This is a genomic window from Lysobacter sp. M2-1, from assembly GCF_022662495.1.
GTDB lineage: Bacteria > Pseudomonadota > Gammaproteobacteria > Xanthomonadales > Xanthomonadaceae > JAKPBU01.
Genome location: NZ_JAKPBU010000001.1, coordinates 173,014 through 287,994 on the forward strand (window position 1 = coordinate 173,014; position 114,981 = coordinate 287,994).

Consider the following 114,981-nt stretch of genomic DNA (forward strand, 5'->3'; position numbering starts at 1 on the left):
GCGTCCAGGTCGCCGGAACCGGCCGTTAATACCTGGTAGCGACCCCCGCCGGCGCGGGCAACCGCCTGCAGCGAACGCGGATCCAGCCGCGCCTGGCCGATGCTGCCGTCGGGCCTGCGGAAGGCCGCGCCAGCGGCGCTGCCCATACCCAGCACGGATACGCGATAGCCCGCCGTGGCTGCCTGGGCGGCCGAATCCCGCGCATCGGCATCGGTTTCGCCGGTCAGCAGCAGGATGTCGCCGCGGTCGAACCCGGCCTGGCGCAGCAATCGCTGCGACCACGCGATCGCGCGGCCTGCACGGCTGCCGTCCTCGGGCATCACGTCCGGATCCAGCGCGTCCAGGAACAGCGCGATATTGGCCACGTCGTCGGTCAGCGGCGCCACGGCGTACGCATCTTCGGCATAGGCCACCAGCGCCACCTGGCCGCCCTGCCGGTCCTTGAGCAGCTGCGCGATCTTGGCGCGCGCCTGCGCCAGGCGCGAAGGGGGCAGATCGCCGGCCAGGGTCGCGCTGGACAGATCGAGCGCTACCACCAGCGGCGCACGCGTCTGCCACAGGGGCTGCTCCACGCGGCGCCAGCTCGGTCCCGCCATCGCGATACAGGCCAGCGCCAGCCCGAGCAGGGCCAGCCAGCGGCCGGTGCGTGCCTGCGTGGAGACGCGGGCCTCGAGCAGGTGCGACAGCAGATGCGGATCCACCGCCTCGCGCCACACGCTCTGCTTACCGCGCCGCGACTGCCAGCCCCAGGCCAGCAGCGGCAAAGCCAGCAGGCCCAGCAACCACAGCGGGCGCAGGAAGTGGAGACCGTCGATGCCCAGGGCGCTCATGCCAGCCTCCGCCGTGGCCAGGCCGCCGCAAGCAATCCCAGCGCAAGCGATGCCCCCAGCGGCCAGGCGTAGCGCTCGATGCGCGGGCGCACGCTCTGGCCCGGACGCTCCACCGGCTCGAGCCGGTCGATCTCGGCATAGATGCCGACCAGCTCATCGGTATCGCGCGCACGGAAGGCGCGCCCGCCGGTGATATCGGCAATGCGCTTCAGGCCGGCTTCGTCGGTCATGTCGTCGCCGCCGGGCATGCGCAACGGCACGCCGAATACGTTCAGGCCTGCGCCATAGCCGCCGAAAGCGATGGTGTGGATGCGCACGCCTTCGTCGCGCGCCAGCTCCGCGGCCTTCTGCGGTTCCAGCGCGCCGGCGGTGTTGACGCCGTCGGTCAGCAACACCAGGACGCGCTGGCCCGAAGGCAGCGCGCGCAGGCGCTTGGTCGCCAGGGCAATGGCGTCGCCGATCGCCGTCTCGCGCCCGGCCAGGCCCACCACGCTGTCCTGGAGCTGCTGGCGCACGGTGTCGCGATCCAGGGTGAGCGGCGCGAGGACGAAGGCACGCTGGCCGAACACGATCAGCCCGACGCGGTCGCCGGCGCGGCGATCGAGAAAATCGGCCAGCACCGCCTTGGCCGCGGTCAGCCGATCGACCACGTCACTGCCCAGCTGCATGTCTTCCTCGCCCATGCTGCCGGACAGGTCGACCGCCAGCATCAGGTCGCGCCCCGCCTGCGGTGGCTGCAGCATCGGCCCGAGCAGCTGCGGCCGCGCCGCAGCGATGCACAGCAACCCCCAGGCCAGCCATGCGAGCAGGCCGACCCCGCGCGCGCGCGCCGGGCCCGCGCGACCGGCGATGCCATCGAGACGTTTGCCGAATGGAACCTTCAGCGCCGCCGCCGACGCATCGGCTACCGGCGGCAGGAGCCTGCGCAGCAGCCACGGCACCGGCAGCGCCAGCAGCAGCCATGGCCAGGCGAAGCCGTCGAAATCCTGCGGAAGCCATTGCGCCAGCCAGCTGGTCATCGCCCGGCGCCCATCCACTGCAGGAAACGCGTGCGCGCAATCGTTCGCAGGCCAGCGACATCGGCTTCGGACACGTCGCGACGGAACGCACCTTCGACCAGTACGGCCCCCGTCTCGGTGGCAAACACCGGCTGCTTCAAACCCGCATCGAGGAAATGCAGCCAGTCTTCTCCTAGCAACGTGTCGGCATTGGGATCGCGACGGCGTGCGGCGCGCCGCAGCAGTTCGGACATGGCGGCAATCTGGGCGGTGGGCGAGTCGGCCTGGGCCAGCGCATCATCGAACAGCCTGGCGATCGCGCGTTCGCGTCTGCGTCGACGCAGGCGCAATACCAGCAGGATCGCCGCGGCGGCGGCCACGACCGCGAGCAGCAGCCACCAGCCCGGCGCCGGCGGCCACCAAGACGGCGCGCTTGCGGCATGGATGTCGCGCAGTACGAGTCCGTCCGTCTGCATCGTCGCGTCCTGGGTCATCCTGCCTGGTTCATGCCGCCCGCGCGCGGCCGAGCAGGGGCAGCCAGGACTCGCTGGGGGCGTCCGTGGACAGCATCTGCACGCGCACGCCGCGCGCGGGCAGCTGCGCCAGCGCGGCTTCCACCGGGGCCACGAACTCCTGCCGCCAGCGCTGGTGCTGCCCCGACACGGCCAGGTCCAGCTGCACGCGATGCGACTCGACACCACGGCCGCCGGAGACGAACGGGAGGCTCGCCTGCGGCGGTCGCTGCTCCAGCGGGTCGGTGATCAGCAGCACGATCACCTCGTTGTGCATCGTGAGCGCCGGCCAGCGCTCGGCCGGCAGCGCCGCAATGCTGGCCGGATCGGCCAGTACCACCAGGCGTGAACCCGGGCGCAGCAGGCGCCTGGCATGATCCAGGGCGACACCGAGCCCGGCGTCTTCCTCCGGCGCGGCGGCATACCATCGGGTCAGCGCATCGAGCACCCGCAACGCGCCGCGCGGACCCGCCGCGGGCGGCACCGGCGCTTCCTTCAGCGAACCGCGCAGCGCCGCGACCCGATCGCCGTCGCGCACGGACGCCCACACGGCGACCGCGCCGGCGCGGGCCGCCTGCACCGACTTGAATCGGGTGCGGGTGCCGAAATACAGCGCCAGCGCGGTGTCGGCGACCACCAGGGTCAGACGCTCGCGCTCGGCCTGGAACAGCTTGGTATGCGGCTTGCCGCTACGCGCGGTCAGGCGCCAGTCGATATGACGGGCATCGTCGCCCTGCGCGTACTCGCGTGACTCGGCGTATTCCATGCCGCGTCCGCGCAGCGGCGAAAGTGCGTGTCCGCTGGTGCCGTGACGACCGCGTCTCGGCGGCCGGCGCCCTTGCGCCGCACCGCGCAATGCGACCAGTTCGGCCAACGTCGGCACGACGCCGTCAACCATGACGGGCGTTCATGGCAGCGGTACCTGCTTGACCAGTTCGGCGACCAGGCGCTCGCCATCCCAGCCTTCGGCCGTGGCTTCGTAGCTGGGCAGCACGCGATGGCGCAGCACGTCCGGCGCGACGGCGCGCACGTCGTCCGGAGTGACGAAATCGCGACCGGCGAGCCAGGCCCGCGCGCGCGCGCAGCGTTCCAGCGCGATCGAACCGCGCGGACTGGCGCCCCAGGCGATGCGCCGCGCCAGGTCGGCGTCGTAGCGGCCGGCATCGCGCGAAGCGAGTACCAACTCCACCAGATAGCGCTCCAGCGCCGGCGCGACGTGCAGATCCAGCACCGCCTCGCGTGCGGCAAACACGTCTGCGAGCGGCAGCCGCTCCGGCGGTTCGCCGGATGCGTGCATCGCGGCGCGCGCGCGATTGCGGGCCAGGCGCAAAATTTCGGTTTCGGCTTCGACCTCGGGGTAGCCGATGCGTACATACATCAGGAACCGGTCCAGCTGCGCCTCGGGCAGAGGGAATGTGCCTTCCTGCTCGATCGGGTTCTGCGTCGCCATCACCAGGAACAGCTGCGGCAGGGGGTAGGTATGCCGGCCGACGGTGACCTGGCGTTCGCCCATGGCCTCGAGCAGGGCGGACTGCACCTTAGCTGGCGCGCGATTGATCTCGTCGGCCAGCAGGACCGGGTGGAAGATCGGGCCGGGCTGGAATTCGAAACGTCCGTCCTGCGGGCGCCAGACCTCGGTCCCGGTCAGGTCCGCCGGCAACAGGTCGGGGGTGAACTGCACGCGCGCGAAATCGGCCTCCAGCCGCGCCGCCAGCGCCCGGATCGCGCTCGTCTTGGCCAGCCCGGGTGCACCTTCCACCAGCAGGTGGCCGTCGGCCAGCAGCGCGATCAACAGCCGCTCGATCAGCGCGGATTGGCCCACGATCTCAGACGACAGGTCCTCTCGGAGCCGGATGAACGCGTCGTGCAGGCGCGCATTGGTACCGGTCGAAAGCTCGTCGCTACGGCTATCCATGGGGTGGCGGTCTCGAGGCGACGGCAAGGCCCGTCGGGGCCATTTTGACCCGGCGGAGGCACAAGGGTTCCAGTGCCGTGCACGGGAGACGTCAGCATGCTCCGATGCTGCAAAAGCAAACGGGCCGTTTCCGGCCCGTTTGCGTAGTTCTAACAGCAGCCCCCTCAGAGCCGCTGGGCGACCCGCAGCACCTTCGGCGTGACGAAGATCAGCAGCTCAGCCTTGTCCTTGGAGCGACCGCGCTTCTTGAACAGATTCCCGAGGATTGGGATATCTCCGAGGAACGGCACCTTCGATAGATCGGACTGGCTCTTGAATTCGTACACGCCGCCGACCACGACGGTCTGCCCGTCCTCGACCAGGATCGCAGTATTGACTTCGCGCTTGGCGATGGACGGGACTTCACCGAACCCGGTGTCGACGAAGCCGGCGACTTCATCTTTCTTGACGTTCATGTTCAGGAAGACGCGGCCGTCGTTGGTGATCGTGGGCGTCACCCGGAGCTCCAGCAGGGCTTCCTTGAACTGAACCTGCGGGACTTGGCTTGCGCCGGTGCCGCTGCCCGTGATGGTCAGGTAACCGACTTCCTCACCCTGGCGGATCACGGCTTCCTTCTGGTTGCTGGTCACGATGCGCGGATTGGAAATTACTTCGCCGCGGCCTTCGGTCTGCAGTGCGGAAAGCTCGATGTCCAGCATGTAACCCGCATTAAGGATCGAGAGCGCCAGCGAGCCGGCGTTGGAGAGCGAGGACGGGAGGTTGACGTTGAGGCCCCGCACGGGCCGCTGGGATTTGCGGATCGGAGGTTGACCGCGCGTGGCCTCCGGTTCGTTCAGCCAGGCACGGAGTGCCTCCGCATACGCGACATCCAGTGCGTCCTGCCCGGCGAGCATCTGCGAGTTGCTGGCGAGATTGCCGCTGAAAAGAACATCATCCTTGCGCCCGCTCAATCCGAACTTAGCCCCCAGCTCGCGCGCGAACGACTCGTTGGCGATCACGATCCGCGCCTCGATCACCACCTGATCCACCGGCTTGTCCAGCACGGCGACGATGTTCTTGATGTCCTGGACCCGCTTGGGGATGTCGATGACCAGCAGGGTGTTGGTGCGGCGATCGAAGCTGAGGCTGCCACGCGGCGACAGGAAGCCGCGCTGGTTAAGGCCGCCCTGGCCGCCTGCGACGCCCCCTCCACCGCCGCCGCCCGTGCTGTTCTTGCTTTCGTCAGTCAGCAGCTTGGCAATGTCCTCGGCGCTGGAGTAGCTCAGCGGGATGTATTCGGTGATCAGCTCGGCGCCGTTGTCCAGATTGATGCGCGCCATCTGGATGTCTTGTTCGTACTTGGCGATCTCGGCCTGCGGAGCTACCCAGACCACGTTGCCGCTGCGGCGCTTGTCCAGGCCCTTGGCCTGCAGCACGATGTCCAGCGCCTGGTCCCACGGCACGTCCAGCAAGCGCAGGGTCACATTGCCCTGCACCGTGTCGGCGGCGACGATGTTGAGGTTGGCTTCGTCGGCGATGATCTGCAGCACCGAGCGCACGGACACGTCCTGGAAGTTGAAGGTCAGACGCTTGCCGGTATAGACCTGCGGCACCACGCCGACCTGTCCTGTCGCGGCCACGCCGGCCGCGGCCGAGCCCACGGCGCGCGCAGGCACGTTCGCGGCGCGCGGCACGATCTCGACGACGTAATCGCGCCCGGTCTGATAGGCCATCGATTCGAACGGGCCGGTCGTGCTCAACACGATCTGGGTGCCGCTGCCGCTGCGGTTGGCGTCGATGCGCTGCACCGGCGTGGCGAAGTCGGTGACGTTGAGCGGTTTCTGCAGGTTCGCCGGCAGCTGTGCGTTGCCGACATCGATCATCACCTGCGAACCCTGGGTGCGCATGTCCGGCATCGCGCCATCGCCGCTGAAGCGCAGGATCAGGCGCCCCGCGCCCCCATCGCCGCGCTTGAAGTCGATCCCGGACACGGCCACCGCGCCCGGCGACTGCTTGGCCGGGTCGAGCCCGGCAGCGGGTGCGACCTGGCCCATGGTGGCCACGACAGGCGCCGGCGTCGCGTGCAGCGCGCTGCTGGCGGCAATCAGGCCCAAGGCCACGCCAGTCAGGCTCGCACGCAGGTTGGTCTTCACGGTCATCATGCCTGTCCCCTAATCATTGGTCTTCGAGCGCAATCGACGCCGGCCGTTCCAGCCAGCCGCCCGCCCCATCGGTTACCAGCTCGACCAGGTCGACCCGATCCTCGCTCACGCTGGTCACGCGTCCGTCGTTCTGACCCAGATAGCTACCGGGCCGCACCTTGTACGTCATCTTGTCCGGCGCCTTGATCAGCGCCGTGAGTCCCCGGCCGCTGCCGATGGTACCCACCATGTCCAGACTGTCGAGCGGGAAGTTTTCGAGCTCCTGCTTGGGCCGGTTGGCATCGGGACGCGGGCCGCTGCCGCCCACATCGCGGAAAGCACGACTGAAGGGATCGCGCAGCCCTTGCGCGGCGTATTCGAAGGATTCGAACTGCTGCATCACCGGCAAGGGATCGAGCGGTGGCGGCGGACGCTTGTCCACTTCCGCCACCCAGGCCTCGAGGTTGCTCTCCTTGTCGGCCACGTCCGAAGAACTGGTCACGCTACGGCCACATCCGGCCACCGCAACCAGCCCGACGAGCGCGAGGGCGAGACGCAGCGCAGACGACATCGACATGCTCATTGCGCCCCCTGTGCCGGCGTCGCCGGTTGCGCCGCAGCCTGCTGGGCCGCTTCTTCCTCGTCCAGATATCGATAGGTCTTGACCGTACCGGCCAGCTCCAGCGCCTGGCTGTTGGCGGTGATTGTCGCGTTGGGCGCACGCGGCCGCAGCGCGATGTCGTGCATGGTCAGGATCACCACCCGAGGCAGCGAAGCCACACCGCTGACGAACGCGCCGAACTGGTGGTAGGTACCCACCATCCGCAGCGCGATCGGCTTCTCGGCGTAGAACTCCTTCGGTGTCTCGGTGCCCGGCTGGAACAGCTCGTTGGCCAGGCCCGTCGCCAGCGCCGTCTGCGAGATGTCCACGATCAGATCGGGCATCTCGGTCTTGCTCGGCAGCTGCCGCAGCATCTGCTGGAGCTGCTGCTCCATCTGCGCAAGCTGCTGCTTGAGCGGCTCGAGGTTGGATGCGCGACCGCGCTTGGTTTCGTACTCGCCGCGCAGTTCGGTCTCCGTGCGCACCAGAGCTTCGAGTTCGGCGCGCTTGTCGCGCACGAACAGCCACCAGGTCAGGCCGATGATCAGCACGCCCAGCAGCACGCAGAAACCGATCTTCCACTCCCGCGGCCAGGCCCCGGTGTTGTTGAAGTCCAGTTCCTTCAGCGACATCTTGCGCTGACTCATGACGCGGCTCCTGCTGTGGCCGGTGCCGGCGTGGTGGCATCCGGCACCGCCGGCGCCTGCTCGTCATCGGGCACACCGTCGCCGTCAGCGTCCTTGGGCGCATTGGGATTGGCGAGCGTGACGCTCAGGCTGAAGACGAAGGGCAGGCCCGGATCGCCTTCCTTGGCCTCGATGATCGACAACTCGGGCTTGGTCATCCAGCCTGCGCCTTCCAGGCTGCGCATATAGGTACTCACCCGCGCGTTGGACTGGCTGCGGCCCTCGAGCGAGAGCTTGTCGCCCTCCTGCTTGACCGAGGTGAGGACCACGCCGTCGGGAATCGTCCGCACCAGCGAATCGAACAGATGCACCATCTGCGAACGGTCGGACTGCAGGTCCTCGATGATTTCCTTGCGCTTGAGCAGCTTGGCCTTTTTCTCGTCGAGTGCAGCGATCTCGTCGATCTGCTTCTGTACCTCGGCGATCTTCTGCTGCAGGTACTGGTTGCGTTCGTTCTGGCCGCTGATCTGGCGGCTGTAGTAGTTGACGATCAGGAAGGCGACCAGCGCCGCACCCAGGGCCGAAGCCCCAAGCATGGTGAGGAAGTCCTTCTGCCGCTGTTTGCGCCGCTCGGCGCGCCAGGGAAGCAGATTGATGCGTGCCATCAGTCGAAGCTCCTCAAGGCCAGACCACAGGCGATCATCAGCGCGGGAGCGTCCTGGGCCAGCGCATGCGCCTGCACGCGCGGGCCCAGGGTCATGTGCGCCAGCGGGTTGGCCACCGTGGTGGGCACCCCCAGCTGCTCTTCCACCATTTCGGCCACGCCCGGAATCGACGCACAGCCACCGGCCAGCACCACCTGGTCGACCCGGTTGAACTCGCTGCCGGCGTAGAAGAACTGGAGCAGGCGGCTGATCTGCTGGACCAGTGCCTCCTTGAACGGCTCGAGCACCTCGACCTCGTAGCTCTCGGGCAACCCGCCCTGGCGCTTGGCCAGACCGGCTTCCTCGTAGCTCAAGCCGTATCGACGCATGACCTCGTCGGTCAGCTGCTTGCCGCCGAACACCTGTTCGCGGCTGTACAGGCTGCGACCGTTGCGCAGGATGTTGAGCGTGGTCATGGTCGCGCCGATGTCCACCAGCGCGGCGAGGCCGTCGCGGCGCAGGTTCAGGCCGTCGGACAGCAGGGCGAACGCGTTTTCGACGGCGAAGGCCTCCACGTCCATGACCCGGGCCGTCAGCCCGCCGAGCTCAAGGGCCGAAGCGCGCATTTCGACGTTCTCCGCGCGCGAGGCGGCCAGCAGCACCTGCACCATTTCGGGGTTGCCGGGCATCGGCCCGAGCACCTCGAAGTCGAGGTTCACTTCCTCGATCGGATACGGCACGTAGTTCACCGCCTCCAGCTCGATCTGGGATTCGAGGTCGTCCTCGTCCAGGTCGGCGGCCATCGGAATGACCCGGGTGATCACCGCCGAACCGGCGACCGCGGCGGCGGCGAACTTGGCGCGGCTGCCGGAGCGGGCCAGGGCGCGGCGGATCGCATCGCCCACCGCCTCGACCTCCACGATGTTCTTCTCGACCACCGCATTGGGCGGCAGCGGCTCCACGGCGTAATGCTCCACGCGGTAGCCCACGCCCGATCCGGCCCGGGAAAGCTGCAGCAGCTTGACTGCGGTCGAACTGATGTCGACCCCGACCAGGGGTGCCTGGCTTTTTGTGATCAGTCCCACGATTCTCCCCTTGTGACGGGCGCTTACGCGCACATCGTTCCCCGTCGCATTAAATAACGGACTTTTCACGCGCTGGCAACTGGCAACTGCGAAACCGTCGCCAACGTCACACCCCGAGCCCCCCAAACGCGCTCCGGCACTGCTTCCGGTCGAAGGTCCGCGCCGACGCCTCCTCTATACTCGCCGTCCTTCGTTCAAGCCGCCACCGGTCTCGATGTCCCGTTTACGCCGCCTGCTCCGCTGGGTCCTGCTGGGCTCGCTTGGTGCCGTTCTGGTCGGTGCGCTCGGCCTGGGCGTCCTGTACTGGGTCGTCTCCTCCAAGCTGCCGGACGTATCCAGCCTGCGCAACGTCGAGCTGCAGGAGCCGCTCTACGTCTATGCGAACGACGGACGGCTGATGGCCATGTTCGGCGAGACCAGGCGCTACCCGGTCGACATCAGCAAGGTTCCCGAACAGGTCAAGCACGCCTTCATCGCGATCGAGGACGCACGCTTCTACAAGCACCACGGCGTGGACTACAAGGGCGTCGGCCGTGCGATCTGGCTGCTGGCCACGACCGACGACAAGCGCGTCCCCGGCGGTTCGACCATCACCCAGCAGGTGGCGCGCCAGTTCTTCCTCAGTTCCGAATACAGCTATACGCGCAAGCTGTCGGAGATGCTGCTGGCGGTGCGCATGGAACGCGAACTGAGCAAGGACGAGATCCTGGAGCTGTACCTCAACAAGAGCTTCTTCGGCAATCGCGCCTACGGCGTCGCCGCCGCATCCGAGTTCTATTACGGCAAATCGCTCGACGAGCTGAGCCTGGACGAGATCGCTTCGCTCGCCGCGATCCCGAAGTTCCCTTCCAGCGGCAATCCGCTCAGCAACCCGGAGCGTGCGCGCGAACGCCGCGACTATGTGCTCACCCGCATGCGCGAGTTGCGCTTCATCGACGCGGCAACCGAACGTGCCGCGCAGGCTGTGGAGATGCACGCCACCCCGCACGAGCGCCCGGTGGAGGTCTATGCGCCGTACGTGGCCGAAATGGTGCGCCAGGAAATGATCGCGCGGTTCGGTGGCGACGTCCTGACCAAGGGTTACCACGTCACCACGACGATCGATCCGGTACTGCAGGCAGCGGCCGATGCGGCGGTCCGCAGCGGGTTGGCGACCTACGACCACCGCCACGGCTGGCGTCCGGTGGAGCAGCACTTCGAGCTGGGAGAAGACGAGGATGCGGCCACGGCCGCCGCACGCCTGCGCGGCATCCCCGCCCAGGGCGGGCTGTTGCCCGCGATCGTGCTGCGGACTGGCAATGGCACGGCCGATGTAGTGCTTCCCGATGGCAGCGAGCTGCGCCTGGATGCGTCCAGCACCAGTCCCTGGCCCGGCCGCAACCCTGCCGCCCTGTACAAGCGTGGCGACCTGGCCCGGGTCAAGCGCATCGAGCCTCCCAAGGATGCCGAGGGCAATGTCGCACCAGGCGGAGGACCGCGCTGGCGCGTGGACCAGCTGCCTCGCGGACAGGCGACCCTGGTGTCGCTGGACTACGACACCGGCGCGCTCCGCGCCCTGGTCGGCGGCTTCAGCTTCGCCGGCAACAAGTTCAACCGCGCCACCCAGGCGCGGCGCCAGCCGGGGTCTTCGTTCAAGCCGTTCCTGTATGCCGCGGCGTTCGAGAAGGGTTTCAACCCGGCCTCGATCGTGCTCGACGCACCTGTGGTGTTCCAGGACCGTCGCGGGCACATGTGGAGGCCGCAGAACGACAGTGGCAACTTCGCCGGACCGATGCGGATCCGCGAGGCGCTGGTGCAGTCGCGCAACCTGGTGTCGGTGCGCCTGCTCGACGCGATCGGCGTGGAATACGCACGGCGCTACATCAGCCATTTCGGCCTGGACGAGGCGCTGCTGCCACCGAATCTGTCGATGTCGCTGGGCACCGCTTCGTTGCCACCGATCATGGTCGCCGGCGGTTATGCGACGTTTCCCAATGGCGGCTATCGGGTAACTCCCTGGTTCATCGACCGGGTCACCGACCGCAACGGCCAGGAAATCTTCAAGGAGAAGCCGGCCACTGCGTGCCACACCTGCGGGATCGGCCGCGCCGGCAAGCCGGTGCGGGTGTCCAACGAGGTCGCCGGTTTCGATCTGAGCCCAGCCGGCGCCCCGCGTCCCGAGGCCGACGAGCGGGCGAAGGACAAGGCAGCGGCCAAGGCCGCCGACGTGAAGAAGCCGACCGCGTTGCCGCCCGGCACCGTGATCGCGCCGCGGGCCATCGACGCACGCGTGGCCTACCAGCTGGTCTCGATGATGCGCGACGTCGTACAGCGCGGCACTGGTACCGCGGCCAAGGTGCTCGGCCGCGAGGACGTGGGCGGCAAGACCGGCTCCACCAACGACCACCGCGACGCCTGGTTCTCCGGCTTCGGCGGCCCTTATGTGACCACCGTGTGGGTCGGCCGCGACGACTTCAAGTCGCTCGGTTACCGTGAGTACGGCGGCAAGGCCGCATTGCCGATCTGGATCGACTATATGCGCGTGGCGCTCAAGGACCAGCCACTCGCGGCAAACGACCCGCCCGAGGGAATGGTCAAGGTCACGGTGGGCGCCGGAGGCCAGCTTATCGAGTCCAGCAATGGCGGTGGCATCGTCGAATGGGTGAAGGCCGAGGACCTGGAACGCATGGAAACCTATGTCGACTACGGCCCGGAGGATCAGGTTCCGGCGGAGGAGTCCTTCGACATCTTCTAGTGCTTGGCGGGCAACCTGCGTCGGGTGCAGCGCGCCGGACACGCAGACCGCCGACCGTGCCAGGCCTGCCCATCCGTCGGCATCGTCACGAGCGTTGTTCCGGCGCATCGGTTAGAGTCGGGGCGGGTCCGAACGGAGACGCGTCATGCCTCACGCTCGCCAGCACGCGCACCAGCACGCCCTGACCCGCACCCGCGAACGCCGGCATCGCCTGGCCCACGAAGCGGCCCGGCTGATGGCCGAAGGCGGCATCCGCGACTACCACCAGGCCAAACTCAAGGCCGCCGCGCGGCTCGGCATCCACGACGATGCGTCGCTGCCGCGCAACCGCGAGATCGAGGATGCGCTGCGCGAGTATCAACGGCTGTTCCAGGGAGACATTCAGGCCGAGGGCCTGCGTCAGCGTCGCGAAGCGGCGTTGCGGGCGCTCGAATTCCTGGACAGCTTCGACCCGCGCCTGGTCGGACCTGTCCTCGATGGCACCGCCGATGCCAATTCCGCAGTGTCGCTGCATCTGTACACCGACGACGCCAAGGCCGTGCCCCGATTCCTCGAAGACCACGGCATTCCTGCAGAGGCGCGCACCCGTCGCCTCCGGCTGGACCGCACACGCAGCGTGGACGCGGACGTATGGTTGTTCGGTGCCGAAGATCTGACCTTCGACCTGACCGTGTTGCCCGCCGACGCCCTACGCCAGGCGCCATTGTCGAATGTCGATGAGCGGCCGATGCGGCGGGCGTCGGCACATCAGCTACGCGACCTTCTGCTGCTCAGCGATACCTGCGGCACCACACCGGGCGCGCGTGATCGCTAGCGATCCACCCCTGGGTGGCTCCTGAACCCGGACCTCCGGCGCTATTCCGCAAAGATCAAGGCATCGTCTCCCTTGCCCTCCACGCGGACCCGACTGCCGATTTTGAGCCCCTCGATCTGTTGGCTGAACTGCGTCACGGTGAGCGTCTTCCCGGTGTCGAGCTTCACCTTGACCATGAATCGCGTGGTCGCGCCCGGACCCACTGCCTTCGCAGCAAGTTCACTTCCGATAGCCTCACCTCCCGACATCGTCGATCCGCCTGCGACGCTGACGACCTTGTTATCCGAACCCACCATTCGGGACCCGACAAGCCCACCCAGAACGCTTCCGAGCTTTCCTCCGATCATCCTTCCCTTCTTGGTCTTGCCAGATTCATCGTCGCCTCGATTCTCGATCGGCTGCAGATCGACAATCGTTCCTGCTCGACCGCTAGCTGCATCGGCCTGACCATTGATCATCAGCATCGCGGCCAGGGTGAACGCGAAAATCCAATACGTCTTCATGGTGGAACCTTGGAACCTCCCTGTTCTTTGGATATGGATCGAGATTGAGCTGCGGTGGGAGTCTAGTCTTTGGGTTTCTGGATATCCCAGGTGCAGCGATTACCGGTGTATTCCCACCTTCTGATGACTCCATCGGAGTCCGCGAAGAACGTGACATCGCAGCGATGGGTAGCAGCGTGATGCACATCCTCGGTATAGACCGTCTGCCCCAGCAACAAGCCGCCACCGGCCGTGGCGCCGATCGGCCTGGTATCGACGGCCGTGACCACTTCTTCGGTCCATGCTGGATTCCAGGTACTCCACGTGTAGGCGGTTTCGCCCGATTCATCGTTTTCGGTGATCTGCACGCGATCGCCATCCACACGAAGCTGGAGCAAAAGCTCGCCGGCGTCCCGCCCCAACCATGCATCGGCTCGCGCATTGGCACGCCGACTGCCCTGTGCGGTTGCGTGACCCGCGCAGAAAAGCAGCATCGCTGCATACATGACTATCCGCATCACTTTCATGGTTCTTCCTAAACCGGCCCGTCTGTGCGTACGGGCTACGACGATTTCCTTGTCGAGGTGTCTCGTGAGCGTCTTGACTCTTGTTTGGAAGCGCACACGACTCGCTGTGTAGCACAGCTATCCGGGCCGGGCAATCACATAGGTCCGGCGGCGGAGCCCCATGGCTCCCCTGGTTTTGTCCGTCGGGCTCAGCGCGCTTCGATCGGAGCGTAGTCGCGCTCGGCCGCGCCGGTGTAGATCTGCCGCGGCCGGCCGATCTTGTTCTCCGGGTCGTCCTGCTGCTCGAGCCAGTGCGCCACCCAGCCGGCCGTGCGGGCGATGGCGAACATGACCGTGAACATCTCGGTCGGGATCTTCAGCGCCTTGTAGATGATGCCGCTGTAGAAGTCGACGTTCGGATACAGCTTGCGCTGCACGAAGTAGTCGTCCTTGAGCGCAGCCTCCTCAAGCTTCATCGCGACCTCGAGCATCGGATCGTCGATGCCCAGCTCATCGAGCACCTGGTGGGTCATCTCGCGGATGATCTTGGCGCGCGGATCGAAGTTCTTGTACACGCGGTGACCGAAGCCCATCAGGCGGAAGCCGGACTCCCTGTCCTTGGCCCTGTCGATCGCCGACTGCACCTGTTCCGGCCGGCCAATCTCGCCCAGCATCTTCAGCACAGCCTCGTTGGCGCCGCCGTGCGCGGGGCCCCACAGCGCGGCCACACCGGCGGCGACGCAGGCGTATGGATTGGCTCCGGTGGATCCGACCAGGCGCACGGTCGAGGTCGAGGCATTCTGCTCGTGGTCGGCATGCAGGATGAACAGCAGGTCGAGCGCCTTGGCGGCTACCGGCGGCAGCTGCAGCGGCTCGCTCGGCACCTCGAACATCATGTGCAGGAAGCGCTCGACGTATTCGACGTTGTTGCGCGGATAGCGGGTCGGCCAGCCGATCGAGTAGCGATAGCAGGCGGCGGCGATCGTCGGCACCTTGGCGATCAGGCGGATCGCAGCGAGGTGGCGCTGTTCGCGATCCTCGTAATCCAGGTCGTTGTGATAGAAGCTGGCCATCGAGCCGATCATGCCGACCAGCATCGCCATCGGGTGCGCGTCGTGGCGGAATCCGCCGAGGAAGTTCTTGAACGCCTCGTGCATCATCGTGTGGTGGGTGACGTCGCTTTCGAACTTTTCGAACTGCGCCTTCGCCGGCAACTCGCCGTGCATCAGCAGATAGGCGACTTCGAGGAAGCTGGAATGCCGGGCCAGCTGGTCGATCGGGTAGCCGCGGTACATGAGCACGCCTGCATCGCCGTCGATGTAGGTGATCGCGGACTTGCACGCGGCGGTGGCGGTGAAACCGTTGTCGTAGGTGAAACAGCCGGTTTCCTTCGGCAGCTTCGCGATGTCGATGCACGGGTTGCCGAGGGTGCCGCTGAGTACCGGCAGGGTGACCGACTTCGCGCCGGCAATCAGGGTGACTTCGTTCGGGACAGACGCGTTGGAACCGGACACAGCTCGCTCCTGTTGGTGCCGGAGCTGCCGAGACTGGCCCGCATCCCCCGACTGACTGGTGCAGATGGCAACCGCGGTCGTGCCGCGACGCAGCAAATTATCCCACAGTCCCTGCGGGCGGCTGCTTCAATGGGCCGAACGTGCGCCTGACCGACCCCGAAACGCAAACGGCCGCCTTAAAGGCGGCCGTCGCTGCAACGAGTGTCACCGTGCAGGCGCGTTACTTGGTGTAGCGCCGCTTGAACTTGTCGATGCGCCCGCTGGTGTCCATGACCTTGTTCTGGCCGGTATAGAACGGGTGCGATGCCGAAGAGACTTCGACCTTGACCAGCGGATACTCGTTGCCGTCCTCCCACTTGATCGTCTCCTTGCTGGAGAGGGTCGAGCGGGTCAGGAACCTGAAATCCGAGGTGACGTCCTGGAAGACGACTTCGCGATACTGGGGATGGATGTCGGCCTTCATGGCGGCACCGGAAAGACTGGGAGCCGATTATTTTAGCCCGCGCCCGCTTTCCGGCGCAATGCCCCCTGGGGCTCAGTCTGCCAGCGCGGACCGCACGCGGGCCTCGAAACGACCCTGGTCGTAGGCCATCAGGATCCGGGCATTGTCGGGGCGTCCGAGCTGGCGGTTCCAGTCCACCACGGTGGTGCCGCGGCTCAGGGCACCCTCGAGTTCGACCGAGACCGGCCGGTCCACAGCCTCCATCACGCCTTCCGGGTCCAGGGCAAAGGCCATCGCCAGCCCGTCGGCGGAATGCCAGCGCTCGCCGCGCCGTTCGGCCGACCAGCGCCGGGTTTGCGCCGAGATGCGGTCGTAAAAGTGCGCGCGCTCCCCACCGGCGGCCAGCCAGGCATCCACGTCGGCATGTGCCAGACCGTGGCGCAGCGTGGCCTCCCAGTCGCACAGGTCCAGCCGGGGGAAGGCGTCGAAGACGATCCGCGCCGCCTCCGGGTCGAAATACACGTTGAACTCCGCCGCCGGGGTGATGTTGCCCTGCGCGGTGACCGCGCCGCCCATCACCACCAGCCGGCCGACGCGCTCAGGCAAGCTCGGGTCGAGCTTGAGCGCCAGCGCCAGGTTGGTCAGCGGGCCGAGCGCGACCAGCAGCAGGCGTCCGGCGTGGACGTGCGACAGCCGCAGGATCGCCAGGGCGGCGTGCTCGGCTGCCGCTTCGCGTGCCGCGGGTTCATAGCCGGCATCGCCGAAACCATCCTGCCCGTGCACGTAGGCCGCATCCGGCGCGCCGTGCAGCAGCGGCGCGGCGCAGCCGGCAAACACCGGCACGTCCCCGCGTCCGACGACCTCGCACAGTTTCAAGCCATTGCGAACGGTGTGCTGCAACCCGACGTTCCCGGCCGCGATGGTCAGGCCCACGACCTCGTGGGCTGGGGAATCGAATGCCATCAGCAATGCGAGCGCATCGTCGACGCCCGGATCGGTATCGATGAGAAGCGGAATCTTCTGGGTCATGGTTCTTAGGCGATGTACAAACGGGAATCTGGCCAGCCTAGCGCCTTGCGCAGCCTACGATCGGGCCGCACAAGGATCGACCAGCCTGCGTGGCTCAGGCGGAGGCATACCGCGCGGCGCCTCCCACCCAGCGCGCGATGATCCGGTCGGCGAGTTCGGGCGCTTCGGACATCAGGCTTTCGGCCAGGATGCGCACCTGCGGTAGCAGCGCGGCGTCGCGCGCCAGGTCGGCCACGCGGAAGCTCGCCAGCCCGGTCTGGCGGGTGCCGAGCAGTTCGCCGGGACCGCGCAGCTCCAGGTCTTTTTCGGCGATCACGAAGCCGTCGCTGGTCTGGCGCAGGGTTTCCAGGCGCTGGCGCGCCAGCGCCGACAGCGGCGCCTGGTACAGCAGCACGCAGGTCGACGCAGCGCTGCCGCGGCCCACGCGCCCGCGCAGCTGGTGCAGTTGCGCCAGCCCCAGACGCTCGGCGTTCTCGATGATCATCAACGATGCGTTGGACACATCGACCCCCACCTCGATCACGGTGGTCGCCACCAGCAGGTCGAGCTCGCCGGCCTTGAACGCGCGCATCGTGGCCTGTTTCACTCCGGCCTTCATCCGTCCGTGGACGAAACCCACGCGCAGGCCGGGAAGCGCATTCGACAGCGCTTCGAACGTGCTTTGCGCGGCCTGCGCCACCACTTCGTCGCTTTCGTCGATGATCGTGCATACCCAGTAGGCCTGCCGCCCTTCGGCGCACGCGCTGCGGATGCGTTCGATCAGCTCGGGCCGTCGCTCCGCGCTGAGCACCACGGTGCGCACCGGCGTGCGCCCGGGTGGCAGTTCGTCGATCGCCGAAACATCCAGGTCGGCATACGCCGTCATCGCCAGGGTGCGCGGGATCGGCGTGGCGGTCATCACCAGCTGGTGCGGCACCATGTCCCCCAATGCGCCCTTGTCGCGCAGCGCCAGACGCTGGTGCACGCCGAAACGGTGCTGCTCGTCGACGATCGCCAGGGCCAGGTTATGGAACGCCACGCCTTCCTGCATGAGCGCATGCGTGCCGACCACGACCTGCGCAACGCCCGATCCGATCTCGGCCAGCGCCTGGGTGCGCGCCTTGCCCCCGACCTTGCCCGCCAGCCAGGCCATGCGGATCCCCAGCGGTTCGAGCCAGGCCCGCAGATTGCCGAAATGCTGCTCGGCCAGCAGTTCGGTGGGCGCCATCAGCGCGGCCTGCCTGCCCTGCTCCACAGCGAGCATCGCCGCCAGCGCCGCGACCACGGTCTTGCCGCTACCCACGTCGCCCTGGATCAGGCGCAGCATCGGGCGTGGCTGTGCGAGATCGCTGCGGATCTGGGCGAACACGCGCTGCTGCGCGCCGGTCAATGAGAACGGCAACGAGGCCTGCAGGCGATCGACCAGCGTGGACGCGCCATCGAGCACGGGCGCACCGTGGCGCTGCAGCGCGATGCGCTGGCGACGCAGGCTGAGCTGGTGCGCCAGCAACTCCTCGATCGCCAGCCGGCGCTGGGCAGGATGCACCCCGGCCAGCAGCGCGCCGACATCGGCGTCGCGCGGCGGTCGATGCATGACCAGCAGGGCTTCGCGCAGGGATGGCAGGCCGAGTTCGCCCAGCGTTCCGGGCGGCAACAGCTCCAGGGCGGCATCGTCGGGCAGGCGTTCGAGTGCCTGCGCGATCAGCCGCCGCAGGGTAGCCGGCCCGATGCCTTCAACCGCCGGATAAACCGGGTCGAGTTGCTCGCCCAGCGCATGTTCCGCCTGGTCGAGGATCCGGTAGCTGGGATGCACAATTTCAAGGCCGTGCTGGCCAGCGCGCGGCGTACCGTAGCAGCGCACCCTGGTTCCGGGCGCGAACTGCGCCGCCTGCTGCGCACGGAAATGAAAGAAGCGCAGCAGCAGCGTCGCCTGCGAATCGTCGCCGACCGCGACCTTCAGCATCGGGCGATAGCGGAAGCCGCGTTCCACCGCCTCCACCACGCCCTCGATCTGCGCCGCGACGCCAGGCTGGAGCGCGCGGATCGGGGTCAGTGCGGTGCGGTCCTCGTACTGCCGCGGCAGATGCAACCAGAGATCCTGCAGCGTCGACAGTCCGCGCGCCGCCAGTTTCTCCGCGACGCTGGCGCCGACCCCGCGCAGGCAGGTCAGGGATTGCTGGTTCAGGTCGACGGCAGCGCCACCAGGACTCTTCGACATCCGCGAAGCATGACCGGATCGAGACGGAACCGGAACCGTGCCCAGGCGCCGATCGGCCTAGGACAATGCCGCACGGTGCGGGACCTGCGCTCGGAGCGATGGCCTTTGCAATCTGAGGCGCATGCGTCGAACGCGCCCTAGAGCACCATGATCGCGTCGACCTCGAACAGCGAACCCTTCGGCAGCGCGGAAACCTCGACCGTGGACCGCGCGGGATACGGCTGCGAGAAGTATTCGCCCATCACCGCGTTGACCGCGGCGAATTCGCCCAGATCGATGAGGTACAGGCCGACACGCACGATGTCGTCCATCGACCCGCCCGCGGCCTCGCAGACCGCCTTCAGGTTGTCGAAGGCACGCCGCGCCTGTGCCTGGATGTCGCCTTCGACCAGGTTGCCGGTCGCAGGATCGAGCGCGATCTGGCCGGAGAAGAACACGGTGTTGCCGGCGCGGGTGGCCTGCGAGTACGGGCCGATGGCGGCCGGAGCGTCCGGAGTGTGGATGGGTTGGCGGGGCATATGTTGCTTCTGTAGGAGCGGCGTCAGCCGCGAGCTTTGATTCTAGCCTCGCTGCGATAAGGCTCGCGACTGACGCCGCTGCTACAGGCGCTGCACGCCATGGACCACCGCGAGCCTGCGCGTGCGCCGGATCACTTCGGCCAGATGCGTCCGGTCGGTGACCTCAATGCCAAAGCGGATCGCCGACACGTTGCTGTCGCGCTCCAGGTACTCCACCGCATCGATATTGCCGTCGGCCTGGGCGATGGCTGCGGCCACCTGCGCCAGCACGCCCGGACGGTTGTCCACTTCGATCCGCAGCGCGGCGTGGAAGTCGCCCGACACCTCGCGATCCCAGCCGATCGGCACCCAGCGCTCGGGCGACTTGCGGTAATCGGCCACGTTCGGGCATTCCAGGCGGTGCACCACGATGCCCTTGCCCGCGGTGTGGAAGCCCATGATCTCGTCGCCGGGAATCGGCAGGCAGCACTGGGCGAAACTGATCACACCGCGTTCGTTGCCGGTGATCAGAATCTTTTCGTCGGGGTGGCGCGCCGGATCCAGCAGGTCCGGAGTGTCGTCGGCTTCGCGTACCAGTACCCGGGCCACCTGCGCCGGCATGCGCGTGCCCAGCGCGATGTCGGCCAGCAACGCCTCCAGGCGCGGGTAGCGGTGTTCGTGGAGGTACCCGTCCAGCTGTTTGGGCGGCAGGCGGTCGAGCGAGGTGCCCACCGCCTCCAGCGCGCGGTCGAGCATGCGGTGGCCCAGCTGCACCGCGTCCTCGTGCTCGAGCTGCTTGAGCTGGTGCCGGATCGCGGTACGCGCCTTGCCCGACACCACGAACTCCAGCCACTGCGGCTTGGGCGCGGAGGCGCGCGCCGTGATGATCGAGACCTGCTGGCCGCTGGCGAGCTTGGTGCGCAGCGGAACCAGCTTGCCGTCCACGCGCGCGGCCACCGCATGGTTGCCCACATCGGTATGCACCGCGTAGGCGAAATCGATAGCGGTGGCGTTGCGCGGCAGGGCCAGGATGTCGCCCTTCGGCGTGAACAGGTAGACCTCGTCGGGAAACAGGTCGACCTTGACGTTCTCCAGGAATTCCAGCGACGAACCGGTGGCCTGCTGCGATTCGAGCAGGTTGGAGATCCACGAGTGCGCGCGGGTCTGGGCGCTGTTGGGCTTGTCGCCGCCGTGCTTGTAGCTCCAGTGCGCGGCGATGCCGCGTTCGGCGATCAGGTCCATCTCCTCGGTGCGGATCTGGACTTCGATCGGCGAGCCGAACGGACCGAACAGGACCGTGTGCAGGGACTGGTAGCCGTTGGCCTTGGGGATGGCGATGAAGTCGCGGAAGCGGCCATCGAGTGGCTTGAACGCGGCATGCACCACCCCTAGCGCGTGGTAGCAGTCGGCCACGGTCGGAACCACGACCCGGAAGCCGAACACGTCCATCACTTGGGTAAAGCTCTTGCCTTCACCGCGCATCTTGCTGTAGATGCTGTAGGGCGATTTCACCCGGCTCATCAGCCGGTAATTGAGCCCTTCCTTCGTCAGCCGCTGCGCGAGCTGCGCCTCGATCTTGGCCAGCGATTCGCGCCGCACCAGCGGCTGGGTCCGGATCCGTTTCTCCAGCACCTGGTGGCGCACCGGATTGAGGGTGCGGAAACCCAGATCCTGCAATTCGGCCTTGAACAGGTTCATGCCCAGGCGCTGGGCGATGGGTGCGTAGATCTCCAGGGTTTCGCGCGCGATACGCTCGCGCGCTTCAGGCGTCTGCGCGCTGAGCGTGCGCATGTTGTGCAGGCGGTCGGCCAGCTTGATCAGGATCACGCGCAGGTCGCGCGCCATCGCCAGCAGCATCTTGCGGAAGCTCTCGGCGGCCGCTTCCTGGCGGTCGGCGAACTGCAGCTTGTCCAGCTTGGTGACGCCGTCGACCAGATCGGCGACCGTCTCGCCGAACTCGCTGACGATTGAGTCGCGCGACAGCGGCGTGTCCTCCAGGGTGTCGTGCAGGATCGCGGCGATCAGGGTTTCGACATCGACCCGCTGCTCGGCCAGCACCGTCGCCACAGCCACCGGGTGGGTGATGTAGGGCTCGCCCGACCTGCGGCTCTGTCCGGCGTGCGCCGCGGCCCCGACCGCCCAGGCCCGGCGCAGCTGTGCGATCTGTTCGGCGGGGAGATAGTTCGCGGCGCGCTCGAGCGACTGCACATAGTCTGGCACCGCGTCGTCTGGCGGCGCGGGCGGCAGGGCGTCGGCGAGGGCGGGTTCAGCGGGGGACATGGATCCGAGACTACGCGGGCGCAAGGACCGCGGCAATTCCAGAATGCGGGCCCGGGCCCCTAAAAAGAAGGCCCCGCGTTGCGGGGCCTACGGCGCTGCGGGAGGGCAGGCGAGCTCAGTCGTCGCCCTTCATGTCGTCGTCGCCGGCCACGACCTCGGCCGCGGCCCATTCCAGGGCTTCGCGCTCTTTGCGCTCACGTTCGGCCTTGTCGACGGCGTCGATATAGGGCTGGTCGATACGGCGCGCGGCGATCTCGCGCAGCGCCAGCACGGTGGGCTTGTCGTTGGCTTCGCTGTTGTCGAGCTGGGGGTCGACACCGTTGGCGAGCTGGCGCGCACGCTTGGCGGCCATCATCACGAGTTCGAAGCGGTTATCGACCACTTCCAGGCAATCTTCGACGGTAATCCGGGCCATAGGCTGTCCGGCGGCTGCAAGGGCCGCCACTGTCTGTTCGGGAGGGCTCGCGATTCTAGGGGCCGCGGCCTGCGGACGCAAGCGGCTTCCTTTGGAATCAAGGGGTTGGCGCCTGACAATCCCGGGACAGCGCCCGACGGCGCTCAGTCGACCAGCAGCGCCGAGATCAATTTGCCATGGCGGGCGACCTGGGCATCCCGGCGCAGCCGGCTGGCGGTGAAGATCGCGCACATTTCGTCCACAGCGGTGTCGAAGTGCTCGTTCACGATGACGTAGTCGAATTCGCCGTAATGGCTCATCTCCTCGCGCGCGGCGTCGAGCCGGCGCCGGATCGTCTCGTCGCTGTCCTGCCCGCGCGCGCGCATGCGCTGTTCCAGCGCCTGTCGTGAGGGCGGCAGGATGAACACGCTGACCGCGTCGGGGACCTTCGCCCGCACCTGGCGCGCACCCTGCCAGTCGATCTCCAGCAGCACGTCCTTGCCCGCCGCCAGCTGCGGTTCCACCGACTGGCGCGCGGTGCCCTTCCAATCGCCGTGCACCCGCGCATGCTCGAAGAAGTCGCCGCTGGCGACCATCCGCTCGAACTCGGCGGCCGAAATGAAGTGGTAGTGCTCGGCGTGACGCTCGCCCGGGCGGGGCTGGCGCGAGGTGAACGAAATCGACAGGCAGATGTTCGGATCGCGCGCCAGGCAGGCGTTGACGATGCTGGATTTCCCCGCTCCCGAGGGAGCCGCAACGATGTAGAGGGTGCCGCGCATCAAGGCAGCGATTCGCGGTGGGGGATCGGGGCTTCGAAAGCGCGCAGACGCGAGCGATCCGGATTCCTGGTGATTCTACGAATCCCGACCCCCGACTCCCGACTCCCGGTCCTATTCAATGTTCTGCACCTGCTCGCGGATCTGGTCGATCAGCACCTTCAATTCCACCGCGGCGTTGGTGGTGCGCAGATCGACCGATTTGGAGCCCAGGGTATTGGACTCGCGGTTGAACTCCTGCAGAAGGAAATCGAGGCGGCGCCCGACCGGTTCGCGCTGCACCAGCGCGCGCCGCAGTTCGATCACATGGCTGTCGAGGCGATCGAGCTCCTCGTCCACGTCCAGCTTCTGCAGCCAGATGACCAGCTCCTGCTCCAACCGCCCCGGATCGGCCGGCTGGGCGAGGTCGGCCAGTCGCGCTTCCAGCTTCTGGCGCTGGCCGGCACCGATCACGGGCATCAGGCCGCGCACCTCGGCGGCGATGCGCGCGATGGCATCCACCCGTTCGCCGATGACGGCGGCGAGCTTTCCGCCCTCCCGCTCACGTGCCGCCACGAACTGGTCCAGCACGTCGTCCAGCAGGGCCAGCGCATCCGCCTGCAGCGCCTCGATGTCGCCGCCACTGGCCTGGAGCACGCCCGGGAACTGCAGCAGGTCGGTCAACTGGACCCGCATCTGCGGAAAACGCGCGTCGAGCTGTTGTGCGATGCCGCCGAGCCGGTCGACCAGCGCCTGGTTGAGCTGCAGCTCGCCGTTGCCTTCGCCCGCGCGCAGCCGCATCACCAGGTCGACCTTGCCACGCGACAGGCGCGAGGCGACCCGCTCGCGCAGGGCCGGTTCCAGTGCGCGCAGTTCTTCGGGCAGACGCAGGCCGATTTCGAGGAATCGATGATTGACCGCGCGCATTTCGCAGCCGAGCGTGCCGTGTCCGGTGCTGCGTTCGCCGGCGGCGAAGGCGGTCATGCTGCGGATCATGCGGACGGCGGGCCTGGGAAGCGGGGCCGCAGTATGCCATCGCGGTTCGCGCGGGCGGTGGAGGGCCGTGCGGGAGAGGGCCAACGCAGTCGCGTGGCTCGCATCCCCGTACCAGGCATCGACACTGGCCCGAGCCAGTGGAATTTGAGTAGGCAGCGCCCGGTTACCACCCCGTAGCGCGTCGACGCGAGCGGACGCATCGGCCCTGATAGACTCGCCGCCCCCTTCGCGAGTCCAGGCATGTCCGAGTTTTCACGCCCCAGCGGCCGCGCCGCCGCCGAGTTGCGAACCGTGTCGATCGCGCGCGGTTTCACCCGCCACGCCGAGGGTTCGGTGCTGGTCTCTTTCGGCGACACTCGTGTGCTGTGCACGGCCAGCGTGGAGAACCGCGTCCCCGGCTTCCTGCGCGGCAAGGGCGAGGGCTGGGTCACCGCGGAGTACGGAATGCTCCCTCGGGCGACCCACACCCGCAGCGATCGCGAGGCTGCGCGCGGCAAGCAGGGCGGGCGCACGCTGGAAATCCAGCGTCTGATCGGCCGCAGCCTGCGCGCCTGCATCGACCGCGCGGCGATCGGCGAACGCACCATCACCCTTGACTGCGACGTGCTGCAGGCCGACGGTGGAACCCGTACCGCCGCGATCACCGGTGCCTATGTCGCGCTGGTCGACGCGATACGGGTGCTGAAGTCGCAGGGCGCGATCGTGCGCGATCCGATCCACGGCGCCGTTGCCGCTGTGTCGGTCGGCCTGTATCGCGGCGTGCCGGTGCTGGACCTGGACTATGTCGAGGACAGCGCCTGCGATACCGACATGAACGTGGTGATGAACGACGGCGGCGGCTTCATCGAACTGCAGGGCACGGCAGAAGGCCATGCGTTCCGGCGTGACGAACTGGATGCCCTGCTGGTGCTCGCCGAAGCAGGATGCGCGCAGCTGTTCGCCGCCCAGCGCGAGGCGCTCGCGGTGTGAGCATGGGCCCGCGGCATATCGCGATGATCGCCCTGCTCGTGCGCGACTACGACGAGGCGATCGCCTGGTACCGGGATGCGCTCGGGTTCGAACTGCTCGAAGACAGCGACCACGGCGGCGGCAAGCGCTGGGTGCGCATGGCGCCGGCAGTCGATACCGGATTCAGCCTGCTGCTGGCCAGGGCCGCCGGTCCGGTCCAGCAATCCGCCGTGGGCAACCAGCATGGTGGCCGGGTCGGCTTGTTCCTGCACACCGACGACTTCGCCCGCGATCATGCGCGCCTGGCGGCGGCCGGCGCGCACTTCGAGGAATCACCGCGCCACGAGCCTTACGGCACGGTCGTAGTGTTCCGCGACCTGTACGGCAACCGCTGGGATCTCATCGAACCGCGTATCGAAACGCAGCCATGAAGCTGGTACTGGCCAGCAGCAACGCAGGCAAGCTCGCCGAACTGCAGGAACTGCTCGGCGACGCGGGCCATGTGCTTTACGCCCAGTCGGGCCTGGGCGCATCCGATGCCGAAGAAACCGGCCTGACCTTTGTCGAAAACGCGATCCTGAAAGCACGCCACGCCGCCCGCATCACCGGACTGCCTGCGCTCGGGGACGACTCGGGTCTGTGCGTCGATGCGCTTGACGGCGCGCCGGGTCTGTATTCGGCACGCTATGCCGGCGCGCATGGCGACGCAGACGCCAATATCGACAAACTGCTCCTCGCCATGGCGGGCGTGCCCGATGCGCAGCGCGGCGCGCACTTCTACTGCGTGCTGGCGCTGCTGCGTCATGCGGACGATCCCCAGCCCCTGATCGCCGAGGGGATCTGGCCAGGCACGCTCCTGCATGCGCGTCAGGGCACGGGAGGATTCGGCTACGACCCGGTGTTCTTCGATCCCGAACACGGCTGCAGCGCCGCAGCGCTCGATCCGGTGCTGAAGAACCGGATCAGCCATCGCGGGCGGGCCCTGGCCGCGCTGCGCGAGAAGCTCACTTCGCTGTAGGAGCGCCGCTTCGGCGCCGGATCGGGCGCGACGAGGCGTCGATTCATCGACAGCGAAACGGGCCTGTGGGTGCGATCACACCGGTGTGGAAGTCGCGCCGAAGCGGCGCTCCTACAATGGTGGTTCCCAGGCTTCTCTGAATCGACGCAGCCCTCCATGGTGCCGCAGGATCTCCTCCCTTCGCCAACGCCCGCACATCCAGTGCCGGGCGTTCAGCAGCGCGCGGACCAGTGGTCCGCAAACGCGCTGCTTGCCTCCGGCTCCAGCCCTCGGGCACAGCCCTCGGGCGTTCAGCAGCGCGCGGACCAGTGGTCCGCAAACGCGCTGCTTCACCCACCGCTGTCGCTTTACGTGCATCTGCCCTGGTGCGTGCGCAAATGTCCTTACTGCGACTTCAATTCGCACGAACAACGCGGCGCCCTGCCCTTCTCGGCCTATGTCGACGCGCTGATCGCCGACCTGGATCACGACCTGCCGCTGGTCTGGGGGCGCACGGTGCAGACCGTGTTCTTTGGCGGCGGCACGCCCAGCCTGTTTCCCGCCGATGCCATCGACGCCTTCCTGCAACAGGCCTCGGCGCGGTTGCGCTTCGCCCCGAACGCGGAGATCACGCTCGAAGCCAACCCGGGTACCGCCGAACATGGCCGTTTCACCGACTACCGCAGAGCGGGCATCAACCGGATCAGCTTCGGCGTGCAGAGCTTCGACGACGGCTGCCTGCGACGTCTCGGCCGCATCCACGACGCCGCCGAGGCGGAAGCCGCGGTCAAGCTGGCGCAGGACGCGGGCTTCGACAACCTCAACCTCGACCTGATGTACGCATTGCCGGAGCAGACTTTGGCGATGGCCGCATTCGACGTGGAGCGTGCCATCGCCCTTGCGCCTGCCCACGTCTCGCATTACCAGCTCACGCTCGAGCCCAATACGGTGTTTGCGGCCCAGCCACCGGCGGGGATTCCCGACCACGACGATGCCTGGGAGATGCAGGCGCACTGCCAGGCGCAGCTGGCTGCGGCCGGCTTCGACCAGTACGAAGTGAGCGCCTATGCGCGCGCCGGCTACCAATGCGCGCACAACCTCAACTACTGGCGTTTTGGCGATTACCTGGGCATCGGCGCCGGCGCGCACGGCAAGCTCACGCTGGCGGCGCAGCAGCAGATCCTGCGCCGCTGGAAGCTGAAGCATCCGGCGGCCTATCTCGCTGCCGCCGGCGGCACCGCGGCGATCGGCGGCGATGAAGACATCCAGCCCGACCGGCGCCCGTTCGACTACATGCTCAATGCGCTGCGGCTGAATGCAGGCTTCGCGCTGTCGGAGTTCGAGGCCCGCACCGGCCTGCCGCGCGCGGCGATCGCCGCGGAACTGCAGCAGGCGCAGGACCGCGGCTGGATCCGGACCGAAGGCGGACAAGTGCTGCCCACCGAGCTCGGCCGCCGCTTCACCAACGACGTGATCCTGCTGTTTCTTCCCGACCGATGACAGGCCGGTCTGTTCCGGCCGGCTCAGGCCGGGGCAGGCATAATGCGTCCGACATGGCAGCAGAACCTGCTTGATGACCGTTCCGGGAAGTCCGAACCCTGCATCGACCGGGATCCGCACCCTGGCGGGCGCACGGCTGCCGCCGCGGGTGCGCAACATCCTCGAATCGCTGCTCCGTGCTGCCTCGGACGAGTTCGAGCGCAGGCTGGGCGACATGCTGGTCGAATTCGAACAGCAGCTGTTCCGCCTGGCCGACCACGCACGCAACCCGGCGGTCGAGGCGGGCTACATGCACACGCTGCGCACCATGCGCCTGAACCGCGCGGACCTGATCCCGCGTTTCATGCTGGGTGTCGAGGCCGGTCTGGCCAGCCTGGACCGTTCGCCTGTCCCGAACGCGGAATCCGCCGCGACGAAACCGGCGATCGCACCCGACTCCACCAGCCTGAAGCTGGTGGACGACACCGAGATGGACGTCGAACTGATCCTGCGCGACGTGGCCCAACGCAGTGCAGCGCGGGCGAGCCTGCCGCTGCATCTCCTGGGCCAACGCTTCGGCGTGCTGGGCGCGATGCCGGCGTTCGATGCCGAACGCCTGCCGCTCGGCCCGTGGTCGCTGTGCACGATCCTTCAGGATGCCAGCAGCGTGCTGCAGCTGCCGCCGGATGCGCAGCAGCTGCTGCTGCGCACCTTCGAGCGCAGGGTGATGGCCGATTACGGCCAGATCGCCGAACTGTTCAATGCCGAGCTGAGCGCATCCGGCGTGCTGCCCGCGCTCACCTACGTGCCGCTGCGGCTGCGCGCCACGGCGTTGCCGTCCGATGACCAGGCATCCGCGAAGCCGCGCGCACGTCGCCGCAACGCGGCCGCTGCGGGCGCTCAAACGGCGGGCGGGCGCGCGCGGCCGCATACGGCCTGGCTCGGCCTGGATGCAGCGGAGGATTCGGTCGACCGCGGAGGCAGCTTCGCCGGGCTGCAGGAATTGCTTGCCGGCAGGCGCACGACCCGGGCCGCGGCCGCGACGCAGCGGTCACGCGCTGCGCCGGACGCATCGGCCGCCGCAGCGGAGCTCGCGACGGCCCTGGCCCAGGTGCGCCCGGCGCTGGGATTGGCGGGCGGAGACGGACAGACGATCGACGGCATCAAGCGCGCGGTCAGCCAACGCCTGCGCGAGGAACGCGGCCCCGATGCCGAACTGACCAAGGCCGATAGCGATACCTTCGACCTGCTCGGCATGCTCTATGAGCGGGTCGAGCGCGAGGTGCGCATCGACACCCTTGCCGCAGGCCTGCTCAAGCGCCTGCAGCTGCCGGTACTGCATGCCGCGCTGGACGACCACGAGTTCTTCACCCGCAGCCAGCACCCCGCGCGCCAGCTCCTCAACACAGTGGCCGAGTCCGGCGCGCGCTGGCTGGACGACAACGACATCGACCCTGCGCTGCTGCAACCGATCCAGCGCGCGGTCGATCACGTGGTGAAGCACGCGCACGAGGATCCGGGCGCGTTCGAGGCCAGCAACCGCATGTTGCAGCAGGAACTCGAGCTCCTGGCACGCCGATCGGACATGGCCGAACGCAGGCATGTGGAGGCGGCGCGCGGAAAAGAGAAACTGGAAATCGCCAAGCGTCTGGCCGCCGAGACGATTACCGGCATGATCGGCCAGCGCAAGCCGCACAAGTTCGTGCGTGCGCTGATCGAGCAGGCCTGGGCCGATGCGCTGACGCTCACCTTGTTGCGTCACGGCGACGACTCGGACGAATGGCGACAGATGCTGGAAACCACCCGGCGGATCGTCACCGCCTGCTGCGACCAAGGTGCCGTGCCCGATCCGGAACTCGCTACCCAGGTCGAAGCGGCATTGTCGCGGGTCGGATACCACGGCGACGAGGCCGCAGCGATCAGCCGTCGCCTCGCCAGCCTGCGCGAGGACGACGACGGAGCCTCGCGGACCGAACTGGCCGCCGCGCTCAAGACGCGTACGCGCCTGGGAGAACGCGCGGGAGCGCAGGACAAACAGAAGCTTGCGCCACGCACGCCCGAGGAGCAGGCGCAGTACGAACGCGTCAGTGAGCTGCCGTTCGGAACCTGGATCGAGTTCGTCAGCAACCAGCAGGGCGACGTCGTGCGCAAGCGCCTGTCCTGGTACAGCAAGGTCACCGGCCACGCGCTGTTCGTGAACCTGCGCGGCCAGCGCGTGGGCGAGCAGTCGCTCGACAGCCTGGCACGGATGCTGGCCCGCGGGCAGGCACGTGTGGTCACGATCGAACGCGCCCGACTGGTCGATCGGGCATGGCAGGCCACGCTGGGCACGCTGCGCGGCCTCGCGCGCCGCGGTGGCGCCGCACGCACCGAGCAGGCGCGCGCATGAGTAGCGAATTCCGCCGCCGTCGCCGTCGACAGATCTCGGAAACGGTTCTGGTGACCGATGCCATGACCGAAGCGGTGGTAGGCCGGATCGCCAACCTGTCCGAAACGGGCATGCTGCTGATCGCCACTGCGCCGCTGACCGACGACGCGCTGTACCAGTTCCGCTTCCGCCTGGTCGATGCCCGCGGCGTCAATGCCGAGTACGAGCTCGGCGCGCACCTGCTGTGGAAGGACGACCAGGGCACGCCAGGCATGACCTGGACCGGCTTGCGGTTCATCGCGATACCTGAGGACCAGGCGCAGCGCCTGCGCGACTGGATCGGGGAGCCCACCGGCCCCGGCCAATCTACTCCAGGCCAGTCCGCTGCAGACCAGCCCGCGCACAACCAGCCAGATCCAACCTGAGCCCGGCAATCAGCTGCGGCTGCGACGCTGGAACAACACCGGTTCCGGACGGTGCAGGGCGAACCCCTGGGCGTGGTCCACACCCAGACTGCGCAGCACATCGAGCAGCCGGATGTCGTCGACCCATTCGGCCACCACATCCAGATCGCGCTGGTGGCCGATCTCGGCGATCACCTCGACGATCGACCGGCTCATCGGATCGGTGTCCAGGTCGCGGATGAAGCTGCCGTCGATCTTGATGACGTCGACCGGCAGGTTCTTGAGATAGCCGAACGAGGCCATGCCTGCGCCGAAATCGTCGAGGGCGACGCTGCAGCCGGCTGCGCGCAAACGGCCGATGAAGCGCACCGCACGCGCCAGGTTGCGCACGGCCTCGGTCTCCGTGATCTCGAAGCACAGGGACGAGGCCGGCACGCCGTGTTCGGCGAGCAGCGCCAGGGTGTCGTCGACGATCGATTCGTCCTCGAGCGATGCGGCGGAGAGGTTCAGCGAGCATCGCGCCGGAGGCCCGGAAGCATGCAGGCGGCCGAAGTTCGCGATCGCCTGCCCGATCACCCAGCGATCCAGCGTGCCCACCAGGCCATAGCGTTCGGCGGCCGGCAGGAACGCGCCCGGCAGGACCACCGCGCCCTGCTCGTCGCGCAGGCGCAGCAGCAGCTCCAGGTACACGCCCTGGCGCGGGCCTTCCCGCAGCGGCTTCATCTCCTGGTAGTACAGCAGCATGCGCCCTTCTTCGATGGCCAGCCGCAGGCGGTTCACCCACTCCATCTCGCCGCGCCGCTGGATGGTGTCGTCGGCTTCGGCGGCATAGAAGTGGATCCGGTTGCGGCCGCCGTCCTTGGCCATGTAACAGGCGGTATCCGCCTGGGCCAGCAGCTCGCGCAGGTTGCTGCCCGGCTGGTCGACCAGCACCACGCCGATGCTTGCGCTGACGGTGTAGCTGCGCTGCTCCCATGCGTACAGATGCGCCTCGATGCGGACCCGCAGGCGCTCGGCCAGCGCTTCTGCATCCACGCGCCGGGTCTCGAACGCGATGATCCCAAATTCGTCACCCCCGAGCCGCGCCAGCACGTCGCTGCTGCGCAGTTCCTCCGCCATGATCAGGGCCAGCTGGATCAGCAGCTGGTCGCCGGCGATGTGGCCGGAGGTGTCGTTGATCAGCTTGAACTGGTCCAGGTCGATGTAGAGCAGCGCGAACGGCGGCCCGCCCTTCGCCCTCGCCTGCAGCGCAGCCTCGATCCGGCGTTCGAACTCGCGCCGGTTATAAAGGTCGGTGAGCGAATCGTGGGTCGCCTGGTAACTGAGCTGCTCGGTGAGCTGGCGCTGCTCGGAGATGTCCTTGGCCACCATCAGCAGCTTCTGTTCGCCGTCCACTTCCATCCGGGTGAGCGACACGCTGGCCCAGAACGGGTCGCCGTTGAGCGACTGCATGACCAGCTCCACGTTGCGCCAGCCTCCGGCTTCTCCGAGTGCGGACAGGCGCGCGCGGTCGTCCGGATCGGCGAACACGCTTTCCAGCACCGTATCGCTGCCGATTGCGGCGCCGAGCCGCTCGCGTGCGGCCTGGTTGACGTATTCGATACGGCGATCGTCGGCGCGCGCCAGCAGCACCAGCGCGGGCAACAATTCGTTCAGGCTGCGGAAACGTTCTTCGCTTTCCCTGAAGCGCTGGCTCATGCGCCAGCCCAGTTCCAGCGCGCGGCGCCGGGTGGTGGTCATGGACCACACCAGCAGCGACAACAGCAGACTCACGACCAGGCCCGGCGTCCATACCGACTCGCGCCAGTCCAGCTGTTGTCCCGTTTGCAGTGGATGCATGGACAGGCGCCAGTGGCGGTCGCCGTAGGCGAGGATGCTGGACAGATGGCCACCCGCGTCCTCGTCGCCATGCAGGCCGGGATGCGAGTCGTACAGCGGGCGCGTCTGGCCCTCGGTCACGTCGGCAACCTCGATATGCATGACCGAGAGGATGTCCGCCGGCAGCGCACTCTCGATCAGGGCCGCGATCCGGAAGGAGACCGCCAGCGAGCCCAGCACGCGCGCCCGACGCTCGGCCAGCGTGCGCGGCGGCGGCCCGGCCCGGTAGATCGGCAGGCGCATGGTCACGCCGTCGGTAGGCTGGCCGGCCGGCGAGAGCTGTACCAGCTGGAACGGCGCCGACAGTACCGGTAGATCCGTATCGCGGGAACGTTCCGCGCCCAAGAGGTTGGCCGGCTGGCTCCTGATATCCAGGCCTGGCAGGCGTTCGTTGCCGGCCATTGGAGCCACCATCTCGGTGATGTAGTGGTCGCCGTCCTCTCGCCGCTCGTAGCGCGCAAAGGCGATCGCCTGCAGGCTGGGGAAGATTTCCCGCGCGCGCAGGTTCGCGTAGGCGTTGCCGAATTCTTCGGCGGTGACCTCGCGCGAAGCGATGAACAGGGCCTGCACCGAGCGGACCATGAGCGCGCATGCGCGCAGGCGCTGATCCAGCGCATCGTGGCTTGAGGTGAGCATGTGCGTCCAGGCCTGTTCGCGTTCGGTCGCATAGCGGCGTTGCTGCCACTCCGCCACCCACCAGGTCAGGGCGAGGCCCACCGCCAGCGCGATCAGGCTCCATGCCCATGGCGGCATGCGCACCAACCCATCGCGCGCGCCCTGCGGCTGCGGCGGGAATCGGTCAAAATCCGACATTGCCCCCACAGAGCTCTTCCCGATGACAATCCCCGATCAGGCGATGTTATATCGCACTCACCTCGATGAATTGGGAATCCGGGCCCAAACGGCGCTTTCCCGCGGTGGGTTCGACCATCTCGTGGTGCCCAGCGGCACGCTGCACTACCAGGTCTTCGATGACCGCGACTATCCGTACGCGGTCAACCCGCAGTTCAAGGCATGGGTTCCGCTCACCCGCAATCCGGGCAGCTGGCTGGTGGTCACGCCTGGCCAGAAGCCAAAGATGATCTACCTGCAGCCGCTTGACTACTGGCACGTGGTACCGCAGGCGCCGAGCGGTTACTGGACCGAGCACTTCGACATCGTGGTGATCCGCAAGCCGGAGGAAGCGCTCAAGCACCTGCCGAAGAACGCCGAGCGTTGCGCGATCCTGGGCGAGCCGCAGAGCGCACTGGGCAATTACGGCGCGTACAAGCCGAACAATCCGCAGCCGGTGATCGACTATCTGGAGTACCACCGCGGCAACAAGACGCCGTACGAGATCGAGATGATGCGCTCGGCGACGCGCAAGGGCGTGCGCGCGCACCGCGCCGCCGAGCGCGCGTTCCGCGCCGGCGCCTCGGAACTGGGCATCCACCTGGCCTACTGCCAGGCCGCAGGGCAGGACGTGAGCGAACTGCCGTACGCCAACATCGTCGCGCTCAACGAACACGGCGCCGTCCTGCACTACACCGAGCTCGGCCGCGTGCCCCCCAAGCCGGTGCGCAGCTTCCTGATCGATGCCGGCGCCGCGCATGCCGGTTATGCCTGCGACATCACCCGCACCTATTCGACCGACGCCGGCGACGGGTTCCAGGCGCTGATCGATGCGGTCGATGCGGCGCAGCTGAAGATGTGCGACCAGGTCCGCGCCGGCTTCGACTACAAGCAGCTGCACCTGGATGCGCACCTGGCGCTTGCGAAGATCCTGCGCGATTTCGGCCTGATCACCGTGTCCCCGGAAGCCGCGGTGGAAACCGGCGTGAGTTCGGCATTCTTTCCACACGGCATCGGCCATGGCATCGGCCTGCAGGTGCACGATGTCGCCGGCTTCGCCGCATCGGACGCGGGCGGCACGATCCCGAAACCCGAGGGGCATCCCTATCTGCGCCTGACCCGGGTGCTCACGCCGGGCATGGTGGTGACTATCGAACCGGGTATTTATTTCATCGACATGCTGCTTGCCGAGCTCAGGGACAAAGGCCTGGGCTCCAGCGTCAACTGGGAGCATGTCGACCGGTTCCGCCCCTATGGCGGCATCCGGATCGAGGACGACGTGGTGTGTACGCAGGGCGACCCGATCAACCTGACTCGCGAGGGATTCGCCGAAGCCGCCTAGCCCTCCGCGTACGCGATGACGCCATTCACTACCAACCGCGACGGGTCGATCACGACGTGGCGAATCCGCTTGCGGTTCCAGGTATAGGTGACGTGGACACGCCCATCGCCGGTCTGGACCACGGCCGGGTACGCGTACCCATGCGGCAGCGGCGCATGCTCCAGCGTCAACACCCGGCGCCAGTGGATGCCATCGTCGGAGAGCGCGATGTCCAGCGGATAGCGCGGCCCCTGGCCCGGCGTGTCGGGAGCGTGCGCGGCGTGGTTGTAGACGAGCAGATGCCGGCCGTCGGCAAGCGTCACCGCATCGGTGCCCGAATTCGGATTGGGCAATGCCAGTGCCGCGACCTCGTTCCAGGTCGCACCGTTGTCGCGCGACCAGGCGCTGGCCATCGCACCCTGACGACTGCGCGCCACGGCCTGCAGGACACCATCGCCATGCATCAGGATGCTCGGCTGGATCGCGTCGATCAGCAACGGCGACACCACCGGCGGCGTGCGCGTCCATGTACGGCCGCCATCGACACTGCGCTCGAAGTGCATGCGCCAGCTCGGGCCATCGGGTCCGCCCATCGCGGCGCTGGACTGCTCCACGCTGGACGGCGCCAGCCACTCGCCGTTGGCAAGCACAACGGGCTTGTTCTTGATCGGACCCAGGATGCCGTCCGGCAGGCGTTTCGGCACGCCCCAGCTGTTTCCATCGTCCTGAGAACGGACGACCATGCCCCACCAGTCGCGCGGCGTCGGTCCGACCTTGTAGAACAGCAGCAGCTCGCCCTGCGGTGCCCGGAACAGCACAGGGTTCCAGGTGGGCTGCCGGGTGCCGTCTTTCTGGACACCATCGGCGACCTGCACAGGCGTTTCCCAGCGGCCGGCGCGCCGGCGCGAAAACCAGATAGCGACATCCGGATTCCGCTCGTGGGTGCCGCCAAACCAGGCCGCGGCGATGGAGCCGTCGCCCAGCTGCACCAGTGTGGAGGCATGCGCTTCCGGATACGGTGCTTCCTCGAAGATCCATTCCCTGGACACGATCGCGTCCGCGGCTATGGCCGCACGCCATGGCATCAGCGCCGCAAACACGGCCAACGCCACAATCACGAATCGGACATCACCATGGGCGCGCACGTCGCTCACCTCGCCTGCCTGCACTGAGCGAGCCATCATGCAGGAATCCGGCGGCGCGCCCAACCGGCGCGCTACGCTCATGCCCGCACCATCAGGGCTTCGATTTCGTCGGCGCTGCGCGCGAGTTTTTCCGTTAGCACGTGGTGGCCGTCGCGCGTGATCAGCACGTCGTCCTCGATGCGGATGCCGATGCCGCGCCACTTCGCGTTCACGCTTGTGTCGTCCGCACCGATGTACAGGCCGGGCTCGATGGTGAACACCATCCCCGGTTCCAGCAGCCGCGATTCGCCATCGAGCCGGTAGTCGCCCACGTCGTGCACGTCCAGGCCGAGCCAGTGCCCGGTCTTGTGCCGGTAGAAGCGCTTGTAGCTGCCGTCGGCGATGTTCTTCTCGAGCTTGCCCTTCAGCAGGCCCAGCGCGAGCAGGCCGTCTGTCAGGGTTTCCACCGCCGCGGCATGCCCTGCTTCATAAGGCACTCCGGGCCTGGCCTGCGCGAGTGCGGCTGCCTGCGCCGCGCCGACCAGATCGTGCAGGGCGCGCTGTTCCCTGGTAAACCGCCCGCTGACGGGAAAGGTGCGGGTGATATCGGAGGCGTAGCCGCGATACTCCGCCCCGGCGTCGATCAGGACCAGGTCGCCATCCTTCGCCTGCGCATTGTTGGCGCGGTAATGCAGCACACAGGCGTTGGCGCCGGCGCCGACGATGCTGCCATAGGCGGGCTCGGCGTCGTGCAGACGGAATACCCGCTCGATTTCCGCCTGCAACGCGTACTCGTGCATGCCAGGCTTCGCCGCGCGCATCACCGCTTCGTGCGCGGCCACGCTGATGTCGGCGGCGCGCTGCATGAGGCGGATTTCGTCCTTGGACTTGAACAGCCGCAGCTCGTCGAGCAGATGGCCGAGTTCGAGGAATTCATGCGGCGGCTGCGCCCCCATCCGTACCTGCGCGCGCACCTGGTTGAGCCAGCCGATCAGCTTGAGGTCGAAGTCGGTGTCGCGCCCGAAGTGGTAGTACACGCGTGACCGTCCTTCGAGCAGGCCGGGCAGAATCTCGTCGAGGTCGTCGATCGGATAGGCATCGTCCATACCCAGCGCATCGACCGCGCCTTCGGGTCCAAGGCGCGGTCCGTCCCACGCCTCACGGTCGGGATCGCGTTCGCGGCAGAACAGCAGCGCCTCCCCATGCCGACGGCCGGGCACCAGGACCAGCACCGATTCGGGCTCGGAAAAGCCGGTCAGGTACCAGAAATCCGAGTCCTGCCGGTACGGGTAATGCGTGTCGCGGCTGCGGATGCGCTCGGGTGCGGCGGCCAGGACCAGGATCGCGTCGTCGCCGGCGATGCGCATCAGCTGCTTGCGGCGTCTTGCGTAGGCGGAGATGGGCGTGGAGATGGGTTTGTGCATCGTTCCTCTTCAGGCCGGCGAAGGCGGATCGCCAGCCCCTGTCCGGGCAATCCTGTCATGGCACGGAATGATCCCGGGGCGTGCGATGCAACGCAAACTCCTGCATCCCCGCCTTCGTGGGAATGACGCTCTGCCGGCGTGGCCGCACGGAGCGCGTCGACTGGCGGATCGTCAGTTGAACTGCTGGCGGTGGCGCGGACCAAGGACACAGTCGCCGTGCAGGAGCAGCACCGCGACCCGCACGAATTCCTCGATTTCGGCGAGCGCCTCCTCGTCTTCCTGGTCGCCGTCGTCCTGGGCCGTGGCCGCAGCGAACCGGGCCAGGTCGCCCAGCGATTCGCGCCCCTCGTCCGACAGCGGCGGTGCGCGCCCTGCGGCCAGTCCGAAGCCGCCAAGGAAGCCGCGGCACCAGGCGAACAGCGCCCCGCTGCGCTGGGCCAGGCTGGCATCGTCGTCCGGCAGCAGAAGCTGCAGATCGAAATCACGGTCCGCGAACTGGGCCGCGGTCGCGGCACGCATGCGGCTCAGCGCGCCGCCCGGCGTCTCCGGCGCCAGACTCTCGTCTGCCATCACCGCCGCGATCCAGTCGGGAGCGTTGCGGCCGCCACCGGCCAGCCAGCCGCACAGCCCGCCGTGCAGCTCGCTGGGGTCGGTCGCGAGCCCGGCGGACTGCGATTCCAGCGCGATTTCCTGCAGCGAGGGCAAACGCTCGGCCAAGAAGTAGGGTCCGTCGACGGAGGGTTGCGAGTGTAGCCAATGCCGGCCGGCCTCGTTGGCCGCCCGCGTTAACCTCTACACTGGCTGCGACGCAGTGCGAAGCGAGGCCCAGCGCGTTGACCAGTTCGGCTGCATCCGGCTCCACTCTCGCACTGTTGCTCCTGGTGCTGGCGCTCGGCCTGGGGCTGGCGTGGGTATGGCGTGACCGCACCCGCCTTCGCCGCGAGCACGCAACCAGCCTGGAGCAAGCCGAGCGCCGCCTGGAACTGGCGTTGTCGGCCAGCGGCGAGCAGTTCTGGGAGCTCGATCTGGAACGCCGCTCGCTGCGTCGCCTGCACATGCGGCTCGATCCCATCCAGGGCGGCCAACTGGTGGCCGAGCGCCAGACGGAATGGGACGGCGTGATCCATCCCGAGGATGCAGCGTTGGTGCGCGCGCGCCTGGTCTCGCACCTGAAAGGGGAAGCCGAAGCCTTCGTGTGCGACCTGCGCATCCGCGAGGCCGAAGGCAGTTGGCGCAGGGTCCGTGCACATGGACGCGCCACGGCCCACGACGCGCACGGACGCGTCACTCGCGTTTCCGGGGTCGCCCACCAGATCGGAGATCCGGCAGGCATGCGCCCGCACCCGGTCGCCGACGGCGTGGAGCGCAACATGCGCGAAGCGGTCTGCGTCATGCATCCGGACTTCAGCTTCGTCAGCGTCAATCCTGCCTTTACCCAGATTACCGGCTACGCGCCGGCTGACGTGCTCGGCCGTCAAGTCGATCTCCTCGACAGCCCACAACACGACAGCGAGTTCTACGCCGCGATCCGCGCGGAAGTGCTGGTCAACGGGCGCTGGGCAGGCGAGCTGTGGGCGCGGCGCAAGGACGGCGAGGAATTCCTGTGCTCGGCGGTGTTCTTCGCCATCGGGCAACCCGGGCATCCGCCACAGACACTGGTCGCCGTATTCAGCGATATCACCCACCAGAAGCGCGCCGAACAGGAGCTGCGCTATCTGGCCAACTTCGATGCGTTGACCAACCTGCCCAACCGTGCGTTGTTGTCCGAGCGGCTCTCGCGCGCCATCGTTCGCGCCCGCCGGGAGAACTCGAGGATCGCGGTGCTGTTCCTGGACTTCGACCACTTCAAGGACGTCAACGATTCGCTCGGCCACGCCGCCGGCGACCGCATCCTGCGCGTTGCGGCCACCCGGCTGCAGGAAACCGTCGGCGAGCAATCGACCGTGGCGCGCCTGGGTGGCGATGAATTCACCGTCGTGGTGGAGGACGTCGCCTCGCCGGAAGACGCCGATCACATGGCGCGCGAAATCATCATGGCGTTCGAAGCGCCCCTGCGCCTCGATGAGCGGGTCGAAGTCGCGATCTCGCCGTCCATCGGCATCAGCCTGTACCCCGACCATGGCCAGGTACCCACCGAGCTGCTCAAGCGCGCGGACACCGCGATGTACCAGGCCAAGGCCGCCGGTCGGCGCACCTTCTCCCGTTACGACGATTCCATGGAGGTGGCGCTGCGCGAGCGCGCCACGGTCTCTGGCGCGTTGCGCAAGGTGCTCGACCGGGGCGAGCTGCGCCTGGTGTTCCAGCCGCGAATGTCGCTGCCGCAGCGCCGCATCGTCGGCGTCGAGGCGCTGCTGCGCTGGCAGAGCAGCGAGCACGGCGACGTTCCGCCAGCCGTATTCATTCCGCTCGCGGAGGAAACCGGGCTGATCCTGGAACTGGGCGAATGGGTGCTGCGCGAGGCCTGCCTGACCCTGCGCCGCTGGCAACAGTCGGGCCTGCACAGGCTGTCGATGTCGGTTAACGTGTCCGCGCTCCAGCTGTTGCGCGGCGACTTCCCGCTGGTGGTCGAGCGGGTGCTGGCTGAAACCGGCCTGGCCCCGGACCTGCTGGAGCTAGAGCTCACCGAAAGCGTGATCATGGCCAATGCGGAACAGACGGCGGACAAGCTGCAATCGTTCCGCCGCACCGGCGTGTCCCTGGCGATCGACGATTTCGGGACCGGTTATTCCTCGCTCGCCTACCTGCGTCGCCTGCCTATCACCACCCTGAAGATCGACAAGGAATTCATCGGTGATCTCAGCAGCGACCCCGACGACGCCTCGATCACCACCACCGTGATCACGATGGCCCATTCGCTGGGCCTGAACGTGGTCGCCGAGGGGGTCGAGACCCGTGAGCAGCTGGATTTCCTCGATGCCCAGGGCTGCGATGAGATCCAGGGCTACTGGCTTTCGCCGCCCATGGAGTCCGACCGCTGCCAGGCCTTCCTGCGCGACTGGCGCCCGCAGGACATCCGCGCGGCCGCAACGGGCTAGGAGGATGACTCGCGCCCCTGCCTCCACGCGGGTACCCTGCAGCCGCCCTGGCGCGGGCCCGACCGGCTTGACCGCCTTCGGCCGGCTGCCTAAGGTGCCTGCATGAACAACCCCGACCCGGTCGCCCAGCTGCAGGCCATGGCTTCGCGCATCGAAGCCCTGGTCGAACGCTGCCAACGCCTGGCCGAAGAAAACCGGAGTCTGCGCAACCAGCATGAGCAGATTAGCGGCGAGCGTTCGCAGCTGCTGGCCAAGAACGAGCAGGCGCGCACCCGGGTCGAGGCGATGATCGCGCGGTTGAAGTCGCTGGAGCAGCACACGTGAGCAACAGCGAAGCGGTCAGCATCCGCATCCTGGACCGCGAGTACACCGTTGGCGTCGAACCCGACGAGCGCGACAGTCTGGTCGCGGCCGCACGCCTGCTGGAACAGCGCATGCGGGATGTGCGTGGCGCCAATCGCATGGCCGCCATCGACCGTGTCGCTGTGCTCGCGGCGCTGAACCTGGCGCACGAACTGCAGCAGCTACGCGACGAAAACGGCAGGCGCGAGCGCGAACTCGCGCGCACGCTCGATGCGCTGCAACGCAAGCTGGACCAGTTCGTCGACGCGTAATGAATGCGCTGTGGGTTGCGGGTTGGCGGATTGCAGTGGTGTTTGCGACCGTGGTTGACTGAATGTTCCGACGAATGGAACTTGCGTCATCGCAACGCTTCCCTATACTTGGCCTGCGTCCTCTGCCGTGATTGACGGCGCGCGCAAACATTCGCCTTGTCCCTTAAAAACGACACCGGGGATGCAGCGGTCGCCCAGCGTGCATGTCCGCCTCGCAGCGGAAAGCCCAAGGGCTTCCAAGCGTTCCCACTTGAACCCCGGGTTCAAGGTCGTTTCGCGCGCATCGGCATGGCGGAGGATGCAATTTTTACGGCCCGTGCATTTGCGCGGGCCTTTTATTTGGCGTCGTGCAGTGGAAATCCGGCTGCGCGGCCGCGTCCCGGCGATGGCGCGCAATGTCATCGCCTGAGCTCTTGCTCGCGCGAACAACGCGTGCGAACGGCTCGTCGACTGCACGATTCCGGCCCTACAATCCGCGCATGACCGCCGCCGGATCCACCGCACGATGACCCTAGACCGGAAGGCGCTACGCGCGGAACTGCGTCGGCGGCGACGCGATCTTCCGGCCGCGCAGCGCCTGGCCGCCGCCGAGTCGCTTGCCGGCCATCTGCTCTCGTTGCCGTTCGCTCCGGATACGGGCTTCGTCGCCGGCTACTGGGCGATGGACGGCGAAATCGCATTGCACGCCTGGCAGCTGCGCCTGCCCGCGCGCGTGACCTACTGCCTGCCGGTTCTCCATGGCAGCCAGGGTCTCCGCTTCGCGCCCTGGCGCCCGGGCGAACCGCTCGCGACCAATCGCTACGGCATTCCCGAGCCGGATGTCGATCCGGGCAAGCTGCTCGCACCCGAATCCATGCGCATGGTGGTGGTCCCGCTGGTCGGCTTCGACGCCAGCGGCCAGCGCCTGGGCATGGGAGCGGGTTGGTACGATCGCAGCTTCGCATTCAGGCAGGCCTCCGCGCCGCCGCCATGGCTCGTCGGCGCGGGTTTCCAGTCGCAGCAGATCGATGCACTGACGAGCCAGCCCTGGGACGTGGCCCTGGATGCCGTTTGCACCGACGCTGGCACCCATCTCACCCTCGCAGGAACCGTTTCCGCATGAGCGCGCGCAGGAAATACTGGCTAATGAAATCGGAACCTGAGGATTTTTCGATCGACGACCTGCAGCGGGTCGGGATCGAACCCTGGACCGGCGTGCGCAATTACCAGGCGCGCAACTTCATGCGCCAGATGCAACCCGGCGACGGCGTGCTGTTCTATCACTCGAGCACGGAAGTCCCCGGCATCTACGGGGTCGCCGAGGTCGCAAGCACGCCCTATCCGGACCCGACCCAGTTCCAGAAGAAGTCGAAGTACTTCGATGAAAAATCCACCCAGGAGCAACCACGCTGGGAGCTGGTGGACGTGAAGTTCGTGCGCAAGCTGCAGCGCGGGATCCCGCTCGATGAGATCCGGGCGCATGCAGAGCGCCTGGGCGAGGATTTCGCCCTGATCCGCCGCGGCACGCGGCTGTCGGTGCTGCCGGTGACCGCGGCGCAGTGGAAACTGCTGCTATCGCTTGAGTGACGCTTTGCAGTGCCGGGCGAGCAGGCTCGTCCCTGGTTACGAGGCGCCGGTTTGCCCACCGCTCAACAACGGGAACCCCGATGACCGAAGCAAAACGCCTCGCCGCCGAGAAGGCCATTGATTACGTCGAGGATGGCAGCATCGTCGGGGTGGGCACCGGTTCCACCGTCGCCTACTTCATCGATGCGCTGGCCCGGATCCGCGACCGGATCGAGGGCGCCGTCTCCAGCTCGGAACAAAGCAGCCAGCGCCTGCGCGGACATGGCATCGAGGTGCTGGATCTCAATCACACCGGACCGCTCGCCCTCTACGTCGACGGCGCCGACGAGTGCGACCCGCACAAGCGCCTGATCAAGGGCGGCGGAGCGGCGCTGACCCGGGAAAAAATCATCGCCGAGGCGAGCGCACGTTTCGTCTGCATCATCGATCCGTCAAAGCGCGTCGAGGTGCTAGGCAGGTTTCCGCTGCCGGTCGAGGTTATCCCGATGGCGCGCAGCCTCGTCGCAAGGGAAATTCTGCGGATTACCGGCGGAAATCCTGTATGGCGCGATGGCGTGGTCACCGACAACGGCAATGTGCTGCTCGACATTCACGGCTTGTCGATCATCGACCCGGTTGGCCTGGAGCGCGAGCTCAACCAGATCCCAGGAGTGGTCAGTGTGGGCTTGTTCGCCCGACGCGGAGCAGACATCGTGATCGTCGGTGGCGAACCGCCGCTGGTGCTTGGCTGACCGCAAAGCGGTCGCCGGGTTCAACAGCTCGCAGCCTCGTACGGATTCGTCGCGGCAAAAGAAAAACCCCCAGCCGGAGCTGGGGGTTTTTGGGTAAAGACCCTGGCGATGACCTACTCTCGCATGCTGAATGCACACTACCATCGGCGCGTACGCGTTTCACTTCCGAGTTCGGAATGGGATCGGGTGGTTCCACGCAGCTATTGTCACCAGGGAGAGGGTGGAGGGTCGCGGGTCGGATGCGGACGTATCCACAGACGACTTGAACGCGCACACGCTCTCGTTGGTTGCCTCCGAACAAGCCATGAAACGGCTCGCCTTTGGCGAATAAGTTGGGACGTAGCGAAATTTGCTCCGAACGTCGACGCGTCGTCGAGTCCAAGGCCACTTGAGGTTATATGGTCAAGCCACACGGATCATTAGTACTGGTTAGCTCAATACATTGCTGTACTTACACACCCAGCCTATCAACCACCTGGTCTTGATGGTTCCTTTAGGGGGCTTGTGCCCCGGGAGATCTCATCTTGAGGCGCGCTTCCCGCTTAGATGCTTTCAGCGGTTATCGCTTCCGAACATAGCTACCCGGCAGTGCCACTGGCGTGACAACCGGAACACCAGAGGTTCGTCCACTCCGGTCCTCTCGTACTAGGAGCAGCCCCTCTCAAATCTCCAACGCCCACGACAGATAGGGACCGAACTGTCTCACGACGTTCTGAACCCAGCTCGCGTACCACTTTAAATGGCGAACAGCCATACCCTTGGGACCGACTACAGCCCCAGGATGTGATGAGCCGACATCGAGGTGCCAAACACCGCCGTCGCTATGGACGCTTGGGCGGTATCAGCCTGTTATCCCCGGAGTACCTTTTATCCGTTGAGCGATGGCCCTTCCATACAGAACCACCGGATCACTAAGTCCTACTTTCGTACCTGCTTGATCCGTCGATCTTGCAGTCAAGCACGCTTATGCCTTTGCACACAGTGCGCGATGTCCGACCGCGCTGAGCGTACCTTCGAGCTCCTCCGTTACTCTTTGGGAGGAGACCGCCCCAGTCAAACTACCCACCATACACGGTCCCCGACCCGGATTACGGGCCCAGGTTAGAACGTCAAGCACATCAGGGTGGTATTTCAAGGTTGCCTCCACGACAGCTAGCGCCATCGCTTCAAAGGCTCCCACCTATCCTACACAGACGAACTCAACGTTCAGTGTAAAGCTATAGTAAAGGTTCACGGGGTCTTTCCGTCTTGCCGCGGGAACGCTGCATCTTCACAGCGATTTCAATTTCACTGAGTCTCGGGTGGAGACAGCGCCGCTGTCGTTACGCCATTCGTGCAGGTCGGAACTTACCCGACAAGGAATTTCGCTACCTTAGGACCGTTATAGTTACGGCCGCCGTTTACTGGGGCTTCGATCAAGAGCTTCGCCTTGCGGCTGACCCCATCAATTAACCTTCCAGCACCGGGCAGGCGTCACACCCTATACGTCCACTTTCGTGTTTGCAGAGTGCTGTGTTTTTGATAAACAGTCGCAGCGGCCTGGTCACTTCGGCCCCCCCCAGCTATTCACCAGAGGAGGCGCACCTTCTCCCGAAGTTACGGTGCTATTTTGCCTAGTTCCTTCACCCGAGTTCTCTCAAGCGCCTGAGAATTCTCATCCTGCCCACCTGTGTCGGTTTACGGTACGGTCTGCGTAAGCTGAAGCTTAGGAGCTTTTCCTGGAAGCGTGATATCAGCAGCTTCGCCCTAATGGGCTCGTCCTTAGTCTCAACGTTGCGCCCCCGGATTTGCCTAAGGGCACCGCCTCAACTCTCTCACCGGGACAACCAACGCCCGGCCTGCCTAACCTTCTCCGTCCCTCCATCGCACTTACGCGAGGTGCTGGAATATTAACCAGCTTCCCATCGACTACGCATTTCTGCCTCGCCTTAGGGGCCGACTCACCCTGCGCCGATTAACGTTGCGCAAGGAAACCTTGGGCTTTCGGCGTGCGGGCTTTTCACCCGCATTATCGTTACTCATGTCAGCATTCGCACTTCCGATACCTCCAGCGGACTTCTCAATCCACCTTCATCGGCTTACGGAACGCTCCTCTACCGCGCACAACAAAGTTGTGCACCCCAAGCTTCGGTTTACTGCTTAGCCCCGTTAAATCTTCCCCGCAGACCGACTCGACCAGTGAGCTATTACGCTTTCTTTAAAGGGTGGCTGCTTCTAAGCCAACCTCCTGGCTGTCTGTGCCTTTCCACATGGTTTTCCACTTAGCAGTAATTGGGGACCTTAGCTGTGGGTCTGGGTTGTTTCCCTTTTCACGACGGACGTTAGCACCCGCCGTGTGTCTCCCATGCATTCCGTCTCGGTATTCGGAGTTTGCCATGGTTTGGTAAGTCGCAATGACCCCCTAGCCATAACAGTGCTCTACCCCCGAGAGGATTCACATGAGGCGCTACCTAAATAGCTTTCGAGGAGAACCAGCTATCTCCGGGTTCGATTAGCTTTTCACTCCTAATCACAACTCATCCCCGTCTTTTGCAACAGACGTGGGTTCGGGCCTCCAGTTGATGTTACTCAACCTTCACCCTGGCCATGACTAGATCACCCGGTTTCGGGTCTACTGCCCGCGACTATGCGCCCTTATCAGACTCGGTTTCCCTTCGCCTCCCCTATACGGTTAAGCTCGCCACGAACAGTAAGTCGCTGACCCATTATACAAAAGGTACGCAGTCACTCCTTGCGGAGCTCCTACTGCTTGTACGCACACGGTTTCAGGATCTATTTCACTCCCTTCACCAGGGTTCTTTTCGCCTTTCCCTCACGGTACTGGTTCACTATCGGTCGGTCAGGAGTATTTAGCCTTGGAGGATGGTCCCCCCATGTTCAGACAGGGTTTCACGTGCCCCGCCCTACTCAATTTCATCTGCGTGGCCCTTTCGCATACAGGGCTGTCACCTTCTATGGCCAAGCTTTCCAGCTTGTTTTACTAGAACCATGCAGACTTTTGGGCTGCTCCCCGTTCGCTCGTCGCTACTTAGGGAATCTCGGTTGATTTCTTTTCCTGCGGTTACTTAGATATTTCAGTTCACCGCGTTCGCCTCGTACAGCTATGTATTCACTGCACGATACCTCTTGCGAGGTGGGTTTCCCCATTCGGACATTGCCGGATCAAAGCTTGTTGCCAGCTCCCCGACACTTTTCGCAGGCTGCCACGTCCTTCATCGCCTCTGACCGCCAAGGCATCCACCGTGTGCGCTTATTCGCTTGACCATATAACCCCAAGTCGCCTCGGGGTCGTACGTCGTCGCGAACACAACGACTACAACTTCAAATAAAGTGCCTTCCGGCACTCGCCTTAGCCTCAACGACACGTCTGGACATTCGTCTCAAACGCTCGCTACGTCCCAAGTTGTAAAAGAACACGACACCGGCTTCAGCGCCAGGTCGATTCAAATCTTTTTAGTGTGCGGCTTGTATCCAGAGGAGTGGTGGGTCTGGGAGGACTCGAACCACCGGCCTCACCCTTATCAGGGGTGCGCTCTAACCACCTGAGCTACAGACCCAAATGTCTTTGCCCTTTGAGCGTGGTGGAGCCTGTCGGGATCGAACCGACGACCCCCTGCTTGCAAAGCAGGTGCTCTCCCAGCTGAGCTAAGGCCCCAATGTTTGGGACACTCTGGATGCAGGTCACTTGTGCGGACGTCTGACAGACTTCTGGTCTGTCTTTTAGTCTCTAAAGGAGGTGATCCAGCCGCACCTTCCGATACGGCTACCTTGTTACGACTTCACCCCAGTCATCGGCCACACCGTGGCAAGCGCCCTCCTTGCGGTTAAGCTACCTGCTTCTGGTGCAACAAACTCCCATGGTGTGACGGGCGGTGTGTACAAGGCCCGGGAACGTATTCACCGCAGCAATGCTGATCTGCGATTACTAGCGATTCCGACTTCATGGAGTCGAGTTGCAGACTCCAATCCGGACTGAGAGAAGGTTTCTGGGATTGGCTCCCCCTCGCGGGATTGCAGCCCTCTGTCCTTCCCATTGTAGTACGTGTGTAGCCCTGGTCGTAAGGGCCATGATGACTTGACGTCATCCCCACCTTCCTCCGGTTTGTCACCGGCGGTCTCCTTAGAGTTCCCACCATTACGTGCTGGCAACTAAGGACAAGGGTTGCGCTCGTTGCGGGACTTAACCCAACATCTCACGACACGAGCTGACGACAGCCATGCAGCACCTGTCTCACGGTTCCCGAAGGCACCAATCCATCTCTGGAAAGTTCCGTGGATGTCAAGACCAGGTAAGGTTCTTCGCGTTGCATCGAATTAAACCACATACTCCACCGCTTGTGCGGGCCCCCGTCAATTCCTTTGAGTTTCAGTCTTGCGACCGTACTCCCCAGGCGGCGAACTTAACGCGTTAGCTTCGATACTGAGTGCCAAGTTGCACCCAACATCCAGTTCGCATCGTTTAGGGCGTGGACTACCAGGGTATCTAATCCTGTTTGCTCCCCACGCTTTCGTGCCTCAGTGTCAGTGCTGGTCCAGATGGCCGCCTTCGCCACGGATGTTCCTCCCGATCTCTACGCATTTCACTGCTACACCGGGAATTCCGCCATCCTCTACCGCACTCTAGCCCGCCAGTATCCAATGCAATTCCCAGGTTGAGCCCAGGGCTTTCACATCAGACTTAACGAACCACCTACGCACGCTTTACGCCCAGTAATTCCGAGTAACGCTTGCACCCTTCGTATTACCGCGGCTGCTGGCACGAAGTTAGCCGGTGCTTATTCTTCCGGTACCGTCAGGACACCTGGGTATTAGCCAAGTGCTTTTCTTTCCGGACAAAAGAGCTTTACAACCCGAGGGCCTTCTTCACTCACGCGGCATGGCTGGATCAGGCTTGCGCCCATTGTCCAATATTCCCCACTGCTGCCTCCCGTAGGAGTCTGGACCGTGTCTCAGTTCCAGTGTGGCTGATCATCCTCTCAGACCAGCTACGGATCGTCGCCTTGGTGGGCCGTTACCCCGCCAACAAGCTAATCCGACATCGGCTCATCCAATCGCGCGAAGCCTTGCGGTCCTCCGCTTTCACCCGTGGGTCGTATGCGGTATTAGCTTAAGTTTCCCTAAGTTATCCCCCACGACTGGGTAGATTCCGATGTATTCCTCACCCGTCCGCCACTCGCCACCCAAGGAGCAAGCTCCTCTGTGCTGCCGTTCGACTTGCATGTGTTAGGCCTGCCGCCAGCGTTCACTCTGAGCCAGGATCAAACTCTTCACTTAAGTTTTTCGGACTTGCGTCCAAAGCTTTGAGTGCAGTCGTCGTCCCAGCCAAATTTACTCGCTGCATTTGCATGCTTTGAATTGACTTGGTTCTGTTACGAACGTCTGCAAGATGGACAGTCATCCATCTGCCAGACGCCCGCACAAGTCACCTGCGCACACTGTCAAAGATCGTTGGAACCGGCCTCAGCGCCGCGTTCCCGTTTGTCGCTTTCCTCAGTCACCAAAGTGCCCGAGTGAGCCGCACATGATACAGCCCTTTTTGGGGACGTCAACACCCTGTGAGGGGGTTTTTTTGACGTCCCTGCCGGCTCGGTTCAGGCCGGTCCGGCGAGGGGGCGCGCATTGTGCCTCCTTCGAAACGGTTTGCAAAGGGGGCACGGAAACTTGACGCAACGGGCCTGCTCCGGGAAGGTCCGCGGACCACGACCCGGGAGCTATCCATGCGCTGTTCTGCCCGCTTTTTCCCCCTTCTGGGCGCCCTGCTGGCGCTGTCTGGCTGCGCGAGCGCCGGCAACCCGTGGGTCGAACTGGCCGGGAAGCGCTATAGCGTGGAAATCGCGGACGACGACGCCGAGCGCGCGCGCGGCCTGATGTTCCGTGACGCGTTGCCGATTGACCGCGGGATGCTGTTCATCCACGAGCGCGAGGAACCGCAGGCTTACTGGATGAAGAACACCAGAATTGCGCTGGACATCCTGTATTTCGACGACGCGCGCAGGCTGGTATCGCAGCAGCGAGACGTGCCGCCGTGCACGCTCGGCGACCGTTGCCCGCCCTACCCCAGCAGTGGTCCGGCGCGTTACGTGCTGGAACTCAACGCCGGCCAGGCAGAAGCCCTGGGGCTGGCGGACGGCGCGGAGCTGCGCTTCGGCCCTGGCGTCGACGTGCGCTGAAACGCGCAATGCGCGCTTGCGCGGGCGGCGCGAACCGCGCAGGCTTGGGGCATGCGGGCGCCCCTGCAACTTCCCGAGTGGCATGCACTGGCCTCCCTGGAGGACGCCACGCTGCCGCTGCTGGGCACCGCGCTGCTGATCGCGCGCGACGAATATCCGCAACTGGATGCGGACCTGTACGACACCCTGCTGCAGAGCCACGCCGAACATCTGCGTGGCGAGATCGAGGCGGTCGATTCCTGGCCGCTGAAGATGCAGGCGATCAACCGGCACCTGTTCGAGGAACTGGGCTACGCCGGCAACCACGACCAGTATTACGACCCGCGCAACAGCTATCTCAACGAGGTGTTCGAGCGCCGGCTCGGCAATCCGATCTCGCTAGCCCTGGTGCAGATGGAGGTCGCGCGCCGGGTCGGCGTGCCGCTCGACGGCGTGTCGTTTCCTGGCCATTTCCTGGTGCGCCTGCCGGTCGATGACGGCGTGCTGGTGATGGATCCGTTCAACCGGGGCCGCCCGCTCGACGTCGACGAGCTGCGCGAGCGCGCGAAACCGCACCTGGGCGGCGACGTCCCCGATGACGAGGCGTTGAACCACATCCTCAGCCCAGCTTCCCATCGCGGCATGCTGATGCGGATGCTGCGCAACCTGCACGGCGTCTATGCCGACCAGGACGACTGGGAACGGGCGGTTCGCAGCGCCGACCGGGTGCTGAAGCTGTCACCCAACAATGCCGAAGCGCTACGCGACCGCGGCCTGGGTTACCTGAAGCTGGGCCATGCGCATGGCGCGCGCCAGGATCTCACCCGCTACCTGCAGCTGAATCCGAATGCAGACGACAGCGAATCGCTGCGCGAGCGCCTGATCGCGATCGGGCGCGGTTCGCGCCCGCACTGAGCACCGCTCACAGCGGCATCATCTCGAAGTCGTCCTTGGTCACGCCGCAATCCGGGCAGGTCCAGGTGTCGGGCACGTCTTCCCAGCTCGTGCCGGGAGCGATGCCATCCTCGGGCAGGCCTGCGGCTTCGTCGTAGATGAAACCGCATACCACACACATCCAGGTGCGGTAGGCGACGGCGTTGACGGCGGGAGACTCCGGGACGGGCATCGGCGGATAATGCGGGAATGTTTCGCCATTCTCCCACGCCCCGGCAATGCCGGAAAACCGGCGCATGAACGCGGCCGCCTGGCAACGTGGCCTGTATCTGGTCACGCCTGACGAGCCCGACACCGCACGGCTGCGGGACCGCGTGGCGGCCGTGCTGGGCGAGGCCAGCCTGCTGCAGTACCGCAACAAGGGCGCCAGCCCGGCACTGCGCTCGGAACAGGCGCTGGCGCTGCTGCCGCTGTGCCGCGCGGCCGGCGTGCCGCTGATCGTCAACGACGATACCGATCTGGCGCATGCAATCGGCGCGGCCGGCGTGCACCTGGGGGAACACGATGGCGCCGTGCACCAGGCGCGTGCTGTGCTGGGCGAGGCGGCCATCATCGGCGTCTCCTGCTACGACGACCTGGTCCGCGCCCAGGCAGCGGCGACGGCCGGCACCAGCTACATCGCATTCGGCGCGTTCTTTGCGTCGACAACCAAGCCGGGCGCGCGCCGCGCCACGCCGGACCTGCTGCGGGAAGCCGCCTCACTGGGCCTGCCTCGGGTGGCGATCGGGGGCATCACCCCGGACAACGCCCCAGGCCTGATCGCCGCCGGCGCGGACCTGGTGGCGGTCATTGCCGGCGTGTTCGATGCGGCGGACCCTCTCGCCGCCGCGCGCGCGTACCGGCGCGCGTTCGATCCAGCCGCGAGCCCGGCCTGAGGCAGACTTTCCCGGGACATGGGCACGGCTCACCCAGGGAACGACAACATCACTTCAATCTGGATGCAAATGGACACCTCCCGATCCCAGGCACTCTTCTCGCAGGCGCAGACGCTGATGCCCGGCGGCGTCAACTCGCCGGTGCGCGCGTTCAAGTCGGTCGGCGGCGAGCCGTTCTTCGTGCAGCGCGCGGAAGGGCCGTACCTGTTCGACGTCGACGGCAACCGCTACATCGACTATGTCGGCTCGTGGGGGCCGATGATCGTCGGCCACAACCATCCGCAGGTGCTCGAAGCGGTGATCGCCACCGCCCGCGACGGCCTGAGCTTCGGAACGCCCAATCCGCTGGAGGTGACGATGGCCCAGACCATCGCACGGCTGGTGCCGGGGTGCGAGATGGTGCGCATGGTCAACTCGGGGACCGAGGCCACGCTCTCGGCGATCCGTCTGGCGCGCGGCGCCACGGAGCGCGCACGCATCGTCAAGTTCGAAGGCTGCTACCACGGGCATGGCGACAGCTTCCTGGTGAAAGCGGGCAGCGGCGCCCTGACCTTTGGCGTGCCGACCTCGCCTGGCGTGCCCAAGGCGCTGGCCGACCTCACCCTGACCCTGTCCTACAACGATTTCGACGCCGCGACCGCGCTGTTCGACGAATGCGGCGACGACATCGCCGGACTGATCGTCGAACCGGTGGTCGGCAACGCCAACTGCCTGCCGCCGCGCGAGGGCTATCTGCAGCACCTGCGCGAACTGTGCACGCGCCACGGCACCATCCTGATCTTCGACGAGGTCATGACCGGCTTCCGGGTGGCGCTGGGCGGCGCGCAGGCGCGCTACGGGGTGACCCCGGACCTGTCGACCTTCGGCAAGGTCATCGGCGGGGGCATGCCGGTCGGCGCGTACGGCGGCCGGCGCGAGCTGATGGAACAGATCGCTCCGGCAGGACCGATCTACCAGGCTGGCACGCTCAGCGGCAATCCGGTGGCGATGGCGGCGGGGCTTGCCATGCTGGAACTGATCCAGGCGCCTGGCTTCTACGACGCCGTCGAGGCAAAAACAAACGCGCTCTGCGACGGACTCGAGGCGGCAGCACGCGAGGCAGGCGTCGCCTTCAGTACCCAACGCGTCGGCGGCATGTTCGGCCTGTTCTTCAGCAGCGAGAAGGTCGATACCTATGCGCAGGCGGTGGCCTGCGACACCGCCGCATTCAACCGCTTCTTCCACGCCATGCTCGAACGCGGCGTGTACCTGGCGCCCTCCGCGTTCGAGGCCGGTTTCATGTCGGCCGCGCACGGCGACGACGCGATCGCGGCGACGATTGCGGCAGCAGGCGAAGCCTTCGCGGTGGCCCGCGCGACGTGAACGTGCCGGTGAAACGGCCCGCCTGCGTCCTGTTCGACCTCGACGAGACCCTGGTCCGTTACGACCACGACGCCCGGGTGCGCACGCTGGCGGCGCGGGTCGGGGTGGCTCCGGAACGGATCGAGGCAGAGCTGTTCGCCTCGGGGCTAGAACGCGACAGCGACCTCGGACGCCACGACGCCCGGGGCCAGGCTGAGGTGCTGGCACGGCGGCTCGGCGTTGCGGTTTCGCTCGCCGACTGCATCGCAGCGCGCGCGGCCTCGATGACGCCCGATGCCGAGGTCGTGGCGCTGGCGCGCGAAGCCGCGCGACACGCATCGGTGGCGATCCTCAGCAACAATGGCCTGCTCGTGCGCGATCATTTGCCGACCCTGTGCCCGGCGCTGTCGCCGCTGTTCGACGGGCGCGTGCTGTGCTCGGCCGAGTTCGGCATCGGCAAGCCGGAGGCCGCGATTTTCGCCCATGCCTCGGCCAGGCTCGGCCTGACGCCGGATGCAATCCTGTTCGTGGACGACAAGCGCGCCAACGCCGATGCCGCACAGGCGGCCGGCATGCGCGCCCACCACCATCGCGGCGCGGCCGGGTTACGCGCCGCGCTGATGGACCATGGATTCCTGGAGAACCCCGGCCATGCGCCCTGAAACCCTCGCCGTCCACGTCGGCAACGAACCCGATCCGGCCACTGGCGCAGTCGCGCCGCCGATCCACCTGTCCACGACCTTCCAGCACGCCGCCGATGGCGCGCGGTTGGCGGGTTACGAGTACCAGCGCGAAGGCAATCCGACCAACGACCGGCTGTGCGCCGCGATCGCCGCGCTCGAGGGCGCGCAAACCGCGCTCGGCTTCGCCTCGGGCATGGCCGCGATCTGCACCCTCATCGAGAGCCTGCCCACGCCGGCGCGGATCGTACTGCCCACGGACTGCTACGTTGGGCTGCGCATGTACGCCAACGAATTTCTGGCACAGCGTGGCGTGGACGTCGCCTATGTCGAAATGACCGACCTCGACGCGGTGCGCGCCGCGTGCGCGGCGGGAGTGGACCTGCTGTGGCTGGAGACGCCGTCCAATCCGCTGCTGCAGATCAGCGACATCGCCGCCCTGGCCAACATCGGGCATGCGCACGGCGCGCTGGTCGCCTGCGACAACACGTTCGCGACACCGCTACTGCAGCGGCCTTTGGCGCTGGGCGCGGACGTAGTAGTGCATTCGGCAACCAAGTACCTGGGCGGGCACAGCGACGTGCTCGGTGGGCTGCTGGCTTTCGCAGCGCACACCGAGCTATCCCGTGCCACTGCAAGGCGCCTGCATCTGGCGGGGCCGAGCCTGGCCCCGTTCAGCGCCTGGCTGGTGCTACGCGGCCTGCGTTCGCTGCCGGCGCGTATGGCCATGCACTGCGCCAATGCGCGCAAGGTCGCCGAATTCCTGGTGGCGCGGCCCGAAGTCGAAAGCGTGAACTACCCCGGCCTGGCGACACATCCGGGCCACGACATCGCCGCACGCCAGATGCGCGACGCCGGCGGCATGCTCAGCGTGCAGTTGCGCGGCGGGCGCGAGGCGGCGCTGGCGCTGGCGTCCAGGGTGCGGATCTTCACCAACGCCACGTCCCTCGGTGGGTGCGAGTCGCTGATCGAACATCGCGCCTCGGTCGAAGGACCCAAGCCATCGTCGCCGCAAAACCTGCTGCGCATGTCGGTGGGGCTGGAGAACGCGGACGACCTGATGGCGGACCTAGCGCAGGCGCTGGGCTGAGTCAGAGCGGCCTTGAGTGATTGTCGTCATTCCCGCGCAAGCGGGAATGACTGACGAGATCCGACCTGCTCGGACCTTCCCTGGGACCGCGCGTCCAGGTAGGCGCGCAGGCCGCTTTGCAAGCGCGCCAGACCTTCTTCCAGCTCGTCGTCGCCGATGTTCAACGGCGGCACCAGGCGCAGCACGTCCGGGCCGGCCTGCAGCAGCAGCAGGCCCGCGGCGGCGGCGTAGCTGAGGATCTCGCCGGCGCGGCCGGCGTGGGTTTGGTTGAGCGCCGCGCCCAGCATCAGGCCGCGCCCGCGGATCTCCGAGAACAGGCCGAATTCCTCGTCGATGGCCGCGAGCGCATCGCGGATCGCAGCGGCCTGCCTGCGTACGTTGGCCGCGATCGGTTCCGAAGCCAGCTTGCGCAAGGCCACCCGGGCCACCGCCGCGGCCAGCGGGTTGCCGCCGAAAGTGGTGCCGTGTGCGCCGAACTGCATGACCTCGGCCACGCGCGGTCCGGCCAGCATCGCGCCGATCGGAAAGCCGCCGCCCAGCGCCTTGGCCATGGTCACGATGTCGGGCACCGCGCCGTCATGCCAATGCGCGAACAGCACGCCGGTGCGGCCCATGCCGCACTGGATCTCGTCCAGCACCAGCAGCGCCCCGTGCCGGTCGCACAGTGCGCGCACGCCCTGCAGGAAGCCGTCGGCTGCCGGCATCACGCCGCCTTCGCCCTGCACCGGTTCGACCAGCACGGCGGCGACGTCGCCGTCCGCCATCGCCGTTTCCAGCTGCGCGAGATCGTTGAAATCGACGTAACGGAAGCCGCCGGGCAGCGGCTCGTAGCCGTCCTGGTATTTCGGCTGCGCGGTTGCGGTGACCGCGGCCAGGGTGCGACCGTGGAAGCTGCCGCGGAAGCTCACGATGACGCGCCGCTCCGGCGCACGCCCCTGCGCTGTCGCCCATTTGCGCACCAGCTTGATCGCGGCTTCGTTGGCCTCGGCGCCGGAGTTGCACAGGAACACGCGCTCGGCGAAGCGCGAGGCGGCGACCAGTTCCTCCGCCAGACGCAGCGGCGGCTCGCTGTAGAACACGTTGCTGGTGTGCCAGAGCCTGCCGCCCTGCTCATGCAGGGCCGCGACCAGGTCCGGGTCGCAATGACCGAGGCTGCACACCGCGATCCCGGCGCCGAAATCGATGTAGTCGTGACCTTCGGTGTCCCACAGACGCGCGCCCTGGCCGCGCTCCAGGATCAGATCGCGTGGGCGGTAGATGGGCAGGTAGCGCTCGTGGCCAAGCGCGAGGAGGTGGGATGTGTCGGTCATCGGACTCGATTCGGTGGGTGATTGCTTACTCGTGATCCCGGGGCAAGCCGGGACGTTCTACGGCGCGTAGCGCACGTCATCTGCGGCGCTTGAGCGTGCCCGCGTCCGCCAACGCCGCCCGCAAGAGCTGGCTCCCGGCCTGCGCCGGGATACGACATGAATTACCAGGTGCCGGTATTGGGCATCGACGCCCAGGGCTCGGCCGGCGGCAGGTGGCCTTCCTGCAGCAGTTCGACCGAGATCAGGTCGGGCGAGCGGACGAAGGCCATGTGCCCATCGCGCGGCGGACGATGGATGGTGTAGCCCATCGACTGCAGCCGATCGCAGACGGCATAGATATCTCCGACGCGGAACGCGAGGTGGCCGAAATTGCGCGCGCTGCCGTAATCCTCCGCCGGCGTGCCGTCTTCCGGCGGCCAGTTCCAGGTCAGCTCGATCTCCGCGTCCGGACTTTCGTCGGCGGCCAGGAACACGAGGGTGTAACGGCCTTTCTCGTTCTCCATGCGCCGGGTTTCGCGCAGCCCGACGCCTTCGCAGAAGAAACGCAAAGTGGCGTCCAGATCATGGACGCGAATCATGGTGTGCAGGTATTTCATGCCGGCGCATCCGTTGGGGGATGGCCGATGATCCCACGCGCGGCGTGGATCGGCGCAGCCGGCCGCGGTCCGCTGCGTTGCGGATGCCGCGACCGGCAGGCGGCTAAGTTCAGTCGATCTGGCGGATGTTGAGCGCCAGCAGGCGATCGTTGCGGGCGCCGGTACGTGCCGCCCGCGCATGGATCACGCGGTCAGCGTGGCGTGCGTCCGCCTTTGCGACCAACGCCGCCGCGAAGCGCATCGAAGCGTCGCCCGGCTGCAGGCGCAGCGCATCGGCGATGCGCGTGCTGCCTTCTCCCCGGGCGAGCACCGCATCCAGCGCGGCGGCATCCACCTTGCCGATGCCGGGCATGTCGTAGCCCTGCAGCCGGGCGATGTCCTGCACGGTTTCGGCGAAGTAGCCGGCGTCGAACAGGGCCAGGGCCCTGCTCCGCGGATCCGTCGCCGCGGCAACGCGGGCCTCCAGCGCTGCGGCCAGGCGACGCAGCTGGTCGCCGTTCGCGCTCGCATAGATCGCCGCGCGACGCAGGGTTTCCATGCGCGCGATCACCGGGACCTGCGGCGTCAGCAGCGCGCGGGTGTCTTCGACCAGCCCGCGGGTGTCATACCCGTTATGGGCGCGGTTCCAGCCATCGCCCCAGGGCAGCGAGGCCGCGCCCGCCGTGTCGAAGGGATCGCAGAGCAGCGGCGGACCGGCGAGCGCGGCTGGAGCCGCCGCGAGCGTGGCGACGAGCAGCGCGATGCGCAACAGGGTGTGGATGCAAGTGCGATGCATGATGTCCTCCGGGTCAGGCCGCGGCGCAACGATGCGCCGCGTGCACGACAAGGACGCCGTAGCGCGACGAGTGTTAGCCGTCCGCCTCAGCCTGCAGCCAGGCGGGGCCCCGGTCCCGCGCAGGCAGCACATCCGGCCACTGCATCCACCAACTCTTGATCCGCGGATACGGCAGGGCATCCCACCACGGGCCGAGAGCGACGGCGCCGCGGCGGCGCAGGTCGGCGCGGGTCACCAGCCCCGCGCGTGGCAGCACCTGCACGATGCGCTCGTACAGCGGGCCCTCGGCCAGGCGCGGATTGCGCCGCACCAGCGACACCAGGCTGATCGCGTCACCGGTGCGCGAAGCGGCGATCAGCCGGCGCAGTTCCTCGCCGCGCGGATCGACATCCGCGCCGCGCGCGTCGATCGCGTCGAGCGCAGCGACGAACTGCGGTGTCGCCCCCATGTCGCGCGGGGTGCCGGGCGCACGATCGCCGTGCAGGCGCACGGTGGCGCCCTCGGGCACCAGCACCTCGTCCCAGCCGTTGTCGACCTGCACCCAGCCGCTGCGCACGGTCAGCGCGCCGTTCCCGGCCGCATCGCTTTGCATGATGAACTCGCACCCCAGGTCGAGTACGTCGGCGCCGCGCAGGCCGACGCCGAACTGGCCGGGCGGCGCCCATACCCGGGCCCACATGCGCCCTTGTTGCAGCTGCAGCCGATGCCGGCCGGTGCGGCTTTCGACCAGGCGCAGCTGCGAATTCCTGTCCAGCGCGATCTCGCCGATCCGCGCCGCGCGCAGACGCACCATCCCGTCGCCGCCGGTCTGCAGCGTGCCCTGCAAAGGAAACGCGTGCGGAGCCCGTCCGTCTGCACCAGACATCTTCACCTCGCCGCGCTGGGCGATCACCTGCCAGGGCCGTCCGGGCTCCCATTGCAGGCGATGCCGGTACCAGGCATTGAGGCCGATGGCGCACAGCCCCAACACCGCGGCGGCGGCGTAGGCGATGCGCCAGCGACGCCGCGGACTGCGGGCGACACGAGTCGGCGAAGCTGCGGCGCCGCCGTGGAAGGCGCGTCCATCGTGGCCATGGGGCCGCAACAGGCGCTCGAGCCGGGCGATCTCGGGATCGACCGGTCCGCTGCGGTCCCACAGGTAATCGTTGTGCTCATCGCCGCTCATCGCGTGTTCCCTCCCGGTCCGCCGGATGCCAGCGCGGTGCGCAGCAGCGTCATGCCGCGATGCAGGTTGACGCGCACACTGCCTGGCGTGAGCCCGGTGCGTGCGGAGATCTCGGGCCCGGTCAGCCCCTCGGCCAGTCGCAACATCAGGGTTTCCCGATAAGCCTCCGGCAGTCCGCGAATCGCAGCCAGGGTGCGTTCGGCATCGAGCCGCTCCTCATGCGTGGCCGTGCCGGATTCGGCTTCGACCGACACGCCGGTGAGTGGAACGCGCCGCCGCTTTTCGTCCAATGCCGCGCGGCGCGCGATGCTGACGATCCAGCCGGGGAAGGCAGCCGCGTCGCGCAGTTCGCCCAGGCGCCGTACCGCGGTCTCGAACACGTCCTGGGTCAGATCGTCCGCGTCGGCCTGCTGCACGTAGCCCAGCAAAACGCCGTGCACCACCGGCGCGAACCGGCGATACAACGCATCCATCGCGCCGCGATGTCCCCGGCGCGCGGATTCGACCAGTGCTGGCGTCGCCTCAATGGCTTCCACGCGATTCCGGATCGGGCTGCTCGGGTTCTGACGGGTGGACGGCGGGGAGCGTTAACCGTGCGCGGCTGGGGCGGTGCCGATCGAGGGCTCGCTAGTCGAGGAACAGGTCCGGCAGCAACGGCTGGCCCGGCTCCACCGCATAGCGGTCGAAGTCCTGCACGCCCGTCTCGCGCAGCACCTCCTCGTCGATCAGGAAGCGGCCGCTGAAGCCCCGGGCCTCGTGGACCAGGACCGCGTGCGCGGCATCGGCCACGATCTCCGGCGTGCGGCAGTTGCGCGGGTCCACGCCCGGGATCATGTTGATCGCGTCGGTGGCGATCACGGTGCGCGGCCAGAGCGCATTCACCGCCACGCCCTGCGGCCCGAACTCGGCCGCCAGGCCCAGGGTCACGAAGCTCATGCCCATCTTCGCCAGGGTGTAGCCGGTGTGCGGCGCCCACCATTTCGGCGCCAGCGACGGCGGCGGGGCCAGGGTGAGGATGTGCGGGTTCGGCGCCTGCAGCAGGTGCGGCAGGCAGGCCTGGGCGCAGACGAAGCTGCCGCGCGCATTGACCTGCTGCATCAGGTCGAAGCGCTTCATCGGCGTGTCGAGCGTGCCGCGCAGCCAGATGGCGCTCGCGTTGTTGACCAGGATGTCGATGCCGCCGAACGCGTCCACCGCGACGGCCACCGCGGCGCGAACCTGGTCCTCTTCGCGGATATCGCATTGCAGCGCCAGCGCATGGCCGCCCAGGGCCTCGACGTCCGCCGCCGCGGTGTGGATGGTACCGGGCAGCTTCGGATTCGGCACCGACGACTTGGCGGCGATGGCGATGTTGGCGCCATCGCGCGCCGCGCGGCGGGCGATGGCCAGGCCGATACCGCGCGAGGCGCCGGTGATGAACAGGGTCTTGCCGGCAAGGGTGGACATGGCGGCCTCGTAAGTATCGGATGCGATCCATTGTAGGAGCGGCGTCAGCCGCGAGCTTCTCGCGCTACGCGCCGGCCAGCCAGGGGCTCGCGACTGACGTCGTTCCTACGTCACGCCCCTACGGCTTCGGTCCCTGCCCCTCGTTGTCTTCCCATTTGAGAATGCGCCGGGTGACGAAGCGATACACCGGCTTGCCGGTAGCGAACCAGGCTTCGCGCAGCCACGAGTGGCGCTTGAGCAGGCGTTTTTCCACCGGCGTAAGCGCGTGCGCGCAGTACATGCGCTTGTGCTTGAGCAGGTGGCGCAGGTCCTCGCGCGCGAGCAGCCGCATCCAGCGCGAGCGCTGGCGCCCGCGCACGGCGAGCTGGAAGTCGATGATGCCCGGCGATCCGTCGGTCAGCACCAGCCAGTTGGCTTCCTTGGCCAGGTCGTTGTGGGCGATGCCGGCGCGGTGCAGCCGCTGCAGCAGCCGGCGCGCGCTGCGGAAATAGGCCACGTTCCCGCGCGGCGGACGCTGGTACATGGCCGCGCCATCGAGGAAGCTGCGATCGAGCACGCGCCCGTCCCAGCCCAGCAGTTGCGGCATCGCCGGCAGGCCCGCCACGCACCGGAGCGCGCGCGCCTCGCGTCGCGCCAGCCACCATGCCGGCGCACGCAGCCACAGCGGCACGAAGCGCAGATCGCGGCGCACGAACGGGGTGCCGTCGGCGCCGCGCATCAGCGCGATGCGGCCGAAACTGTCGGACTTGAGTGCCTGGAGTTCGACGGCGTCGCTGCGATCCATGCGCAGATTGTAGGGCGGGCCCTTGCCCGCCATCCGAGGCGGACCGGTTGCCTGCCTGTGGGAACGAGCTTGCTCGCGATTGCTTTTTGCCGCAGCGACCGACAGGTCAGAGCATTCGCGGCCAAGGCCGCTCCCACACTGGTTGCCATTTCGCCCCGCCCTTGTGGGAGCGAGCTTGCTCGCGAATGCTCTTCGCCGCCGCGACCGACAGGTCAGAGCATTCGCGGCCGAGGCCGCTCCCACAGCGATTGCCACAAAGGCGATCGGGGAGCCCCTCTACAATTACGCCATGCAATCCGCCTGGCTCGATGGCATCGTCGCATGGATCAGCGCGCACCCGGTGCTGGCCGGCGGCGTGATATTCCTGATCGCGTTCTGCGATGCGCTGGCCGTGGTCGGCATCGTGGTGCCGGCGTTGCCGCTGCTGTTCGCGGTCGGCGCGCTGGTCGGCCTGGGTCACGTGGATGGTCCCTACGCGATCGTGTGCGCAGGCGCCGGCGCGTTCGCCGGCGATGCCCTCAGCTACTGGCTGGGGCGGCTCTGGGGCCCGCAGATGCGCGATCACCTGCTGTTCCGGCGCTACCCGCAGCTGATCGACCGCGGCGAGCAGCTGTTCCGCCGCCACGGCGCCAAGGGCATCGTGATCGCACGTTACGTCGGCCCGGTGCGTCCCTTCGTGCCGGCCGTCGCCGGCATGCTGCATATGCCGCTCCGGCGCTACGTGCCAGCCAGCATCTTTGCCGCGCTGAGCTGGGCCGCGCTGTTCCTGGCCCCGGGCTGGATCTTCGGCGCCTCCTACGACGCGGTGGCCGCGGTCGCCGATCGCCTGGCGTTGGTCCTGCTGGCGCTGGCGGCGGTGCTGGCCCTGGTCTGGGCCGGCGTGCTCTACACCTGGCGCTGGTTTGCGCACCATGCCGACAACCTGCTGGCGCGCGCGCTGAAGTGGACCCGGGCGCATCCGATCATGGGTCGCTATGCCGCGGCGCTGATCGATCCGAACCGGCCCGAGTCCGCGTCGCTGGCGATCCTGGCGGTGTGCCTGCTCGCGATCGCCTGGGCCTGGTTCGCGCTGCTGGCCACGGTCTGGATGCGTGGCGAACCGCTGGCGATCGACCGCAGCGTGTTCGACTTTCTGTACACCCTGCGCAATCCGCTGGCCGACCGGCTGATGGCCGGGCTGGCGTCGATCGGCGATGCGCAGGTGCTGCTGCCGGCCGCGGGGCTCGCCCTGGCCTACCTGATCTGGCGTCGGCGCTGGATCGCGGCGGCGCACTGGCTGGCCGCACTCGCCTTCGGCCTGGCGCTGACCACCTGGCTGGGCGCGTCGGTGGACATGCCGCGACCGCCCACGGCACCGGAGGGTTTCGGCTTCCCCTCGATCGCGGTGACGATGACCACCATCACCTTCGGCTTCTTCGCCGTGCTGATCGCGCGCGAATGGCCGGGACGCAAGCGGGTGTGGCCATATCTGGTCAGTGGCGCGGTGGTGGCCCTGCTCGGCTTCGCCCGGCTGTACCTGGGCGCGCATTGGCTCAGCGACGTGGTCGCCGGGATGCTGCTGGGCATCGTCTGGCTGCTGTTGCTGGGCATCGCCTACCGGCGGCACGTGGCGCGTTCGTTCTGGATGCGGCCGCTGGCGTCGCTGTTCTACGGCGCCTTCCTGGTCGCCGGGTTCTGGCATGCGCCGCGCGCGGTGGACACGGTACTCACGAAGTTCAGCGCGCCGCCGCCCACCCAGGTCATGCGCCTGGAGGATTGGCGCCAGAACGGCTGGCAGCGCCTTCCCGAGCGCCGCAACGAACGCGATGCCAGCCTGCGCTGGCTGCTGGACGTGCAGGTCGCCGGCCCACTGGAGCCGCTGCAGTCGCTGCTCGAGGCGCAGGGCTGGCGGGTGCAGCCGCAGGCCGACTGGATCTCGACCCTGGGTCTGCTGCGTGAGGACGCTCGCAGCGACGGACAACCGGTGTTGCCGGCCACGCTCGATGCGCATCCCGAAGCCCTGCTGCTGCGTCGCGACGCCGCCGACGGCGCCAGCACCCAGGTGTTGCGGCTGTGGCCTGCGCCGGTGCGCCTGGCCGACGGCACGCCATTGTGGATCGGCAGCACCCAGACCCTGCGCTACACCCGGCCGTTCGGCGCCTTCGGCCTGTGGCAGCCCATCGCAGACGCCGGCGCCTCACACCGGGCCCTGCGCGCATCCGCCGCTTCGCTACCGATGCAGGATGGCGCGCGCAACACGGGCGAGGCGCATGTGCTGCGGATTTCGACCGCGCAAGACCAGTAGCGAGCCAAGGCGAGCCTGCGACGCCCTACGGCATCAATTGCAGCAGCAGATCCAACCGCGCATGCGGATCGTCTTCCTGCAGCAGCGACTGGCGCTGCGCGTCGGCCAGCGGCAGCAGCTGGGCCAGGCGCCAGCCGACCCAGGCGGCATCGTCCAGGCGCGCGGCCGGGGCTTTCGCGAATTCTCCGCCGACATGGCCGATCACGCGTTCGAGCAGGGTCGACAGCAACCCATGCTCGGCGCGCAGTTCGTCGTCGGGATCATCGGGGCACCAGTCGACATCGGCCACCAGCAGGCCGTTGTCGCGCACGCGGGTGCGGCGTACGTGGAAGCGCCGCGCGCCGCGCACCTGCAGGGTGAGCAGGCCATCGTCGCTGCTGCCGAAATCCTCGATCAGCGCTTCGGTGCCGTACGCGGCCGGGGTCGCAGGCGCGCCGACCTCGGCACCGGACAGGATCAGGCAGACGCCAAAACCGCGCGCATTGCGCCCGCAATCCCGCACCAGGTCGAGATAGCGCGGCTCGAAGATCCGCAGGCCCAGCGCCGCGCCGGGCAGCAGCACGCTGTGCAGCGGAAACAGCGGGAGCGATTCGGTCACTCGGTCAGCCTAGCACCGTGCCCGTGGTTGTTCCTTCAGACAAGCGCGGCGAGAAACCGTCGCGGCGCGCCGTCGAAGCCGCCGTTGGACATGAACACGACATGGTCGCCTTCGCGCACCAGCGTCGAGAGCTTTGCGATCAGCGCGTCGGCGTCCGGGACCGCATGGCCTTCTGCACGCAGCGCGGCGAGCACCGTGCCCGCATCCCAGGCCAGTTCCGGCCGGTGCAGGAACACCACCGCGTCCGCGCCCGCGAGCGAAGGCGCCAGCGCCTCGGCATGCGCCCCCAGGCGCATCGAATTGCTGCGCGGCTCCATCGCAACGATCACGCGCGCTTCGCCGACGCGCGCGCGCAGTCCCGCCAGCGTGGTGGCGATGGCAGTGGGATGGTGAGCGAAATCGTCGTACACGGTGACGCCGCGCGCGCTGCCCAGCACTTCCAGCCGGCGCTTGACGCTGCGGAAGGCCGCCAGCGCCGGCAGGATCGCGCCGATCTCCACGCCGACGGCGTGGCAGGCGGCCAGCGCGGCCAGCCCGTTGAGCACGTTGTGGTCGCCGAGCATCGGCCATTCGACCGTGCCGATCTCGCGCGTGCCGTGCAGCACGACGAACGCGCTGCCGTCCTCGCGCAGCTTGCGTGCGCTCCACTCGTACACAGGCGCGGTGCCCTCGGACAGCAGGCCGAAGCGCTCGACCGGCGTCCAGCTGCCCATCGCCAGCACTTCGGCCAGGCGTTCGTCGGCGCCGTTGACGATCAGCCGCCCGCGCCGCGGCACGATGCGCACCAGGTGGTGGAACTGGCGCTGGATCGCGGCCACGTCGGGGAAGATGTCGGCGTGGTCGTACTCTAGGTTGTTGAGGATCGCCACCAGCGGCCGGTAGTGCACGAACTTGCTGCGCTTGTCGAAGAACGCGGTGTCGTACTCGTCGGCTTCCACCACGAACTCGCGCCCCGTTCCCACGCGCGCGGACACGCCGAAGTCCTCGGCCACGCCGCCGATCAGGAAGCCGGGCTCGCGCCCTGCCGCCTGCAGCAGGTACGCCAGGATCGTGGTCGTGGTGGTCTTGCCATGGGTGCCTGCCACGGCCAGGGTGTCGCGGCCGGGCAGCACCTGTTCGCTCAGCCACTGCGCGCCCGATGTGTACTTCAGGCCCGCATCGAGCACGTGTTCCACGGCCAGGTTGCCGCGCGAGAGCGCGTTGCCGACCACGATCTCGTCGCAGTCGGCGGAGATGTTTTCGGGCGCATAGCCCTGGCGCAGCGCGATGCCCAGCTGCTCGAGCTGGGTCGACATCGGCGGATAGATGTTCTGGTCGCTGCCTTCGACGGCGTGCCCGAGTTCCCGGGCCAGCGCGGCGACGCCGCCCATGAAGGTGCCGGCGATGCCGAGGATATGCAGTTTGCTCATCGGGCCATTGTCGCCGATCCGGCTATTCAGACTCGACCGCTGCCGCTGTGCCAGCATCGCCTGCCGGGCCCGCACGCCGTTTGCGGCCGCACCGTTCGCGGCGATGCGTTTGCTGGGTAGCAACATCCGATCGATCGTCCCGTCCGTCAGGAGAACCTCAGAATGCGCAAGTTCGTTTCCCGGGCCAAACGCGGCCTGCTCGTGCTTTCGCCGATCGCACTCGCGGTCGCCATGGTCGCCGCCGCCGCGCCGGCGTCCTCCGGCCAGGAAGTATCACCGGCGCTGAGAGCGGCGATGCAGCGCGACCTCGGCCTGTCGTCTGCCCAGCTGTCGCAGTACCTACGGACCGAACGCCTCGCTGCACTGCAGGAGAAGAAGCTGGCCGCCGCGCAGGGCCGCAACTACGCCGGCAGCTGGATCGAGAAGCAGGCCAACGGCAACTTCAAGCTGGTCGTCGCCACCACCGCGATCAGGCCGCAGAAGGGTCCTTCCGGGGTAGAGATCCGTAACGCGCGCAACAGTTTCGCGTCGCTCAACGCTTCGAAGGCACAGCTCGACGACCTGCTGGCGCAGGGGGCCAAGGTGCCCAAGGGCGTGTACGGCTGGTATGTCGATGTGCCCAGCAACAGCGTCGTGGTCAGTATCGGCAAGGGCGGGCAACAGGCGGGGATCAATTTCGTCGCGGCCAGCGGTGCCGATGTCCAGAGCGTGCGCTTTGTCGTCGAGGAAGAGCAGCCGAGCCTGCGCGCCGACCTGAAGGGTGGCCTGGGCTACCTGCGCAACCCGGGCGACGGCTATCTGTACGCCTGCTCGATCGGCTTCAACGTCTCCAAGGGCACGACCCTGGGTTACGTCAGTGCCGGTCACTGCGGTGACGCCGGCGAGAGGACGTATCTGGAAGGCTCGGCAGGAACGGGCCCGCAGTGGACGCTCGGTCCGCAGATCGGCACCTTCCAGGCGTCCAACTTCCCGAACCCGGGCCAGACCGGTAACGACTACGCGTGGGTCGCGCTCACCGCGGGGCATACCCAGTCGGCGATCGTCTACGGCTGGGGCAAGGGCGACGTGACCGTCAAGGGCAGCACCGCAGGCGGCGTTGGCACTGCGATCTGCCGCTCCGGCCGCACCTCGGGCTGGCGCTGCGGTACGGTCGAGGCCCTGAACCAGACCGTCAACTACAGCAGCGGCGAAACGATCTTGAACCTCACCCGCACCACCGCCTGCTCCGAAGGCGGCGACTCGGGCGGCTCGTTCATCACCGGTCCCGGCCAGGCCCAGGGCGTGCTCTCGGGCGGTAGCGGCAGCTGCAAGGGCAAGCAGCCGAACAACCGCACCCGCAGCTATTTTCAGCCGCTGCTGCCGATCCTGTCGGCCTACGGCCTGACCCTGAAGACCGGCTGATCCCGGCCTGGTTTGTCACAGACGTTGTCGCAGAAAAACGCCCCGGTTAGTCGGGGCGTTTTTCATTGCGCTGTTGGCTGGCGAAGACGGCCGGATCGACCTTCAGCCCATCTCGCGCACCGGCGCGATCGCCTCGACGATCCGGGTGAACACCTGGTCCAGCGAACCCACGCCGTCGACCACGGTCAGCTGGCCGTGCTGGCGGTAGAACTCGATCACCGGCGCGGTCTGCTGCTCGTAGACGCGCAGCCGGGTGCGGACCGACTCGGGCGAATCGTCCGCGCGGCCTTCGGCCTGGGCCCGCCCGGCGATGCGCTCCACCAGCAGTTCCGTGGGCACGTCCAGCTGCACGGCGTAATCCATCGGCTGGCCGATGCGCTGGAGCAGCCCGTCGAGCGCACCGGCCTGGGCCAGGTTGCGCGGGTAGCCGTCGAGGATGAAGCCGCCGGCCGTGTCGGCCTGCGAGAAGCGCGACTCCAGCATGCCCAGCAGGATCGCGTCGCTGACCAGCTCGCCGCGGGCCATGATTTCCTTGGCTTCCAGTCCCAGCTTGCTGCCGGCGGCCACTTCCGCGCGCAGCAGATCGCCGGTGGAGATGTGCGGCACCTGTAGATGACCTTTCAGCCGCGCGGCTTGCGTGCCCTTGCCCGAGCCGGGTGCGCCCAGCAACACCAATCGCATCCGCTTCCTCCGAATTCCTGCGGGGCCGGGGCTACACTCCGCCCGGCCCGATCTCGCGCCAGCTTACCGTAAACCCGCCGCAGCCCGCCCGACGGGGCCGCGCTCACTGGAGTCGACTGCATGCCGCAACCCGCACCCACCCTGCTCTACGCCCAGTCCGGCGGCGTCACCGCCGTGATCAATGCCACCGCTTCGGCCGTGATCAGCGAGGCGCGCGCCCGCAAGGTCCGGGCGCTGGCCGCGCGCAACGGGATCCTCGGCGCGCTGCGCGAGGAATTGGTGGATACCTCCAAGGAATCGGCGGCGGCGATCCGCGCGCTCGCGCACACCCCCGGCGGCGCGTTCGGCAGCTGCCGGGTCAAGCTGAAGTCGCTGGAGGCCGACCGCGCCCGCTACGAGCGCCTGCTCGAGGTCTTCCAGGCGCACAACATCCGCTGGTTCCTCTACAACGGCGGCAACGACTCGGCCGACACCGCGCTCAAGGTCTCGAAGCTGGCGACCGAATACGGCGTGCCGCTGACCTGCATCGGCGTGCCCAAGACGGTCGACAACGACCTCGCCGTGACCGACTGCTGCCCGGGCTTCGGCTCGGCCGCCAAGTACACCGCGGTGTCGGTGCACGAATGCGCGCTGGACGTCGCGGCGATGGCCGAGACTTCGACCAAGGTGTTCGTGTACGAGGCCATGGGGCGGCATGCCGGCTGGCTGGCCGCGGCCGGTGGCCTGGCCGGCAACGGGCCCGACGAGGCCCCGCACCTGATCCTGTTCCCCGAGCGGCCCTACGACGAGGCCGATTTTCTCGCCAACGTGCGGCGCGTGGTCGAGCGCGTCGGCTACTGCGTGGTCGTCGCCAGCGAAGGCATCCACGGCGCGGACGGCAAATTCGTCGCCGACATGGGCACGGTCGATTCCTTCGGCCACACCCAGCTCGGCGGCGTGTCCTCGTTCCTGGCCGGCCGGGTCAAGGCCGAACTCGGCTACAAGGTGCACTGGACCCTGCCCGACTACCTGCAACGTTCGGCCCGGCACCTGGCGTCGAAGACCGACCTCGACCAGGCCATGGCCGTCGGCAAGGCCGCGGTGCAGTACGCGTTGAAAGGCATGAACGCGACGATGCCGGTGATCAAGCGCACCTCGGACTCGCCCTACCGCTGGAAGATCGAAGCAGCAAAGCTGGACAAGGTCGCCAATCACGAGAAGAAGATGCCGGCCGGCTTCATCCGCAAGGATGGTTACGGCATCACCGCTGCGGCACGCAAGTATCTGGAACCGCTGATCCGTGGGGAAGCGCCGCCGCCGTATGGGCGCAATGGGATTCCGAACTACGTGGAGCTGCAGAACAAGCTGGTCAGGAAGAAACTGCCGGCGTTCGAGGCGTAAGAGGGATGGCGTTAGCGCCCTGCTTGTCAGATACCAACAGATGATGTGCCTTTCGAGAATGGGATTGCACCTTCCCAACGAGGTCAGTTGACAGCCATAGACAAGAATTGCCTGGCCCTGACAGCAGCCCTAGCAATTCATTCAAGGCAATTCAATTTTGTGGGCAGGCCCAACTCTGGTACTAGCCCATTCTGGTGAGAGCATGACCTCAGCGAATAAGCTCACTATTGTTGTTGGCGCAGGCGCAAGCAAAGAGTTCGGTCTGCCTACGGGAGCAGAGCTGAAGTCGAAGATATCTTCTCTGTTAAACATCGAGTTCGAAGATTTTGGACGGCAGAAGTCTGGCGACCATGAGATATGCGAGGCGCTGCGATCGGTTGGCGCGGAACGCTTCAATGGGCAAAGAAGCGTCAATCCTTTCCTTGAATCTCTCAGGCATATACGCGATGCGATGCCTCAAGCGTTATCAATTGACAACTTTATAGATACCCACCAAGGCAACGAAGGGATTGAGATATGCGGAAAACTGGCCATATCACGAGCAATACTCGACGCTGAAAAGCAGTCCAGCCTCTACATTGATCCAAGCAACTACAAGAACAAACTTCGCTTTGATCAAACTGAAGCTACTTGGCTCAGTCCGCTTTTGAAAATTGTCACAGAGAATTGCCGACCAGACGGCCTGGAAGAACGACTTTCGGGGTTGAACTTTGTAATATTCAATTACGATCGTTGTGTGGAGCACTATCTACACTCTTGGCTTCAGAACTACTACCGCCTGTCAGATGACAGTGCGTCTGCCCTAGTAAACGGCATCGAGATTTACCACCCTTACGGTACTGTTGGCCGACTTCCTTGGCAGTCCCTAAAAGCAAGCACAATTGCGTTCGGAGCAAAGCCGAGCCATTCGCAATTGTTGGATATCGCCAGGCAGATCAAGACCTTCACCGAAGGCACGGACCCTGATTCATCCGACATCACACAGATCAAGAATCTGATCCAAACATCCGAAAGAGTAATGTTCCTAGGATTTGCCTACCACAAGCTGAATCTCCAGCTTCTGGGTTCGCCTTATAAGCTTTCTGGACAGATCAGGCACATCTATGGCACAGCAGCTGGAATTTCATCTCACAACTGCGATCTCATCAAAAGCGAACTGGTCAAGACTGCCTCGGTTCAGCGTGACCATATCCATCTCAGAAACGACTTGTTCTGCAGCGGGCTTATAGAAGAGTACAGCCGGAGCTTGCACCTTCACTGAGAGACATGGGTTGACTACAGATCTCGTACGGGCGGGCTCTAATTCGCTCAAGCCGAACCTCCCCTGGCGTTAGGCCGCAATGGAAGGTCACTCATGACGCAGCTAGACATGAAACACATAGAGCGGGTGCTTCAACACCTACCGCGCTCATATGACCTAACACTTGTTGCGCTAAAGGGCCATCTACTGATCGAGGAGTTGCTTGACGAGATCATTTGGGCCCATTGCAAATCTCCGGAATCACTACAAGACGTTGAGATTCGATTCCCGGCCAAGATCAAGCTCGTTCTAGCGCTCACAGGAACTCATGAACTTTCAATGATCTGGAGTCTCTGCGAAAAGCTAAACTCGTTGCGCAACTCGTTGGCACACAAGATTGAGCATCCTGCCGCTCAAAAAAAGCTAAGAGCATTCTTTGGCGGTTTCGGCAACGACTTCGACTGGCGACCAACGAGCCACGATGCAAGTGATTTATGGAGTGGCATCGCAATTCTCATTGGAGCTATCCAAGGTGTCCGCAACCCGCTGGTCCTCAAGGCTTCTGGCGTTGCCGACTAACAATCCGCGTAAGGGCAGTGGCACCGGCGCAATCGTCTCCTAAACCCGTAGCACGGGCTCGAGCCTGCCTGCTGTTGGAACTAGAATCGGAAGGGGCCGCAGCCTGCCCTAAAGGAGTTGCGCAATGCGTTGTGCGGAAGTTGGCAGAGTTCGAGGCGTAAGACGGCAGACGTGATCGGCCGCATGCGTCGGATGACCCATCCTCAGGCAGGTACTCCATGGCGGCAAAGTACTGGTGGCAGTGCATCGCATGCGGCGACCGGCCAGCCTGGCTTGACGTCTGCGAGTCGAAGAGCGTTGCCGCGTTCATCTGGGATGAGCTGGCGCCAAGCGCCTGGGACCAGGGGCTGTTGCGCCGCACGTGCAGCTGTTGCAGGCGCCGCGCGGTGTACATCACCTACCGGCTGCAGCGCGGCGATCCCGAACGGGTGAGTGTCAGGCATATGGTTGGCCTGAGCCTGGAGGATGAGTACCTGCCGATGGTGTGGGAGACGTTCCGGCATGCGACGCCCAGAACCAGGTGGATCGACTTCAAGTACCAGCGGGGCCGCAGCCCCTGGGGCCTGACCAAGCGCCTGGTCCTGCAGCGGACGCACCTTTCGCGCGTGTTGCGCGCATACGAGAAGGCAACGGGGCGGCCCCTCGTTCCCCGCGCCTGACGCTTCTTTGATGGTCTCCTTCGTCGCACAGAAGCGACCGATCCGCGAACGGCGTATCCATCGCACGGGGGCGGCACAATGGGGGCGTCAACTCGCGTAAGGCGGGTTGAAAGCCGCCCTACAACAGCGTCGTTCGTAGGGCGGGTCTTGACCCGCCAACCAATCGAACCGGCCTCATCGGTCCCGCAGACCTCGTAGGGTGAAGGCGTCAGACCGCGCATACACTTCGCGGCAGTCATCAACCCCGGAGGAAGACCACCATGTCCAAGTACCTGATCTCCTTCCCCAGCGCGGCGATGGTGGTGCCCGACGGCGAGTGGGAAGCGGTGGGCCGCGACGCGCACGCGGTGATCGATGAGGCGAAGGCCGCAGGCGTCTACGTCTTCGGCGGCGGCATCGACGAAGACGTGCCGCCCGTGCTCGTTTCGGCCGACGGCGCCGTCGCCGAAGGCGGCTACCCGTGGGCGCCCCCGCTGGATGGCGGCTTCACCGTGCTCGAACTGCCCTCGCGCGAGGAGGCCATCGCGTGGGCTGCGCGCATCGCGAAGGCCTGCCGCTGCGACCAGGAGCTGCGCGTGTTCCAGTTCGATCCGCAGTCCTGAAAACTCGTGGATCGAACGTGGGGAGCCACATCGTGCATCCGCTGATCCTTCCCATGGCCGCACACGTGGCGCTGACTGCCTTTCTCTACGTGCTGCTCACCGCCGCGCGCGCTCCATCCGTCTGGGGGGTCGGCCGGCGTCCCGATGGCAGCAATCCATGGGCAAAGGTCGAGCCTCGCATCAGCGCCAATCTCTCGAACCAGTTCGAGTGGCCGGTGTTCTTCTATGCCGCATGTCTGATTCTCATGCAGCATGGAACGGGACGGTTGGCGCTCGCGCTCGCCTGGGTGTTCGTAGGTGGGCGTCTACTCCACAGCTCCATCCAGATCCTGACCACCAACGTCCGGCTCAGAGGCCTCGTATTCACCGTGAACTTCATTGCCGTTGTGGGCTTGTGGGCGATGGTGCTGGTCATGACGCAAAAGCCCGCGTAACGCGGTTCGAAACCACCCAGGAGCACGAAGCGATGAAACGCCTGACCCCACTGCAAGCCATCGTGATCGGCGGCGCCATCGGCGGGCTGGGCGACATTGTGTTCGCCATCGGCATGGCCATCGCGCGCGGGGATACCGCGGTGCATCTGCTGCAGATCGTGGCCAGCGGGGCGCTGGGGCAGGCGGCGTTCGAAGGCGGGATGCGCACGGCCGCTCTCGGGCTGGCGCTGCATTTCCTGCTGTCGTTCGGCTGGGCGGCGCTGTTCGTGCTGGCGGCGCGGACACTGCCGGCACTGCTGCGGCGGCCGCTGGTGTCGGCGATCGGCTACGGCGTGCTGGTGCTGCTGGCGATGCGGCTGGTGGTGCTGCCGCTGTCGGCCTTCCCCTTCCCGTCCGGGCTCACGCCGTCGTGGCCGCTGCTGCTGGACCTGCTCTCGCACATGTTCCTGTTCGCGCTGCCGATCGTGCTGGCGGCGCGGCGGGTTCGGCTGAGGTAGGCGGCAGCATCCGGGGTACCGGGACAACGGGTGGCCGAAAGGCGCCCGGGCGCAACGTCCATGGGTGCCCGCCTGCGCGGGCATGACGGTGCGGGGGTCAGGGTTTGCCCGGCGGCGGGTGGGCGGTTCGGCATCCCAGCTGATCCGGCTGGAGCGCCGGCCTTTTAGCTTGGAGCGCCGAGCGTTTTGACCGGAGCTCCGGCTTATTTGGTCGGGGCGCGGGCTTCTTTAGTCGGCGCGCGGGCCTTTTAACTCGGAGCACCGAGCTTTTTGGGCGGAGCGCCGGCCTTTTTGCTCGGCGCGCCGGCTTATTTAGTCGGAGCGCCGGCTTATGTGCTCGGCGCGCCGGCTTATTTAGTCGGAGCGCCGGCTTATTTGCTCGGAGCGCGGGCCTTTTTGCTCGGAGCGTCGGCTTCTTGCCCGGCGCGCGAGGGGTTCTACGCCGCCCGCTCCCGCTCCGCCATCCAGCCCGCCGCCACCTCCCGCGCGCGCGCCGGGTCGTCCACCACCAGTACCAGCCGGTGGTCGTGGTCGCTGTAGAGCACCTCGATGTTCACGCCGGCGGCAGCCATGCGCGCGGTGAGCGCGCCCAGCTGGCCGGGGGTGGCCTGGTCCAGGCGCTGCAGCACCACCTCGCGCACCGCGGCGACTTCGATGCCGGCGGCTTCCAGCGCACCGCGCGCCGCCTCGCCGTCCTCGAACAGGAAGTGGCCGACGCCGCGGCCGTCCACCACCCAGGCGCCGCCGCCCTCGATGCTCACGCCGGCTGCCCCGAGTGCGGCGCCCATGCGCGCGAGGCTGCCGGGCACGTCGTCGAGCATCACCGTCACGTCCTTCATCGCCCGTCGCCGCCGGCCGCGATCTCCGGCCGATGCGCGATCGGCACGCTGCAGGAATTGGCGATGAAGCACAGCGCATGCGCGCGCGCGTGCAGTTGCGCCGCCAGCGCCGCATCGCTGCCGGCGGCGATGCGCACGCGCGGGTGCAGCGTCACCGATTCGAAGCGCCCGCCGCCGCCCGGTTCCGTCCGCATCACCGCCTCGGCGGAATCCTCGTAGGCCTCCACCACCACGCCGGCCTGCGCGCACAGCGACAGGTAGAACAGCATGTGGCAGGCCGAAATCGCACCGAGCAGCAGGTCTTCCGGATTGTGCCGCGCAGGATCGCCGCGGAAGGCCGGGTCGGAGCTGCCCGCCAGGTCGGGCTTGCCTTCCACGTGCATGCGGTAATCGCGGCTGTAGCCGGCGTAGCGCGCCGTGCCGGTGCCGAGGTTGCCTTCCCACGCGACGTGCGCGCGGTAGTGGTGTTGCTGTGTCATGCGGAAGTCACCGTGCTGGCCTGGGCGCACTATCCGCATGGCGGCGTGCGGATGCTTCGACTAGCATCGAAGCATGTCCGATGCTGGCCAGCTCGCCGCGCTCGCCGCTCTGATCGGCGACCCCACCCGCAGCCGCATGCTGGCCAGCCTGATGTCGGGCCAGGCGCTGACCGCCACCGAGCTGGCCGCGGAAAGCGGCGTGTCGGCCTCCACCGCGAGCACGCACCTGGCGCGGCTGACCGCCGGTGGCGTGCTGGAAGTTCGCGCGCAGGGCCGGCATCGCTATTTCAGACTCGCCGATGCGGACATCGCAGCGGCGCTGGAGGCGTTGATGGGCGCGGCTTCGGCCGCGCCGCGGCGCAGCTTCGGTCCGGCCGATCCGGCGTTGCGTGCGGCGCGCGTGTGTTACGACCACCTCGCCGGCGAAGCGGGCGTGCGCCTGCACGATGCGCTGCGCGCGCATGGACTGTTGCAAGCCGATGGTGGGGCATTGACGGATGCTGGCGAAGCCTGGTGCCGGCGCCGCGGCCTGGCCCTGGAGACACTGCAGTCATCGCGTCGCCCACTGTGCCGCCCCTGCCTGGACTGGAGCGAGCGTCGCGACCACCTCGCCGGCGCCTTCGGCGCGGCGCTATTGCAGGACCTGCTCCGACGCGGCCATGCGCGCCGCATTCCCGGCAGTCGTGCGCTGCGGCTGGACCGCGCGGGGCTGCGGTTCGTCGAATCGCTGGCGTGAGGCTTCTGCTGACCCCCTTTCCCCCGCGTGGCGGGGGAAGGCTGGGATGGGGGCGCTTCGAGGACGGCTGAAAAACGAAGGGCGCCTGCGGCTCCCCCTCACCCCAGCCCTCTCCCGCAAGCGGGAGAGGAGCATTTTACACACCCGTTGGGGGGCAACACCCCCGCGGGGGGTTACAAAAAATCCGAAAGGCGGGCTTGAGCCCGCCCTACCGTCAACCGCCGCAGGCCTGGCCTTCCAGCTTCATCTCGGCCGCGAACATCGGGATCGGCTGATAGCCGCCCTGCTTCGCCGCCGCCTGCATCTCTTTTAGATACAGGCGCGAGCGGCCCTGCGCGTCGAGCTCGGGCGGGGTAGCGTCAGCCGGCTTGCGCCAGACCCGGACCACCGCTTTCTGCGACGGACAGGCGGCGCTAGGGACCTGGATCAGGTCGTTGAACTTCCATCCGCCGGCCTCGCTGGGTTTGGCCTTGGCGAACTCCACGAAGCGCGCGCGCGGCTGGCAGTTCGGGCTGGTGCGGACCAGCGCGAACTTGTAGGGCTCCGCCGCGTTGCCGGTGAACATGCCTTCCATCCGCGCACAGGCTTCGGGGATCTGGCGCAGCGTGTGCAGGGCGTTGACCGCCTGCGGGGTGCCGGCCTCGCGCTTGATCTCGGGGGCGGGTTCGGCCGCCAGCAGCGGGTGGGCGATGGCCAGGGTGAGGATTGCGATCAGGGGGGTGGCGCGCATCCGTCAGGTCCTTCGAAAAACTGGGCCGCAGGCTGGCACGGGGCAGCTGAACACCCCTTCGACGGGGCTTCCGGCTGGACCGGCCCGCGCCGGGAACTCGCTTCCTGTCGCCTGCAGGGCCTGGCCCTCCGCGCAAGTGGGAGGGGAGAGGCGCTGCGGGCACAAGCGGGCCCGAGCGTGCCCGGGACGAGGGGTCCGGGGGAGGTCGGATCCGGGCACGCTCGGGATTTGCGCGGGCAAGGGCGCAGCACGCTGCGCCCTTGCCCCAGGTGCTAGCGCGCGTTGGCGTGGACCGAGACCGCGCCTTCGGTATTGGCGGCGACCACGTCGACCTTGCCGTCGCCGGTCACGTCCGCAAGGGTGATCGCGCGCGGCGCGCCGCCGGTGTGGACGCGTTCGATGGCCGAAAATGCGCCACTGCCGTCGTTGCGCAGCACCGTGACCGTGCCGTTGTTGGTGTTGGCAGTGGCGATGTCGGGCGCACCGTCGCCATTGATGTCGCCAACGACCAGGGACCATGCCCACGGCCACAGCCACGCGCACGCCGGCTCGCAGCTGGCCACGTCCTGATCCAGGTACAGCGGGAAGTGCACGGCCGCGTCGAAGCCACTCTTGGCGTTGCCGGTCAGCAGCGAAACGGTTTGCGCGGTGTGGTTGAGGCTGACCAGGTCCGGGTGCTTGTCGCCGGTCACGTCGACCGCGGCCACGGCCACCGGCCCGAAATCGGTGGTCAGGTGGACTGGGGCGCCGAAGCCGCCGACACCGTCGCCGGCCAGCAGCCGCAGGCCCGGATCGCCGAAATCGAAGTGGGGAACGATGAGGTCCGCGATTCCATCGCCGGTGGCATCGGCCGCCGCGATAGAACTCGGGTCCCTTGCGACCCCCTCGATCTGGATCTGGCCACCGAAGCCGCCGCGGCCATCGCCGGCCAGGATCGAAATGCTGCCCAGATCAGGGGGCATGCAGTCGGGATCTCCGGGCAGGCAGAAATAGGGCACGTTGGCCGTGGCGATATCCAGATGGCCATCGCCAGTGAGATCGGCCACCGTCACCGCGCGCGCGCCCTGGGATTGGAGCGCTATCTCGTAGCGATGCGGATCGGAGAACCCACCTTCGCCATCGCCCAGCAGGACCGAAACCGCGTTGGGGCCGCCGTGGACGACGAACAGATCCATCGCGCCGTCCGCGTTGGCATCGCCGCCGGCGATCCCGGCGGCGGAGTCCGCATCGAGATCGAAATGCCGCGGCGCGGCCAGCCCGCCCGAGCCATCGCCCAGCTGCACGGCCACTTTGACCCTGCCGTCCACTGCGGTGCCGGCGGTGGCCACGTCCGGTCGGCCATCGCCGTTGAAGTCGCCGCCCACCAGCGACTCGGCATTGAGCTGCAGCCTGGTATCGAAATTTCCCCATCGGCCGACATGACCCGCCCGGTCGGTGGGCAGGATCGCCACCATCTCGTGGGTGCCGACCGCGACGTTGGTGACGATGTCCGGCCGCCGGTCGCCGGTGACATCGGCGATGGCCACCGGATCGGGGGCCCCGCCCGCGCCGGGGATGTCGACCGGGCCCGCGAACCCGCCTGCGCCGTCGCTGGCCAGCAACGTCAGGATCCGGTCGACGGGCCGCCCGGCCACGATGTCCGCATGGCCATCGCCGGTGACGTCGCCCACCGCCACCGATTCCGCGCGGCCGAGGGTCTGCTTCCCCAAGGACAGCAGTTGCGCGGCACCGAAGCCACCGGCGCGCTTTCCGGCCAGTACCGAAACCGAACCGGGGGTGTCGTAGCCGGCATCGCCGTCGGTCTGGTTCGCGGTGACGATATCCACGCGGCGATCGCCGGTGACCTCGGCGACGGCCAGCCGCAGGACGCTGACTTCGGGCCCTGCCGACAGCAGCACCGGCGCATGGAACTTGCCCTTGCCATTGCTCGCCAGCAGCGACACACCGGCATCGAGCCCGGCGCTGAGGATGTCCGGGTAGCCATCGCCGGTCGCGTCGGCGACCACTACCCCGCCGGCGAAGGCGGCGGTGGGAAACCGCGCCGGCTCCGAGAATCCGCCCTTGCCGTCGCCGAACAGGACCGAGACCGTCTGGTCCATGCCGTCGCCGGTGACGATGTCCTGGCGACCATCCCGGTTCAGGTCGCCCACGGCCACCGATGACGGCTCGTCGCCGTTGCCCAGCTTGACCCGGATCGGCTCGGCGAAGCGCCCTGCGCCCTGGCCGACGAACACTTCGAGCGTGTCGCGGCTGAAGCCGGCCGCGACGATGTCCGGATGCCGCTTGCCGACCAGGTGGCCCACCGCCACCTCGACCCGGTACAGGCTGGCCTCGCCGGCGCTGGCGATCGGATAGTAGACGGCGTCGGACACCCGGCCCTTGCGGTCGCTGAGCACCACGCCGACCGTCAGGCTCAGTTCGTTCCCGGTGACGATGTCCGCCGTGCGGTCGCCGGTCAGGTCGGCCAGGGCCAGCGACCGCGACAGATCGCCCTCGATCAGCAACTGGCGTTGCGCCGTGGGCAGCAGCCATCGGCCGTCGTGACTCGGGGGCTTGTTGGCGGCCGTTCGGACCGCGTTTGCGCCGGGCGAAGCCGATGGCTGCGCAGCGCTCTGCGCTGGCGCATTCGTCGGCGCCGCGGACGCCATGGCCATGGCACACAGGGCGGCCACGGTGGTGGCCAGTCTGACCGGATGAATCATGGGGGATTCGCCTCTTTCGTTGGGCAGCGAACGAGGCTGCGGCGAACGGCTCGGGAATCCACTCCAAAATGATGACGAACGCGCTACAGGTGCACTGATCGGCTCGCGAATCAGCGGATCGGCGGGCCCCGGGCGGCGCCCTGGACCACTTCGTCGGCGCTCAGCGAACGGCCAGGAGCCCGTCCGGCGCGCTTGTGCGCGGCGCTTCGGGCATGGCTGGCAACGGACGTTCGCCGGCCAGCCTGCGGGCATTCGCGGCTGCTTCCTGCCATCCCCGCTGATCGCCAAGGGCCTGCGACAGGCGCACCTGCAGCATGGCCGCGTCGTAGTCCTGCCCGGCCCAAGGGCCAATCCGCTCGGCCAGCGCCGATGCCTCGGCGAATGCGCCCCGTTCGATCAGCCAGGGCAGGTAGGTGGTGGCCACGTCCACGATCCGGGCCGGAGTGCCCGCGGCTTCGGCGCGCGCCAGCGCCCGGCGGTAGGCGAGCCCGGCTTCCGGTTGCCTCCCATAGGCTTGGGCCGCCAGCGCCCGGATCAGCCAGGCGTCCATCGTGTCGTCTGCGGCGACCATCGCGACGATCGCGTCCGGGACCGGCGCGCCCGCCGCCAACCCCAGCTGCAGCCGCTGCCGCTGCAGCCGGCGGAGCAAGGCCGGATCGGCGTCCACCCGCCCATCGGCCAATGCCCGGTCGGCGAGCTTGAGCGCAGCGCCGAGATCGCCGCTGCGCCAGGCCAGTTCCGTGCGCAGCAGGCCGGCGCGGCGATCGCCGCCTCCGGCCCTCTGGCCATCACCGCGCGCGGCGAGCAGGGTGCGGGCTTCGTGCAGCCGGCCGCTGCCGAGCAGGGTCTCGGCCAGGCCCACCACCAATGCAGACCGGTCGGCGGCGTCCGGGATCTCCTCGCGCAGCGCCCATGCGCTGGTGGCGTGGCGCCGGGCCTGTGGCCATTCCAGCAGTTGCCGGTGCAGCGAAGCCAGTTCGGCGTGGGTGGCCGCCTGCCCTGCATCGATACCTGCGAGCGGATCGAGCGCCCCGGGATCGCCGGTATCGCCGTCGACGAATGTGTTCAACTCCGAACTCGGGTCATGCCCCGGAGCGCCACCGGCCCCGCCACTGCGTTGCTCCAGGACACCAAGGTTGGCGTTGACCCACCCCAGCGAACGCAGGTCGCCGCTGCGGGCCAGGAGCGTGCGCGCCCGCTGCAGGTCTTCCTGCGCCGCGTCGAACTTGCCCAACGCGATCCGCGCCACGCCGCGACCGTTGCGGGCCCGACCAAGCAAGGCTGGCTCGGCCCGCATGTCGATCAGGCCGATGGCTGCGCTGAAGTCCTGTTCGGCATCGGCGTGGCGGCCCAGCCGGATCTCGAAGCGCGCGCGCTGCACCAGCGCGCGGGCGCGCAGATGCGGGTCGCCGCGACCGCCTTGTGACTCGAGCAGATGGTCCAACGCCACCAGGCCACGCTGGTGACGCCCGGCCAGGAAATCCTGCTGCGTCTGCAACAGCACCTGCTCGGGGTCCTCGCGCACCGGCATGGACACGGGCCCGCCCAGCAGACCCCAGGCAGCCGTGGCGACCAGCATCAACGCCGCCGCCAGCCCTTGCCGTTGCCAGCGCTGCGGCTGCAGCGGCAGCGCGCTGGATGCGGCCGGCCCGAACGACAGCACCTGCACCGTCTCCGGCGGCGCATCGGATTCGCGGGTTTCCCCCACCCAGTGGAAGCCGTATCGCGGCACGGTGCGGATCAAGCGCTGATGGCGGCCATCGTCGCCCACCACGCGCCGCGCGCGCAGGACCACCTGACCCAGCTGGGCGTCCGAGACGTTGTGGCGGCCGAACACAGCCTGCGCCAGCTCATCGCGACTGACCGCGCGCTCGCGCTGCTCGATCAGATGCTGGAGGCATTCGAAGCATCGCGCCGGCATCGCGACGGACTTGCCGTTCCGCCGCAACTCGCGCGTCCCACAGTCGAGTTCGAAGCCGGAAAAGCGATAGACGTTGGCCACGGGAACAAAGGCACGCCGGGTCCTGAGGCCATCGATGATGGGCGCGCCTGCCGGCGCAGTCAACCGCGGCCGGGGTAGCGTTGCCACCCGCGAGCACGGGCGTGGTTGGCGGCGACAGGGGCCTGTGCAATAGTCCGGGGGTTTGCCGCCTTTGGCATCACTCTGGGAGGGGTCACATGCTGGAGCAGTACGGTTTGGTCCTGGCGCTGGTCTGCGCCGTCATCGCGATCGGGTACGGCATGTATTACGCCGGCTGGATCAACAAGCAGCCCGCGGGCAACGCGCGCATGCAGGAAATCGCCGGCGCGATCCAGGAAGGCGCACGCGCCTACCTCAACCGCCAGTACACCACCATTGCCATCGCCGGCGCGGTGCTGTTCGTGCTGATCGGCCTGTTCCTCAAGTGGCCGACTGCGATCGGCTTCCTGCTCGGCGCGGTGCTCTCGGGCGCGGCCGGCTATATCGGCATGAACGTGTCGGTCCGCGCCAACGTGCGCACGGCCGAGGCCGCGCGCAGCGGCATCGGCCCGGCCATGGATGTCGCGTTCAAGGGCGGCGCCATCACCGGCATGCTGGTCGTGGGGCTGGGCCTGCTGGGCGTCGCTGGCTACTGGCTGGTGCTGGAGAAGATGGGCATGGCCAGCGCGGACGCGCTGCATGCGCTGGTCGGCCTGGCGTTCGGCTCGTCGCTGATCTCGATCTTCGCGCGTCTGGGCGGCGGCATCTTCACCAAGGGCGCGGACGTCGGCGCCGACCTGGTGGGCAAGGTCGAAGCCGGCATTCCCGAGGACGATCCGCGCAACCCGGCGGTGATCGCCGACAACGTGGGCGACAACGTCGGCGACTGCGCCGGCATGGCCGCCGACCTGTTCGAGACCTACGCGGTCACCGTGATCGCCACCATGCTGCTGGGCGGGCTGATGATGGCCGAGGCCGGCCGCAACGCGATCCTGTACCCGCTGGTGCTGGGCGGGGTGTCGATCATCGCTTCGATCATCGGTACCTACTTCGTCAAGGTCGCCGAGGGCGGTTCGATCATGGGTGCGCTGTACAAGGGCGTGATCGTGTCGGGCGCGATCGCGGCGGTGTTCTTCTGGTTCGTGACCGGCTCGATGATGGGCGATTCCGCCTATGGCACGACCAACCTGTTCCTGTGCGCGCTGATCGGCCTGCTGCTGACCGGCGCCATCGTCTGGATCACCGAGTACTACACCGGCACCCAGTACAAGCCGGTGCAGCACGTGGCCCAGGCCTCCACCACGGGCCACGGCACCAACATCATCGCCGGCCTGGGCGTGTCGATGAAGTCGACCGCACTGCCGGTGATCGCGGTGTGCTTCGCGATCTGGGCGTGCTTCTCGTTCGCCGGACTGTATGGCATTGCCGTCGCCGCGACCGCGATGCTGTCGATGGCCGGCATGATCGTGGCGCTGGATGCCTACGGCCCGATCACCGACAACGCCGGCGGCATCGCCGAGATGGCGGAAATGCCGCCTGAGGTGCGCGCAGTCACCGACCCGCTGGATGCGGTGGGCAACACCACCAAGGCGGTGACCAAGGGTTACGCGATCGGTTCGGCCGCGCTGGCCGCGCTGGTGCTGTTCGCCGATTACACCCACAACCTGCAGGCGGCGCACCCGGGCACGGTGTTCGCATTCGACCTGTCCGACCACACCGTGATCATCGGCCTGCTGATCGGCGGCCTGATCCCGTACCTGTTCGGCGCGATGGCGATGGAAGCCGTGGGCCGCGCGGCCGGCAGCGTGGTGGAGGAAGTGCGCCGCCAGTTCCGCGATATCCCCGGGATCATGGAAGGCACGGGCAAGCCGCAGTACGACAAGGCGGTCGACATGCTGACCAAGTCGGCGATCAAGGAAATGATCGTACCGTCGCTGCTGCCCGTGGCCGTGCCGATCGTGATCGGCATGCTGCTGGGGCCCAAGGCGCTGGGCGGCCTGCTGATCGGCACCATCGTCACCGGCATCTTCGTCGCGATCTCGATGACCACCGGCGGCGGCGCCTGGGACAACGCCAAGAAGTACATCGAGGACGGCAACTTCGGCGGCAAGGGCTCCGAAGCGCACAAGGCCGCGGTCACCGGCGACACTGTCGGCGATCCCTACAAGGACACCGCCGGCCCCGCGATCAACCCGCTGATCAAGATCATCAACATCGTGGCGCTGCTGATGGTGCCGCTGTTGCCGGTGGGGAGCGCGGGTGGCAGTGCCGATGCCCACGTCGCAGGCGATGGCACGGCCATGAGTGCCACCCGTGATGGAGCGGATGCAGCCGCGGGCCGCGCTGCCGCCGCCACGCTGTACTACGAGGTCGGTTCGGCAATGCCGCCGGCGGACGCCGATGCGCAGCTGGGCGGGGTTCTGGATGCGTTGCGCCAGAATTCGCGTGCGGTCGCGCGCATCTCCGGCTTCCACGACGCAGCCGGCGACGCCGCCACCAACGAGGCGTTGGCGAGGGAGCGGGCCGAGGGCGTGCAGCACTGGCTCGAAGCCCAGGGCGTGCCGGCCGAGCGCATCGTGCTGGACAAGCCGATGGCGACGACGGGCGACGGCCCGGCCCAGGAAGCACGGCGGGTCGAGGTCACGGTCGAGTAACGCCAGCGACCTGCCGAACAAGAAAACGGCGGCCCTTGGCCGCCGTTTTTGTTTGCGGAAAACAAAAAGCGGCGCGCTTCCGATGCGCGCCGCCCCGCCCCTTTCCTTGTGCGGAAACCTGAGCCCTAGAGCGTGTAGTTGGGACGGTCCGGCAGGCCCAGCTCGCGGCGGATGCCGTTCTCGGTGAGTCCGATCGGGTTGTGGGTTGTGGCCGGCGTCGACGGATCCCCATCGAAATCGAACGGCGCTGCGCTCGTCTCCAGCCCCACCGCCTGGCGTTCGGCATTGGGCACGTTGCCCGAATCCGGCCCGGTGCCGCGATAGGTGCCCGGCTGGAAGGTGCCGGTCACGCCGTTATAGGCATGCGACATCTCGTGGTAGAGCACCACCACCGGGGCCGGGAACTCGGCCATGTGGAACGACGGGTTGTAACTGATGATCACGTCCGAACCCTCGCCGGCGCGGCCGTTGCGGATCTCGGCATTGCCGCGCCCGAGGGTCTGCGCGTAGCCGTTCTGCTCGTTGGCCAGTTCGCGGATGGTGACGGTATTGCCGCTGGCCGCGGCGGAATCGAACTCGGCCAGCATCGTCTGCCCGTTGGGCGAGCTGCGCAGGAATTCGAGTTCGGCTTCGACCCGCTGGCGGAAGGACTCGGATCCCTCGACCTTCACTCCGCGCGTGCCCAGGCTGGGGTCGATCTCGACGTTGACCACCACCTGGCCGGTGTCGCGCTGCCCAGCGGCGAAGCGCACCGCGTCGATTTCTTCTGCATAGATCTGGTCGCCTGAGGTCGCGCCATCGACCGAATCGGTCCCGCTGCCCAGGTAAATGTTGTTGTCGCCGCCGCTGGTGACGCGGTCGTCGCCGAGGCCGGCCGAGACCATGTTCGTGCCCTGGCTGCCGTCGACCTGGTCGTCGCCCGCGCCGGCTTCGATGAAGTTGGTGCCATCGCCGGCCGTGAGCACGTCCTCGCCGTCGCCGCCATGGACCACGTCGTCGCCCGCACCGGCGTCGACCGTGTCGTTGCCGGTGTTGCCGAAAACGTCATCGCGGCCTTCGCCGGAGGTGACCACGTCGTTGCCGGCACCGCCGTCGATGCGGTCGTCGCCCGCGCCGGTGGCGATGGCATCGTCGCCCGTGCCGCCGTCCACCACGATGTTGACGCGCACGTTCGGCGCGACTTCGATCAGGTCGTCGCCGGCGCCCACGCGCAGGGTGAGTTCCTGGCGCTCGGCCAGCGACACGTCGAATTCCTCGCCGTTGACACTGACCACCACCGTACCGTCGTCGCGCTGGCTCACCTGGACCTGGTCGTTGCCGCTGCCGGTGGTGGTGAACACCAGCTGGTCGCTGCTGACATAGGTCTGGCCGAAGCCACCACCGGCGATGGTCCGCTCGCGTGCGATCGTGGCCTGGTCACCCTGGTGCAACGGATCGACCTGGATCGGCTTGCCGTCCGGCGTGCTGTCCTCGGTCCGCTGCGAAGGATTGCTGCTGCTGCCGTCGATGGGGATCGCGGGATCGGCGCCCGGCAGCAGGCTCATCAGCTCGATCCCGGTGCTCTCGGTCGCTTCCGGCAGGGCGTTCGCGTCCAGATCGGCCGGGGAGCTCAGCGCATCGCTGTCCGCGCGCGGGTCGTCCCAATAGGAACTGTTCTGCGGGGCGTAGGCGGTGGTGGACAGACTGGGATCGGAACTCATCGCTTGCGGCCTCATTCCCTGGAGTACGGACGCAGGTATACGGGGCCGTACGGAGCCGCAAAAGCTGGGGCCGACCCTAGCGTATGGTTTTCCCTAGGTGCGTGTTGCGACGCAGCACGGACGCGTAGAATGCGCCCCTTCGCGCACGAATGAGGCTGCTAATGGGTCTGGATCTGGTTCCCACCGGCGACAATCCGCCGGAAGAGGTCAACGTCATCATCGAGATCCCCAAGGACGCCGAGCCGGTCAAGTACGAGGTCGACAAGGCCAGCGGCGCGATCTTCGTGGATCGGGTGCTGTCCACCCCGATGCGCTATCCGTGCAACTACGGCTACGTGCCGCATACGCTGTGCGGCGACGGCGACCCGGCCGACGTGCTGGTGCTGATGCCCTTGGGCCTGATCCCCGGCTCGGTGATCCAGGTCCGCCCGGTGGGCGTGCTGCGCATGATCGACGAAGCCGGCAACGACGAGAAGATTTTGGCGGTGCCGATCGACAAGGTGTTCCCCGGCTACGCCCACATCCAGCATATCGACGACGTGCCCAAGCACTGGCTCGACCGCATCGGTTACTTCTTCGAGCACTACAAGGATCTGGAAGCCGGCAAGTGGGTCAAGCTCGATGGATGGGGCGGACGCGACGAGGCGCGCCAGGTCCTGCGCGAATCGATCGAACGCTACGAAGGCAGCAGCCAGAAGCCGCGGTTCTAGCAGGCGCGGTTCTAGCAGGCGCGGTTCTGGCAGGCGCGCTCTGATCGATCAGCGCCGCGCGCGCACGATCGTCAGGCCGATCAGCCGCGACACCACGGTGGCGATGTAACCCACGCCCGCGAACTGCTCGAGCATGGTCAGCACCCGCGCGGGCGAGCTGACCGGGAGCACATCGCCCAGCCCGGTCGCGGACAGATTGGTGAAGCTGTAGAACAGCAGTTCCATCCAGTGCCGCGGCCGCCCGGGTTCGATGCCGGTAAAGCTGCCCGGGTACCAGGCCTGGCAAACGAAATAGGCGTAGGCAAACCCCCAGGCCAGCAGGGTGAAGGTCGCGCCCGCGGCGAACAGCTCATCGTTGGTGACCTCGTGGTCGTGCAGCATGTACGAGATCAGGCTCGCGGCGGCGTAGAAGTACAGCGCCGCTTCCAGCATCGCCGACAACGGCAGCAAGGCCTCGTGTTCGAACAGCACGCCGATCACGGTCAGGGCCATTGCCGGCAGCGCCAGCAGCCAGGCGACCAGGCTGACGAACGGACCGCTGCGCACCACCCAGACCGCCAGCGGCACCACCACCAGCGCCACCGCACCGAACAGCAGGCGGCCGCTCTGGGTCTGGTCCATCAGCGGATACAGCAGCAGGCTCAGCAGCTGCGCCGCCAGCAGGAATGCGGACGGATGCCGGCGCGCCAGCAGGCTCCAGCGCCGCGAGCGCCGCGCCGCAGCTGCGACGCCGGCGTCGACGCCGCTTTCGGACGACTCACCCATTCGGCCGAATGTCAGTCCGTCGCAACCGGCACGGTCGACCCGGCGCGATACGGGTACTGGGCGAAGATGCTGGCGATCGCCTTGTCCACCTCGGCCAGCCGCTCATGCGGCGTGCGCTTGGTCACCCGGCCGATGGCGGCGCCGGTCCACACCATCCGGTTGCGCTCGGCGTCCACCAGGTCGACCGTCAGCGTGCCTTCGGTGTATTGGTGGACCTGGGTGTCGTCGTACCAGAACGGCATGGCGAAATAGGCGCGGCGACGGTAGCTGTAGAAGTACTGGTAGTCCGTGCGCGGAACCGACCACACGTCGGTCTTCTCGCGCACGATGCCCTGGAAGTTGACCTGCAGGTCCGGATCGCTCTCGACGTAGCGGTAACCGCGCGCCTCCATTTCGCGGCGCACGTCGTCCTTGATCCGGTCGGAGATCCAGCTGGAGTAACCGGACTCCTCCATCGCGATCGGCTTGTAGAAGCCCCAGGTCCGGTAGCGACTGAAATCGGCGGAAGGATCGTAATCGGTGCGCACCCGCGGGCCGGTGGCGCAAGCGGTAAGCAGCAGCGCGACCAGCAGCACCGCGACGTGCCTGAAATCGAATCGCATGGCGTTCATGACCAGCTCCGGAAAAGGGTCGGACCTACGGCGCGAGTCTACGCCGCGGACATCCACGCAAGGTGATTCCGGATTAAGCCTTCAGCTTTCATTCGGCCCGGTAGACCTCGGCGCCCTGGGCCCGGAATTCGGCCGACTTGGCCGCCATCCCGGCCTCCAGCGCAGCGGCCTCGTCCACCCCCTGCGCGGCTGCGTAATCGCGCACGTCCTGGGTGATCTTCATGCTGCAGAAATGCGGGCCGCACATCGAGCAGAAGTGCGCGAGCTTGTGCGCGTCCTTGGGCAGGGTCTCGTCGTGGAATTCCTTGGCCTTTTCCGGATCCAGCCCGAGGTGGAACTGGTCCTGCCAGCGGAACTCGAACCGCGCCTTGCTCAGCGCGTTGTCGCGCACCTGCGCACCCGGATGGCCCTTGGCGAGATCCGCTGCATGCGCGGCGATCTTGTAGGCCATGATCCCGTCGCGCACGTCCTCGCGGTTGGGCAGGCCCAGGTGCTCCTTCGGCGTCACGTAGCAGAGCATCGCGGTGCCGTACCAGCCGATCATCGCCGCACCGATCGCGGAAGTAATGTGGTCGTAGCCCGGCGCGATATCGGTGGTCAGCGGGCCCAGCGTGTAGAACGGCGCCTCGCCGCACTCGGCCAGCTGCTTGTCCATGTTCTCCTTGATCAACTGCATCGGCACGTGGCCGGGGCCTTCGATCATGGTCTGCACGTCGTGCTTCCACGCGACCCTGGTGAGTTCGCCCAGCGTTTCCAGTTCGCCGAACTGCGCGGCGTCGTTGGCGTCGGCGATGCAGCCCGGTCGCAGGCCGTCGCCCAGCGAGAAGGCGACGTCGTAGGCCTTCATGATTTCGCAGATGTCCTCGAAATGCGTATAGAGGAAGCTCTCGCGATGGTGCGCCAGGCACCACTTGGCCATGATCGAACCGCCGCGCGAGACGATGCCGGTGACGCGTTTGGCCGTAAGCGGCACGTAGCGCAGCAGCACGCCGGCGTGGATGGTGAAGTAGTCCACGCCCTGCTCGGCCTGTTCGATCAGGGTGTCGCGGAAGATCTCCCAGGTGAGTTCTTCGGCACGACCGTCGACCTTTTCCAGCGCCTGGTAGATCGGCACCGTGCCGATCGGTACCGGCGAATTGCGCACGATCCACTCGCGGGTTTCGTGGATGTGCTTGCCGGTGGACAGGTCCATGACCGTGTCGCCACCCCAGCGGATCGCCCAGACCAGCTTCTCCACTTCCTCGGCGATGCCGGAGGACACCGCGCTGTTGCCGATGTTGGCGTTGATCTTGGTCAGGAAGTTGCGGCCGATGATCATCGGCTCGCTTTCGGGATGGTTGATGTTGTTGGGCAGGATGGCGCGGCCGCGCGCGATCTCGTCGCGCACGAATTCCGGGGTGATGATCGTCTGGATGCTGGCGCCGAAGCTTTCGCCCGGATGCTGCGACAGCAGGCGCGCATCGCGGACCGCTTCGATCCGCTGGTTCTCGCGGATCGCGACGTATTCCATCTCCGGCGTGACGATGCCGCGGCGCGCGTAGTGCATCTGGGTGACGTTCGCGCCGGACTTCGCGACGCGCGGCAGCATGCGCGCCGGAAAACGGACCGCGGCAAGTTTCGGATCGCGCGCGCGCGCGCGCCCGAACTCGGAGCTGAGCTGCGGCAGCACTTCGGTATCGCCGCGCGCTTCGATCCAGGGCGCGCGCAGCGGTGCCAGGCCGGCGGCCAGGTCGATCTGCGCCTGCGGATCGGTATAGGGCCCGGACGGGTCGTAGACGGTGACGGGAGGGTTGTCCTCGCCGCCGAACAGGGTCGGAGTCTGGCTCTGGGCAATCTCGCGCATGGCCACGCGCACGACCTGTCCATGCGGCGCCTGGGGCGAGCCTTCGACGAACACCTTGCGCGATCCCGGGATCGGCCGGGTAACGGATTCGGACAGCTGATCGGTCTGCTGCAGGAGTTCGGAGGGAACTGCGTTCATTTGTGTCGCCCGGTTTCGTTGCGTGGGGTCGCGATGACGACCTGGGCCGCGAAGTTCCTCCCGCGCTGCGGCGCGTTGGACGCCGTAGCAGTTGAGGACCTCGCGGCGCGACGAAGCGGCGGCGCGCACGGCGAGCGTGTCACGAAGCTTCCCTACGCCGGTGTCAACCGGATCAGGTTCGAAGGGTCTGTCTCAACCGCGCATGGGCGCGGTACCCCCGCTTCGACGGCTATTTGACCATGCGATCGATGGCGAAACCAGCGGCCTTTTGGCGCCGCTGCCGGCTGCCACTAAGCTGCCGGCCGGTGCCAGCGCAGCCAGGAGCAAGCAGATGCCGTCCGTCAAGGTCGACCCCGACAGGATCCACGAATTCAAGGACGCCGAGGCCTTCTACCGATGGCTCAGCCAGCATCACGACAAGCAAGGCGAGGTCTGGATCAAGATCCACAAGGTCGGATCCGGTCTGAAGTCGATCACCCCGGCGGAAGCGATCGACGCGGCGCTTTGCTGGGGCTGGATCGACGCGATCCGGAAGGGCTTCGACGACAAAAGCTTCCTGCAGCGCTACACGCAGCGCGGCAGGAAGAGCACCTGGAGCCAGATCAACGTCGACAATGTCGCTCGCCTGATCAAGGAGGGCAGGATGACCGAGCACGGGCTGAAGGAAGTCGAAGCGGCCAAAACCGACGGGCGCTGGGATCGCACCTACAGGATCAAGGGCACCAAGCTTCCAGACGACCTGCTGGCGGCGATCGAGGCCGAGCCAGCGGCCAGGGACATGCTGGAGAAACTCAACGCGAAGAACCGGTTCGCGCTGGCCTTCCGCACCCAAAGCATGAAGACCGAAGCGGGGCGGAAGAAGAAGATCGCGACCTTCGTGGAAATGCTCAAGCGCGGTGAGGCGATTTATCCGCAGGGCGGGAAATGAACCTTCGCGCACGACGCGACACCCCGCTTTGATGGCGACTTGACCACGCGGCCGCTCGGACCCAGGCATGGCTGCCACGCCGGTTACCCGAGCAACCGTTGACAGCCCCTCCAGGCGCGTGTTCAGCTGCGTGCATGACGCATCGCAACATGCATCCAGGCATGACCCCTGTCCCCGGCACCGGCGCGCCCGGTCTGGCGGCTGCTGCGACGATTACCACCGGTACCGGTACCCCACCTCACCGGGTACGGACCGGCGTGTCCATCTGATCCACCACGCCGCTCCGCACCCGATCCGGGTGTGGGGCTGCGTCCCTACCCGGCATCGCGGCGGAGCCCCAACGGAGCTTCATCGATGTCGTTCGTTCCGCAAGACCTCCTTGCCCACCGGGTCCACAAGTTCGGCGGCAGCAGCCTGGCCGACGCCACGCGCATCGGCGCGCTGCCCGCGCTGCTCGAACCCGACCGCGCGCACCCACGCTGGGTCGTGGTCTCGGCCATGCAGGGCACGACCGATGCACTGGTGGCGCTGGGCGAGCGCGCAGCAACCGGCGGCGACTGGCACCCAGGCTGGGAGGCGTTGCGCGATCGCCACCACGCCGCGGCGCGCGCGCTTGGCCTGGGCGATGCCACGACGCTGGCGCTTGATGCGGAACTCGACCGGCTGCGCGGCGACCTCGCGGCGCTGCAGAACGAAACCGGCCGCCCCGCGCGGCTCGCCCGCGTGCACGGCGCAGGCGAACTGCTGTCCTCGCACCTGGTCCAGGCCGCACTGGGCGCAGGCTGGGACCGGCTCGACGCGCGCGACGTGCTGGTGGTCCATGCCGGTGAAATGGGCGTCGGCGTGGACTGGGACGCGAGCCGCGCGCGCCTTGCCGCCTGGCGCGCAGCGCATCCGGCGCGCGACGTGGTCGTCACCGGCTTCATCGCACGCGATCGTTCCGGCGACGACACCACGCTGGGGCGCAACGGCAGCGACTACTCCGCCGCCATCTTCGCCAACCTGTGCGATGCGCAGGAACTGACCATCTGGACCGATGTCGACGGCGTGCTCTCGGCCGACCCGCGGCTGGTCCCGGATGCCCTGGTCCTGCCGACGATGTCGTATGCGGAAGCCTGCGAGCTGGCCTATTTCGGCGCCAAGGTGCTGCACCCGCAGACGATGGCGCCGGTGCAGTCGCGGGGCATCCCGCTGTGCATCCGCAATTCGCTGAACCCGGCCGCGCCAGGCACCTGGGTCCTGGCGGCGAATCCGGAAGGCGACGCAGAGCTGTCGCCGGTGAAGGGGCTGAGCCTGGTCCGGGGGCTGGCCGTACTCGAACTCGTCGGCAACGGGATGGTCGGCGTCCCCGGCGCCGCCGAGCGCCTGTTCGCGGCGCTGCACGGCGCCGGCGTGTCGGTAACGATGATCTCACAGGGCTCGTCCGAGCACTCGATCTGCTGCATCGTGCGCGCCGAACAGGTCGATCGCGCGCGCGACGCCGTCGCAGGCGCATTCCGCGAGGCGATGGCCGACGCACGCACGCAGGGCGTCGAGGTCACGCGCGGGATCTGCGTGCTCGCCGCGGTCGGCGACGGCATGGTCGGCACGCCCGGCGTGGCCGCGCGCCTGCTCGGCGGGCTGGCGCAGGCGCGGGTCAACGTGCGCGCCATCGCCCAGGGCGCGAGCGAGCGCAACATCTCGGTGGCCATCGCCGAAACCGACGCCACCCGTGCGCTGCGCGCGGCGCATTCGGCATTCTGGCTGTCGCCGCAGACCGTGTCGGTCGGCATCATCGGGCCGGGCAACGTCGGACGCAGCCTGCTGGCGCAGCTCGCCGCCGTGCTGCCGGGACTGCGCGAACGCTCGCAGGTGGACCTGCGCCTGCGTGCGATCGCCAACAGCCGGCGCATGGCGCTGGACCATTTCGTCATCGCGCCGGAAGTGGCGGTGGAGCGACTGGCTTCGGACGATGCGCAGCCGCTGGACCTGGATACCTTCGCCGCGCACGTGCGCGCCGGCCACATCCCGCACGCGCTGATCGTGGACTGCAGCGCCAGCGCCGCAACCGCGCAGAAGTATCCGGAATGGCTCGCGGCCGGCATCCACGTGGTCACGCCTAACAAGCAGGCCGGCAGCGGGGCCTGGTCGCGTTATGCCGCGATCCGCGCCGCGCAGCGCGCGGGCGGCGGGCGCTTCCTCTACGAGGCCACGGTCGGCGCCGGCCTGCCGGTGATCCTGACCCTGCGCAATCTGCTCGATACCGGCGACGCGCTGCACGCGGTTGACGGCATGCTCTCGGGCACGCTGGCCTGGCTGTTCAACAGCTACGATGGCAGCCGACCGTTCTCCGCGCTGGTGCGCGAAGCGCGGGCGCTGGGCTATACCGAGCCCGACCCGCGCGACGACCTGTCCGGGCTGGACGTGGCCCGCAAGCTGGTGATCCTGGCGCGCGAGGCCGGCCTGCAACTGTCGCTGGAGGACGTGGACGTGGAGAGCCTGGTGCCGGCATCGCTGCAGGGCGTGAGCGTGGACGAATTCATGGCGCGCCTCGACGAACTCGATGCGCCCATGGCGGCGCGGCTGCAGGCAGCGCAGTCCGCGGGCCTCGGGCTGCGCCACCTCGCCCGGCTCACCCGCGACGGCAGGGCGCAGGTCGGCGTGGTCGCACTGCCCGCCGACCATGCCTGCCGGCATACGCGGCTCACCGACAACCTGGTGCAGTTCACCACCGACCGTTATGCGTCCAATCCGCTGGTGGTCCAGGGCCCGGGGGCGGGCCCGGAAGTCACCGCAGCCGGCGTGTTCGGCGACGTGCTGGCGATCGCCAACGCGCTCGGCGCCACCGACGGGCGTTACGCATGAGCCACAGCGTCCGAGCTTTCGCGCCCGCCAGCGTCGGCAACATCGGCGTGGGCTTCGACCTGCTGGGGCATTCAATCGACGGGCCTCGCGACATCGCCAGCGTCGCGCGCATCGACGCGCCCGTGGTCAGGATCGACGCGGTCGCGGGCGACGTTGCCGGCGCGGCCTCGATTCCGCTCGACGCTACCGCCAATACCGCCGGGCGCGCGTTGATGGCGATGCGCGAAGCCCTGGGCCTGGCGCACGGCTTCGCGCTGACGCTCGAGAAAGGCATCCCGCTCGGCTCCGGGCTGGGCGGTTCGGCGGCCTCGTGCGTGGCCGCACTCGTGGCGGCGAACGCGCTGCTCGATGCGCCGCTGCCGCGCGAGGCGCTGTATGCCTTCGCGCTGGAGGGCGAAGCGGCGTCGACCGGCAGCCGCCACGGCGACAACGTAGCGCCGATGCTGCTTGGCGGCGTGGTCATGGCCCTGCCATCGCGGATGGTGGCGCTGCCGGTGCCGCCGGGCCTGCATGCGGTGGTGGTGCATCCGGACCAGGTGCTGGAGACCCGGCGCGCGCGCGCGGTGCTCGTAGAGCCTTATCCGCTGCCCGCGATCGTCGCCCATGGCGCCTGCCTCGCCCAGTTCATCAGCGGCCTGCACACGGGCGATCTCGACCTGGTCCGCGCCGGGCTACGCGACCTGCTGGTCGAACCCCGGCGCGCCGCGCTGATTCCCGGCTTTCCCCAGGTCAAGGCGGCTGCACTCGAACACGGCGCGCTCGGCGCCAGCATTTCCGGCGCCGGACCCAGCGTGTTCGCCTGGTTCGCATCGCAGCAGGAGGCCGAAGCTGCGGCGCCGGCGATGCGGGCCGCCTTCGTGGACAGCGGCTTCGATGCGCGCGCTTACGTCTCCCCGGTCGCCGGCCCGCGCGCGGACCTGATCGCATGAGCGCCGCCGAATCGATGCGCTACATCAGCACCCGAGGCGACGCGCCGGAAGTTGGCATCGAGGCTGCGCTGGTGGCAGGGCTGGCACCAGACGGCGGCCTGTACGTGCCCAGGCACATTCCGACGGTGGACCTGACCTCCCCTGCCGTATCGCTCGCCAGCATGGCAGCGCGCGTGCTCGCGCCCTACCTGCAGGGCTCGACGCTGCAGCCGCGGCTCGAAGCGTTGTGCACGAAAGCCTTCGCCTTCGACGCGCCGCTGCGTCCGCTGGCGGGTCAGGGCGACTTCCTGCTGGAGCTGTTCCACGGGCCGACGGCCGCGTTCAAGGATTACGCGGCGCGCTTCCTGGCCGCCGCGCTCGAAGCACTGCGCACCGACGGCGCGCCGCCGACCACGATCCTTGTCGCCACCTCTGGCGATACCGGCGCCGCAGTCGCTGCGGCGTTCCACCGACGCCCGGGTTTCGAGGTGGTGATCCTGTATCCGGACGGCGGTGTGTCGCCGCGCCAGGCCCACGGCCTGGGCTGCTGGGGCGACAACGTGCGCGCCTACCGCGTGGCCGGCAGCTTCGACGACTGCCAGCGCATGGCCAAGGCGGCCCTGGCCGACCCCGCCCTGCGCGCACGCCGGCCGCTGACCACCGCCAACAGCATCAGCCTGGGCCGGCTGCTGCCGCAGGCGGCTTATTACGCGCAGGCCGCCGCGCGACACCATGCGGCCCATGGCACCGCGCTGGGCTTCATCGTGCCCACCGGCAACCTGGGCAACGCCTGCGCCTGCCTGCTCGCGCAGCGCATGGGCGCGCCGATCCACGGGATCCGGCTGTCGACCAACGCCAACGACACCCTGTCGCGCTACTTCGGCGGCGGCGAATATCAGCCGCGACCCGTGCGGCCGACCCTGGCGAATGCGATGGACGTCGCCGCACCGAGCAACTTCGAACGCCTGCGCCATTGGCATGCCAGTGATGCCGCGCTGCGCACTGCCATGACCGCGGACGTGGTGGATGACGAGGCCATCCGCGATGCGATCCGGCAGGCACCGGCACGCCACGGCATCGTGCCCTGCCCGCACACCGCGACCGGGCTGCGCGTGCTCGAACGGCTGCGGGCCGGGGGCGACACCCGGACCTGGGCGGTGGTGGCGACCGCGCATCCGGCCAAGTTCGAGAGCATCGTGGAGCCGCTGGTCGGCCATGTGATCGCGCTGCCGCCGGCATTCGCCGAATGCCTGGCGCGACCGGCCAGCGCACAACCGCTCGCGGCGAACGACATGGCGCTGCGGGAAGTTCTGGTCGAAGATTTCTGCTGAAACCACTTCCGGATGCAACGGCCCCAGCGAGCGTCGTCGTCCGAGGCCACACGTGATCGCAGGCACAGCCGCGGGGACAACTCGCGCTTCATGGCGAAAAGTTCTAATCGAAACTGTTGACATTCCGCGCGGGGACATGTTTCCCTGCCACCATGACGCAGCGCAGCACCCTGCCGCAGACCCTTCAGGCCATGTCGCCCGACGTGTCTCTGGTGCTGTCCGGCCTCGCAGCGCTCGTCCTCGTACTCGTCCTTATTACCGTCCAATCTGGCGCGGGGATCGGGTTTGCGTAACTAACAGACCCAAGGTTGAAGAAACCAAGACCCCGCGCCCAGAAGGCGCGGGGTTTTTCGTTTCGGACACGTTGGTTTCCACAGGAACCTCTTCAGTGCGCAGCGACGCAATCAAACAAGGCTCCGCCCACGCCCCGGCACGCGCGATGCTGCGCGCGACCGGGCTCGACGATGAAGCGATCGCGAAACCTTTCGTCGCGGTGGTGCACACCTGGTCCGACGTTTCTCCCTGCAACATCACCCTGCGCGAGCTGGCGCAACACGTGCGCCGCGGCGTGCAGGACGGCGGCGGCACGCCGGTCGAGTTCAACACCATCGCCGTCACCGACGGCATCGCCATGGGCAGCGACGGCATGCGCGCCTCGCTGGCCTCGCGCGAAACCATCGCCGATTCGATCGAACTGGCCGTCTCGGGCCACTGCCTGGACGCGATGGTGCTGCTGGTGGGTTGCGACAAGACCATCCCAGCCGCGGCGATGGCCGCCGCGCGCCTGGATATTCCCACCGTGATCCTCTACGGCGGCACGATCATGCCGGGGCACTGTCCGTCGAAGCGCGGCACCGGCGAAGACAAGGCGCTGACCGTCCAGGACGTGTTCGAAGCGGTCGGCGCGCATTCAGCGGGGCGCATCGACGACGCCGAACTCAAGCGCATCGAAACCCATGCCTGCCCCGGCGCCGGCGCCTGCGGCGGCCAGTTCACCGCCAATACGATGGCGATGGTGCTGACCTTTCTGGGCCTGTCGCCGCTGGGCGCCAACGATATCCCCGCGATCCATGCGGACAAACCGGAAGCCGCGCGCGCATGCGGCGAACTGGTGATGCGGCAATTGCGCGATGGCGGGCCGACACCGCGCGTCCTTCTCTCTCCCGCAGCGCTGCGCAACGCCGCGCGCGCGGTGTCGGCCACCGCCGGGTCCACCAATGCGGCTCTGCACCTGCTGGCGATCGCGCATGAGGCCGGCGTCGACTTCGGCCTGGAGGAATTCGAGGCCGCCGCGTCCACGCCGGTGATCGCGGATCTGAAACCGGGCGGTCGCTACACCGCGGCCGAGATGTTCGACTTCGGCGGCGCGGCGCTGGTGGCGCGCGAACTGAAGACGGCCGGCCTGATCGCCGACATTCCGACCGTCACCGGCCGCTCGTTCTTCGAGGAACTGACGGATGCGCGCATGGCCGAGGTGCAGGACGTGGTGCGGCCCATCGCCGACCCGATCAAGCCACGCGGCGGTTATTCCATCCTGTACGGCGACCTCGCGCCGGAGGGTTGCATCGTCAAGCTCGCCGGCCACGGCCGCATGCGCCATGCCGGGCCTGCGCGCGTGTTCGACTCGGAAGAAGCCGCCTTCGCCGCGGTGCAGGCGCGTGGCATCCAGCCCGGGGACGTGGTCGTGATCCGCTTTGAAGGGCCTGCCGGCGGCCCCGGCATGCGCGAGATGCTCGCGGTCACCGCCGCGCTGGTCGGCCAGGGCCTGGGCAACGACGTTGCGCTGGTGACCGACGGCCGCTTCAGCGGCGCCACCCACGGCTTCATGGTCGGCCACGTCGCGCCGGAAGCGGCGCGCGGCGGGCCGCTGGCGCGTCTGCGCGATGGCGACATGGTGACCATCGACGTCGCCTCGCGCCGCATCGACGTGGATGCCGAACTGTCGCAACGCACGCCGGTGACGATCGCACCGCGCGTGACCACCGGCGTCCTGGCCAAGTACGCACGCGACGTCAGTTCCGCCTCGCAAGGCGCGGTCACCGCGCCCGGGCCGAGGGATGCGCCCAGGCGCATCGCCGCATCCCTCGTCGACTCCGCATCGCCGGCAACCACCGAGACGATCGCCGCCTGACCCTCATCTGCCACACAACGACCCCGCCCTCGAAGGAAACCACACCATGACCGCTTCCACCCAACCCAAGATCGCCATCGTCGGTTACGGCAGCCAGGGCCGCGCGCATGCGCTGAACCTGCGCGACTCCGGCTTCGACGTCACTGTCGGCCTGCGCCCGGGCGGGCCGACCGAGCAGAAGGCCAAGGCCGACGGCTTCGACGTGAAAACGCCCGCCGAAGCGGTTGCCGGTGCCGACATCGTCGCCGTGCTCACGCCCGACATGGTCCAGCCGCAGCTTTACCGCGGCACGATCGAACCCAACCTGCGCAGTGGCGCCTGCCTGCTGTTCGCGCACGGGTTCAACGTGCATTTCGGCCAGATCTCGCCGCGCGCCGACCTGGACGTGGTGCTGGTGGCGCCCAAGGGCCCGGGCGCGCTGGTGCGGCGTGAGTTCGAGATCGGACGCGGCGTGCCGGCGGTGTATGCGGTGCACCAGGACAACAGCGGCCGCGCCGAGGAACTGGCCCTGACCTACTGCGCCGGCATCGGCGGCGCACGCCAGAACGCGATCAGGACCACGTTCAAGGAGGAAACCGAAACCGATCTGTTCGGCGAGCAGGCGGTGCTCTGCGGTGGTGCCAGTTCGCTGGTGCAGGCCGGCTTCGAGACCCTGGTGGAAGCCGGCTACCAGCCGGAGATCGCCTACTACGAGGTGCTGCACGAACTGAAGCTGATCGTCGACCTGTTCTACGAGGGTGGTATCACCCGGATGCTGGAGTTCGTGTCCGAGACCGCGCAGTACGGCGATTACGTCAGCGGCCCGCGGATCATCGATGCGGGCGTGAAGCAGCGCATGAAGGATGTGCTCACCGATATCCAGGACGGCACCTTCGCCCGCGCCTGGATCGCCGAGCACCAGGCCGGGTTGCCGAACTACAAGCGCTACAAGCAGGCCGACCTGGAGCATCCGATCGAGGAAGTCGGCAAGCGGTTGCGGGCCGGCATGAAGTGGCTGGACAACAACGCCGCGCCGGCTGCGAAACCTGCGGCGACCGCCAACCACGCCGAAGCCGCGTCCGCCGAGGCCGCGCGCGAGGCCGAGGCCGCCTGATGAACGCCGACAGCCCGGCCACCGCCATCGACGCGGCCGCCGAAGAGGGCGCCGGCGCCGCGGGCGACGCCGCGCCGAAACCGCCACCGCTGAACGGTGCGCGCTGGCTGGTGCAGGCGCTGCAGGCCGAAGGCGTGGACACGCTGTTCGGTTATCCCGGCGGCGCGATCATGCCCTTCTACGACGCGCTGCACGGCGTTACCGGCTTGAAGCACGTGCTGGTGCGCCACGAGCAGGGGGCGGCGTTCGCCGCCAACGGCTATGCGCGCGCCAGCGGCCGGGTCGGCGTGTGCGTGGCGACCTCGGGGCCCGGCGCGTCCAACCTGGTCACCGGTATCGCCGATGCGATGCTCGATTCGGTGCCGATGGTGTGCATCACCGGCCAGGTCGCGACCTCGCTGATGGGCACCGATGCATTCCAGGAGCTGGACGTGTTCGGCATGACCCTGCCGATCGTCAAGCACAGCTTCCTGCCGCGTCGGGTGGAACAGCTGCCGGAGATGCTGGCCGAAGCCTTCCGCATCACGCGCTCGGGACGTCCCGGCCCGGTGCTGATCGACCTGCCCAAGGACGTGCAGATCGCCGACGCGTCGCAGCTGCCCGCGCATGAACCGCTGGCCGTCGAACCCATGCCCAAGGCACCGGACTGGACCCTGCATGCGGCCGCTGCGCTGGTCGCACAGGCGAAGCAACCGGTGATCTACGGCGGCGGCGGCATCGTGCTGGGCGGCGCGGAAGACGCCTTCGCCGACTTCGTGGAGCAGACCCGCATCCCAACCGTGCTCACGCTCAAGGCGCTGGGCGCGCTGCCGGCCAGCCATCCCTCCAACCTGGGAATGCTGGGCATGCATGGCAGCCGCGCGGCCAACCTGGCGGTGCAGGAATGCGACGTCTTGGTCGTGGTCGGCGCGCGTTTCGACGACCGCGCCACGGGCAAGCTGGGCGAATTCGCTCCACATGCGCGGGTGGTGCACATCGATGGCGACGCCTGCGAGATCGGCAAGTTGCGCCAGGCCGACGTGGGCGTGCCGGGCGATATCGCCGCCAGCCTGGCACGGCTGACCCCGCCGCTGGCCGCGCAGATGCACGGTCGCCATGCGCAGCCGCGCCGCGACTGGCGGCACCTGTGCACCGAGCGCAAGCACCGCTTCGGTGCGCGCTACGACGCGCCCGGCGACGGCGTGTACGCGCCCGCGATGCTGCGGCGCCTGTCGGAACTGGCGCCCGAGGCGGTGGTGACCTGCGACGTGGGCCAGCATCAAATGTGGGTGGCGCAGCATTGCCGCTTCGCGCATCCGCGCCGGCACCTGAGCAGCGGCGCACTCGGCGCCATGGGCTTCGGCCTGCCGGCGGCGATCGGAGCGCAGATGCAGGATCCGAATGCGCAGGTGGTCTGCGTCAGCGGTGACGGCTCGTTCCTGATGAACGTGCAGGAGCTGGCCACGCTGCGCCGTTACGGACTGCCGGTGAAGATCGTGCTGCTCGACAACCAAGCCCTGGGCATGGTGCGGCAATGGCAGGAACTGTTCTTCGAAAAGCGCTATTCGGAAATCGACCTGTCCGACAACCCGGACTTCGCCGCGGTGGCCGCCGCGTTCGGGGTGCAGGCCCTGCATGTGGAACGCGCCGCGGACGTAGACGATGCGCTGCGCGCCCTGCTCGACGCACCCGGACCGATGCTGCTGCACGTGGCCATCGATCCGGCCGCCAATGTCTGGCCGTTGGTCCCACCCAACCACAACAACGCGCAGATGCTCGATCCCGACGACGCCGCCTCTTTGCCGGGAACCCAACCCGCGCCCGCACCCGCCACCGCGACCGCCAAGGAACGCCCGCATGCGCTATCAGCTTGATCTCACCCTGCGCCAGGCCGAAGGCGCCCTGACGCGGGTGCTCGGCACGGCCGAGCGACGCGGCTTTCGCCCCTTGTCGGTCGACGGCGAAGCGCAGCCGGACGGCGACCGCTGGCACCTGCGCATGACCGTGGAAGGCGACCGTTCCGAAGCCTCGCTGCAGCAGCAGCTGGCCAAGCTCCATGACTGCATCGCAGTGGAGGTGCGGCCATGTCCGTGACCACTTTGCGCGAAACCAACGATCGCGCCCTGCCCGGCGACGGCGTCGAGCGGCCGGGCGCCGATCCGGCTGCATCGCATGCCGCTGCCGATGGCCTGCGTGCGGAAAATCCGGGCACCGCGGCGCGCCCGCTTTCCAGCCCTGCGCCAGGCAACGCGCGGGAGCGGGAACGGCAGCTCTGGTTCGACGGCGAACTGCATGACGCCAGCGCCCAGCAGGCAGCGCTCGACACCCACGCCCTGCACTACGGCAGCGGCGTGTTCGAGGGCATCCGTGCCTACGCCACCGCAGATGGCGCGGCGGTGTTCCGCCTGCCCGAGCACCTGGAGCGCATGCGCCGCGGCACGGAGCTGCTGGGACTCGCCTTCGATCCGGCTCAGGCCACCGAAGCGGTCCTCGCCACGTTGCGCGCCAACGGCCATCGCGATGCCTATGTGAGGCCGCTGGCCTGGGCCGGCGAAGGCAACTTCGGCCTGGACGTGGAAGGCCACAGGTCGCACCTCATGGTCGCCACCACCGCGACCCAGGTGCATTTGAACGGCACCCGTGCGCGTATCGGCGTGAGCCGCTGGCGTCGTAACCCGGCCGATTCCCTGCCGCCGCTGAAGCTGTGCGGCGCCTACGTCAATTCGATCCTGGCCAAGCGCGAAGCCAAGGCGCGCGGCTTCGACGAAGCCTTGTTCGTGGATGCGGACGGCCGCGTCGTCGAATGCACCGGTGCCAACGTGTTCATCGTCAAGGATGGCCGCGTCACCGCGGTCGAGCATCGCGATGCGCTGCCCGGCATCACCCGCGATACGGTGATGGCGCTCAGCGGCGCCGCTGCGCGCGCGGTAGGCCTGGACGAGCTGCGCGATGCCGACGAAGTCTTCGCATGCGGGACCGCGGCCGAAGTCGCCCCGATCGCCGAGGTCGAGGACCGCCGCTACGGCGCCAATCCGGTGACGCGCGAACTGGCTGCGCTGTATGCACGGGTCGTGCGTGGCGAAGAAACCTCGCGGCTCGCCTGGCTGACGCCGGTCTGACATGGCGGCCTGAAATGGATGTAGCCGTAGCCAGCACCCTGCTCAAAACCATCACGGAGGTCTCCGTCGCCGACGTGCTGGCGGCGCAGGCGCGGCTGCGGCATTACCTGGAACCCACGCCCGTCCATTACGCCGAGCGCTTCGGCTGCTGGCTGAAGCTCGAGAATCTGCAGCGCACCGGCTCGTACAAGGTGCGCGGTGCGCTCAATGCGCTGCTGGCCATGCGCGAGCGCGGCGACACGCGCACGGTGATCACCGCCTCGGCCGGCAATCATGCGCAAGGCCTGGCATGGGCGGCCTATCGGCTGGGTCTTCCGGCGATCACCGTGATGCCGCGCACCGCACCGAAGACCAAGGTCGCGGGCGTTGCGCACTGGGGCGCCACGGTGCGCCTGCACGGCGAGAGCTACGACGAGGCCAAGGCCTTCGCCGCCGAACTGGCCGCACAGCACGGGTACCGATTGCTGTCGGCTTTCGACGATGCCGACGTGATCGCGGGCCAGGGCACTGTGGGCCTGGAACTTGCGACGCTGGCGCCGGACGTGGTGCTGGTGCCGATCGGCGGCGGCGGGCTGGCCTCTGGCGTATGCCTGGCGCTCAAGGCCGCGCGCCTGTCCGCGGCGCAAGCGCAACGGCGGGTGCGCATCGTCGGCGCGCAGGTCGAAGGCGTGGATGCGATGGCGCGTGCACTGCGCGGCGACCGCGCACTGCGCGAGCCCGTCGCCACGCTGGCCGACGGGGTGCGCGTCAAGGAGCCCGGCCTGCTCACCTGCCGGGTGCTGGAAGCTCTGCTCGACGACCTGGTGATCGTGCGCGAGGCCGAACTGCGCGAAACCCTGGTGCGGCTGGCCCTGGAGGAACACGTGATCGCGGAAGGCGCCGGCGCACTGGCGCTCGCGGCTGGCCGGCGCATCGTGGGCAAGCGCAAGTGCGCGGTGGTCTCGGGCGGCAATGTCGATGCCGGCGTGCTGGCCCAGCTGCTATGCGATGTGCGGCCGCAGCCGCCGCGCAAGCCGCGGCGCCGGGTGCGCGAACATCGCGAACGACTTCCCGTGCCGGCAGCGAAGGCGATGTCGCCTCCTGCCGGCCCGACCCGCAACGCCCCCCGCCCGTGGCAGGACCACGAAGACGAAATCGCAGAGGAACTCCACGCATGACCCCTCCAGACGCAACGCCAGGCGACGTAAGCGCGCCCGCCCATATCCGCATCTTCGACACGACATTGCGCGATGGCGAGCAGTCGCCCGGCTTCACCATGAGCTCCGCGCAGAAAGTGCTGTTCGCCCGCGCCCTGGCCGAACTCGGCGTGGACGTGATCGAGGCCGGTTTTCCGAACAGCTCGCCCGCCGATTTCCAGGCCGTGCAGACCATCGCGCGGGAGGTGCGCGGCGCCTCGATCGCGGCCCTGGCGCGCTGCCACCCCGCTGACATCGAAGCCTGCGCACGCGCGCTCAAGGATGCCGCGGCCCCGCGCATCCACACCTTCATCTCCACCAGCCCGTTGCACCGCGAGCACAAGCTGGGCATGAGCAAGGCGCAGGTGATCGAACACACGATCATGGGAGTCTCACTGGCGCGCCAGCACGTGGACGACGTTGAATTTTCCGCCGAGGACGCGCTGCGCACCGAGCGCGAGTTCCTGGTCGAAGTACTGAACGCGGCGGTCGAAGCCGGCGCGCGCACGCTGAATGTGCCCGACACCGTGGGCTACACCACCCCGGCCGAGATCCGCGCCCTGTTCGAATACCTGCGCACCAACGTCAGGGGCGCCGAGGGCGTCGTGTTCAGCGCGCACTGCCACAACGATCTCGGCCTGGCCGTCGCCAACTCGCTGGCCGCGATCGAGGGCGGCGCCCGCCAAGTCGAATGCACCATCAATGGCATCGGAGAGCGCGCCGGCAACGCCGCGCTGGAAGAACTGGTCATGGCGCTGAAGGTACGCGGCGGCTGGTACTCGGCCGATACCGGTATCGACACGCGCCGGCTGCTCGACACCTCGCGGCTGCTGACCCGCATCACCGGCATGCAGGTACAGCGCAACAAGGCGATCGTGGGACTGAATGCGTTCGCGCACGAATCGGGCATCCACCAGCACGGCATGCTCAAGAATCGCGGCACCTACGAGATCATGCGCCCGCAGGACGTGGGCTGGCCGGATTCGCAGCTGGTGCTGGGCCGGCACAGCGGCCGCGCCGCGGTCGCCAACCGCCTGCGCCAGCTGGGCTATGTGCTGCAGGACGAGGAGCTCGACCAGGTGATCGCCGGTGCGAAGACCCTCACCCAGACCCAGCACGTGATCAGCGATCGCGACCTGCAGATGCTCGTGGAAGGCGAACAGTTCGGACCGGGCTGGCGTGTCTCGGCGTTGAGCCTGACCGACTACGGCCAGCGCACGCGCGCGCACATCGACCTGTCCGATCCGGACGGCGGCCACGTGATCCAGAGCGCCGAAGGCGATGGTCCGGTGGCGGCGCTGTTCGCCGCGCTGGCGCAGGCCACCGGCGTCGACTTCGAACTCGAGAGTTACGAAGTGCACAGCATGGGCGTGGGCCGCGATGCCCGCGGCGAGGCCAACCTGAGCGCTCGCGTCGACGGTGAAACCCAGGCCGGCCAGGGCACCAGCCGTGACGTGCTCGAAGCCAGCGCGATCGCCTGGCTGGATGTCGCCAACCGCGTGCTCCGGCAACGCGCCGCGCAGCCGCGCCGGGAGGTGGCCCATGGCTGATCCGGCCCCGCGCACGCTGTTCGACAAACTGTGGGACGCGCACCTGGTCGCGCCTGAAAGCGAGGCGACACCCGCGGTCCTGTACATCGACCTGCACCTGATCCACGAGGTCACCTCGCCGCAGGCCTTTGCCGAGCTGGATGCGCGCGGACTGTCCCCGCGCCGGCCGGAGCTGACCAAGGGCACGCTCGACCACTCCACGCCCACCCTGCCGGCGGACGCAGACGGTCACCCGCCCTACGCCAGCGCCGAGGCCGAGGCGCAGGTGGACACGCTGCGCCGCAACTGCGCGCGCCACGGGATCGAGCTGTTCGACTACGGCAGCGCGCATCGCGGCATCGTGCACGTGATCGGTCCGGAACTGGGCCTGACCCAGCCGGGCATGACCATCGTCTGCGGAGACAGCCATACCGCGACCCACGGCGCGTTCGGCGCGCTGGCCTTCGGCATCGGTACCAGCGAGGTCGGGCACGTGCTCGCAACCCAGTGCCTGCTGCAGCGCAAGCCGAAGACGCTGGCGATCAACGTGGAGGGCGCGCTCGCGCCGGGGGTCACGGCCAAGGACCTGATCCTGCACATCATCGGCACGATCGGCGTCAACGGCGGCACCGGCCACGTGATCGAATACCGCGGCTCGACCATCCGCGGCCTGTCCATGGACGAGCGCATGACCGTATGCAACATGTCGATCGAGGCCGGCGCGCGCGCAGGATTGATCGCGCCGGATGAGGTCACCTTCGACTATCTGGCGAAGACGCCGCGCGCCCCTGGTGTCGAGGCGGGCGACAGCGAAGCATTCCAGCAGGCAGTCGCCCACTGGCGCAGTTTCAGCACCGATGCCGGCGCCGTGTTCGACCGCGAGGTGCATATCGATGCCAGCCGGATCGCCCCGACCCTGACCTGGGGCACGCACCCCGGCCAGGTGGCCGCAGTCGACGCCACCCTGCCCGAGCCGGGCGATGTCGACGCGGCCAAGGCCCTGGCGTACATGGGCTTCGATGCCGGCAGCGCGCTGGCCGGTCGCCCGGTCGATGTGGTGTTCGTCGGCAGCTGTACCAATTCGCGCCTGTCCGACCTGCGTCAGGCCGCCGGTGTCCTGCGCGGGCGTCGCGTGCATCCACGGGTGCGCATGCTGGTGGTGCCCGGTTCGCAGCAGGTCAAGCTGGAGGCGGAAGCCGAAGGCATCGACGTGGTGGTGCGCGCGGCCGGCGCGGAATGGCGCGAACCCGGCTGCTCGATGTGCATCGCCATGAACGGCGACCTGGTCGCACCCGGCCAGCTGGCCGTGTCCACCAGCAACCGGAATTTCGAAGGCCGCCAGGGCAAGGGGTCGCGCACCCTGCTCGCCTCGCCGCTGACCGCGGCGGCCTGCGCGGTGGCGGGCGAAGTCGTGGACCCGCGCGCCTACCTGGGCGCAGCCCTGCAGGAGGTGGCGTAATGACCGGCTTCACCGAACTGGTCTCGCGCACCGTGGTGTTGCGCGACCCCAACATCGACACCGACCAGATCATTCCCGCGCGCTTTCTCACCACCACCCAGCGCAAGGGATTGGGTCGCTTCGCCTTCAACGACTGGCGCAGCCTGGCGGACGGTTCCCCCAACCCGGAGTTTCCGTTCAATCGGGCCGAGAACAGCGACGCCAGGATCCTGGTCGCCGGCCGCAACTTCGGCTGCGGGTCCTCGCGCGAGCACGCGCCGTGGGCGCTGGTCGACCTCGGCCTGCGCGCCGTGATCAGCAGCGAGATCGCCGACATCTTCCGCAGCAATGCGCTCAAGAACGGCCTGCTGCCGGTGGTCGTGCCGCAGGACGTGCTCGACGGCCTGCTCGAGCAGCCCGGCATCGTGCTGCGCATCGACGTGCGCACGCGCAGCCTGCATCTGCCCGACGGAAGTGCGCTGCAGTTCCCGCTCGATGCATTCGCCCAGACCTGCCTGCTGCAGGGCGTCGACCAGCTCGGTTACCTGCTCGACCAGGCTCCCGCCATCCAGACCTACGAGAACGCACATCATGAGAGCTGGCGCCATGCAAGCTGAAATCGCGGTACTGCCGGGCGACGGCATCGGCCCGGAGGTCACCGCCGCCGCAACCGAAGTTCTGCGTGTGGTCGCACGCCGCCACGGACACCGCTTCGGCCTGCGCGAGTATCCGATCGGCGGCGCCGCGATCGACGCCACCGGCACGCCGCTGCCGCCCGCGACGCTCGAGGCCTGCCAGAACGCGGACGCGGTATTGCTGGGGGCGGTCGGCGGACCGAAGTGGTCCGACCCGCGGGCCAAGGTACGCCCGGAACAGGGTCTGCTGGGACTACGCAAGGCGCTGGGCCTGTACGCCAATCTGCGCCCGGTGCGGCCGCATCCGGCCACCCTGGGCGCGGCGCCGATCAAGCCGCACCTGCTGTCCGGCGTCGATCTGCTGGTGGTGCGCGAGCTCACCGGCGGCATCTACTTCGGCGACAAGACCCGCGACGCTGACAGCGCCAGCGATCTGTGCCGCTACAGCGTGATGGAGGTGGAACGCGTGGTGCGCCGCGCCTGCGCCCTGGCGCGCACGCGCCGCAGGCACGTGACCTCGGTGGACAAGGCGAACGTGCTGGAAACCTCGCGCCTGTGGCGCGAGGTGGCGACGCGGATCGCGCGCGATGAATTCCCGGACATCGTCCTGGAGCACCAGCTGGTCGACTCGATGGCGATGCACCTGCTGTCGAAACCGCGCGCGTTCGATGTCATCGTCACCGAGAACATGTTCGGCGACATCCTGACCGACGAGGCGTCGATGCTGGCCGGCTCGATGGGGCTGCTGCCGTCGGCATCGCTCGGCGATGCGGCTCCCGCATCATCGCCCCAAGGCGCGACCACGCTCGGAACGGGCCTGTACGAACCCATCCATGGCTCGGCGCCCGATATCGCCGGCCGGGGCATCGCCAACCCGATCGGCGCGATCCTGAGCGCGGCACTGCTGCTGCGGCACTCGCTGGGGCTGGAAGACGAGGCGGCCTGCATCGAGCGCACGGTCGACGACGCGCTTGCCGCAGGCATCTTCACCGCCGATCTGGCCGCCGCGGGCAATGCGGTCGGCACGCACCAGGTCACCGAGTGGATCTGCGAACGGATCGAAGCGACGTGCTACGTGGCCGAACTGCGCGATTGAACCTGACGTGGGAGCGGCCTTGGCCGCGAATGCTCCAGGCCTCCAGCTGAAAGCGAAAGGCATTCGCGGCCAAGGGCGCTCCCACAGACCGATCGTCCCGCGCGTCAGGGCCTTCGTGCCGGAGGACGCCACGCCGTCCCCAGGCCGCGCTGGGACGTCGCTCCCGCCTACCGCAACGAATCGTTGATCTTCGCCAGCGCCGCTGCGCCTGGCGAAAGCGCTTCGACACCCAGGGAATTGAGCGGCGCCTCGACCGTATTGAGGTGACCGTGCAGATCGCCCGCATCCGGGTCCACGTAGAGCAGGCCGGTGATCACCTCGCCCTGGGCGTGCCGCTGCTGGATGATGTTCATGGCCGAGATCCGGTCGCGCGGATCGTAGCCGGCATCGAGCTTGCGCAGCCGCAGCCTGCTGCCGTCGTGCTGCTCGACCTCGATCATCCGGCCTTCGGCGTAGTCCACTTCGATCCGCGCGCGCGGCGGAATCACGTCCATGCGGTTGACCGCGTCGTTGTGCTCGCGTACGTAGTCGTAGCTCTTGGTGCTGCCGGCGTGGTTGTTGAAGGCGACGCAGGGGCTGATCACGTCGAGGAAAGCCGCGCCGCGGTGCGACAACGCACCCTTGATCAGCGGCACCAGCTGCGCCTTGTCGCCGGAAAATCCGCGGCCCACGTAGCTCGCGCCCAGCTGCAGGGCCATCGTCACCATGTCCAGCGGGCTGTCGGTATTGGCCACGCCTTTCTTCGACACCGAGCCCTGGTCGGCGGTGGCCGAGAACTGGCCCTTGGTCAGGCCGTAGACGCCATTGTTCTCCACGATGTAGACCATGTTCACGCCGCGACGGATCGCGTGGACGAACTGACCGATCCCGATCGACGCCGAATCGCCATCGCCGGAAACGCCCAGGTAGATCAGCTCGCGGTTGGCGAGGTTGGCGCCGGTGAGCACCGACGGCATGCGCCCGTGCACGGTGTTGAAGCCGTGAGACTGGCCCAGGAAGTAATCCGGCGTCTTGCTGCTGCAGCCGATGCCCGACAGCTTGGCGACCCGATGCGGCTGGATGTCCAGCTCCCAGCAGGCCTGGATGATCGCGGCCGAGATCGAGTCGTGCCCGCAGCCCGCGCACAGGGTGCTGATCTTGCCTTCGTAGTCGCGCCGGGTGAAGCCGATCGCGTTGCACGACAGGGTCGGATGGTGCAGTTTTGGCTTGGCGAGGTAGGTCATGCCACTTTCTCCTGACCGTCGCTCTGCTTCGCAGCGGGCCGCAGCCGCGCGGCGATGGCGCCGGCGATGAAGCGCGCCGTGATCGGCGTGCCGTCGTAGTGCAGCACCGGTACCAGGCGGGCCGGATCGATGCCGAATTCGTTGACCAGCAAGCTGCGCATCTGGCCGTCGCGGTTCTGCTCGACCACGAAGACCGATTCGTGGGCATCGATGAAATCGCGCACCGAATCGGGAAACGGGAAGGCGCGCAGCCGCAGCGTGTCCAGCGGGATGCCGTCGGCCTGCAGCGCCACGATGGCCTCGGCCATCGCGGGGCTGGTGGATCCGAAGTAGATCGCACCGTGCCTGGTCGGCAGGTCCGACTGCAGCACCATCGGCTGCGGCACCAACGCCTTGGCGGTTTCGAACTTCCGCAACAACCGTTCCATGTTGTAGACGTAGTCCGGCCCGCGTTCGGAGTACTGGGCCTGCGGATTGCGCGAGGTGCCACGAGTGAAATAGGCGCCCTTGTCGGGATGGGTACCCGGCCAGGTGCGCCAGGGAATGCCGTCGCCGTCCAGGTCCTTGTAGCGCGCGAACTCCTTGCCGGCCTCGAGGTCCTCGGCACTGAGCACCTTGCCGCGATCGTAACCCGCGGCGTCGTCCCATTCGAACGGCGCGCACAGACGCTGGTTCATGCCGATGTCCAAGTCGGTCATCACGAACACCGGCGTCTGCAGCCGGTCGGCCAGGTCCAGCGCCGCGGCCGAGAACGCGAAGCATTCGTGCGGATCCTCCGGCAGCAACAGCACGTGCTTGGTATCGCCGTGCGAAGCGTAGGCGCACATGGTGATATCGGATTGCTGGGTGCGCGTAGGCATCCCCGTGGACGGACCGCCGCGCTGCACATCGATGATCGTCACCGGGATCTCGGCGAAGTACGCCAGCCCGATGAACTCGTTCATCAGCGAGATGCCCGGACCCGAGGTGGTGGTGAACGCACGCGCGCCGTTCCAGCCGGCGCCGACCACCATGCCGATCGAGGCGATCTCGTCCTCGGCCTGGATGATGGCGTGGCGCGCTCGTCCGGACTCCGGGTCGACCCGGAACTTCTGGCAATACTTGGTGAAGGCTTCGGCCAGCGAAGAGGACGGCGTGATCGGATACCAGGCGCAGACCGTGGCGCCGCCATAGACGCAACCCAGCGCGGCCGCCGCATTGCCTTCGACGAAGATGCGATCGCCCACCGCGTCGGCCCTGGCCACGCGCAGGCCGATCGGATGCGGCAGGTTCGCCATCACCCAGTCGCGCCCCAGGTGCAGCGCTTCCAGATTGGGCTTGAGCAGTTTTTCCTTGCCTTTGTACTGCTCGCCGATCAGCTGCTCGATGGCGGGCACGTCCATGTCCAGCAGCGCGCTCAGGGCACCGACGTACATGATGTTCTTGAACAGCTGGCGCTGGCGTGGATCGTCGTAGGTGGCGTTGCAGATCTCGGTCAACGGAACGCCGATCACGTTGACGTCGTCGCGGAACTTCGACTTCGGCAGCGGCTTGGTGGAATCGTAGAAGAGGTAGCCGCCGGGCGAGAGTTCGGCCACGTCGGCGTCCCAGGTCTGCGGGTTCATCGCGACCATCAGGTCCACGCCGCCGCGGCGCCCGAGCCAGCCGCCCTCGGTCACCCGCACCTCGTACCAGGTCGGCAGGCCCTGGATGTTGGAGGGAAAGATGTTGCGCGGGCTGACCGGCACGCCCATGCGCAGGATCGCCTTGGCGAACAGCTCGTTCGCCGAGGCCGAGCCAGAACCGTTGACGTTGGCGAACTTCACCACGAAGTCGTTGATCGCCTGCAGGGGCGCGGGCATCGGCGTCATCGCGGTGCCTCCGGGTCGGTCAGCCGCCATCAGGCCGCCTCCCTAGCCTTCGCGCCGCGGCATCCGGGTCCGGCATACGTCTCCAGCAGCAGGAATTTCTGCATGTCCCACGCCCCGGTCGGACAGCGCTCGGCGCACAGGCCGCAATGCAGGCACACGTCCTCGTCCTTGACCATCACCCGGTGGGTCTTGAGCGGTTTGGACACGTACAGGTCCTGCTCGAGGTTCAGCGCAGGTGCGGTCAGGCGCTTGCGCAGGTCGGCCTCGTCGCCGTTGGCGGTGAAGGTGATGCAATCGGTCGGGCAGATGTCGACGCACGCATCGCATTCGATGCACTTGTCACGGGTGAAGACCGTCTGCACGTCGCAGTTGAGGCAGCGCTGGGTTTCCTTGAATGCGGTCAGCGCGTCGAATCCAAGCTCCACTTCGACCTGGATGCTGTCGAGCTTCTTCGCCGCCTCCGACCAGGGCACCAGGTAGCGCTCGTCGGGCGACACCGCGTTGTCGTAGCTCCATTCGTGGATACCCATCTTCTGCGAGAGCAGGTGCACGTCCGGAGCGGGGCGCAGCCGGGTGTCTTCCCCGGCGAGCAGCTTGTCGATCGAGATCGCCGCCGCATGGCCGTGCGCGACTGCCCAGATGATGTTCTTCGGCCCGAACGCCGCATCACCGCCGAACAGCACGTGCGGCAGCGAGGACTGGTGGGTGACCTTGTCGACCACCGGCATGTCCCATTCCTCATCGAAGGCGATCCCCAGGTCGCGCTCGATCCACGGGAACGCGTTCTCCTGGCCCACCGCGATCAGCACCTCGTCGCAATCGAAATGCTCGTCGGGCTCACCGGTCGGCACCAGCTGGCGCCGACCCTTCTCGTCGTACATCGCACGCACCTTCTCGAAGGTCATGCCGGTCAGCTGGCCGTCCTGGTTCACGAAGGTCTTGGGTACGCGGAAGTCGAGGATCGGGATGCCCTCGTGCATCGCATCCTCCTTCTCCCACGGGCTGGCCTTCATCTCGTCGAAGCCCGAGCGCACGATCACCTTCACGTCCTCGCCGCCCAGCCGGCGCGCGCTGCGGCAGCAGTCCATCGCGGTGTTGCCGCCGCCGAGCACCAGCACCCGCTTGCCGACCTTCTCCACATGGCCGAAGTACACATTCGCCAGCCAGTCGAGTCCGACATGGATGTGGGCGGCGGCTTCCTTGCGACCGGGCAGGTCGAGGTCGCGGCCACGTGGCGCGCCGCTGCCCACGAACACGGCATCGAAGCCCTGCCCCAGCAGTTCGCGCATCGAGTCGATGCGATGGTTGCCCACGAATTGGACGCCAAGGTCGAGGATGTAGCCGGTTTCCTCGTCGATCACGCTTTCCGGCAGGCGGAAGCGCGGTACCTGGGTGCGCATGAAGCCGCCCGCCTTCGGGTCGGCCTCGAACACGGTGACCTGGTAGCCCAGCGGCGCCAGGTCGCGCGCGACCGTCAGCGACGACGGCCCGGCGCCAACGCAGGCGATGCGCTTGCCGTTAGAGGTCACCGCCGGCCTGGGCATCCGGGCCGACACGTCGCCCTTGAAGTCCGCGGCAACGCGCTTGAGCCGGCAGATCGCGACCGGCTCGGGCTTGGCACCGTTGTTCTCTTCCACCCGTCCACGCCGGCACGCCGGCTCGCACGGGCGGTCGCAGGTACGCCCGAGGATCCCGGGAAACACATTGCTGTGCCAGTTGACCATGTACGCATCGGCGTAGCGGCCCTCGGCGATCAGGCGGATGTATTCGGGGACCGGCGTGTGCGCCGGGCAGGCCCACTGGCAATCGACCACCTTGTGGAAGGTATCCGGGTCGCGAATATCGGTCGGCTTCAACGCTGCACTCCGTGCGGGAGCTTTCGCTGCTGGCTGGGCCGGACGCGCCGGCCATCGCTTGCGGGGCCGAGTCTAGACCCGAAACAGGCATGCCGTCACGAAGGGTGGCTCAGCCCTTCATGAATCCGGATGCCTTATGGATCCGGTCGCCCTGCGGGCGTGCGCAGGATGATTGCTGCTGGTTGTTTACGAACGCAGAGCCAAAGAAGTCGAAGGCGCTGAATGACAGCCTTCGATTCAAGTTGCCGGTACAGGCCCACTGCTTTGTTGCGGCTCGTCCCGCTTCACCTTGAACCACGCCGCGTACAGCGCTGGCAGGAACAGCAGGGTCAGCGCGGTGGCCACGGTCAGCCCGCCCATGATCGCCACCGCCATCGGCCCGAAGAATACCGACCTGGACAACGGGATCATCGCCAGGATCGCGGCCAGCGCGGTCAGCACGATCGGGCGGAAGCGGCGCACGGTGGCATCCACGATCGACTGCCAGCGCGAATGCCCGGCGGCGATGTCCTGTTCGATCTGGTCGACCAGGATCACCGAGTTGCGCATGATCATGCCGAACATCGCGATCGTGCCGAGCATCGCAACGAACCCGAACGGCACCCGGAACACCAGCAGGAACAAGGTGACGCCGATCAGGCCCAGCGGTGCGGTCAGCATCACCAGCAGCACCCGCGAGAAGCTGCGCAGCTGCAGCATCAGCAGTGTGGCGACGACCGCGATGAACAGCGGCACGCCGGCGGCGACCGAACGCGAACCACGCCCGGAATCCTCCACTGTGCCGCCGGTTTCGAGCAGGTAACCACTGGGCAGCTGCGCGCGGATATCGTCGAGCGTTGGTTCGATTTCGGCGGTCACGGTCGGGGGCGTGGTGACCGCGCCATCGATGTCGGCGCGCACGGTCACGGTCGGCAACCGGTTGCGATGCCAGACGATGCCGTCCTCGAAGCCGTACTCCAGCCGTGCGAGCTGCGACAGCGGCACGGTCTGGCCGTTGGAGGTCGGCACCGCCAGCGAGCCGAGCAGCGACAGCCGCTCGCGCTCCTCGCCCGGCCCACGCAGCAGGATCTCGATCAGCTCGTTGCCCTCACGGTACTGGCTGACCGAGGTACCGGCGAGCGAGCCCTGCAGGAACTGCGCGAGCTGCCCCGAGCTGACCCCCAGTGCGCGCGCCCGGTCCTGGTCCAGGGTCAGGCGCACGATCTTGCTCGGCTCGGACCAGTCCAGCCCCACGTTGCTCACGTGCGGATGCGCGCGCACCTTTTCCATCACCATCCGCGCATAGCGCTGCACTTCCGGGATGTGCTCGCCCGAGACGCGGAACTGGATCGGGTAGCCCACCGGCGGGCCGTTCTCCAGCCGGGTCACGCGCAGCTGCAGCGCCGGGAAGCGCCTGGCAGCGTCGTCGATCAGCCACTGGCGCAGCGACTCGCGCGATTCGATGTCATGGGTCAGCAGCACGAACTGGGCGAAATTCGGCGCTGGCAGCTGCTGGTCCAGCGGCAGGTAGAAGCGTGGCGAGCCGGTGCCGACGTAGGCCACGTAATTCTCGACTTCCTTGCGCGTGCGCAGCATGGCTTCCAGCCGTTTCGCCTGCGCGGCGGTCGCCTCGAGCGACGAGCCTTCCGCCAGTTCCAGATCGACCATGAGCTCCAGCCGGGTCGAATCCGGGAAGAACTGCTGCGACACGAAGCGGAACATCAGCACCGAAACGAGGAACGTCGCGACGGTAACGGCGATGACCGTCTTGCGATGGCCCACGCACCAGTCGACCACGCGGCGGAAACGCTGGTAGAACCGGGTCTGGTAGGGATCGTGCGCGTGATCGTGGCTGTGGTCCTTCGGCGCCGCCCAGTCCTGCAGGCGATGCGGCAGCTTCGCGGCGAACCAGGCGCGCAGGCGCCGCGCCCGGCCCGCGATCGACTGCGGAGGCGGCGCGGGCCGCGCGTGGCCGAAGTCCGGCAGCAGCTTGTCGCCCAGATAGGGAATGAACACCACCGCCGCGATCCACGACAGCAGCAGCGCGATCGTCACCACCTGGAAGATCGAGCGCGTGTATTCGCCGGTCGACGAGGCCGCGGTCGCGATCGGCAGGAAGCCGGCGGCGGTCACCAGCGTGCCGGTGAGCATCGGGAACGCGGTCAGATTCCACGCGGCCGCCGCGGCCTTCACCCGGTCGTAGCCCTGCTCCATCTTCACCTGCATCATCTCGACCGCGATGATCGCGTCGTCGACCAGCAGACCGAGCGCCAGCACCAGCGAGCCCAGCGAGATCTTGTGCAGGCCGATGCCGAAGTAGTGCATCGCCGCGAAGGTCATCGCCAGCACCAGCGGGATCGACAGGGCGACCACCAGCCCGGTTCGGAAGCCCAACGAGAAGAAGCTGACCAGCAGCACGATCGCCACCGCTTCGGCAAGCACGCGCACGAATTCGTCGACCGAGCGCTCCACCGCCAGCGGCTGGTCGCTGACGTTGCGCAGCTGCATGCCCGCCGGCAGCGTCTGCTGCAGGCGCGCGAACTCGCCGCGCAGGGTGTCGCCCAGGCGCAGGATGTCGCCACCGTCCTTCATCGACACCGCAATGCCGATCGCGTCCTCGCCCATGAACCGCATCCGCGGCGCCGGCGGATCGGAGAAGCCACGGCGCACCGTGGCGACGTCGGCGATGCGGAAGGTGCGGTCGCCGACGCGGATCGGGAAGTCGCGGATCTCCGCCACCGTCTCGAAGCGTCCGGTGACCCGCAGCTGCACGCGGTCGCTGGTGGTCTCGAAGAAGCTCGCCGGCGCGATCACGTTCTGCTGGTCCAGCGCCTGCTGCACGGCGGTCAGCGGCACGCCGAGCGTGGCGAGCTTGGTGTTGGACAGCTCGACGAAGATCTTCTCTTCCTGCAGTCCGATCAGCTCGACCTTGCCGACATCGGGTGCGCGCTGCAGCTCCAGCTCGATGCGTTCGGCATAGTCCTTGAGCACGGCGTAATCGAAACCTTCGCCGGTGATCGCATAGATGTTGCCGAAGGTGTCGCCGAACTCGTCGTTGAAGAACGGGCCGACCACGCCCTGCGGCAGGGTGCCGCGGATGTCGCCGACCTTCTTGCGGATCTGGTACCAGAGTTCGGGCAGTTGCTTCGACGTCAGCGAGTCCTTGGCGATGAAGAACACCTGCGACTCGCCCGGGCGCGAATAGGCGCGCACGAACTCGTACTGACCGGTCTCCATCACTTTCTTCTCGATCCGGTCGCCGACCTGGCGGGCGACTTCCTCGGCGGTGGCGCCGGGCCACAGGGTGCGGATCACCATGACCTTGAAGGTGAACGGTGGATCCTCGGACTGGCCGAGCCGTTGGTACGACCATGTGCCGATCAGGGCGAAGGCGACGATCGCGTACAGCACCAGGCTGCGGGTGCGCAGCGCCCATTCGGAGAGATTGAAGCGCACGGTCTTCAGTCCTTGGCGGCGATGCGCGGCGCCGGCGGCAGCACCGGCCTGTTCTGGCGATCGACCGGCTCGACGCGTTGGCCTTCGCGCAGCAGGTGGCCGCCGGCAACGACCACCCAGGCATCGGCGTCGAGGCCATCGAGCACGGGCACGCGATCCTCGGCATACGGGCCTAGTTTCACCGCGCGCGAGGTGAGCTTGCGGGTTGCCGGGTCGACCACCCACAGCGCGGTTGCGCCGTTCGCGCCGCGCTGGATCGCCGAGAGCGGCACGCTGGGCGCCGCCCGGTGGCCGTCCTGTTGCACATACACGCGTGCGCTCTGGCCAAGCTCGACCGCACGTGCCGACTCGGGCGGCAGGGCGACCCGCGCGGCATAGGTACGTGCCTGCGGGTCGGCGGCGGGTGCGATCTCGCGGATCGTGCCCGGCAGGCGCTGCCCCGGCGCGCTCCACAGTTCGACCAGCACCGGTTGCCCGACCCGGAAGTCGCGGATCCGCGCCTCGGACAGGGCGATGGCGACTTCCCGGCCGGTGTCGCCCGAAAAGGTGAAGATGGTCTGGCCTGCGCCGACGACCTGTCCGGCCTCGGCCTGGCGCGACGCGATTACGCCATCGTGCGGCGCGCGCAGCTGCGCGTAGCCGGCCTGGTTGCGGGCGACATCCAGGTTGGCGCGTGCGGCGTTGGCCTGTCCAGCTGCTGCCTTGTAGGCGGTGTTGGCCTGGTCGTAGGCCGAGCGGCTGATCAACTGGTCGGCGAGCAAGGCCTGGTAGCGCGCGCGGTCCGCGGCGGTGCGCTGCAGCTCGGCCTCGGCCGCCGCTGCCTGGGCCTGCGCGGCCTGCGCCTGCAGGCGCAGGTCGTCCGGATCGAGCTCGGCCAGGATCTGGCCGCGCCTGACCACGTCGCCCACATCGACCAGGCGCCGC

At 67.6% G+C, this 114,981-nt stretch carries 96 protein-coding genes, 2 tRNA genes, 3 rRNA genes, 1 other RNA gene, 2 pseudogenes and 1 riboswitch (2 of these 105 cut by a window edge); of the genes and pseudogenes, 49 read left to right on the forward strand and 55 right to left on the reverse strand.

The features are described 5' to 3' along the window. The 10 genes from MC375_RS00685 to MC375_RS00730 form a co-directional block, all read right to left on the reverse strand. Positions 1-830: the start of a VWA domain-containing protein gene (locus MC375_RS00685; RefSeq protein ID WP_242101366.1), read on the reverse strand. 928 nt of this gene lie to the left of the window's left edge; the window shows 830 of its 1,758 coding nt (coding positions 1-830); its start codon is at positions 828-830; its stop codon lies off the left edge, out of view. Further along, entirely contained in the window at positions 827-1,849 is a 1,023-nt protein-coding gene (locus MC375_RS00690; RefSeq protein WP_242101367.1) for a VWA domain-containing protein, read from the reverse strand. The genes MC375_RS00685 and MC375_RS00690 overlap by 4 nt, the downstream gene beginning before the upstream one ends. Next, positions 1,846-2,304 carry a DUF4381 domain-containing protein gene (locus tag MC375_RS00695; RefSeq protein ID WP_242101368.1) on the reverse strand — a complete coding sequence of 153 codons (459 nt, stop codon included), beginning with the start codon at positions 2,302-2,304 and terminating at the stop codon, positions 1,846-1,848. Before MC375_RS00695 ends, MC375_RS00690 begins: the two co-directional genes overlap by 4 nt. A 28-nt stretch (positions 2,305-2,332) precedes the next feature. Further along, a complete protein-coding gene (locus tag MC375_RS00700) occupies positions 2,333-3,238 on the reverse strand; it encodes a DUF58 domain-containing protein (RefSeq protein WP_242101369.1) in 906 nt (301 codons plus the stop codon). Between the two features lie 9 nt (positions 3,239-3,247). After that, complete coding sequence (locus MC375_RS00705) at positions 3,248-4,255, reverse strand: MoxR family ATPase (RefSeq protein WP_242101370.1); 1,008 nt, start codon at positions 4,253-4,255, stop codon at positions 3,248-3,250. Between the two features lie 164 nt (positions 4,256-4,419). Beyond that, positions 4,420-6,396, reverse strand: coding sequence for a type IV pilus secretin PilQ family protein (locus MC375_RS00710; protein ID WP_242101371.1), 1,977 nt, complete (start codon positions 6,394-6,396; stop codon positions 4,420-4,422). Between the two features lie 13 nt (positions 6,397-6,409). Next, entirely contained in the window at positions 6,410-6,946 is a 537-nt protein-coding gene (locus tag MC375_RS00715) for a pilus assembly protein PilP (RefSeq protein WP_242101372.1), read from the reverse strand. A gap of 8 nt (positions 6,947-6,954) precedes the next feature. Then, the gene (gene pilO / locus MC375_RS00720) at positions 6,955-7,623 is read right to left on the reverse strand and encodes a type 4a pilus biogenesis protein PilO (RefSeq protein WP_242101373.1); all 669 of its coding nucleotides are present in this window, start codon (positions 7,621-7,623) and stop codon (positions 6,955-6,957) included. Continuing rightward, positions 7,620-8,267: a PilN domain-containing protein gene (locus MC375_RS00725; RefSeq protein WP_242166038.1), complete on the reverse strand. Its 648-nt coding sequence runs from the start codon at positions 8,265-8,267 to the stop codon at positions 7,620-7,622. The genes pilO and MC375_RS00725 overlap by 4 nt, the downstream gene beginning before the upstream one ends. Then, positions 8,267-9,331, reverse strand: coding sequence for a pilus assembly protein PilM (locus MC375_RS00730; RefSeq protein ID WP_242101374.1), 1,065 nt, complete (start codon positions 9,329-9,331; stop codon positions 8,267-8,269). Before MC375_RS00730 ends, MC375_RS00725 begins: the two co-directional genes overlap by 1 nt. Before the next feature lie 214 nt (positions 9,332-9,545). Here MC375_RS00730 and MC375_RS00735 point away from each other — a divergent pair, with 214 nt between their 5' ends. After that, entirely contained in the window at positions 9,546-12,065 is a 2,520-nt protein-coding gene (locus MC375_RS00735; RefSeq protein WP_242101375.1) for a penicillin-binding protein 1A, read from the forward strand. Positions 12,066-12,210: 145 nt separating this feature from the next. Continuing rightward, complete coding sequence (locus tag MC375_RS00740) at positions 12,211-12,879, forward strand: hypothetical protein (RefSeq protein ID WP_242101376.1); 669 nt, start codon at positions 12,211-12,213, stop codon at positions 12,877-12,879. Positions 12,880-12,920: 41 nt separating this feature from the next. Here the strand turns inward: MC375_RS00740 and MC375_RS00745 are convergent, their stop codons facing one another. The 11 genes from MC375_RS00745 to MC375_RS00795 form a co-directional block, all read right to left on the reverse strand. After that, positions 12,921-13,382, reverse strand: a complete 462-nt coding sequence (locus tag MC375_RS00745; protein ID WP_242101377.1) for a hypothetical protein — start codon at positions 13,380-13,382, stop codon at positions 12,921-12,923. A 62-nt stretch (positions 13,383-13,444) separates the two neighbouring features. Next, a complete protein-coding gene (locus MC375_RS00750; protein WP_242101378.1) occupies positions 13,445-13,888 on the reverse strand; it encodes a hypothetical protein in 444 nt (147 codons plus the stop codon). Positions 13,889-14,076: 188 nt separating this feature from the next. After that, positions 14,077-15,381 (reverse strand): citrate synthase, encoded by a 1,305-nt coding sequence (locus MC375_RS00755; RefSeq protein WP_242101379.1) that lies wholly within the window; start codon positions 15,379-15,381, stop codon positions 14,077-14,079. 220 nt (positions 15,382-15,601) lie between these two features. Then, positions 15,602-15,844 carry a type B 50S ribosomal protein L31 gene (locus tag MC375_RS00760; RefSeq protein WP_242101380.1) on the reverse strand — a complete coding sequence of 81 codons (243 nt, stop codon included), beginning with the start codon at positions 15,842-15,844 and terminating at the stop codon, positions 15,602-15,604. Between the two features lie 72 nt (positions 15,845-15,916). Beyond that, a complete protein-coding gene (locus tag MC375_RS00765; protein ID WP_242101381.1) occupies positions 15,917-16,852 on the reverse strand; it encodes a nucleoside hydrolase in 936 nt (311 codons plus the stop codon). 94 nt (positions 16,853-16,946) lie between these two features. Beyond that, a complete protein-coding gene (gene recG, locus MC375_RS00770; protein WP_242101382.1) occupies positions 16,947-19,049 on the reverse strand; it encodes an ATP-dependent DNA helicase RecG in 2,103 nt (700 codons plus the stop codon). A 137-nt stretch (positions 19,050-19,186) separates the two neighbouring features. Further along, positions 19,187-19,567: a RidA family protein gene (locus tag MC375_RS00775; protein ID WP_242101383.1), complete on the reverse strand. Its 381-nt coding sequence runs from the start codon at positions 19,565-19,567 to the stop codon at positions 19,187-19,189. 81 nt (positions 19,568-19,648) lie between these two features. Beyond that, positions 19,649-21,826 carry a bifunctional (p)ppGpp synthetase/guanosine-3',5'-bis(diphosphate) 3'-pyrophosphohydrolase gene (locus tag MC375_RS00780; protein WP_242101384.1) on the reverse strand — a complete coding sequence of 726 codons (2,178 nt, stop codon included), beginning with the start codon at positions 21,824-21,826 and terminating at the stop codon, positions 19,649-19,651. 115 nt (positions 21,827-21,941) lie between these two features. Then, positions 21,942-22,241 carry a DNA-directed RNA polymerase subunit omega gene (rpoZ, locus tag MC375_RS00785; RefSeq protein ID WP_242101385.1) on the reverse strand — a complete coding sequence of 100 codons (300 nt, stop codon included), beginning with the start codon at positions 22,239-22,241 and terminating at the stop codon, positions 21,942-21,944. A gap of 143 nt (positions 22,242-22,384) precedes the next feature. Next, positions 22,385-22,999: a guanylate kinase gene (gene gmk / locus MC375_RS00790; RefSeq protein WP_242101386.1), complete on the reverse strand. Its 615-nt coding sequence runs from the start codon at positions 22,997-22,999 to the stop codon at positions 22,385-22,387. Positions 23,000-23,110: 111 nt separating this feature from the next. Continuing rightward, the gene (locus MC375_RS00795; protein ID WP_242101387.1) at positions 23,111-23,971 is read right to left on the reverse strand and encodes a YicC/YloC family endoribonuclease; all 861 of its coding nucleotides are present in this window, start codon (positions 23,969-23,971) and stop codon (positions 23,111-23,113) included. Positions 23,972-24,211: 240 nt separating this feature from the next. Here MC375_RS00795 and rph point away from each other — a divergent pair, with 240 nt between their 5' ends. From rph to MC375_RS00825, 6 genes are all read left to right on the forward strand, one after another. Then, positions 24,212-24,940, forward strand: coding sequence for a ribonuclease PH (gene rph, locus MC375_RS00800; RefSeq protein WP_242101388.1), 729 nt, complete (start codon positions 24,212-24,214; stop codon positions 24,938-24,940). 23 nt (positions 24,941-24,963) lie between these two features. Continuing rightward, complete coding sequence (locus MC375_RS00805; RefSeq protein ID WP_242101389.1) at positions 24,964-25,350, forward strand: VOC family protein; 387 nt, start codon at positions 24,964-24,966, stop codon at positions 25,348-25,350. Then, entirely contained in the window at positions 25,347-25,937 is a 591-nt protein-coding gene (gene rdgB / locus MC375_RS00810; protein WP_242101390.1) for an RdgB/HAM1 family non-canonical purine NTP pyrophosphatase, read from the forward strand. Before MC375_RS00805 ends, rdgB begins: the two co-directional genes overlap by 4 nt. 324 nt (positions 25,938-26,261) lie before the next feature. Next, positions 26,262-27,416: a radical SAM family heme chaperone HemW gene (gene hemW / locus MC375_RS00815; RefSeq protein ID WP_242102914.1), complete on the forward strand. Its 1,155-nt coding sequence runs from the start codon at positions 26,262-26,264 to the stop codon at positions 27,414-27,416. A gap of 73 nt (positions 27,417-27,489) precedes the next feature. Beyond that, a complete protein-coding gene (locus MC375_RS00820; protein ID WP_242101391.1) occupies positions 27,490-29,784 on the forward strand; it encodes a DUF1631 family protein in 2,295 nt (764 codons plus the stop codon). Continuing rightward, entirely contained in the window at positions 29,781-30,188 is a 408-nt protein-coding gene (locus MC375_RS00825; protein WP_242101392.1) for a PilZ domain-containing protein, read from the forward strand. The genes MC375_RS00820 and MC375_RS00825 overlap by 4 nt, the downstream gene beginning before the upstream one ends. A 9-nt stretch (positions 30,189-30,197) precedes the next feature. Here MC375_RS00825 and MC375_RS00830 read toward each other — a convergent pair whose 3' ends face one another. After that, positions 30,198-32,858 (reverse strand): EAL domain-containing protein, encoded by a 2,661-nt coding sequence (locus tag MC375_RS00830; RefSeq protein WP_242101393.1) that lies wholly within the window; start codon positions 32,856-32,858, stop codon positions 30,198-30,200. A 43-nt stretch (positions 32,859-32,901) separates the two neighbouring features. On the opposite strand from MC375_RS00830, the gene pepQ reads away from it, so the two are divergent. Next, positions 32,902-34,218 carry a Xaa-Pro dipeptidase gene (gene pepQ, locus MC375_RS00835; RefSeq protein WP_242102915.1) on the forward strand — a complete coding sequence of 439 codons (1,317 nt, stop codon included), beginning with the start codon at positions 32,902-32,904 and terminating at the stop codon, positions 34,216-34,218. Here pepQ and MC375_RS00840 read toward each other — a convergent pair. The 3 genes from MC375_RS00840 to MC375_RS00850 form a co-directional block, all read right to left on the reverse strand. Then, positions 34,215-35,381 carry a sialidase family protein gene (locus MC375_RS00840; protein ID WP_242101394.1) on the reverse strand — a complete coding sequence of 389 codons (1,167 nt, stop codon included), beginning with the start codon at positions 35,379-35,381 and terminating at the stop codon, positions 34,215-34,217. The two genes, pepQ and MC375_RS00840, sit on opposite strands and share 4 nt — an antisense overlap. Before the next feature lie 38 nt (positions 35,382-35,419). Continuing rightward, entirely contained in the window at positions 35,420-36,745 is a 1,326-nt protein-coding gene (locus MC375_RS00845) for an aminopeptidase P N-terminal domain-containing protein (protein ID WP_242101395.1), read from the reverse strand. A gap of 171 nt (positions 36,746-36,916) precedes the next feature. Continuing rightward, positions 36,917-37,462, reverse strand: a complete 546-nt coding sequence (locus tag MC375_RS00850) for a UPF0149 family protein (RefSeq protein WP_242101396.1) — start codon at positions 37,460-37,462, stop codon at positions 36,917-36,919. 116 nt (positions 37,463-37,578) lie between these two features. Here MC375_RS00850 and MC375_RS00855 point away from each other — a divergent pair, with 116 nt between their 5' ends. From MC375_RS00855 to rpiA, 7 genes are all read left to right on the forward strand, one after another. Then, a complete protein-coding gene (locus tag MC375_RS00855) occupies positions 37,579-39,780 on the forward strand; it encodes a GGDEF domain-containing phosphodiesterase (protein WP_242101397.1) in 2,202 nt (733 codons plus the stop codon). Positions 39,781-39,882: 102 nt separating this feature from the next. Further along, complete coding sequence (locus tag MC375_RS00860) at positions 39,883-40,104, forward strand: TIGR02449 family protein (protein ID WP_242101398.1); 222 nt, start codon at positions 39,883-39,885, stop codon at positions 40,102-40,104. Then, positions 40,101-40,394: a cell division protein ZapA gene (locus tag MC375_RS00865; RefSeq protein ID WP_242101399.1), complete on the forward strand. Its 294-nt coding sequence runs from the start codon at positions 40,101-40,103 to the stop codon at positions 40,392-40,394. Before MC375_RS00860 ends, MC375_RS00865 begins: the two co-directional genes overlap by 4 nt. Positions 40,395-40,510: 116 nt before the next feature. Beyond that, positions 40,511-40,696: non-coding RNA, 6S RNA (ssrS, locus tag MC375_RS00870), on the forward strand. A gap of 203 nt (positions 40,697-40,899) precedes the next feature. Next, entirely contained in the window at positions 40,900-41,496 is a 597-nt protein-coding gene (locus tag MC375_RS00875) for a 5-formyltetrahydrofolate cyclo-ligase (protein WP_242101400.1), read from the forward strand. Then, complete coding sequence (locus MC375_RS00880) at positions 41,493-41,960, forward strand: EVE domain-containing protein (RefSeq protein WP_242101401.1); 468 nt, start codon at positions 41,493-41,495, stop codon at positions 41,958-41,960. The genes MC375_RS00875 and MC375_RS00880 overlap by 4 nt, the downstream gene beginning before the upstream one ends. An 80-nt stretch (positions 41,961-42,040) precedes the next feature. Beyond that, positions 42,041-42,691, forward strand: coding sequence for a ribose-5-phosphate isomerase RpiA (gene rpiA / locus MC375_RS00885; RefSeq protein WP_242102916.1), 651 nt, complete (start codon positions 42,041-42,043; stop codon positions 42,689-42,691). A gap of 100 nt (positions 42,692-42,791) precedes the next feature. Here the strand turns inward: rpiA and rrf are convergent. From rrf to MC375_RS00910, 5 genes are all read right to left on the reverse strand, one after another. Then, positions 42,792-42,905: ribosomal RNA gene (gene rrf / locus MC375_RS00890) — 5S ribosomal RNA — on the reverse strand. A 184-nt stretch (positions 42,906-43,089) separates the two neighbouring features. Beyond that, positions 43,090-45,955: ribosomal RNA gene (locus tag MC375_RS00895) — 23S ribosomal RNA — on the reverse strand. A gap of 216 nt (positions 45,956-46,171) precedes the next feature. Beyond that, positions 46,172-46,248: transfer RNA gene (locus tag MC375_RS00900), tRNA-Ile, on the reverse strand. A 22-nt stretch (positions 46,249-46,270) separates the two neighbouring features. Next, positions 46,271-46,346 (reverse strand) — tRNA-Ala (locus MC375_RS00905). Between the two features lie 74 nt (positions 46,347-46,420). Next, positions 46,421-47,965: ribosomal RNA gene (locus MC375_RS00910) — 16S ribosomal RNA — on the reverse strand. Together the 16S, 23S and 5S rRNA genes with 2 tRNA genes alongside form the textbook arrangement of a ribosomal RNA operon. A gap of 443 nt (positions 47,966-48,408) precedes the next feature. Here MC375_RS00910 and MC375_RS00915 point away from each other — a divergent pair. Further along, the gene (locus MC375_RS00915) at positions 48,409-48,861 is read left to right on the forward strand and encodes a DUF192 domain-containing protein (RefSeq protein WP_242101402.1); all 453 of its coding nucleotides are present in this window, start codon (positions 48,409-48,411) and stop codon (positions 48,859-48,861) included. Between the two features lie 51 nt (positions 48,862-48,912). Then, a complete protein-coding gene (locus tag MC375_RS00920; RefSeq protein WP_242101403.1) occupies positions 48,913-49,755 on the forward strand; it encodes a SirB1 family protein in 843 nt (280 codons plus the stop codon). A 7-nt stretch (positions 49,756-49,762) separates the two neighbouring features. Here the strand turns inward: MC375_RS00920 and MC375_RS00925 are convergent, their stop codons facing one another. Then, complete coding sequence (locus MC375_RS00925) at positions 49,763-49,966, reverse strand: rubredoxin (protein ID WP_242102917.1); 204 nt, start codon at positions 49,964-49,966, stop codon at positions 49,763-49,765. A gap of 64 nt (positions 49,967-50,030) precedes the next feature. Here MC375_RS00925 and thiE point away from each other — a divergent pair, with 64 nt between their 5' ends. From thiE to MC375_RS00945, 4 genes are all read left to right on the forward strand, one after another. Beyond that, on the forward strand, positions 50,031-50,669 hold the full coding sequence (thiE, locus tag MC375_RS00930) for a thiamine phosphate synthase (RefSeq protein WP_242101404.1): 639 nt from the start codon (positions 50,031-50,033) through the stop codon (positions 50,667-50,669). 69 nt (positions 50,670-50,738) lie between these two features. Further along, entirely contained in the window at positions 50,739-52,031 is a 1,293-nt protein-coding gene (hemL, locus tag MC375_RS00935) for a glutamate-1-semialdehyde 2,1-aminomutase (RefSeq protein WP_242101405.1), read from the forward strand. Positions 52,032-52,039: 8 nt separating this feature from the next. Continuing rightward, the gene (locus MC375_RS17770) at positions 52,040-52,672 is read left to right on the forward strand and encodes an HAD-IA family hydrolase (protein WP_242101406.1); all 633 of its coding nucleotides are present in this window, start codon (positions 52,040-52,042) and stop codon (positions 52,670-52,672) included. Continuing rightward, on the forward strand, positions 52,662-53,780 hold the full coding sequence (locus tag MC375_RS00945) for a PLP-dependent transferase (RefSeq protein ID WP_242101407.1): 1,119 nt from the start codon (positions 52,662-52,664) through the stop codon (positions 53,778-53,780). Before MC375_RS17770 ends, MC375_RS00945 begins: the two co-directional genes overlap by 11 nt. 86 nt (positions 53,781-53,866) lie before the next feature. On the opposite strand, the pseudogene MC375_RS00950 reads toward MC375_RS00945, so the two are convergent. The 7 genes and pseudogenes from MC375_RS00950 to MC375_RS00980 form a co-directional block, all read right to left on the reverse strand. Next, positions 53,867-55,090: pseudogene (locus tag MC375_RS00950) on the reverse strand (acetylornithine transaminase); the annotation flags it as partial. A gap of 161 nt (positions 55,091-55,251) precedes the next feature. Beyond that, positions 55,252-55,686 carry a VOC family protein gene (locus tag MC375_RS00955; RefSeq protein ID WP_242101409.1) on the reverse strand — a complete coding sequence of 145 codons (435 nt, stop codon included), beginning with the start codon at positions 55,684-55,686 and terminating at the stop codon, positions 55,252-55,254. A 109-nt stretch (positions 55,687-55,795) separates the two neighbouring features. After that, positions 55,796-56,461, reverse strand: a complete 666-nt coding sequence (locus MC375_RS00960) for a hypothetical protein (RefSeq protein ID WP_242101410.1) — start codon at positions 56,459-56,461, stop codon at positions 55,796-55,798. A gap of 73 nt (positions 56,462-56,534) precedes the next feature. Then, on the reverse strand, positions 56,535-57,626 hold the full coding sequence (locus MC375_RS00965) for a hypothetical protein (protein ID WP_242101411.1): 1,092 nt from the start codon (positions 57,624-57,626) through the stop codon (positions 56,535-56,537). Beyond that, a complete protein-coding gene (locus tag MC375_RS00970; RefSeq protein ID WP_242101412.1) occupies positions 57,623-58,162 on the reverse strand; it encodes a sigma-70 family RNA polymerase sigma factor in 540 nt (179 codons plus the stop codon). The genes MC375_RS00965 and MC375_RS00970 overlap by 4 nt, the downstream gene beginning before the upstream one ends. 91 nt (positions 58,163-58,253) lie before the next feature. Next, positions 58,254-59,072 carry an NAD(P)-dependent oxidoreductase gene (locus MC375_RS00975; RefSeq protein ID WP_242101413.1) on the reverse strand — a complete coding sequence of 273 codons (819 nt, stop codon included), beginning with the start codon at positions 59,070-59,072 and terminating at the stop codon, positions 58,254-58,256. A gap of 118 nt (positions 59,073-59,190) precedes the next feature. Then, a complete protein-coding gene (locus MC375_RS00980) occupies positions 59,191-59,856 on the reverse strand; it encodes a serine/threonine protein kinase (RefSeq protein ID WP_242101414.1) in 666 nt (221 codons plus the stop codon). A 289-nt stretch (positions 59,857-60,145) separates the two neighbouring features. Here MC375_RS00980 and MC375_RS00985 point away from each other — a divergent pair, with 289 nt between their 5' ends. Beyond that, entirely contained in the window at positions 60,146-62,140 is a 1,995-nt protein-coding gene (locus MC375_RS00985; RefSeq protein ID WP_242101415.1) for a bifunctional DedA family/phosphatase PAP2 family protein, read from the forward strand. 25 nt (positions 62,141-62,165) lie between these two features. Here MC375_RS00985 and MC375_RS00990 read toward each other — a convergent pair whose 3' ends face one another. Both MC375_RS00990 and mpl read right to left on the reverse strand, forming a co-directional pair. Next, positions 62,166-62,738 (reverse strand): LON peptidase substrate-binding domain-containing protein, encoded by a 573-nt coding sequence (locus tag MC375_RS00990; RefSeq protein ID WP_242101416.1) that lies wholly within the window; start codon positions 62,736-62,738, stop codon positions 62,166-62,168. Between the two features lie 35 nt (positions 62,739-62,773). Further along, complete coding sequence (mpl, locus tag MC375_RS00995; protein ID WP_242101417.1) at positions 62,774-64,147, reverse strand: UDP-N-acetylmuramate:L-alanyl-gamma-D-glutamyl-meso-diaminopimelate ligase; 1,374 nt, start codon at positions 64,145-64,147, stop codon at positions 62,774-62,776. Between the two features lie 162 nt (positions 64,148-64,309). Between mpl and MC375_RS01000 the strand changes: the two genes are divergently transcribed. Beyond that, positions 64,310-65,548, forward strand: a complete 1,239-nt coding sequence (locus tag MC375_RS01000; RefSeq protein ID WP_242101418.1) for a S1 family peptidase — start codon at positions 64,310-64,312, stop codon at positions 65,546-65,548. A gap of 102 nt (positions 65,549-65,650) precedes the next feature. Here MC375_RS01000 and MC375_RS01005 read toward each other — a convergent pair whose 3' ends face one another. Further along, complete coding sequence (locus MC375_RS01005) at positions 65,651-66,229, reverse strand: adenylate kinase (protein ID WP_242101419.1); 579 nt, start codon at positions 66,227-66,229, stop codon at positions 65,651-65,653. Positions 66,230-66,349: 120 nt separating this feature from the next. Here MC375_RS01005 and MC375_RS01010 point away from each other — a divergent pair, with 120 nt between their 5' ends. The 7 genes from MC375_RS01010 to MC375_RS01040 all read left to right on the forward strand — a co-directional run bounded on the left by MC375_RS01010 (position 66,350) and on the right by MC375_RS01040 (position 71,620). Further along, positions 66,350-67,609, forward strand: coding sequence for a 6-phosphofructokinase (locus tag MC375_RS01010; protein ID WP_242101420.1), 1,260 nt, complete (start codon positions 66,350-66,352; stop codon positions 67,607-67,609). A 202-nt stretch (positions 67,610-67,811) separates the two neighbouring features. Then, complete coding sequence (locus tag MC375_RS01015) at positions 67,812-68,870, forward strand: hypothetical protein (protein WP_242101421.1); 1,059 nt, start codon at positions 67,812-67,814, stop codon at positions 68,868-68,870. 93 nt (positions 68,871-68,963) lie between these two features. Then, on the forward strand, positions 68,964-69,428 hold the full coding sequence (locus tag MC375_RS01020) for a hypothetical protein (RefSeq protein ID WP_242101422.1): 465 nt from the start codon (positions 68,964-68,966) through the stop codon (positions 69,426-69,428). Between the two features lie 218 nt (positions 69,429-69,646). Further along, positions 69,647-70,087, forward strand: coding sequence for a hypothetical protein (locus MC375_RS01025; RefSeq protein WP_242101423.1), 441 nt, complete (start codon positions 69,647-69,649; stop codon positions 70,085-70,087). Positions 70,088-70,347: 260 nt separating this feature from the next. Continuing rightward, complete coding sequence (locus MC375_RS01030) at positions 70,348-70,689, forward strand: transcription initiation protein (protein ID WP_242101424.1); 342 nt, start codon at positions 70,348-70,350, stop codon at positions 70,687-70,689. A 32-nt stretch (positions 70,690-70,721) separates the two neighbouring features. Then, positions 70,722-71,123 carry an MAPEG family protein gene (locus MC375_RS01035; RefSeq protein ID WP_242101425.1) on the forward strand — a complete coding sequence of 134 codons (402 nt, stop codon included), beginning with the start codon at positions 70,722-70,724 and terminating at the stop codon, positions 71,121-71,123. Between the two features lie 32 nt (positions 71,124-71,155). Further along, a complete protein-coding gene (locus MC375_RS01040) occupies positions 71,156-71,620 on the forward strand; it encodes a hypothetical protein (protein ID WP_242101426.1) in 465 nt (154 codons plus the stop codon). 437 nt (positions 71,621-72,057) lie between these two features. Here MC375_RS01040 and MC375_RS01045 read toward each other — a convergent pair whose 3' ends face one another. Together MC375_RS01045 and MC375_RS01050 are read right to left on the reverse strand one after the other, a co-directional pair. After that, positions 72,058-72,459 carry a hypothetical protein gene (locus MC375_RS01045; RefSeq protein WP_242101427.1) on the reverse strand — a complete coding sequence of 134 codons (402 nt, stop codon included), beginning with the start codon at positions 72,457-72,459 and terminating at the stop codon, positions 72,058-72,060. Next, on the reverse strand, positions 72,456-72,938 hold the full coding sequence (locus MC375_RS01050) for an OsmC family protein (RefSeq protein WP_242101428.1): 483 nt from the start codon (positions 72,936-72,938) through the stop codon (positions 72,456-72,458). Before MC375_RS01050 ends, MC375_RS01045 begins: the two co-directional genes overlap by 4 nt. 73 nt (positions 72,939-73,011) lie before the next feature. Here MC375_RS01050 and MC375_RS01055 point away from each other — a divergent pair, with 73 nt between their 5' ends. Continuing rightward, on the forward strand, positions 73,012-73,674 hold the full coding sequence (locus MC375_RS01055; RefSeq protein WP_242101429.1) for a winged helix-turn-helix domain-containing protein: 663 nt from the start codon (positions 73,012-73,014) through the stop codon (positions 73,672-73,674). Positions 73,675-73,888: 214 nt separating this feature from the next. Here MC375_RS01055 and MC375_RS01060 read toward each other — a convergent pair whose 3' ends face one another. The 3 genes from MC375_RS01060 to MC375_RS01070 form a co-directional block, all read right to left on the reverse strand. Beyond that, a complete protein-coding gene (locus MC375_RS01060; protein ID WP_242101430.1) occupies positions 73,889-74,404 on the reverse strand; it encodes a hypothetical protein in 516 nt (171 codons plus the stop codon). 272 nt (positions 74,405-74,676) lie between these two features. Continuing rightward, a complete protein-coding gene (locus MC375_RS01065; protein WP_242101431.1) occupies positions 74,677-77,106 on the reverse strand; it encodes a VCBS repeat-containing protein in 2,430 nt (809 codons plus the stop codon). Between the two features lie 160 nt (positions 77,107-77,266). After that, on the reverse strand, positions 77,267-79,108 hold the full coding sequence (locus tag MC375_RS01070) for a winged helix-turn-helix domain-containing protein (protein ID WP_242101432.1): 1,842 nt from the start codon (positions 79,106-79,108) through the stop codon (positions 77,267-77,269). A gap of 176 nt (positions 79,109-79,284) precedes the next feature. Here MC375_RS01070 and MC375_RS01075 point away from each other — a divergent pair. Beyond that, positions 79,285-81,309, forward strand: a pseudogene (locus tag MC375_RS01075) (sodium-translocating pyrophosphatase); the annotation flags it as partial. 57 nt (positions 81,310-81,366) lie between these two features. After that, positions 81,367-81,720, forward strand: a complete 354-nt coding sequence (locus tag MC375_RS01080; RefSeq protein WP_277929315.1) for an OmpA family protein — start codon at positions 81,367-81,369, stop codon at positions 81,718-81,720. A gap of 125 nt (positions 81,721-81,845) precedes the next feature. Here the strand turns inward: MC375_RS01080 and MC375_RS01085 are convergent, their stop codons facing one another. Further along, on the reverse strand, positions 81,846-83,420 hold the full coding sequence (locus MC375_RS01085) for a M91 family zinc metallopeptidase (RefSeq protein WP_242101433.1): 1,575 nt from the start codon (positions 83,418-83,420) through the stop codon (positions 81,846-81,848). 161 nt (positions 83,421-83,581) lie between these two features. On the opposite strand from MC375_RS01085, the gene ppa reads away from it, so the two are divergent. Next, positions 83,582-84,130 (forward strand): inorganic diphosphatase, encoded by a 549-nt coding sequence (gene ppa / locus MC375_RS01090; protein WP_242101434.1) that lies wholly within the window; start codon positions 83,582-83,584, stop codon positions 84,128-84,130. Positions 84,131-84,178: 48 nt separating this feature from the next. Here ppa and MC375_RS01095 read toward each other — a convergent pair whose 3' ends face one another. From MC375_RS01095 to thiC, 3 genes are all read right to left on the reverse strand, one after another. Further along, positions 84,179-84,895 carry an ion channel gene (locus MC375_RS01095; protein WP_242101435.1) on the reverse strand — a complete coding sequence of 239 codons (717 nt, stop codon included), beginning with the start codon at positions 84,893-84,895 and terminating at the stop codon, positions 84,179-84,181. Between the two features lie 11 nt (positions 84,896-84,906). Further along, positions 84,907-85,506, reverse strand: coding sequence for a DUF4136 domain-containing protein (locus MC375_RS01100; protein ID WP_242101436.1), 600 nt, complete (start codon positions 85,504-85,506; stop codon positions 84,907-84,909). Positions 85,507-85,594: 88 nt separating this feature from the next. Further along, complete coding sequence (thiC, locus tag MC375_RS01105) at positions 85,595-87,487, reverse strand: phosphomethylpyrimidine synthase ThiC (RefSeq protein WP_242101437.1); 1,893 nt, start codon at positions 87,485-87,487, stop codon at positions 85,595-85,597. Positions 87,488-87,618: 131 nt separating this feature from the next. Then, positions 87,619-87,716: riboswitch (TPP riboswitch) on the reverse strand. Between thiC and MC375_RS01110 the strand changes: the two genes are divergently transcribed. The 14 genes from MC375_RS01110 (at position 87,690) to leuB (ending at position 105,693) form a co-directional block, all read left to right on the forward strand. Then, positions 87,690-88,415, forward strand: coding sequence for a YdeI/OmpD-associated family protein (locus MC375_RS01110; protein WP_242101438.1), 726 nt, complete (start codon positions 87,690-87,692; stop codon positions 88,413-88,415). (Overlaps the previous riboswitch by 27 nt.) Before the next feature lie 354 nt (positions 88,416-88,769). Next, positions 88,770-91,259, forward strand: a complete 2,490-nt coding sequence (gene thrA, locus MC375_RS01115) for a bifunctional aspartate kinase/homoserine dehydrogenase I (RefSeq protein ID WP_242101439.1) — start codon at positions 88,770-88,772, stop codon at positions 91,257-91,259. Beyond that, complete coding sequence (locus MC375_RS01120; protein WP_242101440.1) at positions 91,256-92,188, forward strand: homoserine kinase; 933 nt, start codon at positions 91,256-91,258, stop codon at positions 92,186-92,188. The genes thrA and MC375_RS01120 overlap by 4 nt, the downstream gene beginning before the upstream one ends. 14 nt (positions 92,189-92,202) lie before the next feature. Further along, entirely contained in the window at positions 92,203-93,498 is a 1,296-nt protein-coding gene (gene thrC / locus MC375_RS01125; RefSeq protein ID WP_242102919.1) for a threonine synthase, read from the forward strand. Between the two features lie 388 nt (positions 93,499-93,886). Continuing rightward, on the forward strand, positions 93,887-95,629 hold the full coding sequence (locus tag MC375_RS01130) for a dihydroxy-acid dehydratase (protein ID WP_242166140.1): 1,743 nt from the start codon (positions 93,887-93,889) through the stop codon (positions 95,627-95,629). A 46-nt stretch (positions 95,630-95,675) separates the two neighbouring features. Next, the gene (gene ilvC, locus MC375_RS01135; protein ID WP_242101442.1) at positions 95,676-96,722 is read left to right on the forward strand and encodes a ketol-acid reductoisomerase; all 1,047 of its coding nucleotides are present in this window, start codon (positions 95,676-95,678) and stop codon (positions 96,720-96,722) included. After that, on the forward strand, positions 96,722-98,575 hold the full coding sequence (gene ilvG / locus MC375_RS01140; RefSeq protein ID WP_242101443.1) for an acetolactate synthase 2 catalytic subunit: 1,854 nt from the start codon (positions 96,722-96,724) through the stop codon (positions 98,573-98,575). Before ilvC ends, ilvG begins: the two co-directional genes overlap by 1 nt. After that, positions 98,559-98,795 (forward strand): ACT domain-containing protein, encoded by a 237-nt coding sequence (locus tag MC375_RS01145; protein WP_242101444.1) that lies wholly within the window; start codon positions 98,559-98,561, stop codon positions 98,793-98,795. The genes ilvG and MC375_RS01145 overlap by 17 nt, the downstream gene beginning before the upstream one ends. Further along, a complete protein-coding gene (locus MC375_RS01150) occupies positions 98,786-99,820 on the forward strand; it encodes an aminotransferase class IV (protein ID WP_242101445.1) in 1,035 nt (344 codons plus the stop codon). Before MC375_RS01145 ends, MC375_RS01150 begins: the two co-directional genes overlap by 10 nt. Positions 99,821-99,834: 14 nt before the next feature. Then, the gene (locus tag MC375_RS01155; RefSeq protein WP_242101446.1) at positions 99,835-100,977 is read left to right on the forward strand and encodes a threonine dehydratase; all 1,143 of its coding nucleotides are present in this window, start codon (positions 99,835-99,837) and stop codon (positions 100,975-100,977) included. Beyond that, complete coding sequence (locus MC375_RS01160; RefSeq protein ID WP_242101447.1) at positions 100,974-102,545, forward strand: 2-isopropylmalate synthase; 1,572 nt, start codon at positions 100,974-100,976, stop codon at positions 102,543-102,545. The genes MC375_RS01155 and MC375_RS01160 overlap by 4 nt, the downstream gene beginning before the upstream one ends. Next, positions 102,538-103,983, forward strand: coding sequence for a 3-isopropylmalate dehydratase large subunit (gene leuC / locus MC375_RS01165; protein WP_242101448.1), 1,446 nt, complete (start codon positions 102,538-102,540; stop codon positions 103,981-103,983). The genes MC375_RS01160 and leuC overlap by 8 nt, the downstream gene beginning before the upstream one ends. Beyond that, on the forward strand, positions 103,983-104,579 hold the full coding sequence (gene leuD / locus MC375_RS01170; protein ID WP_242101449.1) for a 3-isopropylmalate dehydratase small subunit: 597 nt from the start codon (positions 103,983-103,985) through the stop codon (positions 104,577-104,579). The genes leuC and leuD overlap by 1 nt, the downstream gene beginning before the upstream one ends. Further along, complete coding sequence (leuB, locus tag MC375_RS01175; protein ID WP_242101450.1) at positions 104,569-105,693, forward strand: 3-isopropylmalate dehydrogenase; 1,125 nt, start codon at positions 104,569-104,571, stop codon at positions 105,691-105,693. Before leuD ends, leuB begins: the two co-directional genes overlap by 11 nt. 167 nt (positions 105,694-105,860) lie before the next feature. Here the strand turns inward: leuB and MC375_RS01180 are convergent, their stop codons facing one another. The 5 genes from MC375_RS01180 to MC375_RS01200 all read right to left on the reverse strand — a co-directional run. Beyond that, positions 105,861-106,916 carry a 2-oxoacid:ferredoxin oxidoreductase subunit beta gene (locus tag MC375_RS01180; RefSeq protein ID WP_242101451.1) on the reverse strand — a complete coding sequence of 352 codons (1,056 nt, stop codon included), beginning with the start codon at positions 106,914-106,916 and terminating at the stop codon, positions 105,861-105,863. Beyond that, a complete protein-coding gene (locus MC375_RS01185; protein ID WP_242101452.1) occupies positions 106,913-108,766 on the reverse strand; it encodes a 2-oxoacid:acceptor oxidoreductase subunit alpha in 1,854 nt (617 codons plus the stop codon). The genes MC375_RS01180 and MC375_RS01185 overlap by 4 nt, the downstream gene beginning before the upstream one ends. A 29-nt stretch (positions 108,767-108,795) precedes the next feature. Continuing rightward, on the reverse strand, positions 108,796-110,622 hold the full coding sequence (locus tag MC375_RS01190) for an FAD-dependent oxidoreductase (RefSeq protein ID WP_242101453.1): 1,827 nt from the start codon (positions 110,620-110,622) through the stop codon (positions 108,796-108,798). A 237-nt stretch (positions 110,623-110,859) separates the two neighbouring features. Then, positions 110,860-114,057, reverse strand: a complete 3,198-nt coding sequence (locus tag MC375_RS01195; RefSeq protein ID WP_242101454.1) for an efflux RND transporter permease subunit — start codon at positions 114,055-114,057, stop codon at positions 110,860-110,862. A 5-nt stretch (positions 114,058-114,062) separates the two neighbouring features. Further along, a protein-coding gene (locus tag MC375_RS01200; RefSeq protein ID WP_242101455.1) for an efflux RND transporter periplasmic adaptor subunit crosses the window boundary here: on the reverse strand, positions 114,063-114,981 show its 3' portion. Its footprint extends 200 nt past the window's final position; only the last 919 of its 1,119 coding nucleotides appear in the window; the start codon falls outside the window, past its right edge; its stop codon occupies positions 114,063-114,065.

Excerpts from the sequence above, each read along its gene's own strand:
- MC375_RS00690 (WP_242101367.1), bottom strand. The coding sequence starts at position 1,849 with ATGACCAGCTGGCTGGCGCAATGGCTTCCGCAGGATTTCGACGGCTTC.
- MC375_RS00695 (WP_242101368.1), bottom strand. The coding sequence starts at position 2,304 with ATGCAGACGGACGGACTCGTACTGCGCGACATCCATGCCGCAAGCGCG.
- MC375_RS00700 (WP_242101369.1), bottom strand. The coding sequence starts at position 3,238 with ATGGTTGACGGCGTCGTGCCGACGTTGGCCGAACTGGTCGCATTGCGC.
- MC375_RS00705 (WP_242101370.1), bottom strand. The coding sequence starts at position 4,255 with ATGGATAGCCGTAGCGACGAGCTTTCGACCGGTACCAATGCGCGCCTG.
- MC375_RS00710 (WP_242101371.1), bottom strand. The coding sequence starts at position 6,396 with ATGATGACCGTGAAGACCAACCTGCGTGCGAGCCTGACTGGCGTGGCC.
- MC375_RS00715 (WP_242101372.1), bottom strand. The coding sequence starts at position 6,946 with ATGTCGTCTGCGCTGCGTCTCGCCCTCGCGCTCGTCGGGCTGGTTGCG.
- pilO (WP_242101373.1), bottom strand. The coding sequence starts at position 7,623 with ATGAGTCAGCGCAAGATGTCGCTGAAGGAACTGGACTTCAACAACACC.
- MC375_RS00725 (WP_242166038.1), bottom strand. The coding sequence starts at position 8,267 with ATGGCACGCATCAATCTGCTTCCCTGGCGCGCCGAGCGGCGCAAACAG.
- MC375_RS00735 (WP_242101375.1), top strand. The coding sequence starts at position 9,546 with ATGTCCCGTTTACGCCGCCTGCTCCGCTGGGTCCTGCTGGGCTCGCTT.
- MC375_RS00740 (WP_242101376.1), top strand. The coding sequence starts at position 12,211 with ATGCCTCACGCTCGCCAGCACGCGCACCAGCACGCCCTGACCCGCACC.
- MC375_RS00745 (WP_242101377.1), bottom strand. The coding sequence starts at position 13,382 with ATGAAGACGTATTGGATTTTCGCGTTCACCCTGGCCGCGATGCTGATG.
- MC375_RS00750 (WP_242101378.1), bottom strand. The coding sequence starts at position 13,888 with ATGAAAGTGATGCGGATAGTCATGTATGCAGCGATGCTGCTTTTCTGC.
- MC375_RS00760 (WP_242101380.1), bottom strand. The coding sequence starts at position 15,844 with ATGAAGGCCGACATCCATCCCCAGTATCGCGAAGTCGTCTTCCAGGAC.
- MC375_RS00765 (WP_242101381.1), bottom strand. The coding sequence starts at position 16,852 with ATGACCCAGAAGATTCCGCTTCTCATCGATACCGATCCGGGCGTCGAC.
- recG (WP_242101382.1), bottom strand. The coding sequence starts at position 19,049 with ATGTCGAAGAGTCCTGGTGGCGCTGCCGTCGACCTGAACCAGCAATCC.
- MC375_RS00775 (WP_242101383.1), bottom strand. The coding sequence starts at position 19,567 with ATGCCCCGCCAACCCATCCACACTCCGGACGCTCCGGCCGCCATCGGC.
- MC375_RS00780 (WP_242101384.1), bottom strand. The coding sequence starts at position 21,826 with ATGTCCCCCGCTGAACCCGCCCTCGCCGACGCCCTGCCGCCCGCGCCG.
- rpoZ (WP_242101385.1), bottom strand. The coding sequence starts at position 22,241 with ATGGCCCGGATTACCGTCGAAGATTGCCTGGAAGTGGTCGATAACCGC.
- gmk (WP_242101386.1), bottom strand. The coding sequence starts at position 22,999 with ATGCGCGGCACCCTCTACATCGTTGCGGCTCCCTCGGGAGCGGGGAAA.
- MC375_RS00795 (WP_242101387.1), bottom strand. The coding sequence starts at position 23,971 with ATGATCCGCAGCATGACCGCCTTCGCCGCCGGCGAACGCAGCACCGGA.
- rph (WP_242101388.1), top strand. The coding sequence starts at position 24,212 with ATGTCCGAGTTTTCACGCCCCAGCGGCCGCGCCGCCGCCGAGTTGCGA.
- MC375_RS00805 (WP_242101389.1), top strand. The coding sequence starts at position 24,964 with ATGATCGCCCTGCTCGTGCGCGACTACGACGAGGCGATCGCCTGGTAC.
- rdgB (WP_242101390.1), top strand. The coding sequence starts at position 25,347 with ATGAAGCTGGTACTGGCCAGCAGCAACGCAGGCAAGCTCGCCGAACTG.
- MC375_RS00820 (WP_242101391.1), top strand. The coding sequence starts at position 27,490 with ATGACCGTTCCGGGAAGTCCGAACCCTGCATCGACCGGGATCCGCACC.
- MC375_RS00825 (WP_242101392.1), top strand. The coding sequence starts at position 29,781 with ATGAGTAGCGAATTCCGCCGCCGTCGCCGTCGACAGATCTCGGAAACG.
- MC375_RS00830 (WP_242101393.1), bottom strand. The coding sequence starts at position 32,858 with ATGTCGGATTTTGACCGATTCCCGCCGCAGCCGCAGGGCGCGCGCGAT.
- pepQ (WP_242102915.1), top strand. The coding sequence starts at position 32,902 with ATGTTATATCGCACTCACCTCGATGAATTGGGAATCCGGGCCCAAACG.
- MC375_RS00840 (WP_242101394.1), bottom strand. The coding sequence starts at position 35,381 with ATGATGGCTCGCTCAGTGCAGGCAGGCGAGGTGAGCGACGTGCGCGCC.
- MC375_RS00845 (WP_242101395.1), bottom strand. The coding sequence starts at position 36,745 with ATGCACAAACCCATCTCCACGCCCATCTCCGCCTACGCAAGACGCCGC.
- MC375_RS00860 (WP_242101398.1), top strand. The coding sequence starts at position 39,883 with ATGAACAACCCCGACCCGGTCGCCCAGCTGCAGGCCATGGCTTCGCGC.
- MC375_RS00875 (WP_242101400.1), top strand. The coding sequence starts at position 40,900 with ATGACCCTAGACCGGAAGGCGCTACGCGCGGAACTGCGTCGGCGGCGA.
- MC375_RS00880 (WP_242101401.1), top strand. The coding sequence starts at position 41,493 with ATGAGCGCGCGCAGGAAATACTGGCTAATGAAATCGGAACCTGAGGAT.
- rpiA (WP_242102916.1), top strand. The coding sequence starts at position 42,041 with ATGACCGAAGCAAAACGCCTCGCCGCCGAGAAGGCCATTGATTACGTC.
- MC375_RS00915 (WP_242101402.1), top strand. The coding sequence starts at position 48,409 with ATGCGCTGTTCTGCCCGCTTTTTCCCCCTTCTGGGCGCCCTGCTGGCG.
- MC375_RS00920 (WP_242101403.1), top strand. The coding sequence starts at position 48,913 with ATGCGGGCGCCCCTGCAACTTCCCGAGTGGCATGCACTGGCCTCCCTG.
- MC375_RS00925 (WP_242102917.1), bottom strand. The coding sequence starts at position 49,966 with ATGCCCGTCCCGGAGTCTCCCGCCGTCAACGCCGTCGCCTACCGCACC.
- thiE (WP_242101404.1), top strand. The coding sequence starts at position 50,031 with ATGAACGCGGCCGCCTGGCAACGTGGCCTGTATCTGGTCACGCCTGAC.
- hemL (WP_242101405.1), top strand. The coding sequence starts at position 50,739 with ATGGACACCTCCCGATCCCAGGCACTCTTCTCGCAGGCGCAGACGCTG.
- MC375_RS00945 (WP_242101407.1), top strand. The coding sequence starts at position 52,662 with ATGCGCCCTGAAACCCTCGCCGTCCACGTCGGCAACGAACCCGATCCG.
- MC375_RS00955 (WP_242101409.1), bottom strand. The coding sequence starts at position 55,686 with ATGAAATACCTGCACACCATGATTCGCGTCCATGATCTGGACGCCACT.
- MC375_RS00960 (WP_242101410.1), bottom strand. The coding sequence starts at position 56,461 with ATGCATCGCACTTGCATCCACACCCTGTTGCGCATCGCGCTGCTCGTC.
- MC375_RS00965 (WP_242101411.1), bottom strand. The coding sequence starts at position 57,626 with ATGAGCGGCGATGAGCACAACGATTACCTGTGGGACCGCAGCGGACCG.
- MC375_RS00975 (WP_242101413.1), bottom strand. The coding sequence starts at position 59,072 with ATGTCCACCCTTGCCGGCAAGACCCTGTTCATCACCGGCGCCTCGCGC.
- MC375_RS00980 (WP_242101414.1), bottom strand. The coding sequence starts at position 59,856 with ATGGATCGCAGCGACGCCGTCGAACTCCAGGCACTCAAGTCCGACAGT.
- MC375_RS00985 (WP_242101415.1), top strand. The coding sequence starts at position 60,146 with ATGCAATCCGCCTGGCTCGATGGCATCGTCGCATGGATCAGCGCGCAC.
- mpl (WP_242101417.1), bottom strand. The coding sequence starts at position 64,147 with ATGAGCAAACTGCATATCCTCGGCATCGCCGGCACCTTCATGGGCGGC.
- MC375_RS01000 (WP_242101418.1), top strand. The coding sequence starts at position 64,310 with ATGCGCAAGTTCGTTTCCCGGGCCAAACGCGGCCTGCTCGTGCTTTCG.
- MC375_RS01005 (WP_242101419.1), bottom strand. The coding sequence starts at position 66,229 with ATGCGATTGGTGTTGCTGGGCGCACCCGGCTCGGGCAAGGGCACGCAA.
- MC375_RS01010 (WP_242101420.1), top strand. The coding sequence starts at position 66,350 with ATGCCGCAACCCGCACCCACCCTGCTCTACGCCCAGTCCGGCGGCGTC.
- MC375_RS01015 (WP_242101421.1), top strand. The coding sequence starts at position 67,812 with ATGACCTCAGCGAATAAGCTCACTATTGTTGTTGGCGCAGGCGCAAGC.
- MC375_RS01020 (WP_242101422.1), top strand. The coding sequence starts at position 68,964 with ATGACGCAGCTAGACATGAAACACATAGAGCGGGTGCTTCAACACCTA.
- MC375_RS01025 (WP_242101423.1), top strand. The coding sequence starts at position 69,647 with ATGGCGGCAAAGTACTGGTGGCAGTGCATCGCATGCGGCGACCGGCCA.
- MC375_RS01030 (WP_242101424.1), top strand. The coding sequence starts at position 70,348 with ATGTCCAAGTACCTGATCTCCTTCCCCAGCGCGGCGATGGTGGTGCCC.
- MC375_RS01040 (WP_242101426.1), top strand. The coding sequence starts at position 71,156 with ATGAAACGCCTGACCCCACTGCAAGCCATCGTGATCGGCGGCGCCATC.
- MC375_RS01045 (WP_242101427.1), bottom strand. The coding sequence starts at position 72,459 with ATGAAGGACGTGACGGTGATGCTCGACGACGTGCCCGGCAGCCTCGCG.
- MC375_RS01050 (WP_242101428.1), bottom strand. The coding sequence starts at position 72,938 with ATGACACAGCAACACCACTACCGCGCGCACGTCGCGTGGGAAGGCAAC.
- MC375_RS01055 (WP_242101429.1), top strand. The coding sequence starts at position 73,012 with ATGTCCGATGCTGGCCAGCTCGCCGCGCTCGCCGCTCTGATCGGCGAC.
- MC375_RS01060 (WP_242101430.1), bottom strand. The coding sequence starts at position 74,404 with ATGCGCGCCACCCCCCTGATCGCAATCCTCACCCTGGCCATCGCCCAC.
- MC375_RS01065 (WP_242101431.1), bottom strand. The coding sequence starts at position 77,106 with ATGATTCATCCGGTCAGACTGGCCACCACCGTGGCCGCCCTGTGTGCC.
- MC375_RS01080 (WP_277929315.1), top strand. The coding sequence starts at position 81,367 with ATGAGTGCCACCCGTGATGGAGCGGATGCAGCCGCGGGCCGCGCTGCC.
- MC375_RS01085 (WP_242101433.1), bottom strand. The coding sequence starts at position 83,420 with ATGAGTTCCGATCCCAGTCTGTCCACCACCGCCTACGCCCCGCAGAAC.
- ppa (WP_242101434.1), top strand. The coding sequence starts at position 83,582 with ATGGGTCTGGATCTGGTTCCCACCGGCGACAATCCGCCGGAAGAGGTC.
- MC375_RS01095 (WP_242101435.1), bottom strand. The coding sequence starts at position 84,895 with ATGGGTGAGTCGTCCGAAAGCGGCGTCGACGCCGGCGTCGCAGCTGCG.
- MC375_RS01100 (WP_242101436.1), bottom strand. The coding sequence starts at position 85,506 with ATGAACGCCATGCGATTCGATTTCAGGCACGTCGCGGTGCTGCTGGTC.
- thiC (WP_242101437.1), bottom strand. The coding sequence starts at position 87,487 with ATGAACGCAGTTCCCTCCGAACTCCTGCAGCAGACCGATCAGCTGTCC.
- MC375_RS01110 (WP_242101438.1), top strand. The coding sequence starts at position 87,690 with ATGGGCGCGGTACCCCCGCTTCGACGGCTATTTGACCATGCGATCGAT.
- thrA (WP_242101439.1), top strand. The coding sequence starts at position 88,770 with ATGTCGTTCGTTCCGCAAGACCTCCTTGCCCACCGGGTCCACAAGTTC.
- MC375_RS01120 (WP_242101440.1), top strand. The coding sequence starts at position 91,256 with ATGAGCCACAGCGTCCGAGCTTTCGCGCCCGCCAGCGTCGGCAACATC.
- thrC (WP_242102919.1), top strand. The coding sequence starts at position 92,203 with ATGCGCTACATCAGCACCCGAGGCGACGCGCCGGAAGTTGGCATCGAG.
- ilvC (WP_242101442.1), top strand. The coding sequence starts at position 95,676 with ATGACCGCTTCCACCCAACCCAAGATCGCCATCGTCGGTTACGGCAGC.
- ilvG (WP_242101443.1), top strand. The coding sequence starts at position 96,722 with ATGAACGCCGACAGCCCGGCCACCGCCATCGACGCGGCCGCCGAAGAG.
- MC375_RS01145 (WP_242101444.1), top strand. The coding sequence starts at position 98,559 with ATGCGCTATCAGCTTGATCTCACCCTGCGCCAGGCCGAAGGCGCCCTG.
- MC375_RS01150 (WP_242101445.1), top strand. The coding sequence starts at position 98,786 with ATGTCCGTGACCACTTTGCGCGAAACCAACGATCGCGCCCTGCCCGGC.
- MC375_RS01155 (WP_242101446.1), top strand. The coding sequence starts at position 99,835 with ATGGATGTAGCCGTAGCCAGCACCCTGCTCAAAACCATCACGGAGGTC.
- MC375_RS01160 (WP_242101447.1), top strand. The coding sequence starts at position 100,974 with ATGACCCCTCCAGACGCAACGCCAGGCGACGTAAGCGCGCCCGCCCAT.
- leuC (WP_242101448.1), top strand. The coding sequence starts at position 102,538 with ATGGCTGATCCGGCCCCGCGCACGCTGTTCGACAAACTGTGGGACGCG.
- leuD (WP_242101449.1), top strand. The coding sequence starts at position 103,983 with ATGACCGGCTTCACCGAACTGGTCTCGCGCACCGTGGTGTTGCGCGAC.
- leuB (WP_242101450.1), top strand. The coding sequence starts at position 104,569 with ATGCAAGCTGAAATCGCGGTACTGCCGGGCGACGGCATCGGCCCGGAG.
- MC375_RS01180 (WP_242101451.1), bottom strand. The coding sequence starts at position 106,916 with ATGACCTACCTCGCCAAGCCAAAACTGCACCATCCGACCCTGTCGTGC.
- MC375_RS01185 (WP_242101452.1), bottom strand. The coding sequence starts at position 108,766 with ATGACGCCGATGCCCGCGCCCCTGCAGGCGATCAACGACTTCGTGGTG.